This window comes from Pseudomonas sp. KH_024_B2 (assembly GCF_057839965.1).
In genome coordinates this window covers 3,839,160-3,954,502 of sequence record NZ_CM174502.1, presented here as the reverse complement: position 1 = coordinate 3,954,502, position 115,343 = coordinate 3,839,160, and the positions used below count along the sequence as shown (strand labels likewise).

Here is a 115,343-nt window from a genome sequence, read left to right as displayed (position 1 = left end):
TTTCGCCGTGAGCCCGGAAAAACCCAAAGTCGCCCTGGTCATGAAATCCCTGGCCAACGAATTCTTCCTGACCATGGAAGATGGTGCCAGGGCCTACCAGAAAGAGCATTCCGCCGATTTCGATTTGATTTCCAACGGGATCAAGGATGAAACGGACACGGCCAACCAGATTCGCATTGTCGAGCAAATGATCGTTTCCAAAGTCGATGCGCTGATCATCGCCCCGGCCGACTCGAAAGCGATGGTGCCGGTGATCAAGAAGGCGGTCGACGCCGGTATCACGGTGATCAACATCGATAACCAGTTGGACACCGATGTACTCAAAAGCAAAAACATCAGCGTACCTTTCGTCGGGCCGGATAACCGCAAGGGTGCCCGTCTGGTTGGTGAGTATCTGGCCGGGCAGCTGAAGGCCGGTGACCAGGTCGGCATCATCGAAGGTGTCTCCACCACCACCAATGCCCAGGCGCGCACCGCGGGCTTCAAGGATGCGATGGAGGCGGCACAGATCAAAGTGGTGTCCGTGCAATCCGGTGACTGGGAAATCAACAAAGGTAACCAGGTCGCATCATCGATGCTGAGCGAATACCCGCAAATCAAGGCGCTACTGGCCGGCAACGACAGCATGGCGGTCGGCGCTGTTTCCGCAGTGCGTGCAGCAGGTAAGGCGGGCAAGGTTCAGGTGGTGGGTTACGACAATATCAATGCCATCAAGCCCATGCTCAATGATGGCCGTGTACTGGCGACTGCCGACCAGTTCGCTGCCAGGCAGGCGGTATTTGGCATCGAAACGGCGCTGAAAATGCTCAAGGGTGAGAAGGTCGACGGCGGCGCCAGCGGCGTGATCGAAACGCCGGTTGAACTGGTCACCCAGTAGTCATTCTGGCGACACAACGGCGCTCGCCTGTCCAGGCGAGCGCATGGAGAGTTTCTTATGTCAGTTTTCGCCCCGAACGCTGTCCTCTCGGTCAGCGGTATCGGCAAGACTTATGCTCAGCCGGTGCTGAGCGACATCGACCTGACGCTGATGCGCGGTGAAGTGCTGGCGTTGACCGGTGAAAATGGCGCCGGCAAAAGCACGCTGTCGAAAATCATCGGTGGCCTGGTCACGCCGACCACAGGGCGGATGCAGTTCAATGGTCAGGATTACCGTCCGGGTAGCCGGACCCAGGCTGAAGATCTCGGGATCCGCATGGTCATGCAGGAACTCAATCTGCTGCCGACCTTGTCCGTCGCCGAAAATCTGTTTCTCGACAATCTGCCCAGCCGCGGTGGCTGGATCAGTCGCAAGCAACTGCGCAAGGCCGCTATTGAAGCGATGGCCCAGGTGGGGCTGGATGCGATCGATCCGGACACGCTGGTCGGCGAATTGGGCATCGGTCACCAGCAAATGGTCGAAATCGCCCGTAACCTGATTGGCGATTGCCATGTGTTGATCCTCGACGAGCCGACCGCGATGCTGACGGCTCGCGAAGTCGAAATGCTCTTCGCGCAGATCACCCGCCTGCAAACTCGCGGCGTGGCGATCATTTATATCTCCCATCGACTGGAAGAACTGGCCCGTGTCGCGCAACGCATTGCGGTGCTGCGTGACGGTTGTCTGGTGTGTGTCGAGCCGATGGCCAATTACAACAGCGAGCAACTGGTCAACCTGATGGTTGGCCGTGAGCTGGGCGAATACATTGACCTGGGGCCACGCCAGATCGGCGCAGCGGCGCTGACAGTGCAAGGGCTGACCCGTTCGGACAAGGTTCGCGATGTCTCCTTCGAAGTTCGCAGCGGCGAAATTTTCGGTATTTCCGGGTTGATCGGGGCAGGGCGCACCGAGCTGTTGCGTTTGATTTTCGGTGCCGACACCGCAGACAGCGGCACGGTCGCGCTGGGGTCACCGGCGCAGGTGGTCAGTATCCGTTCACCGGCCGATGCGGTAGGGCACGGGATTGCCCTGATCACTGAAGATCGCAAAGGCGAAGGTCTGCTGCTGACTCAATCGATCAGCGCGAATATTGCCCTGGGCAATATGCCGGTCATTTCCAGTGGCGGAATCGTCAATGGTGGTGACGAGATAGCCCTGTGCCAGCGTCAAATCGACGCCATGCGGATTCGCAGTTCCGGCCCCGCACAACTGGTGTCCGAACTGTCGGGTGGCAATCAACAGAAAGTCGTGATCGGTCGCTGGCTGGAGCGCGATTGCGCGGTGCTGTTGTTCGACGAGCCGACCCGAGGAATCGATGTTGGTGCCAAGTTCGATATCTACGGCTTGCTGGGTGAATTGACCCGCCAGGGCAAGGCGTTGGTGGTGGTCTCCAGTGATCTGCGCGAGCTGATGCTGATCTGCGACCGGATTGCGGTACTTTCCGCCGGGCGCTTGATCGACACCTTCGAGCGCGACAGTTGGACTCAGGATGAACTGCTGGCTGCCGCGTTTGCCGGCTACCAAAAACGTGATGCGTTGCTCCATGAAGCGGCGCCTAGGGAGATTTCATGACAACTGCTCTTTCTGTCAGCAAACGTAGTGGCAACTATTACGGTTTGGGCACCTATCTGGGCCTGGCCGGTGCGTTGCTGGCGATGATTGCCCTGTTCTCGACCTTGAGCAGTCATTTCCTCTCCTATGACACCTTCAGCACCTTGGCCAACCAGATTCCGGATTTGATGGTGTTGGCCGTCGGCATGACGTTCGTGTTGATCATTGGCGGTATCGACCTGTCAGTCGGTTCAGTGCTGGCGCTGGCCGCTTCGGCGGTCAGCGTGGCGATCCTCGGCTGGGGCTGGAGTGTCTTTCCGGCAGCCTTGCTCGGCATGGCCGTTGCCGCTCTGGCGGGCACCATCACCGGTTCGATCACCGTGGCCTGGCGCATTCCTTCGTTCATCGTTTCCCTGGGCGTACTGGAAATGGCGCGCGGGGTGGCCTATCAAATGACCGGTTCGCGCACCGCCTATATCGGCGATGTGTTTGCCTGGCTGTCCAACCCGATTGCCTTTGGCATCTCGCCGTCGTTCATCATCGCGCTGTCGATCATCTTCATCGCTCAGGCCGTGTTGACGCGCACGGTGTTCGGTCGCTACCTGATCGGCATCGGTACCAACGAAGAAGCGGTGCGTCTGGCGGGTATCAATCCAAAGCCTTACAAGATTCTGGTGTTCAGTCTGATGGGGTTGCTGGCGGGTGTGGCGGCGCTGTTTCAGATCTCCCGCCTGGAAGCGGCGGACCCGAATGCCGGTTCCGGCCTGGAGCTGCAAGTCATCGCCGCGGTGGTCATCGGCGGCACCAGCCTGATGGGCGGTCGCGGTTCGGTCATCAGTACCTTTTTTGGCGTCCTGATCATTTCCGTGCTGGCTGCAGGTCTTGCGCAAATCGGCGCGACCGAACCGACCAAGCGCATCATCACCGGCGCAGTGATCGTGGTGGCGGTGGTGCTGGATACTTATCGCAGTCAACGCGCACAGCGGCGGGCTTGAGTCATGGCAACGATTAAAGATGTAGCAGCGCTGGCGGGAATTTCCTACACCACAGTTTCCCATGTGGTGAACAAAACACGGCCAGTCAGCGAAGAGGTCAGGGTCAAAGTCGAGGCGGCGATCAAAAGCCTGGACTACGTACCCAGCGCCGTGGCCCGTTCGTTGAAAGCCAAGACTACGGCGACCATTGGTTTGCTGGTTCCCAACAGCCTCAACCCCTACTTCGCCGAACTGGCCCGGGGGATCGAGGATTACTGCGAGCGTAACGGCTACTGCGTGATTCTGTGCAACTCCGATGACAACCCGGACAAGCAGCGCAGTTATCTGCGGGTGCTGCTGGAAAAACGGATCGACGGCTTGATCGTCGCTTCGGCTGGCGGTGACGCCGGCCTGGCTGCAGGTCTGGCCGCAGTGCGCACGCCCATGGTGATTGTCGACCGGGGCCTGGAGGGCATCGATGCGGATCTGGTGCGCATCGACCACGAGTACGGCGCCTGGCTGGCGACGCGACACTTGCTCGACCTGGGGCATCGGGATATCGCCTGGATTGGCGGTCCGGCGCATACCAGCGTGGCGCAAATGCGTCTGGCCGGTTACTGCCGGGCATTGAAAGAGGCGGGCGTCGAGGTGCCGCAACAACGGATGCTGGAAAGCGACTTCACCAGTACCGGCGGTTACAACGCGGCGGCTCTGCTTCTGGAAAAGAATCCGCCCAGCGCCATATTCGCCGGTAACGACGTGATGGGTATCGGTGTGTTGCGTGCGGCAGCCGAGCGCAATATTCGTGTGCCGAGCGAGCTCTCGGTCATTGGCTTCGACGATATCCAGATGAGCCGATATGTCTATCCGGCGTTGACGACGGTCGGCCAGTCGATCCTGCAGCTGGGCGAGATGGCGGCGGAGCTCCTGTTACGCCGGATCGCGACACCTGCACTGGCGACTGAGCAACGCATCGTGACGCCCAGCATTGTCTTGCGGGAATCGACTGCGCCGCTTAGCGGCGTGTTCACCGAATACCGCTGAAACGAATTGATCGAGTACTGATGTATGCCAGCAAAAGTAGTGGTAGTAGGCAGCCTGAACATGGACCTGGTCACCCGGGCCGAGCGGCTGCCTCGGCCCGGTGAAACGCTGATTGGCGAGTCGTTCGCCACCGTCTCGGGCGGCAAGGGCGCGAACCAGGCCGTTGCTTCGGCACGACTGGGCGCTGAGGTTTCGATGATCGGCTGTGTCGGTGCCGATGGGTACGGCGAGCAACTGCGAGCGGCGCTGCTGGCCGAGCAAATCGATTGCCAGGCGCTGACGACAGTCGAAGGTTCCAGTGGCGTGGCGCTGATTGTGGTCGATGACAGCAGTCAGAACGCGATCGTGATCGTCGCGGGCGCCAATGGACTGCTCACGTGCGAAGTGGTCAAGGGTTTTGACGCAGTGTTGCAAGCGGCCGACGTGATTATTTGTCAGCTCGAAGTGCCGTTGCCAACCGTTGGTTACACCCTCAAGCGCGGTCGTGAACTGGGCAAGACCATGATTCTCAATCCGGCCCCCGCAAGCAGTCCGCTGCCAGCCGACTGGTATTCGTCCATCGACTACCTGATTCCCAACGAAAGCGAGGCGTCGGCCTTGAGCGGCTTGCCGGTGGACTCGCTGGAAACCGCTGAAGCGGCGGCCAGTCGCTTGATTGCGGCAGGCGCTGGCAAAGTCATCATTACCCTTGGCGCCCAGGGTTCGTTGTTCGCCAACGGGCAGAGCTTCGAGTACTTCCCGGCGCCCAAAGTCAAGGCGGTCGACACCACGGCGGCGGGCGATACTTTCGTTGGCGGTTTTGCCGCGGCACTGGCGCTCGGCAAAAGCGAAGCCGAGGCCATTCGCTTCGGTCAGACCGCTGCTGCGTTGTCGGTCACTCGCGCGGGTGCACAACCTTCCATTCCCAGTTTGTCCGAGGTACAGGCCTTCAGCCCTTCATGAAAAAGACCCCATTGCTCAACATCGCCTTGTCGCGATTGATTGCCTCCCTGGGGCACGGCGACATGCTGGTCATCGGCGATGCCGGTTTACCCGTGCCGCCCGGTGTCGAGTTGATCGACCTGGCGTTGACCCAGGGGATTCCGGACTTCGTCAGCACCTTGCAGATCGTGCTCAGCGAAATGCAGGTGGAAAGCCATGTATTGGCCGAAGAAATTCTGCTCAAGCAGCCGCCCGCGCTTCAAGTGATTGACGAGCTGACGACCAAGGCTGCATTGGGCCAACGCCGGTTGCTGAGTCATGACGCCTTCAAAACCCTCAGCCGCCAAGCGCGGGCGATTATTCGTACCGGCGAATGTCAGCCGTACTGCAACATCGTTTTGGTCGCGGGAGTGACGTTTTAGCTCGCTGTATCCCACCCCGGGTTTTTCACGCGCAAGGAGTTTGCTGCTTTTGTCATTGATCACCGCTACAAGCGCCCAGGCGGCGGAAAAAATCGATTTGATCATCGACACCGATCCGGGTGCCGATGACGTCGTTGCCTTGTTGTTTGCCCTGGCTTCGCCTGCGGAGCTGAACATTCGTGCGCTCACCACCGTTGCCGGTAATGTGCGACTGGACAAGACCTCGCGTAACGCGCGGCTGGCTCGTGAGTGGGCAGGGCGCGAAGACGTGCCGGTGTACGCGGGTGCGCCGAAGCCTTTGTTGCGCACGCCAATCTATGCCGAGAATATTCATGGCAAGGAAGGTCTTTCGGGTGTAGCGGTGCACGAACCCAAAGCAGGGCTGGCCAAGGGTAACGCGGTCAATTACCTGATCGACACGTTGCGCGCAGCCAAACCCCACAGCATCACCATTGCCATGCTGGGCCCGCAGACCAACCTGGCGCTGGCACTGATTCAGGCGCCGGACATTACCCAAGGCATCAAGGAAGTGGTGGTCATGGGGGGCGCGCACTTCAACGGCGGCAACATTACCCCGGTCGCCGAATTCAATCTGTTTGCTGATCCGCAGGCCGCTGAGGTGGTCCTCAACAGCGCCGTCAAGCTGACCTACCTGCCGCTGGACGTGACCCACAAGGTGCTGACCAGTGACGCGCGTCTGCAGCAGATCGCGGCCCTGGGCAACAACGCCAGCAAGGTGGTGGGCGATATCCTCAACGAGTACGTCAAAGGCGACATGGAGCACTACGGCCTTCCGGGTGGCCCGGTGCATGACGCCACCGTCATCGCTTATCTGCTCAAACCGCAGTTGTTCACCGGTCGTCAGGTGAACATGGTGGTGGACAGCCGCGAAGGCCCGACCTTTGGTCAGACCATCGTCGACTGGTACGACGGTTTGAAGCAGGAAAAGAACGTGTTCTGGGTCGAGAACGGCGATGCCCAGGGTTTCTTCGACTTGCTGACGGCGCGTCTCGCTCGCCTCAAATAAGTTTCAGCCCAACCTGTAGGGTGTTATTCCCTTTCCTCGTGTACACCCATGTACTCGCTTGGGTATTTTTCGAATACCTGTGTGATAAACGCCTGGGCAGCCTGGGTTCCCAACTCCTTGACCAACAGGTCGATGCCGATGATCGCCAGTTCTTCAGGGCTGCCCGGGCTGTAGGAACAATGGCCTTGAGGCCATTTGGCTTTGATGTCGGCGTCGATGCTTACGGTTGTCATGATGCACTCGAGAGGTCTGAATAGGTCGCCCACTGCCTGGTGGTTTTTCCAGGTTGTTCGGGCTGTGTCGAGTTAACCATCTTGCGAGGCTTTTGGCACTCCGACTTAGGCATGAGGGGAGGGCTATGCGACACTCGGGCTTTGATGATTTCCAAGGAAAGCACTTTGCAGATCGATTTGAGCACTCCCGATGGCCTGACGCTCGACGCTGTGCGTCAACTGCTGGCGTCTGCCAGCGATGATGCACATACCCAGTTGCGGGTCACCAGGGCCGGAATCGCCTATATTTCCTCAGGCGTTGTGGGCGGTACGGATATTGACGGTCTTTTGTTTCGTCTGGAAACCTGGGCGAAAGGCTCTGGATACGTCGGAGCGGTAGCTGCAAGTGACGCGGTCTGGGTTATGCAGATTTACAACGCGTTGAAGCAGAATTGGCCCAATCCGCCTTTCGACTACATTGACGTCTACTGATCGCGGCTCACATTTAGTCACGATTGCGCAATGAACACTGCCTCAGGGCTGAGGCAGACTTGCCGCTAAGCGAACGCTGCGCCCCTGTAGGAGCAGCCGGTCGACGCTCGATTGCTCCGGGCGGCGTTCCGACGATGGACTCAAGGGCGGCGCGTTTATTCAGAAAACACGCGTTATCGTTAACGTCCATCGCGAGCAAGCTCGCTCCTACATAGGCAGAGGGCCGGTGTTCCTTTGAAACCAAAAGCCAAAATGGCTGTCGCACGATTTCTGTCTATTTTTGAAAAAGGAGGCCTCATGCCTTGGAAGCTCGCGTCATTCGGTACTTTGTTAGCTGCAGTCATTTTGACGGGATGCAGCACTTCGCAGGCGACAAAAGACCCTGTGGCTACCGAGACCGGACACAGTCGCTGCGAGTCTGAAGCCGCCGCATTCGCCATCGGCAAGAAGGCCTCGCCGGAACTTCTGGAGCAGGCTCGCACGCGTTCAGGTGCGCAAAACGCGCGAACCCTCAAGCCGAACGACATGGTGACGCTGGAATACCGCTCCGATCGCCTGAATCTCAACACCGATGCAAACCTGGTGGTCACTCGCGTCAACTGCGGCTGAATCGCTTGCGGCCCTTCTTCACCACATAAAAAGCTCAGCACATAAAAAACTCAGCGCATAAAAAACCCCGTCACATGGACGGGGTTTTTTTAGAACGCGCAGAATTACTCAGCGCGAACCTGTGCAGCTTGCATACCCTTTTGGCCTTTCTCAGCCACGAAGGAAACAGTCTGGCCTTCTTTCAGGCTTTTGAAACCGTCGCTTTCGATAGCTTTGAAGTGTACGAACAGGTCGTCACCGCCACCTTGAGGAGTGATGAAGCCGAAGCCTTTTTCATCGTTGAACCATTTAACGGTGCCGGTTTGGCGATTAGACATGGTGTATCTCCAAGAAACATATATTTTCAGTAGTACTGTGCTGCTCAGGCCAACTGGGCACACCGGGGTATCATAGTCGAAATGTTCGGCTTGGGAGCCCCCCGGACGTGCTGTTTGCCCGCCGGTTGCACTTTCTTTGTTGCTTAAAGCGTCTGAAAGCCCCGGTTTAAAGGGCTTTCTGGCGAAAATAAAAGCGATAAAAAAAGCTGAAAAACCTGTGAAATTTGTACGAAAAAGCTCTTTTCAGAGCCCCTTTACCGGCCCGAAAGCGGTTGAAGAGGTCTTTGGGCGCTTACTTTTTTTGCACCTTGCACGTGGAAATCGCAGCCAGCGCTTTATTCTGCAGATCTACACTGGCCTTGTTATCCATCAGTGCCTGGAGATCTTTTGCCGGGTACGAGGCAATCTTGTCAGCGCCACAAGCGCAATGTGATTTGGCGGTTGCCGGGCTGATACCTGGCTGAGAACCTGCGGCCTGGGTGCATTGGGCCATGTACTTCGCGCGCGTTTCCTTGGGCCATTCAGCGTGAGCACTCAGAGGCAGTAGCATGATGATGGGCGCGGCGATGGCAAAAAAACGATTCAGACGCATGCTGGGATGCTCCTTGTGGTCAGTGATGCGGGTTGTCTATATATCTGAGACTCGAAGTGCAGTCCAAGTTCAGCACGTTTGCACGCAATCAGGCGATTCTTGACTGACAGGCATTGGGGGCTTAAGTGGAGCCGCGCGACGACCGTTCATCTGTGCTAGCATGCCCGACTTGAGTGTTTTCAGGCTCCGGATGGCATTTCGTCCCGGTAGCGGTCAGCACCCTGATAATTCTGATTTGAACTCCAGTCACTCTGGTTCGGTTTTCCGGTTGGCCGCAAGGCTCTTGCCGCTGTAAGGCAGGCGTTCGTCATTGAATGGCTGGACCGAATCTTGTACTGGCTCATCCCAACCCACGTGACCTTTGGTAGGGGTCACCACTAGGAGAGGAGGCGCCATGCCAACTATTACTCTTCCCGACGGCAGTCAACGTTCCTTCGATCATCCGGTTTCCGTAGCCGAGGTCGCCGCATCCATTGGTGCCGGTCTGGCCAAGGCCACCGTGGCCGGCAAGATCAACGGCAAGCTGGCCGATGCCAGTGACATGATCGACAGCGATGCCACTCTGCAAATCATCACGCCAAAGGATGAAGAGGGGCTGGAGATCATTCGCCACTCTTGCGCCCACCTGATTGGCCACGCGGTCAAGCAGCTGTACCCAACGGCGAAGATGGTCATCGGTCCGGTCATCGATGAAGGCTTCTATTACGACATCGCCTTCGAGCGTCCTTTCACGCCGGACGACCTGACGGCCATCGAACAGCGCATGCATCTGCTGATCGAGAAAGATTACGACGTCATCAAGAAAGTCACTCCGCGTGCCGAAGTGATCGACGTGTTCACTGCCCGCGGCGAAGACTACAAGCTGCGTCTGGTCGAGGACATGCCGAACGAGCAGGCCATGGGCCTGTACTATCACGAAGAATACGTCGACATGTGCCGTGGTCCGCACGTGCCGAACACGCGCTTCCTGAAGTCCTTCAAACTGACCAAGCTGTCCGGCGCCTACTGGCGTGGCGATGCCAAGAACGAGCAATTGCAGCGCGTCTACGGCACTGCATGGGCCGACAAGAAGCAATTGGCGGCTTACATCCAGCGGATCGAAGAAGCTGAAAAGCGCGATCACCGCAAGATCGGCAAGCGTCTGGGCCTGTTCCACACCCAGGAAGAGTCGCCGGGCATGGTGTTCTGGCACCCGAACGGCTGGACTCTGTACCAGGTGCTCGAGCAGTACATGCGCAAGGTTCAGCGCGACAACGGTTACCTGGAGATCAAGACTCCGCAGGTCGTTGACCGCAGCCTGTGGGAGAAATCCGGGCACTGGGCCAACTACGCCGACAACATGTTCACCACTCAGTCGGAAAACCGCGACTACGCCATCAAGCCAATGAACTGCCCATGCCACGTGCAGGTGTTCAACCAGGGCCTGAAAAGCTACCGCGAGTTGCCGATGCGTCTGGCCGAATTCGGTGCCTGCCACCGTAACGAGCCATCGGGTGCGCTGCACGGCATCATGCGCGTGCGTGCGTTCACTCAGGATGACGCCCACATCTTCTGCACCGAAGAGCAGATGCAGGCCGAATCCGCTGCGTTCATCAAGCTGACCATGGACGTCTATGCCGACTTCGGCTTTAAAGACGTCGAGATGAAGCTGTCCACTCGTCCGGAAAAACGTGTCGGTTCCGACGAGCTGTGGGATCGCGCCGAAGCTGCACTGGCCGCAGCCCTTGATAGTGCGGGCCTGCCGTACGATCTGCAGCCGGGCGAGGGTGCTTTCTACGGTCCGAAGATCGAGTTCTCGCTGAAAGATTGCCTTGGTCGTGTCTGGCAGTGTGGTACCCTGCAGCTCGATTTTAACCTGCCGACCCGTCTGGGAGCCGAATACGTCTCCGAAGACAACAGTCGCAAGCATCCGGTTATGTTGCACCGGGCGATCCTCGGTTCCTTCGAACGTTTCGTCGGGATCCTGATCGAGCATTACGAGGGCGCGTTCCCTGCGTGGCTGGCTCCGACTCAGGCAGTGGTCATGAATATCACTGATAAACAGGCAGATTTTGCCGCTGAGGTTGAAAAAACCCTCAATCAAAGCGGATTTCGTGCCAAGTCCGACTTGAGAAATGAAAAGATCGGCTTTAAAATCCGCGAGCATACTTTGCTCAAGGTTCCTTATCTCTTGGTTATCGGAGATCGGGAAGTCGAGATGCAGACTGTCGCTGTGCGTACTCGTGAAGGTGCTGACCTGGGCTCGATGCCCGTCGCCCAGTTCGCTGAGTTCCTCGCGCAAGCGGTTTCCCGGCGTGGTCGCCCAGATTCGGAGTAATTATTATTAAGCGTGAAATGAGACAAGATAAACGAGCTGCACCGAAAGCCCCGATCAACGAGAATATCTCGGCACGCGAGGTTCGGTTAATTGGGGCTGAAGGTGAACAGCTTGGGATTGTGTCAATTGAAGACGCGCTTCTTAAGGCTGAAGAGGCCAAACTGGATCTGGTGGAGATTTCCGCCGATGCAGTACCCCCTGTTTGCAAACTGATGGACTACGGCAAATCGATCTTCGAGAAGAAGAAGCAGGTTGCCGCGGCCAAGAAAAACCAGAAGCAGATTCAGGTTAAAGAAATCAAGTTTCGTCCAGGGACGGAGGAAGGGGATTACCAGGTAAAACTGCGCAACCTGGTACGTTTCCTGAGTGACGGGGACAGGGCCAAGGTATCGTTGAGATTCCGCGGTCGTGAGATGGCCCACCAGGAGCTGGGGATGGAACTCCTCAAGCGGGTTGAAGCTGACCTGCTCGAGTACGGTTCGGTCGAACAGCATCCTAAGATGGAAGGACGCCAACTGATCATGGTCATCGCCCCGAAAAAGAAGAAATAACCACCAGGGCACGGCAGGCCTTACGGTTATGTTTATCAACTGAATGCGGAGTATCCGAACATGCCAAAGATGAAGACTAAAAGTGGTGCTGCTAAGCGGTTTCTGAAAACTGCTAACGGCATCAAGCACAAACACGCTTTCAAGAGCCACATCCTGACCAAAATGTCGACTAAGCGTAAGCGTCAACTGCGCGGTAGCAGCTTGCTGCACCCGTCCGACGTTGCAAAAGTCAAGCGTATGCTGCGCCTTTGCTAATTTTTGGTTAAGAATAGAGGAAGTAATTCATGGCTCGTGTAAAGCGTGGCGTCATTGCCCGTAAACGTCACAAAAAAATTCTGAAACTTGCTAAAGGCTACTACGGCGCTCGCTCGCGCGTATTCCGTGTTGCCAAGCAAGCGGTAATCAAGGCAGGCCAATACGCCTACCGTGACCGTCGTCAGAAAAAACGTCAGTTCCGCGCTCTGTGGATCGCTCGTATCAACGCTGGTGCTCGTATCAACGGTCTGTCCTACAGCCGTTTCATCGCCGGCCTGAAAAAAGCGTCCATCGAGATCGACCGTAAGGTTCTGGCTGATCTGGCAGTGAACGAAAAAGCGGCGTTTGCTGCGATTGTCGAGAAAGCTAAAGCCACCTTGGCTTAAGTACCCCCGACAGTCACCCGGGCTCACCTCCGTGGGCCCAGGTGTTAAACGTCATAAATAGGGGAAGAGCCTTCAAGCTCTTCCCCTATTTTGTATCTGGAGTCTGTACATGGAAAACCTGGATGCGCTGGTCTCTCAAGCACTAGAGGCTGTGCAAAGCGCTGAAGATATCAATGCCCTGGAGCAAATCCGGGTTCACTACCTTGGCAAGAAGGGCGAATTGACTCAGGTGATGAAGACCCTGGGGAATTTGCCGGCAGAGGAGCGTCCGCAAGTCGGTGCGCTGATCAACGTTGCCAAGGAGCGTGTGACAGAGGTTCTCAATGCGCGCAAGGCGTTGTTTGAAGAGGCTGATCTAGCCGCCAAACTGTCCGCCGAGTCCATTGACGTGACCCTGCCTGGCCGTGGCCAGACCTCGGGTGGTCTGCATCCGGTTACCCGGACTCTGGAACGCATCGAACAATTCTTCACCCACATTGGCTACGGCATCGCCGAAGGTCCTGAGGTCGAAGACGATCACCATAATTTCGAGGCGCTCAACATCCCAGGCCATCACCCGGCCCGTGCGATGCATGACACCTTCTATTTCAATGCGAACATGTTGTTGCGCACCCATACCTCGCCGGTACAGGTCCGCACCATGGAATCGCAACAGCCGCCGATCCGCATCGTCTGCCCAGGCCGTGTGTATCGCTGCGACTCGGATATCACCCATTCCCCGATGTTCCACCAGGTCGAAGGCCTGCTGGTCGACCGCGATATCAATTTCGCCGACCTGAAAGGGACCATCGAGGAATTCCTGCGCGTGTTCTTCGAAAAAGAACTGGCAGTGCGTTTCCGTCCATCGTTCTTCCCCTTCACCGAGCCGTCCGCCGAAGTCGACATGGAGTGCGTGATGTGCAGTGGTAAAGGCTGCCGCGTCTGCAAACAGACTGGCTGGCTGGAAGTCATGGGCTGCGGCATGGTTCACCCGAACGTGCTGCGCATGTCCGGGATCGACCCGGAAGAGTTCTCGGGCTTTGCCTTCGGCATGGGCGTTGAGCGTCTGGCCATGCTGCGTTACGGCGTGAACGACTTGCGCCTGTTCTTCGACAACGACTTGCGGTTCCTTGCGCAATTTCGCTAGGTCGCACGCCCGTAACGAATCTATTAGGAGAACAGGATGAAATTCAGTGAACAATGGCTGCGCGGCTGGGTAAGCCCGCAGGTAAGTCGCGACGAGCTGGTTGCTCGTCTGTCGATGGCCGGTCTTGAGGTCGATAGCGTTACGCTGGCCGCCGGTGAGTTCAGTGGCGTGGTCGTGGGCGAAGTGCTGAGCACCGAGCCGCACCCGGACGCCGACAAGCTGCGCGTTTGCCAGGTCAGCAATGGTTCGGAGACCTTCCAGGTGGTATGCGGCGCGCCAAACGTGCGCCCGGGCCTGAAGATCCCGTTCGCCATGATCGGTGCCGAACTGCCAGGCGACTTCAAAATCAAGAAAGCCAAGCTGCGCGGCGTCGAGTCCAACGGCATGCTGTGCTCGCAAGCCGAGCTGCAAGTCGGTGAAGGCAACGACGGCCTGATGGAACTGCCGGCTGATGCGCCGGTGGGTCTGGACATTCGCGAGTACCTGAGCCTGGACGACGCCAGCATTGAAGTCGACCTGACCCCGAACCGTGGCGACTGCCTGTCTCTGGCCGGTCTGTCCCGTGAAGTCGGTGCGCTCTATGCTGCCGAAGTCACCCGCCTGGTGGTTGACTCCGTTCCAGCCGTGCACGATGAAGTGCGTTCGGTTGAAGTCCTGGCGCCGGCCGCTTGCCCGCGTTACCTGGGGCGCGTGATCCGTAACGTCGACCTGTCCAGGCCGACGCCGCTGTGGATGGTCGAGCGTCTGCGTCGTTCCGACGTGCGCAGCATCGACGCCGCGGTCGACATCACCAACTACGTGATGCTGGAACTGGGTCAACCGCTGCACGCTTTCGATCTCGCCGAAATCAATGGCGGCATCCGCGTGCGCATGGCCATCGAGGGCGAGAAGCTGGTGCTGCTCGACGGTCAGGAAGTCAGCCTGCGTAGCGATACGCTGGTGATTGCCGACCACTCCCGCGCCCTGGCGATTGCCGGTGTGATGGGCGGCGAGCACAGCGGTGTGTCCGCGACCACTCGCGATATATTCCTCGAAAGCGCTTTCTTCGACCAGATCGCCGTCGCTGGCAAGGCCCGTTCCTATGGCCTGCACACTGATGCCTCGCACCGCTACGAGCGTGGCGTCGACTGGCAGCTGGCCCGTGAAGCCATGGAGCGCGCCACTGGCCTGCTGCTGGAAATCACCGGCGGCGAAGCCGGCCCGATCATCGAAACCGTCAGTGAGCAGCACCTGCCATCGATCGCGCCGATCACTCTGCGTGCCCAGCGCATCACCCAGATGCTGGGTATGGAAATGGATCCGGCCGAAGTCGAGCGTCTGCTCAGCGCTTTGGGCCTGCCAATTGCTGCCGATGGGGCAGGGCAGTGGCGCGTTGAAGTGCCAAGCCATCGCTTCGATATCAGCCTGGAAGTCGATCTGATCGAAGAGCTGGCTCGTCTGTACGGCTACAACCGTCTGCCGGTTCGCTACCCGCAAGCCCGTCTCGCGCCGCAAGCCAAGGCTGAAGCCCGTAGCGATCTGCCTGAACTGCGCCGTCTACTTGTGGCCCGTGGTTATCAGGAAGCGATCACCTACAGCTTCATCGATCCGAAACAGTTCGAGTTGTTCAACCCGGGTGTCGAACCGCTGCTGCTGGCCAACCCGATTTCCAACGACATGGCTGCCATGCGCTCGTCCTTGTGGCCGGGTCTGGTCAAGGCGCTTCAGCACAACCTGAACCGTCAGCAGGATCGTGTGCGCCTGTTCGAAAGCGGCCTGCGCTTCGTCGGTCAGCTGGAAGGCCTGAAGCAAGAGCCGATGCTGGCCGGTGTGGTGTGCGGTAGCCGTCTGCCGGAAGGCTGGGCGCAAGGTCGCGATACTGTGGATTTCTTCGACGTCAAAGCCGACGTGGAAGCAGTGCTGGGCTTCGCCGGTGCACTGGACGCGTTCACCTTCGTGCCGGGCAAACACCCTGCGTTGCACCCGGGTCAAACCGCGCGCATCGAGCGCGATGGTCGTGAAGTCGGTTTCGTCGGCGCGCTCCACCCTGAATTGTCGAAAACCCTCGGTCTCGACCGTCCGGTCTTCGTTTTCGAGCTGGTTCTGGCCGAAGTGGCGTTGGGTAAAATGCCTGAATTCCAGGAGTTATCGCGCTTTCCTGAAGTGCGTCGTGACCTGGCATTGCTGGCCGACAAAGACGTTGCAGCCAGTGCCGTACTGGACGTAATCCGTGAAAATGCAGGCGAATGGCTGACAGACCTCAGGCTATTTGACGTGTATCAGGGTAAAGGCATTGATCCGCATAGAAAAAGCCTTGCAGTCGGCTTGACCTGGCAGCATCCATCGCGCACTCTTAATGACGATGAGGTGAATACCACGACGCAAAACATCCTCACCTCGCTCGAACAAAGGTTGAACGCCACGTTAAGGAAGTGACGTATGGGGGCTCTGACGAAAGCTGAAATGGCGGAACGTCTGTATGAAGAGCTGGGCCTGAATAAACGGGAGGCCAAGGAATTGGTCGAACTGTTCTTTGAAGAAATCAGGCACGCTCTTGAAGACAACGAACAGGTGAAGTTGTCCGGTTTCGGCAACTTCGACCTTCGGGACAAACGCCAGCGGCCTGGCCGCAATCCGAAAACGGGAGAAGAAATCCCGATCACGGCTCGCCGTGTGGTCACCTTTCGTCCAGGGCAGAAGTTGAAGGCCCGAGTTGAGGCTTATGCTGGAACCAAGTCATAACGACGAGCTACCCGTCATCCCAGGCAAACGCTACTTCACCATCGGTGAAGTCAGCGAGCTCTGTGCGGTCAAACCGCACGTGCTGCGCTACTGGGAGCAGGAGTTTCCTCAACTCAACCCGGTCAAACGCCGCGGAAACCGCCGGTATTATCAGCGCCAGGACGTGCTGATGATCCGCCAGATCCGCGCGTTGCTGTATGACCAGGGGTTCACCATCGGCGGAGCGCGTCTGCGCCTTTCCGGTGACGAAGCCAAAGACGACACCACCCAATACAAGCAAATGATCCGCCAGATGATCGCCGAACTGGAAGATGTTCTGGTGGTACTCAAGAAATAAATTTCTGCTTTTAAATACTTCCAGTTTTCAAAAGCTTGCGATATATTCTTGAGCGTTCCTCGAGATGAGGAACAGAGTCAACGCCTAGTCGGGGCGTAGCGCAGTCCGGTAGCGCACTAGCATGGGGTGCTAGGGGTCGAGTGTTCGAATCACTCCGTCCCGACCATATTTTTCAATGACTTAGCCCGGTTCGGAAACGACCGGGCTTTGTTGTTTCTGGCGTTTGTTCATTTTGGTCACCGTTGGGTCACCGTTAGCAAAAAGCTCGTAGAGTGCGCCATACAGGGCTTGGTCACATTAAGATTTGTCAAAGCTCCAGTCCTGACTGTATTGGCTGCGGACTGTTCCTTGTCGCGATCTTTCTCTTGGCGGGCACTGACTGATATCGGTACGACGAGCTGTACTCAGATCATTTTTCTGATCACCACCTGAAGGATAAGGCAAATCAGGGTGAGGTCGATCACCAACTGGGTGAGATAGGTGTTTTCGTCCTACGGGTGGCAGAGTCCGTACCATCCGCAACAGTAAGGGGCTTTTGGCGTCAGTCAGAGGGTCTGGGGGCGGTGTAGGCGGGACCCCTTTGCGTTGGCATTAACTGAGTGAAGATCGTCGCATGGTGAGCGTTGTAGAGGGGGCGATTTTTCTGGTGTTCGGAGGAAGGCCAGAGATGGTGTAGTCAGACAAAGCTCGAAGCGACCGCCAAAGTACGGCTTTCTCGAAGCTCGTTAAATTGAGTAGGTTCGATGTAGCTGCGGGCCCATCCATCGTCAGGGTATGCAATGGCTGAGGCATTGGGCGCTTAAAGGAAAGCGCCCGGCGCAAGCTCCTTTTAACTACTCATCTTCGGCTACAGCGCTGAAAGCGAGGTCTTTTATCATTATCACGTCTGGAGTTACACACTGAGCGGCGTTGATAAAAAGCTTGCCGGTGCTGAAATCTTGGGTGTACTCCACCTTCCATGTGAAGAGCTGCTTTGCTTCGGTGGTTTCACCCCGCGACGTAGAGAAGAACCAAGTTTCGAAGTCGACGTCATCCTCATCATAGTCTTGTTGACTTGTCTGGACGGTATCACCTTGCTTCAAAGTGTCGGAGTCAACCCGAAATTCCTCATTTTGAAGGCTGATCACAGCCTCACCCATACTTTCGATGTAAAACGCCATCCGATTGCACTCCTTGGTTAGAGTGGAATTGTAAGGGTGAATCAATGGGCCAAGCCAGCATTTCGAAAACTGGTGCTCAAGCCAAACAGCCCGCCTCAAAGTCGCAAGCGGGCTAATAGATAGACTTGTTTCAATCCACGCCCATTGCCTTAAATACAGCCTCTACTGGTTCGCCATAAAAGCTGGTCTGAAACTTGGTGAACAGTTCGGCTGGGATGCTAGGGATATCCTTGGCACTGCTCATTGGAAGCGCAACGCGCTTGCCTCCCGCGTCGAAAGCCACTTGCAGGCACTCGGCGATGCTTTCAACTGGCGTGATGCTGCCTCCCAAGCTCATATCGCCGAGCACTACCATTTGACCTTGCGCAGGCCTACCCATCAGGCCTGAAGCAAAAGCTACTAGGCTGGGTAGGGCCATATGAGTAAGAGGGCCGGTGTTTTGCAGTTCAACGACATGTAAATGGAAGTCGTGCTCCAGCACCTTAGCCGAAGCGCTGATGCGCGAGGCGTTGGCCTTGAAGTAGTCAAAGGCAATTTTCACCTGTTCTTTGGCAGAGCTGGAATTCCATAGACCTGAGGTAGCCAGCTTGCCAGTACCCTTGGTCACCTGCAGTTCAATCCTATATAGCCCAGGCATGCCTTTGCCGCTCAAGCCTATAGTGTGGATAAAACCGGGCTTTCCTGGCCCTTCAGGGATCAGACCACCACCGCCTTGCTCTTTCACGGTGACGAAGTGCTCTTCGAGGGTTTCGTTGTCGATGTAGCTAAAGTGAACATCGTAGAACTCCATTCCACCGATCTTCTTTAGTTGTTCTTTCACGCGGCGGCGGACCTGAAGTGCGTATTCGAGGCACTGGCGCACGTCTTCTTTGGTGAACACATCGTGCGGGTAGAGCAGCTTGAGCAGACCGGATACAGTTTTGCGTACTGCGATCACATCACGTTGATTAAGGTTGTTACCCAATTTGAAGTGTTTGTCTATGGCGTCCGCAAAGCTGCGCTTGCGCATTTCGCGGAAAAACTCAGCCAGGTAATCTACGATCAGTCCGTATCTATTGGTGAAAAATTCCGGGCGCATTTTTGGGATTTCCCAGCCAGGAATGTAAGCGTGAAATCGGTCGAAAAAGGCGGCGTCGATCATCTGCTCAGGGAAGGGGGCCAACAGGTGACTGGTTTTCACCAGCGACTCGACGCTCTGATTGATGTTTCCGACGAAGACCATGGAAGCGGAGGCTTCCATCTGCTCACGGCCACGACCGAAGGAGCCGGAGGCCATGAAGTCCTTCATGATTTGCACGCCGTCCCTGTCCTTGAAGTTGATGCCTGCCACCTCATCGAATGCCACTACATCCCAAAGACCGACCAGACCGATACGGCGACTGCTCATGTTGTAGAACAGGTTAGCGACGGTGGTTTGGCCGCCAGAAACAAGCATGCTATTCGGTGAGCATTCCTTGTAGATGTGGCTCTTGCCGGTACCGCGGGGGCCGAGCTCGCAAACGTTGTAGTTGTTCTCCACGAAGGGAACCATGCGGGCCAGCAAATGCCACTGTACTGACTCATCCAGGGTCGAGGGCTCCATGCCGATGGAGCGGATCAAGGCCTCGCGCCATTGCGATGTGTTCAGGGCGGCGCGCCCGGTGAACAACTCCTGCATGTTCATATTCGGCATCTGGATCGGCTTGAGCAGCGTGACGCCAAACGGTGATCCAGATTGGCCTTCCTCGTGGTAATAGCTCAGCGTTGCGATCACCCAGATACCGCCCACAAGGAGCTTCTCGTATTCCTTGACGATGCCGGCAGAGATCTCCGCGTCCTTGATGCCGAGGTTGCTGAACGAGGCTTCGTAGCGATCTTTTTTCTCATTCAGACGCACGGTGACTCGGTCGATCACCTTGTACGTACCACGCTCGCGAACTAGAGACTTGACCTTCTCAGCCTCATCCGGGCGAACGTAGTTTTCGGCTAAAATTGTCTTCACATTCTTCAGTCCGTGCTCGATCACCTCTGAGTCATCGGACGCGCAGTACATACCCAGCAAGTACTCAAGCACATAAACCGGTACGTTAGCGCCTTCCTTGATCAGCTTGGTCAGGTCCTTGCGCACCACGCGACCGGTGAAGTGCTCGTTGAGCAATTGATCGAGATCTTTATCCACTTGGGTTTCCATCTAGTCTCGTACTCTCAAAAAAAGTCGTCAGTGAAGGCCAGGTCAATCGTCACACGGTAGCGCTCAAGCTCGATGTTCAGATCTTTATCGCGGATCACCAGGAAGTAATCTTTCTGCCGGTCGAAGTCACTGCCTGATAGTGACAGGCGTACCTGCTTAAGGCGCTCGCTCATGGAGTCCGTCGCGCAATCAAACGTTACAACCTCCTCGCTGGAGACTGACTGCTCCCCTTCGTAGATCGCAACAGCAACCGTTACTGGAAGCACCTGTTCGTTGACTGACTCGGTCTGAATCAGGTCAAAGCGCTGGATATTGGTGACCATCTTCAGGGCTGATTTCGGTGAGATCACGCCGACTTTACGTTTGGTGCGTTTCTCCGCTTTCTCACCGCGCAACTGGTTGACCATCAGCACAGGCACAACGATTTCCTGAGGCATGGCCCCGCCATGGACGAAGCGTGCACCTCCGACAAAGTGGAAACGATTCGCGCCTTTGGGTATCCAAAACTGAGTGTCTGATGTTGTGCCCGCGGTCTGCTTGGTCGATCCCTGCCAGACATCCTTGGCAGCAGGCAGAGTATGGCCAATGACATAGCGCTTCTTACTCTTGATCGCACTATCCGGCATCTCTGCGAGTGAGGTGCGATCCGCCGCCTCAAGCTTGCTCTGCTGGAAGAGGAACCCATGATCGGCCGTGATCAACACCGTGCTGGTGTTAAAGTGCATGAGGATCTTGCGGGTCAGCTCAGTCAGCTCCTCAATGGCGAACTCGACGTGATGGAAGGTATCCACCTCGGAGCCACCGCCCTTGTCACTGCGGTCATCGATCACATTGTGATAGACGTATACCAGTTGCTGATCCTTCAGCGCTTCACGCCCAGCGTCACGGGACCACTCTTTGACTTGAAGTGCGGTCACGGCCATGCCGCCATGCTGGGCAAGAACCTTGTCGCGAGCGATGGTGTTGCCCGTATTGAGTCCGTCTACAAAAACACCATCACTGCCCTCGCGATATTCCAGCGTCTGATGTGGCAGCAGGGACGCCATGCCCAACGTGGTGTAACTCGGCAATACGCCCAATTGGCTATTCAGGCTGGCTTTGCTGTAACGCTTTTCATTGATGCGCTGGCACAGCTCGACGGCGGCTTCATAGCGGAAGGCATCGCTGATGATTACTACAACACGCTTGCTACGATGCCCCTCCAACATGGGCGCTACCCAACGCTCATAGAAATTATGCTGGTTAGGAATGCCAGGTATTTTCCAGTGCTCCAAGCGCTGTTCGGCCTCAACGCGGTCGCCCCAGGAGCGTCCGAGCTGATCGAGATACCAATACGCATAGCACTGCTCGACGGCCTCATCGAGCTTCTTCAGCAGCTCGACGTGGGCGCGTTGAGAGGCGGCGAAATAATGGCGATAAGCCGTGTCAAAGCGATACAGCTCGCTCTCATAGGCTTTGTATAGTGCCTCTGAACTGGTGAAGTGGAAGCCTGCAGCGTGCTGGTGGCGCAGCGTAAACAGGTCGATTGCAGCCGACAGCGCCGTGTATAGCAGCCGGTACTTGCGGCGTGTCTCATCGTCCTTATGGCGAGTCGCCCAATAGTTATCCAGTCGCTCGGAAATGATCTTCGCAAACAGACCGAGGTCGCGCGGATCTGCCTCCGGAATAGCCTTGGTCAGATCGACAATGATCTGCCGCTCGACGGCTTCGAAGGTTGCAACATTGGCCAAGCTCTCCAACGAGATTTCACCAATCTTCTGGGTGATATGCAGGGCCTCACCGACCCAGCCGGAAATCTCATCGTAGGCTTGGTAAAACCGTGAGCTGTCACGCCAGCGGGAAAGCAGTGCACGTGAAGTAGCGCGTGCGCTGGCTGAGGGAATAGCAATCGCGGATGCCCAGCTGGGTATATCGCCGATGCTTTCGCAGAACCCGGTTGCTAGCAGTCGAATTAGGAAATTCCCAAAGTTGAAGGGTTTATTGCCACTGATTTCTTCGATGGAGGCTGGATAGCCTACCTCGTCACGCAGGGCCTGCAGCAACGCAGGCATCAGGTCGAGCTTGTACAGTTCATCGATGACCGCTGGATTCTGCTCAAGACCCAAATCGTCACGTACGGCACCATCGGCCAAAGTGCAAAGCAGCGTCATGACGTCACTGCCACTTGCACCCAGCACAACGGCAATCATCGCCAGATCCAGCTCATGCTCAGTGTCAGTTGGTTGGATCAAACGCTTCACGCTAGCTAGACGGGCCTTGCTGCCAAGGAAGCGCTCACGTTTGGTTAGATGTTCACGAAGCACCTGCTGGTGTAAGCCCAGGTCATTGAATATCAGTGACACTTTGTCAGCGTAGAAACTGCGCGAGTACAGCTTGATGTCCAGCAGCCAGTCATCATTCGCGTCTGGTTCGGCGCAAGGGAAATAGAGTAGGTACTTACTTTCAGTGTCCTCAAGCTCCAGCTTGAGCTTGGTACCGAAGGTGGAGTGCCCCTGCATGTTCAGCACCTGAACGCCGGGCAGATCGAGTTGGCCGAGTTCATCCGTGAAGCCTTGCTCAGGGTCGTACCAGAAAACGATGCGGTGATTTTCTTTGAAGAATGCCTGATTCAGGCCTTGGGTCAGTTGTTGGGTGTTCATGCACTTATTCGCCTAAGCCTGAAACTGGAAACGAGAGGTCAGCGTGGAAAATGTCATCGTAAGACAACAATGCATCCCTGACGGCCCGGAACTCATCAATATGTACGTTTTTTCGGCGTACATGTCGCACTTGAAAACATCCGGAGATTTGTTGTCACCATAGTTGTAATTCATGGCGGGCCTTGCAATGGTCCGAGTTCACCTGAGTTTGGTGAGCCAACTTCTTTAAACAGCGTAATAGCTTTCCACCCGTATTTGTTCTTGGTTTTGTCAAAAGACATAACGGCTGCGCCGGCAACCTCAGTGTCCCGCTGTACGCCTTCAACCAGACTTGGCGGGACAAAAATGTCGCCATTTACAAACCCAAATCCTTTTTCGCTTACTTTCAAACTTCCCCTGAAGGAACGGATATCCTGAGTTTCAATCACCTGTATGTTCTCAACCGAAACTACATCCTGATTCTCAGAACCCATGTCGCAAAAAATTTTCACAAGAGTTCCGGGCTTAGGGATTTTTCTATTTTCGAATACAGCCTTTCGCGCAGAAAATTTAAGATCTCTGTGGATATAAATCGTGGCGCTTTTACCTGACTCGTGTACTGAAAGGAGTACCCCTGAGATGTAGGTTGGTTTGGCCATGGCGTACCGATTGGCACTTATTGCGAGCTTCGCTACATGAGCATCAAGATCACTGGTATCCAACGATGCGTCAAACCATGCAGATGATGTAAGGTTAACGATGCTGTCTTTAAGCGGCCAGCCATTATTGCTGTAAATTTTTGTCAGTTTTACCAGTGCCTTTGAGGCGTAATCATGCACGCCTGTCTGGGCAAGTAACTCCGCCAGCCGCACCAGTCCGGGGACGCTGAACTTGGGGTCGTGAGCGCAGGTTAAGCCGAAAGAGACTAGGCAAATAGCTTTTTCTGGTTCGTTTTCATAGGTCTTGGCCAAGCCAAACCATGCCCAGGATTCGCCGCGCTTGTTTTTAAGCACAGATAAATAGGCGTCTCTTGCCCTCACGATCTCGCCGGCAGTTACAAAAATTCTGGCTTTATCGTATTCAAGCCATATTTTCCCTTGCGGTGAGTCTTCTGCTTTATCCAAGGCATACTTTAAAAATGCGACGACTCGACTTACAGGAAGGGGACTGTCTAGGCCCTTGTGCAGGTAATTGACGGCCACCATGCGTGCCAGTCGCAGTACAACGCTGGGTGATTCTCCTTTTTCTGTGCTGAATGGTTTGTGATCGTCTGGACTGAACAGTGCACGGCCGCGTTGCAAAATGAAGAGACAGATCGGATCGCAAAACTTTCCGGTCTCACGGAAAAGATTCCACAGACGGAAATCAATATTTTCGCAGGGGAGCTCTAATTGGAGCATGTGAATGCGTGAAGCCCATAGATCAATCATCCGCTGCTCATTTGGATGGGGCGTTTTGTTATCGCGTGTTTTGATAGGCTCCAGCAGCTTTTTCAGTTCTGCATAAATGACCCAAAATAGCGAAGTCTTCAGGAACGCATTACCAGAATCTTGCTCCAATGCCTTGGAACCTACCTGCCAGGCACCTTCAATGTCCTCACGTGATTTGTGATCCCGAATATCATCAAAAACACTCATGACTGCACCGCCAACGCCTTTTCCAACTGTTGCACTATGCTTTCTGAGGACGCTTTTAAGACCCGTATGGAGCTGATCATGCCTTCTTTGTCAGCATCAACTTGGATTTCAATGGTTTCGTCATTAATTGCGAGCGTCAACTGCACCCGATAACTGGCCTCCGCCCCCTCGACGATCACGAACCTATGTGCAGCCAGCACCGCCTGAAGTACCTCGACAGCTTCAGCCAGGGTTTCGCTTCGTGGCTTGAAAGGCTTCATCAGAAGCTTGCTGATGGTTTCCTGTTCAGTATTGCTACCGTCGAGAAAGTCCACGTTGGTAATGGTGAGTTTTTTGTCGTAATGCAGCCTGACTCGAATGCTTGTAGCGGCTGTTTGATAAGAGAGTGTGATGACCACCTGATACCTGTGCTCACGCCAGTCGCTAATGCTCCAGTTTGAGTCAGCAAGCCGTTCGCTCAGCTCAAGAAACAGCGGGCGCAATGCCATTTCGCTGAAACCCGACGGCATAACCATCGAGGCTTCCTGCTCTGTGGGGTGACGAGATGAGTCATAAAACAGTCCGTGCTTGAGCGGGAAGGTACCAATTCCGAAGTTATGGGCGCGGCTCACGACTGCATTGCTCAGGGGGCTGAGAAAGGGCATCTGACGGACAGTGAACATCTCGTCGGCACTGACAGAGGCGGTATACAGCCAGCGGAAATAGCCGGCGTTATTGGGTTTTTCACTCGAAGCGCTGCGTGATGCATTTACCCAGACACTAGACCAGCGACGCCCCTGAGCACGATGGAGAGTCAATGCATGAGCAGGGCGGATAAGCGCTGCAGACAGATACCCTCGCGCCTGCAGAACCTGGTATTCAAGCCTGTCATATTCGGCCCTTGCTTGCTCATAGCGGGGATCTGTTTTGTCCGGTAGTCGCTGCTTGTGCACTTCAAGTTCTGGCTTAGCAAGCTGCCGAGCAAGCACTTGGAGCGCCAGGTACTGGTCACCGGTGATGTCAGGCCGATCAGCTTCAAAGTAATCTACCAAGTAGCGAAACTCCACTTCTCCCAAGCCTGGCAGCCGGCAACTGGCTCGCTGGAAGTGTAGGTGTATTGGCTCTTTGCGCCCACGAAGCTCAACAAAATGAGTTTCAATACGCTCCTCAACAAAGTCGACAAGACCGATCTCGCCGGAGCTGACCCAGCGAATCGTACTTTGATTGAATGCATCAGGCTCGGACGCCAAGATCGGCGTACGGTTGTGAAAGTCAATCCGGTCACCCGCTGCTAATTTGGTCGGACTGAGATGCCCCAGAATCTTTGTTTTCACCGCGCCATTGACCTTGGCGGCTTGTTCATGAGTGCCACAAACCAGGATGGACTCAGCGCGGACATTGGATATGTCCGGCACCCAGCTCCTTGAATTGACGTTTTCAAGAATATCAAGACGCTTGCCTGACAGGCGTGGCAGCTTATTGAAGCGGTCTTTGTCTAAGCTATTCACGAGATGCGCCTGCAGCTTGCTTAGCGCGTCATTTCCGTCATCTAGAATCTGTTCGGTCAACAGGTAGCTGACAACACTGAGCCCTAACTGCTCCAGCATGTTGCCGTTGATCAGGGAGCGCTGCAGTGATCCTCTAGACATCTGATAGGGATCGCCGATAACCACAAAAGGCGCTTTTTGCTTTGCAACAACCGAGAGAAAGTCATGAATCAGTCGACCTGAGCCATAACGCCGGTCCCCCACATCAAACTCTTCGTCACTCAGCAGATGGGCATCCACCAATACAGGGATTTTTCCATGTAAAAGGTGATCCTCTCTTATCTCGTGAATCCCTACTTTGCGACCGTCTTTGATCTCAAAACGATTGGGTTGTTGGCTGTACAGCCAAGTATAGATAGAGACGGGCTGAGCTAAAGGGTGTTGATAGGTCGAGGAAATCCGTGCACTTGGGGTCAATAGAAGCAATTCGATACCGGCTTCTTCCAAGGCGCCTACTAGGTGCTGAAAGATGAAGCGTTTGCCAGTTGAGGCCATGCCGGCGAGACGAAATACGCCTCTGCTAGATCTCAGCCAGGTCGAAAACTCGCCTAGCGCCTGACTCTGCTGCTGAGTCAATCTTCTTTCGTCAGGTCCTGAAGCCGCCCGGCCACTCAATTGCCTAAGCTTGGGGGAGCCTGCCGGTACAAAAGGATCAATACCAAGCTGAGCAGTGAGGCGTTCCACGTTTTCGGGCGAGAGAAAGATCTCCCTGCTGACAATGGCGTCTAAATCGCGAACGATCCGGCCCATATCGCTGATATGGAACCAAGGCTTTATCGAACCGGGTAAGTGGCGATGATCGAATTCAATCGGCCCCTGAAAGGCTACCAGAGCTGCGACGTGCCGCCAGTTACAGGTCGCGTTAAGGTCAGTAAAATTGCGGCCCAAAAAATCAAGCATGGCCCCTTTGTTGATTCGCAACTGGCGCAGCGGATTGACGCTGGCGCCGCCCTTTACTTGGACATTGCTGCCCGTTTCTTCGTCCTCAATCTGCCAAGGGCCCTCTTCAGAGAACTGTAATTTTCCTCGGAATTCCTTAAAGTCGAGAATGATCACCGCATTTGGCTTGATCACCATTGCATCCAGTTCACGGCTGCCCACATAGAAATTGCCCAGCAGGTACCAGTCCTGTCCAGAAGCCGAGCAATGTGCGTCGAGTAAATCAAACAGCTCGTTGAAGGCCCGATTCTCGTGCGTGTGCTCGAAGGGTGTGCCGCGGAATGCTTTCAGTGCCATCGGTAATGCTCCATGCGGGTGGTCAGTCGCCCTTGTCGCCTGTTACAGCTTTAACCTCAGCCAGCAAGTCGCCAAATTTGCCATAGTTCACCTTCACTCCCTCATCCAGATCCAGGCTAATTCGCTGGTCGGCGTGGTGGCGAAGTTTTTCGTCGAAGGTGGCGAGTTCGGCTTGTTGGTTGTGTAGGGTGGCGAGTTCTTTTTCCAAGCGTTTTTTCTCGGGCGTGACGGTTTCGTTTTCGATGTCCGTGGCTAGCTTGCTAGCGTAGGTGTTGAGCTTGGCGGTGAGGGGGATGACGTACTCTGTACGCATGCGCGCCAGGGTGCCTTCGTTGTAGCGGTGCAGGTAGACCAGGCACTCGAAGGCCTTGTGCTTGCCGGAGCTGAATTGCCAGTAGATGGGGCGCCGCTTGTAGGTTTTGAGGTGGTCTTTGTAGAACTGGGTGCTGAGATAGCGGCGGATGGTGTCCTGCGCTGATTCGCCGCCTGATTTACCTTTTAGAGGCTTGATTGCGTACAGGCACAGACTTTCGGCAACGAAGTCGAGGTTCTCTTGCAGGTGCTCGTCGCCCCAGACGGTGCGGACGAACTCGCGGAAGCGGTTGGTGGCGTCGTCGGCGAACCATTCCTGATCGGTCAGCGGCAAGATGCCATCACTGTCGGCGGGGAAGGTTTTATAGGCACCTTCGGCGACCAGCTCGGCAAAACCCTGATTGCCGGCATGGGCGTAGACCAGACCTTCGCGGTCAAGTGAGTAACGGCCCATTATGCAACTAATGACGTAGCTGACTAACTCGGCCAGAGTGTCAGACTGAAAACGGCTTTCTAGAATATCCTCAGGCAAATCTGAACCATAGCGGTACTTTGAGTTAATAGTTAATGTGATTTGTTCCAGAGGAACATCATCCTCCAGCTCTCCATATAAACCATATGAATCGATAAAATGTCGATTATTTTCCTGCTCAATTCGTTGCATCTGAGAAATTATCTCATTATGCTTTAGCCTGAATTCTTTATATATATCAGCCAAAGCAGAGCTTGAATCGTTAAATTTGTCAGAACTCTTGGCGCCTGACAGTTCTGCTACCGTGTGGGGGTGGACTGCTAGCAATGGGTTTGCCTTAAATTCCCATGAGTTCTCATAAGAATCCCAGTCTTGTTTGGACAACGATATACAAGATTTTACTGCCTCAGCGATCACTCCATCGTTGATTACAGATTCAGTGACTGGGATCTTATAAAACTCTTCAATCTGAAAGCTTAGTGTTGGATTTAATGCCGGCGCTATGGCCTCGACGAATTTGGAGTTCATCAAGCCAATTGCATGGATATGTTGATTGTCGGCATAAAACGCAGAAGGACTTTTTGCGTCATATAACAGAGATGCGGGCAGCAACCTAAATGCAGGCTTGGATGCAGCTATATCCGACCAGGTTAGGCCTTCTCTGAAGAAGTAGCCTCTATTCTCTGTCCGGCCCCGTGTCAAGTCATCGCCGTAACCATTCCACTTTAATACATGCTCATTGTTACCGTACCACTTTCTATAATTTCCGCCCTTACTGTACGGCACCCACGACCTTATTCCTTCGGCATCTTTGTACGACGCATGCTCCCAAGAAATAGCATCTTTTTTAACTTCAAACCAATATCTAAGGAACTGATTATTATCCCCCGTTATGATTCCTTGAAAAGAGTGGCACATAGATTTTGTTTTTTTGTTTCTGTAAAAACACTGCATGATAAGTGGGCTCAGCCAGTATGCAATCGGGCTGCCTGGTATCTTCTTAAAATCGCCCTGCTTCAATTTGTCGTAATGATTCTTTCTGGTGATAATTGTTGCTCGTTTATCCTCTTCATTTCCATCAGTTAGTCGAAAAAAAGCTGGATAATAATTATCTACATGCTTCTTACTTAAAATCCAAGCGGTCGTCTGAACTACCTCCCCCGAAATTTGCCCAAACGCCCGCGCCCCAAGGTGGGCCATGGTGATAAAGGTTTTGGTATTTAATAGCCATTCGCGCAAATTTTCGTAGCTGGAAAGAAACATCCAGCTCTGCATGTTTACCTGTGCGTTATGCCCAAAAACATTGACGAGGCCGAAGGCCCGCTCCATAAAGATGGCAAACAGATCAGACTTACTGTTGGGGAACTGTTTCCCCGCAAAGGCTTTCAAATCGGAGTTCATCCCCTTACTACCCATGTACGGCGGATTAGCCACTACCGCGTCGTACCGCTGGGCCAATACCCAAGCCTGCTGCACAAAGGGAATCAGTTGCTCCGCCGCCGGCTTCTGCATGATATCGCCGTGTTTGGCCAACTGTCGCAATTGCTCCAGCAACTCGCCCAGCGGCTCGGCATTCTCGGCCGGTATTTCAATCAGCGAGCCGAAGGTCTTGGCCTGGGTAAAGTGCTCCAGGGTGGTTTTCAGCAGCTGGTAGCGGTTGTCGGCCTGCGCAGTACTGAGATCGCTCTGCTCGCTGTCGAATAGGCTCTGCGACTGGCCGTGCTGCCAGTCGCTGGTCAGGTTTAGTGCCTTCCATAGGCCAGCGAAGTCGAGGTGGCGGCTTTCCTGCAGCGACAGTACGTTGAGCTTGACCTCACGACTGAAGACGCGCCGGTCGTCCTCGCGGGCCAGCATCATCAGGGCGAATCCGGCGAGCTGGCCGGCGCGGTCGTCGATATCCAGGCCGAAGAGGTTGTTCTCGAAGATCAGCTGCGGGATATCGCGGCTGCGGTGGCCGCGCTCTTCGTAGATGGCCTTGAGCACTTTGTAGGCCTCGACCAGGATATGGCCGGAACCGCAGGCGGGGTCGAGTACCTTGATGCTGAGCGGGTCGATGCTGTCCGGGGTAATGGCGGCCAGTTGGGCCTTTACCTCGGGCGTCTGCTCGGCTGGCTCGATGTAGTACGGCATCTTGGCCTTGAGCGGCGAGTTCGGGTAGGTCTGCAGCCACTGGCGGCCCACGGAGTTCTGCACCAAATACTGGACGATCCAGTTGGGGGTGAACAGCTGGGTGGCGGCGGGGATGTCCTCGCTCTTCACCACCTTGCCGATGACCTGATCCTTCTTCTCGGAGATGTAGAACTGGTAGAGCCAGCCGATGATCTCCACGTCCTGCCAGTCCTCGTCGGGGATGGCGCTGACAAGCTCGCGGATCAGTGAGTCGGTCTTGGTGAGATTGTCCGGCAGCAGCAGCTCAGTGGCGTCGTCGACCGCCTCAAAGAGGAAGGGCATGGCCTTGTGCAGGGCATGACACTGGGCTAGCAGCAGCTCGCGGTACAGCTCTTCGTCCTTGGTGCCGTCCAGCTTTAGCTCGGCGATACGCTGCTTGTCGAGGCCTTCCAGCTCGATATCCAGGCAGTCGTCGAGAATCTGAAAACTACCCGGTTGATCCGGGTGGCTGAGCACACGGCGGCCATGTTCTAGGTAGCCCTTGAGCTCCATGTAACGGATGGCGCAGAGGCGGTTGAACCAGCTGTAGGCCGCCTGCTCCATGGCCTGGGCAAAGCCCATTTGCTCGACCTTTTTCACCAAGGCCGCGCGGGGGCGGATGATGCTGGCCGGGAAAGGCCGATTGCCGATTAGGGCCAGATCTCCTTTCTGTTCCAGCGGCTCGATGCCCATGCTGGGAATACTGGATTCGCGGATGCCAAACAGCGCTGCGCGCTTGGTCATTGCGGCAATGAAGGCGGTGCGTGCCTTGGGGGCGTAACGTTTGATGTTGTTGGTGTTCATATGGACTTTCCCTAATCTTCTTGAGCTGACATTGACGCTTTACTGCGGCCTGGAGGTGGTCTCATCTCCTACTGGTTGCGCTGGGTCAGCGAATACGAACGCGTTTGTTTTGCTTAACCGCACTTTCCAGCTCTACCTTGAGGGCGTCGATAAAGCAGTCGATATCGCTCTGGCTTTCTAGATACAAGCCGTTCCCTAGTTTGTTGAACACACTGGTCGCTGCCACCTCGAGCACCGGTTTGGGCGGTGCTACAGGTTTGGAGGTTGGCACCAAGGCAGGCGCTCGGTCTTCCTTGACGCCGTTAGCTGTGTTGGCTGCCTGTGCGGCCTTGGCCTGCTCTTCCTGAAGCTTCTGCAGGCGTTCAACCTCGGCCTGAATGGCGCGCTCCAGATCGAATACGCCGTCGTTCAGGCGCTCGTCAGCGGTCTGGGTTTGCAGCATGTAGATGTTGGCGATGCCGGTTTCGGTCTCTAGGTCCGCCTTGACCAGTTGCAAGGGACGCAGTAAGCGGTTACTCAGCTCAGCGGTTTCGATACCGCTTTTGGCAATCTCGGACTGTAATTGGGCGATTTTCTCGTCGACACGGGCCAGGGCATGTTGACGCTTTTCAGCCAAGATGGCGGCGTTAATGGTTTCTACTGTTTCAACCAGTGTGGCGACCTGGTGCAGCTGACCGTAGGGCGTGGTGTTCTGCTCAATGGCTTTCAGCTCGGCCAGCGCTTTGCGGGCTTTCTCGTCTTTATCCAGCGCTGGTTTGTTCTTGTCGAAACGACGCAAGGCCAGCTGCAGTTGCTGCCAGGTATGCAACTGGTTGGTGAAGAACTCGTGTAGATCCCGGTAGTCCTCTTCCAGATCCAGCAAGTCATCCTTGTTGTCGACCACGGCCTTGAAAAAGTCGACGCTATCAGTGTTGCTCAGCAGGCGCTGCAGGCTGAGCAAGGCCTGTTCTATGGACTCTTTGCCAGGGAAGCGCCCGGCGCTAACCGTTGCTTTGTATTTTTCCAGGTTGGTGCGCCAGCTGCCGAAGTGCACGCAGTAATACTCAAACAACTCCTTCTCGCCTGCTGGGCCAAGGGCGTTGAACAGCTCCTGGGTCAGATTACGTGCTTGCTTGAGCAGTCCTTCGTCGGTCTGGCGCTTCTTTTGCACCGAGACTTCACGGCGCTTACGGCTGTTGGTGAGGTACTCGAAGGCGTCCGGCAGCGGCATGCTGGGGCCTGCGGCGTGGAACGAAATACGGCTGGAAGCGGCCAGGCGACCGAGGACCAGCAGGATCTCTCCATCCGGCCAGCCATAGGGGCGCTTACTGAAGCGCTCGATGATGTCTGCGACCAGCAAGCGTTCGTTACCGGACGCGCGTAGCGAAATGAACTGTTCAACTTCCTTGATGGCCTGCGGATTACCTTCGTCACCGTCGAGGGTCAGGCCGAGTTGGCCGATGTCGTTGGTGTGCAGAATGGCGTGGAGTTCACGCTCGGGCTCCTGCTGTAGTACTCGCAGGTAGCCTAGTTTGGTGAAGGTGTTTTCAAGGAGGTACTGGCACGCCTCGTCGAACTTGCTGATGATATTGTTGCTGTTGAGCTTCAGGTGCTGCCCTTGCGCATAGACCTCTGCGCGCTCGGCCAGCTCTTCCAGCAGCAAGCGCAGGCGCTTTTTACGCTCTTGGTTTTCGCGACCGCGTTCGGCGAGGATCTTGCTCAGCTCAGGCTGGCTGCCGTCGTCGTTGAGGCGGATGAACTTGTTGGTCTTCAGCCAGGTGCGCAGCTCGGTGAAGAAATCCTTGCTGTCAGGTAATTTGAACAGTGCCATGCCGGCAGGGGCTTCGTTGCTTTTATTGATGCAGCCGGCTTCGCCATATAGGGCGTAGTCGAGATCCAGTGGCGAGATCACTTCGACCCGGAGGTCGTGCTCGTAACGGCCTTCCAGGCTGTGGCCGTCTAGGTAGCGACCGATGCTGTAGTCGGTCTTGTTGACACTGTAGCGGAACTTATTCTTGTCCTTGAGCAGGTCTTTGTAGATCAGGTCCGAGAGTGCCTTGTTCTCTTCTGAACCGGCGATCTCTGTGGCCTTGATCTTGCGGGTGATGTCGCGTTCCTCGTTTGTGAGGAAGACAAATTCGTCACCGTTGCGGGTGATCAGGCTTTCCTTTTCGAGGCGCTGGAGGGTTTCTTCGATGCTTCGACGTAGAGCCAGTTTGTCTTCGTCGACCTGTTCAATGGATAGGGTGACGAGGTTGTCGAGGGTGCCCTTGATCAGGTCGACATAGCGGATCATGAACAGAGTGCGCAAGATCTGTACGTCGAAGGCGTCGAGGACGCTGCTTTCGCCCGCCTGGTCGATGGTGCGCTTGACTGCTGTATCGAGGAAGCCTTCGACAGCGCGGTAGAAGCTGTACATGGGAATCAGCGCGCCGAGCGGTTTATCCGCAATAGACATGGCCGCCATCTGGAAGGCATCGAGCATGGAGCGCTCACCGTAAGCCAGATGCGCCCCGGTGGCACCGACCTTACGGATTTCTTCGAAAACCTTTTGCACCAGCTGGAAGTGGTAGGGCGCAAAGGGGTAGTTGCTGATGAAGCTTTCCGGACCATCGAAGTTCTTCAGAGTCGGGCCGGAGCGGTCGAAGGTGATCTGGTTGCGCAGGATGTCGCCTTTCTGTTCCCAGAGGGCGCGCAGCTCGGCTTCAGCTTCCGGTGTTTTGCGCAGCAGGCGCTTCTGGATGACTTCGTCAGTGTTGGAGCTGGACAGCGAAAGTCGGGTTTTGAAGCGCCCGGCAATTTTCGAGAAATCGTTGGCCTTGGAGGCGGACAGCTCACCCAGTACGGCATCCATATCGGCCTGAGAGGTGACAATGATCCAGGCTCGGCCTTTGCAGATGGTGCCGAGGTTTTCGGTGATGGTCTGCAGGGTGAGCATTAGTTTGGTGTCGCTGCCGATGAACTGGCCGACTTCGTCCACCAGGAACAACACGCGGTGTTTGGCTGGCTGGGTGTCGAGGTATTCGCGCACCCAGTTGCAGAAGTTTTCGACCGAGACGCTGAACGTTTGTTCTGAGTCTTCGAACCATTTGTGCGCGGCCTCAGCAGATAGATCGAGGGCTGCGGCTACCGCTTGCTCAATGTCATCCTGGTAGAACTGATAGCCATCACGCTCCTCGGTCCAGTCCATCCCGGTGGAATCATTAAAGGCTTGCTTGAATCGCTCATAGACGCCGCGCTGGGCCAGATGACGCTCCATGTGGGCGATGTGGGGATGGTCGCCACTGAAACCTTGATGCTCGTTGAACACCCGTAGGAAGACATTGAGGATCGGGTTGCCAGCATCGTTGGAGCTGGCTTTGCTGTCGATGTTAAACAAGATGACATCGGCACTGTTGGCAACGGCCTTGTCGATGTCGGCACGGATGGTGGCATCACGCAGTTTGCTCGCATCAAAGAAGGACACAGCCTTGCGAGCATTGCCCTGGTCGTCGCGCGCTTCGATGTTGGCCAGTAGGTATGACAAGGTCTTGAGGAAGTGCGACTTACCCGAGCCAAAGAAGCCGCTGATCCATACGCCCACGCGGTTGGCGATGGAGGGATCGTTCAAGTCAGTACCGTAGGACTCGAAGAAGCTGCGGAAGTGTTTTTCCAGCTCGTTGGTGACAACGTACTCATCCAGCTCCTGGTGCACGGTTGCGTCGTCGGACTGATCCGCCTTAACCACGCCGTTGATCGGGCGATCGAGTTCCTTGAAGAAAATATCTTTAATGCTCACGGCAATCGTCCTTATTGATCAGGGAACCAGCTTGAAGGCGCGGTAGTAGTTGTTGCTGGGAATGCGGTCGAACAAGGCGAGTGACTGCCCTGAGTAATGGCCGGGGTAAAAAAGAACCAGAGGCTTGTGGCCAAGCAGCGCGTGTAGCTTGTTGAGAAGGTTGTGGGCGCGAAGAACCGGCCAAACTGAGCCCACACCACTGATTAGCACCACGTCGTGTTGATCGGCGTCGCTGTGTTCCATTAGGAAGGGCGCGAATTTGTCCATATGCAACGGTCCGGACAGCGCCTTGAGCAACGCGAGGTCACCTTTGGTTTGCTGCATCTGAATGGCTTTTTCAGTGAAGCTGCGTTGATCCAGATATTCGCGCATAGCCTGCAGCAAATTGATATGAGCCACTTTGAGCTGGCTATGCTTCTTGGCGAGGAACCCCTGCAGAAAACTGAGGTATTCGCGCACCTGCAGCTCGTCCTCGGGGGTGTAGTCGAAGATCCAGAAACCGAGCTCATTGCCCAATCCTTGGCTCCTCAAGAACTCTTCGGTGAGGATCTTGTCTGGGATCTGGTTTAGCCGATCCTGCAGTTGCTGATTCATGCGAACACTCCTTATTCCACGCCTACTGTCCGGTGGCATTGGATACTTCCAAACAGGCTTTTATGCGATAGCGGTAGCTGTCATCCAGCAATACGCGGACCTCTGACCGAATTATCAGGTTTTGTAGTTTCATGTTGCGGGTGCTTTTCAACAGGCCGACCTCGGCCAGCATGCGATAGACAACTTGCGCCATCTTCTTACGACTGGACTCCGTCCAAGTGGTGATGGTCGAATCTCGATGGCTGCGTTCATCCAGAAACTCATTCCAGTGGTAGGGTTCGAGCACGTCGGCGCGGGTGACGAAAGCGTCCTTGAGGACGGTCTCGATGAATTCGACGAGCAGCAGGTTGCGCTCCATGGCCGAGCAGAACACCACTTGGGTAGCGAGTTCATCATCTCCATCTCGAATTGCCCGCCAGAAAGGGGCATCCAGTCGCTCCAGACGCTTGCGGATGGCTTGAGCCACACGCTTGGCCGAAGCTGGTGCGCGTTTCTGCAGTCGGTTCTGTTTCTGTATGACCTCATGCCATTGTTCAGGGCTGGCGTCCTGCAGCAGCAGGTCTGCAACGATGCGTGATTCACGCACCTGCAACGAGCCGCCGATTAAGTCAGAGTCGTAATGGAAGCTATGCATGCCTATTCCCCATCACTGCTAAAAAGGAAGGGAGTTAGCTTGGCGCGATCAGCTGGAAGCAATTGCAATGGATGCTCGCGTACTCGCTCGGCTTCTTCTGCGGTGATGGCCGCCTGATAGCGTTGAAGGGTGTAGTGGGCAAGTGCTGTGCGAACAGTCAGCTGTAGGCGTCCTTCCGGCATGCCGAAGTCGCGTTCAACTAAAGACTTTTGGGCATCACTGAGTAGCTCATTAGGGATCAGTGTCAGGTTGACTTGGTCGTGCCAGCTACTGTCTGTACTTGATAATGGGGCGTGAGCGTCGCACGATTTTGGCGTGCGACAGATACGTGAGAGCAAAAAGTCGCGGAAGGCTTGGCGCTTATGGCACCAAGCGCGAACGTGCCAGCGAAAACCGGTATAAACGAGCGTGTGAGGTGAAATCACGCGCTCATGAATTTGCGGGTTGGACATGGAGGCGTAGAGCACTTTCAGGCTGCCGGCATTGCGGCAGGCTCTGATCAACTCGCGAACCACTTCAGGGCGGGCTGCACGGTCTGGAAGTTGGACAGTAGTGACGCTGGGGTGAGCTTCCAAAACCTCAGACACGGGCTGATCAGATTGCTCGCCGATTAGTGCCATGTACTCATTAATGTGTCCAGCGCTCAGTACAGGCTGAAAACCAGCCGTCGGCACATAGCCTTTAACTGCAGGGCTGTGGATTAGCGAGCCTGGATTGAATTCGCTGTTATAGCGATTGATGTCGGAAGAAGCTTGCTGGCGGCTGATACCAAACCATGCCATCAACTGAGTGGTGATCAGGCGACCCTCCCAATAGCTGATTAGCTCTATCGCGCGTAGCCTGAGGAGGGCTTCGTGTTTGGGGAGCGGCATTGGCATTCCTGAATGTGAGATGGTCCAGATGATGCCTGATACGAGGCAGAAGTGTAAATTTATTTACTGTAAAGTTTTTTGCGTTTTGAATGATTTCGCGTGGATCGCTAATAGCGTCGGCGCCGGGTGCGTGAAAAATAACGTCGATCGATTTTTAACGATCTCAACTCGTAAGCCCTATTTCCAAGTTCACTTGGTCGGACTGCATTGTCAGTAGCTTGAGCAGAAAAAATAAAGCGCACAACACTCATGGATGCTGCTGTTGTGTGGATGCTGTTGAAGCTTGTAGTGCGAAAGACGAAGCTGCCCAGTGGGTCACTGCCGCCGATTACCACATTCAGTCCCCCCGTAGGGCTTGCAGGTATTGCCTCTGGCCAGCGAAAGGTACTCCTGAGACTGAGGAGGCACGATCATGGGCTATGGGGGGCCAATGTGTCGCGGTCTTCATCAGAATCGAACAGCAGCAGATTTTCCAGGAACAGACCGTCACCGGAAGGGAGGTCAGATCGCTCACGACTCATTCCGTCGTACCCAAGAGTCACGATTTTATTTATTGAATGATCGCGGCCAATGGCTAATTGCTCTGCACTAGAGCCTGCTGCATGCTGGCGCAGGATTTTTAGCAAGGATGTCGTCAGTGGGACGCCATGGGAAAGGTCATCGGTATGCTGAATAAAAGTGAAATGGGTTGGGTGGATTTTTCATCCGAGGACAGGGATCGGGTCAGGGATGTGATCAAGCAGCTCTCAGAACCTGGAACCCTTGATGAACTCGGAATCGGTGCCTTGCGCGATGGTTTTGCCGACCTTATGTTTCCTGGGTTTTCGACCATTCAAACCCGCGCTAAATACCTGATAACCATTCCACGGATCATTCGCGATTATCTGGCGCTCAAGCCAGCGCAACAACGCAAGCAGTCACTGCAGCAGTATCTTGAACAGCAGGAAAATCAGCTTGCCAGGGCTCTGACCCTGCAACACCAGAATGAGGGTGTGACCGGCATCATCGGCTCAACGATGAAGGAAGGCGAATCGGTTGCACGATTGCCATCGTCTGTCTATTGGGTGGCATTACGTACTTGGGGCATCATCAATACCCAGGCTTCGCTTAATCAATTCTTGAAGTCAGTCAAATCTCCCGAAAGCAGCCTGGGAAGCAGCCTGCCAGATGAGGCCGACGATGCCGATGGTGTCTCGACTGATAGCAGAGTTCACCTCGATCGATACGATCCACAATGGATTGAGGATGTTCATATCACCTTGACCGAGTCCGAGGCTGTGTTTCTCAGCGACAAACTTCAAAACGGTCCGTTCAATAGCCTGCCATCGCAGTTTGAGCTCAGTGGCCTGTTGAAAGAGGTTTTAGATGAGGATCTGGCGGGCTTCGCTCAACTTGCCGGGTGGGTAGCGGCAAAGCCCGACTTAGCTCAGCGCACCCGCGACACGGTAGAGATGGCTCATGCATTCAGTGAGCTGATCTACGGTGCCCATCTTCGCTTCAACATTCTGGTTGCTAGGAATAATCAGCGTGAGGATTTGGTCAATCAGTACGAGTCTCACTGGCTCGACTGGCGTAAGGTTCGTCAGGCTGGACCTGAACAGGTTCTGCAATGGTTGGCAGCCACCAAAATCACGCTGCAAGGCCGGGTTGGGACATTTTTAATGGAGTGGAGCGAGCATATCGCCAACAATGCATCGCTAGGTGTGCTTGATGCTCTGGTTGAAAAACAGGCTCTGGGAAACAAAAAAGAGCGATCAATTCTGAAAAAACGTTTGCCTGATAACTACCGTTGGATCGGCATGAGCCGTCTTGATTTCCGGTGGTCTCAAGTGCGCACCATCCTGGGCGATATTCAGGAAGGTTTGCCATGTTAAATCCGAGCGTCGATCGTCTTGACTATGGCGAAAAGCTGCAGGCCCCGGAAGGTTTTCAGCTGAGCTACGCGGTGGCAACCAGTTATTCACTGGAGCTCGATACCCTGCTGTGCTTACCCCTGGCACTGTCCTTGAACGGCACGCTGGAGGGCAATCCGCATGGCGGCAAGCTGGCTGCGCTTGAGGGCATCCGCCAACTTAAAGGTCGACTGAAAGTCTTTTTTCAGCAAGGCAATATCAAAGTTCCCGGTGCGTTCACCCCCCTGTTTACACTCCTCGAACCTTGTTTGGTGCCCATGGTTCCAAGCGGGTGCTTCAGCTCGTTCCACCCCAAGATATGGCTGCTGCGGTTCACCAATGACACCAGGCAGGTGCGCTACCGGCTATTGGTGCTGTCTCGCAATCTGACGTTTGACCGCAGTTGGGATCTGGCCGTCGCGCTTGAGGGAGAGGTGGCCACGGAAAACAGTCGGGAGAATGATGGTCTGTTGGAGCTTTTGCAGGAGCTCGCACCTTTCGCAAGGCATAAAGACAAAGCGTTGGATTTTGCCCCGGCTTTCACTCTATTCAAGAAAGAACTGACCCGTGTCGTTTGGCAAAAACCCAATGGTTTTCGAGAGCTAAAAACCTTGTTGGGTAAGGCACAGCAGGTTCCGCTGGACTTGGGTGGCTCCACGAACACTGTGCTGGTGATATCGCCTTTTCTGCATGCGGAGGCACTCGACATGCTCAAAGAGCGTGGCGAGCGCCATTGGCTATTCAGTCGTGCTGAAGAGTTGGAGCGACTGGGGGCTGAGAAACTGTCGGGTTGGGAGTGCTTTGCCCTTAACCAGCGGGTTGTCAATGGCGAAGATCACTTGGATAACGGTAAAACGCAAAACCTGCATGCCAAGCTGGTTTTGGTCCAGAACGGCGCTACCAGTCACTGGCACGTGGGCTCTGCCAATGCGACCAAGGCAGCGCTTGGTGGTCTCAGGCAAGCACCGCCTCGTAACACTGAGTTCATGTTACGCCTTTCAAGCTCGGGTATCGCCCAATCGGCCGAACAATTGAAATTGGAGCTGATCGGTAGCGAGGAAAATTCGACGGGAGTTTTCATTCCTCATTCGTTCCAGAATGAAGAGCAGCGAGAGCAGAACTCGGACGACGAGGGTCTGCGCAAACTTTTGCACACCTTGATTAAGGACGATTGGAGTGTCAGGGCAAAGGTTAATGCCGATTTCACCTACAGGTGTGAAGTCCACTGTTCAGCGCCGCTCCTTGCAAGCTCCGAATCGGTCCAGGTGCGGTTTCTGGACGTGCCTGGCTACCAGGACCTGAAGGCGACGTTGGTGTGGGATCGACTCAGCCTCTTGCAGGTCAGTGCATTTCTGGTCGTGAAAGTGCGGGTTGGCGACAAGGTTATCGAGCGGGTAATCAAAGCCTCACTCATTATTGACGGTGGCGACGGTCGAGAGCAGAAAATTGTCAGCGATTTGATCGACAGTCCGCACAAGCTGTTGGCGTACATACGAATGGTGTTGCAGCCTGATCATGAAAAAACTGAATGGTTCGCCCGCGACCCTGGCGCTTCAGCACTAGATGGCTCTGACGAATTGTTGAGCCATCTGATGGGTGGGCCCATATACGAGTCGCTACTGCTGTGTGCAGCCCGGCAGCCCGAAAAGCTGCAGCGAATAGAGGCGGTACTCAGTCATCTGCGATCTGTGGAAGGTCGTATACCCGATGACTTCAACCGGTTATGGGACAACTACAAAGCATTTCTAGGGACGGAAAAAGCGTGAATACAAGCATAACGACGCATGAGCGCGCATGCCTGGAGTTAAGGTCCACGCTCAATGGGCTCAAGGATTTCCAGCAGGCTACGGTGCAACGGATAACTTCTTTATTCAATGACCCCAGCCATAGTCACCGGATTTTAGTGGCCGATGAGGTGGGACTGGGTAAAACTATCGTTGCCAAGGGCGTCATCGCATCTTTGTTACTGGATTGGCATGAGCCCCGGCCGTTTCGCGTCACGTACATCTGTTCCAACCTAGCGTTGGCGACTGAAAACCGCTCAAAACTTGCGGTTTTCAAAGACCCGAGCATGGCGAAACTGGTGCGCGAGCCCTCTTTCTCGAGGCTGGCAGAAGTTGCGTTGCTTCCTCAACCGGATCTTGGTGACGGAGCCTTGCTGGAAGTTTGTACGCTCACGCCCAGTACTTCTTTTTCGATGACTTACGGCGCGGGGAACAAGCGCGAACGGTTGGTGATTTTTGCGGCTCTCCTTCAACATGAAGATATCGTCCCACTGCAGGGCAAATTATCTGATCTGTTTCGCGATAGGGTGCAGGACGTAGAGGGTTGGGAGTACGGGCTTCAAGAAGTTCAAGTCCGCGGACTTAATACAAAGATCGTCGAGGACTTTCATCACAAGCTGACGGAAGTTGCTCCGGGTGAGGCCCGGTCAAACATGGAGGTACTGACGAAGGTCGCCCAGACTGGCGTTAATCGAGACAGCCCCGAAGAACACAGCCTGTTGCGTCGTCTACGCGTACTTTTTGCCGGATCTTGCGCGGCACACCTGCAGGCGGACTTGTTCATCCTCGACGAGTTTCAGCGGTTTGAAAGTTTGCTCGACCAGTCTGAGGGCAACGAGCACTCGATGATTGCCCAGCAGGTGTTCCGCAAGAACCGCCGCAGCAAGATCATCTTACTCTCGGCGACACCGTTCAAGGCACTAAGCACCATCCCCGATGACGAAAACGACGACGGACACCTTGCCAAGCTGGAGCAAATACTGAGTTTTCTGAACCTGACCCCGCTTACGGCCTATGAGCCTGTGCGCAAAATGCTCAAGTCGGAATTGCAGCGCCTGCGTCAAGCCGGCGTGAAGGTTGATGATCTGGATGAGCGCCCTCGCCAGCAGGTTGAAAGCCTGCTGCGCCCGCTTATTGTCCGTACCGAACGAAGCCAGATAGCCGTGGACGTAAATCGCCTGATCGATGCGCCTCCTTTCGACTGCAGCGCTGAAGTGCGTACTGAGGACATCAAGGCCTATATAGAGCTGGATCGACTGGGGAGATTGCTTGAGAAGGACCGTAACCTGAGTTTCTCCCGGCAGATGATGGATTTCTACAAGTCAGCCGCATGGCCGCTGTCGTTTAGCACAGGCTACAAACTGCAAGATGTATTGCAGAGCAAGTTCGAGAGTGATCCCGAAGTGCGCAAGTGGGTAAAGCGCAGTCAGAGCCTTTGGCTGCCTCGGGATCAGGTCAACGACTATAAATTGAATGTCGCACGGGATGCTCCAAATCCTAGGGTGCGGTCGTTGACTACTCATTTGTTTGGTGACGGTAAGAAAAGTGGGCCGGAAATGCTGCTGTGGGTTCCGCCCAGCATGCCCCACTATCCGCTGGCAGGTGTCTTTATCGGCCACGAAACATTCAGCAAGACGCTGTTATTTTCTGCCTGGGCCATGGTCCCGCGGATGCTCAGTGGTTTGTTGAGTTATGAGTCCGAGAGGCGGGTGTTAGGTCGACGCCAGCCTGAGGCTGATTATTTTCCGCGCAAGACAAGGAGTAAGGCGCGAGATGACTCCGCCAGCCATCATGATCTGAATCGTCTGATCCGGCTGGACGCTGGCGATCTTGCGTACTGGTCGCTGGTTTATCCGAGCAAAGTGTTGATCGATGTTCCTCTGAAGCGAAATGAAGCATCGCTCAAAGATTTGCTTGCCGAGAGAATCAAACACTTTGCCGGACTGCTCAAACCGCTGGCGGCGGGGCATAGCGGAAGTCGCAATCAGAATCACTGGTATGTGCTGGGGCCAATGTTGCTCGACCGCATGCACAACGACAATTGGTATGAGGACTGGATCGCGAGTATCAGCAACGGATCTGATTTTCACGAAAACACTCTAGGGCGAGTGGACGATATCTCTCAGCGGCTGGACAGCGTTAAAGAGCTCGGTGAAATGCCTGCCGATTTGCCAGAGTATCTCGCCTGGTTGTCTGTTGGTTCACCTGCTATATGTGCTTATCGCGCACTGTCTCTGACCTATAGCGAAGATGATCCAACGGTGAATTCCGGGCATGCCAGCTCCATCGCTTTGGCGTTCGTCAGCTTGTTCAATGGGGTCAGCGGTAGCGCCGTCATCAAGCGCATCAGCAAACGACAGCATTGGCGAGGCATTGTCAAATACTGCGCTGAAGGGGGGCTGCAAGCGATGCTGGAGGAGTATTTCTACATGCTCTCCTCATCGAACGGTGTCGATGACGCGGTGAAAGCCATCGATAATTCGCTGCGCACCAAGCCGTCCAGCGTGAAAGTCTGGAAAGCCGGTCCGATCGATGACAGCACTCACTTGCGTTGTCACTACGCAGTGCAGCTCGGTACGCAGAAGGCCAGTGATGAAGCAGGTCAGGAACGGGTCGTCAGTATCCGTGAGAGCTTCAACTCGCCGTTTCGTCCGTTTGTTCTCGCCTCGACGTCGATTGGTCAAGAAGGACTGGATTTCCATTGGTATTGTAGTGATGTCGTGCATTGGAACCTGCCAAGCAATCCCATCGACCTGGAACAGCGTGAAGGACGAGTGAATCGCTACCAGTCATTGGTCGTGAGACGGCGGGTGGTCCAGGCGCTTTCCAAAGAGACCGACTCGTCCCAGCGGTGGGCAGCACTCTTTGAGACCGCTGCAAAAATGCCCTGGAAAACCGACCTCGTACCTTACTGGCACTATCCCGAGGGCGATGCTCAGATTCGTCGTCTGGTTCCAGTCATGGCGATGAGTCAGGAGCAACAACGCTATCCGCAGATGCTGAAAATCTTATCCCTGTATCGCCTGGCATTCGGCCAACCTGGCCAGAGTGAGCTGCTTGAGCATCTCAAGAGCCTCAACCTGTGCACCGGCGACCTGGAGAAGCTGAAGCGGCGGCTCATGATTCAGCTGGCCCCTATTCTTTATCAAGATGAAAGTCAGGACGTCCCGGCATAACATCTGGCGGGCTTGTGCTGGCCTTCATTTGATCACGACCGACAGTGGCCTACCGTCAACAAAACGCACACAACAATGGATCTCCGCTCGCCGTATGCTGCTTTTTCCCCTGTCGACGCGAGGAACCTGCTGCAAAACTTGACCTGTATATCCGCCCAATATTCCCCGGTAGTGTTTAACGACATATCGTCTGCGTGTACGGAATTTTGGCCCCGACCGCTGAAGCCTGAATCAAGGAGGATTTGATGTTTTCTATGTCATGTAGATCATCGCCAGGCGGGCGAAAGGGGGGGAGTTCAGTCATCATGCCGTTCAGCGCTGTACCCAGCGGAGAATTCGTGCGCAGCAGGTTGAGTGGTTGCGCAATTTTCGCGTGCGAATCTGGAAGAACGGCGCCGAGGTTTATCTGTTTGATCATGATGCGTTCGATGGCCTTCTGCAAAGCGTGTGCAGCCAGGACCGGCAGTTGGCCGAAAAATCCCGCAACAGCTATGCGGTGGTGAGTGCCGTTCGTGTCATTACGGTCGGGCATCGCAACACCTCTTTTTTTGTTCAATAAACCGGTCTGCGCTCAGCAGCGGCGTTTGGACAGGTACTGATTTTGATGGCGTTCAGGGCGAATCTGGCGCTTGTGCGCTAACAGCTTTTCGATGCTGGCACCCAGGTGTTGGCGACAGTCTATGAATGTGGGAGTGGTGTTATGCAGGACGCAGATGAGTTGAAGCCTGGCTTCATGATTATCCACAGCAACCGTCTCGATGATTTGCGAGCCTTGGCTGTGAATTGGATGCAGCGTTATCCGCTGGCACCACTGGAAAACGAAGTGGTGCTGGTCCATAGCAATGGTATTTCGCAGTGGCTCAAGCTGGCCCTGGCCGATGACCCTCAAGCAGGCGGTTGCGGCATTGCAGCTGCGCTGGACGTGCAGTTGCCGGCACGTTTTCTGTGGCAAGCCTATCGATCAGTGTTGGGTAAGGACTCAACACCTGAAACCTCGCCACTGGACAAGACTCCCCTGAGCTGGCGGCTGATGCGCTTGCTGCCGCAGCTGATGAGCAAGCCTAATTTCCAGAGCCTGCAGCGGTTTCTGGAGCAGGACGACGATCTTCGCAAGCGTCATCAGTTAGCCGAGCGTCTGGCCGATTTGTTCGATCAGTACCAGGTGTACCGTGCGGACTGGCTGGAAGACTGGGCTGAAGTCCGCGACCAGCTCAAGCAGATCAATGGCATGCCTAACCCGCTGGATGCCGATAATCTTTGGCAGGCCGACCTGTGGCGCGAGCTGTTGCTGGATGTCGGCGAAGGCGCGCTTGAGCGCAGCCGAGCAGGTGTCCATAAGCGCTTTGTTGCCCGCTTGCAATCGGTGGAACAGGCTCCGCAAGGTCTACCTCGGCGCATTGTGGTGTTTGGTATTTCGTCGATGCCGGCTCAGGTGCTCGAAGCCTTAGCGATGCTTTCGCGGTTCAGTCAGGTGCTGCTCTGCGTACATAACCCCTGTCGTCATCACTGGATCGATATCGTGGCCGACAAGGACCTGCTGCTTCACAGCTATAAACGTCAACAACATAAGGCTGCCAGCCCGACGCTGGCAGATCCGCTGCATCAAAACGGTCAACCACTGCTGGCCGCCTGGGGAAAACAGGGTCGCGACTATATCAATCTGCTTGACAGCTACGACGACCCCTCCAGCTACCGGCATCTGTTTGTGAACGTGAATGGCGGGCGAATCGACCTGTTCAGTGAAGATGAGGCCCCGACGCTACTATCGCAGTTGCAGGACGACATTCTGGAACTGCGGCCACTGACTGAAACTCGCGAACACTGGGCGCCGGTACTGTCGGAAAAAGATCGCTCAGTGCGTTTCCATGTGGCGCACAGCCCCCAGCGAGAAGTGGAAATCCTCCATGACCAGCTGCTGGCCCGTTTCAGTGCAGACCCACGGCTCAGCCCGCGTGACGTGATTGTCATGGTCCCGGACATCAACGCGTATGCGCCGCACATCGAGGCAGTCTTCGGGCAAGTGCCTTACCACGACCCGCGTTACATCCCGTTTACTCTCGCCGACCAAGGGCAGCGTGGTCGCGAGCCGCTGTTAATCGCGCTGGAGCACTTGCTCAAGCTGCCGCAGAGCCGTTTTGCGGTCAGCGATATTCTTGACCTGCTTGATGTGCCCGCGCTTCGTGCCCGCTTTGGCGTCACCGAGGCCGATCTGCCTACGCTGCATCGCTGGATTGAAGGGTCCGGTATTCGCTGGGGACTCGATGGAGCGCAGCGTGAAAGCCTGGACATGCCAGCCGGGCTTGAACAAAACACCTGGCGCTTCGGCTTGCGCCGCATGCTGCTGGGATATGCCGCGGGCAAAGGCCCGGCGCTGGACGGCATCGAGCCTTACGACGAAGTCTCCGGCCTCGAAGCCGCGCTGGCAGGCCCGTTGCTGACCCTGCTCGATCACATGGAAATCGCCCGTCTGGACTTGCAGCAACCCACAGTGCCGAAGGTTTGGGTTGAGCGTTTACAGTCGCTGCTCAAGGTGTTTTTCCGGCCCGTTGGCGAGGCCGATGAATTGCTCGTCAACCAACTGCTGAAGATTCTCGATGACTGGCTGAAAACCTGCAACGAGGCTGAGTTTGATGAGGCGGTGCCGCTGAGCGTTGTCCACGAAACCTGGCTTGGCGGCATGGATCAGGGCGGCCTGTCCCAACGCTTCCTGGCGGGCGCGGTGAATTTTTGTACCTTGATGCCGATGCGTGCGATCCCCTTCAAGGTGGTGTGCTTGCTTGGCATGAATGATGGCGACTACCCTCGCCAGCAGTCCCACGTCGACTTCGACCTGATGCGTCATGACTACCGTCCCGGTGACCGTTCCCGCCGAGAGGATGACCGCTACCTGCTGCTTGAGGCGCTACTGTCGGCCAGGGATCAGCTGTATGTCAGTTGGGTGGGGCGCAATATCCGCGACAACAGTGAGCGGGTGCCATCGGTTTTGATCGGGCAACTGCGCGATCACCTGTCGACCGGTTGGCGACTGAGCGGTAGCGAGGAGAATCCGAAGGCGCTGATTGACGCTCTGACCCTGGAACACCCGCTGCAGCCCTTTAGCCCTTCGTACTTTGCGAATCTGTCGGGGCCGGACGGTCTGTTCACCTATTCCCATGAGTGGCGCAACGTTCATACGGTTGCCGAGGCAGTGCTGGCGCCGATCGAGCTGACACCGCTCCAGCAAGACACGCCTTTGAACCTGCGCCAACTGACGGGTTTTCTGCGCGATCCGGTGGCTGCGTTCTTTCAACAGCGCCTCAAGGTACATTTCGACAGTGATGAAATGGTCAGCCGCGATGAGGAGCCTTTTGAGCTGGACGCGCTGGAGAATTGGCAGCATCAGGAAACCTTGAGCCAATCACTCAAACGCTGGGTCGAGGAGTCCTATCAGCCTGAGCATATGGACGCCCAGCTGGAACAGCATGTGCAGCGTTTGCAACGGGAGGGCAAATTGCCCTTGGCGGCATTCGGCTCACTGAGTGCGGCCAAGCTTGCTGGACCGCTTCCTGATCTGATGGCGCGTTACCACGCGGCCATTCAGGAATGGAGCGAGGTAGAGCCAGGCCAGATCGAGCTCAGGTGCGAGCCGACGGATTCGACGCCAGGCTTCGTCGACTGGCTGGGCGGGCTGCGCCGTAACGCCGGGAAGGACTTGGCCTACGTGCAACTGGTGAGCAACAAACTGCTCACCGACGACGGTTTTCGTTGGCATAACCTAGTTCGTCTCTGGGTACGGCACCTTGCTTTGCAGCTGGGTACCGAGCCGTGCACGACGATTTTGGTTTGTCTCAACGGCAATGTGCTGTTCCCTCCATTGAGCAAGGCTACTGCGCAAGACCATCTGCAGCACTTGTTGCAATACTGGGTCGAGGGCATGTGCGAACCGCTGCCGGTTGGCTGCAAGACTGCTTTCGCCTGGTTGTCGGGCAGTGGGGGCGCGGCTCTGGACCAGGCCAGGGAAACATTCGAGGGCGGCTATATGGTGACCGGGGAGGTCGCCAGTTCGGCCGCCTTGCGCCGCGCTTATCCCGACTTCGATGCATTGTCTGGTGATGGACGATTTACGTTGTTGGCCGAACACCTGTATGGCCCTTTGTTTAACCATCTTTCATCTGCTGGCGCAGGGAGCGACCTATGAATCCCGTGAATCTGGAGTCTCTGAATTTTCCGTTACACGGCAGCCGTCTGATCGAGGCTAGCGCCGGGACCGGCAAGACATTCACTATTGCGTTGCTGTATGTGCGACTGGTGCTTGGGCACGGCGGCGCGAATGCATTCAAAGAGCCGCTCAATCCGCCGCAGATTCTGGTCGTGACTTTTACCGACGCCGCCACTCAGGAATTGCGCGATCGTATCCGCCTGCGTTTGAGTGAAGCCGCGCAGTGTTTCGCCGAGCCCCTCGGTAGTCACGATTCGTTATTGGAGCAACTACGCGCTGATTATCCGGCTGAGCAGTGGCCCGATTGCGCCCGTCGCCTGCAACTGGCCGGCGAGTGGATGGATGAGGCGGCGGTCTCGACCATCCATGGCTGGTGTTATCGGATGTTGCGTGAGCATGCCTTCGACAGCGGCAGCCTGTTCACCCAGACGCTGGAAACCGATCAGAGCGAATTGCTGGCCGAGGTGGTGAGGGATTACTGGCGGCGGCATTTTTATGGGCTATCGCTGGATCAGGCTGAGGTGATCGCCGACTATTTCAGCGGGCCTCAAGAGTTGGGTCAGCTGCTCTCGTCCTTGCTGGCGCGGCGCACTGCGAGCTTCATGCATGGCGGCGCAGTATTGCCTACCCCCGGAACCCTGGCGGCCTTGCTCAAGGCGCCTGCTGACTGGAAGGTCAGCCTCTCTGCATTGGAGCAACTCGCACGAACGGCATGGCGCGATGACCGGCAGCAGATTGAACAATTGCTGCACGGCATGCGCAGCAAGCTGCATGGCAATACCTATCGGGGCGTCAAGGATGATCAGGTATTTGCCGGGTGGCTTGAGGCCTTGGCGAACTGGAGCCAGGGCCAGACCGCACCTGGCAATCTGAGCAAGTTTGGTCAGGAGCGTTTCAAACTCACCGGTGGCGCACAGGCCCCATCGCATCCAGCGTTCGCAGCCATCGACGCCTTGGCGGACCATCAAGCAAGCAAGCAGGACATTCGGGCCCAGTTACTACTTCATGCGCTGGCTGAAATCAGCGAGCGTTTCGATACCGAAAAACTGCGCCGCGCCGAAATCGGCTTCGATGATCTGCTCAATCGGCTCGATGCGGCGCTGCAGGGGCAGTCGGGTGAGCGACTGGCAAAAACTGTTCGTGAGCAGTATCCGGTTGCCTTGATCGATGAGTTTCAAGACACCGACCCTGTGCAGTACCGAATTTTCGAAAGCATCTACCGTATCGCCGACAATTCACCGGACAGCGGGCTGTTCATGATCGGTGACCCGAAGCAGGCGATCTACGCCTTCCGTGGCGCGGACATCTACACTTACTTGAGCGCCCGTGAAGCCACCAGTGGACGACATTACACCCTGGGTAAAAACTTCCGCTCCACCGAGGCCATGGTGACGGCCGCCAACCGCTGTTTCGAGTTTGCCGAAGGACATCCGCGAGCGGCCTTTCGGTTTGCCCGGGAAGGCTTTGCCAACCCAGTGCCGTTTTCCGCCGTGCTTGCCAAGGGGCGCGAGGCGCGTCTGGAAATAGGCGGTGAGGCCGCTGCCGCGATGACGTTGTGGAGCCTACCCGGCACTGACGGCATGATCAGCACCGGGGCGTACCGGCGAGGCATGGCAGAAGCAGCGGCTTCGGCTATTCAATCCTGGTTGGTGCCGGATGGTGCCCAGCAAGCAGGTCTGCGTCAGCCCAATGGCAGCTTCGTTGCCCTGAGACCGGCCGACATCGCGATTCTGGTGCGCAATCGAACCGAAGCCGAGGCCATCCGCAAGTCGCTGTCCCAGCGCAAACTGGCCAGCGTATATCTGTCTGATCGCGACTCGGTGTTTGACAGTCCAGAAGCCCAGGACCTGCTTTATCTGCTGCGTGCCTGCGCTGAGCCTTCAGTGGATCGGCTGCTCAGGGCGGCGCTGGCGACGCACAGCATTGGCTTAAGCTGGCTGACGCTGGAGCAGCTCAACCATGACGAACTTTACTGGGAGCAACAGGTTTTACGCTTCCGGGATTATCGTCATCTCTGGCAGCAGCAAGGTGTGCTGCCGATGCTGCGCAAACTGATGGCAGACTTTCAGATACCCGCGCGTTTGTTGCTGCAGACCGACGGCGAACGCAGCCTGACCAACTTGCTGCATCTGGCCGAATGGCTGCAGCGTAGCGCCACTGAGCTGGACGGCGAAAATGCATTGATTCGTCACTTGGCCGAGCAGCTGCAAGCTGCCAGTGAAGAAGAAATACTGCGTCTGGAAAGCGATGCCGATCTGATTAAAGTCATCACCGTCCACAAATCCAAGGGGCTGGAGTATCCACTGGTTCTGCTGCCATTCATTTGCAACGCGACTGAACTCAATGGTCGTAGCAAGTCGCCGCCGATGTTCCATGGCGACGATGACGGCGAGTTGTGCATCGAATTGGGCAAGTCCGAGGCAGCCAGGGTGGCGTATGAAAAAGCCAACGACGAGCGTCTGGGCGAGGAAATGCGTCTGCTCTATGTGGCATTGACCCGTGCCCGTTACGCCACCTGGCTGGGTATCGCAGCAGTGGGTCGCTCCAATGGCAAGGCGACCGATCTGGATAAAGGCGGCCTGGGTTATCTGCTGGCTGGCGGTGACAAGATTGTTGCAGGGCAACTTGAATCGCTTTTGTCCGACCTGCGCGGGGACTGCGAACACATCGTCTGTGAACCAGCACCCGAGGCCACGGATGATTGTTATACACCACCACTAAAAGCCGAGCTCAGCCAGGCATTGATCCCACTGCATAAGCCCGCCTCAAACTGGTGGATCGCCAGCTACTCGGCACTGTCCATCGCCGACGGCAACCAATTGATGGGCGCCGAAGCTGGTCAGCGGCTTGAGCCTGCCACGGCCCTGGAGGCGAACCTCACCGAGGAAGGCCTTGCTGTGGATGAAATAGTCGCGACGCTTCCTGCGGGTCCGGGCATTCACGGTTTTCCCCGTGGCGCAGGCCCCGGTACTTTCCTGCATGGGTTGTTCGAGTGGGCGGGTAACGAAGGCTTCGCGAAAGCTCAGGCCATGCCCGAGTCGATCGACAGCACAGTTGGCCGCCGTTGCAACCTGCGAAGCTGGGAAACCTGGATCGAACCACTGGCGGCTTGGCTCAAATCCTATCTGAGTACACCGCTGCGTTTTGACGGCAGCTCGGTCAGCCTGAGTGGCTTGAGCACCTATCAGGTGGAGATGGAGTTCTGGTTTTCCAGTCAGTCGGTAAATGTCCAGCAGCTCGACAAATTGGTGCGCCAATATACCTTGAATGGCGAACCGCGACCGGTACTCAATCCCGGCCAGCTGAACGGTATGTTCAAAGGCTTTATCGACCTGACGTTCGAACATCAGGGGCGCTACTACGTGGCCGACTACAAGTCCAACTGGCTGGGCCGCAATGACGACAGTTATGACGCTGCATCGATGGCCGAAACCATGCTCAGCAAGCGCTACGACCTGCAGTTCTGCCTCTATCTGCTGGCCCTGCATCGGCAATTGAAGTTGCGCCTACGTGACTATGACTACGACCGGCACATGGGCGGTGCTGTGTATCTATTCGTGCGCGGGCACCATTCCGCCAGCCAGGGTGTGCATTTCGAAAGACCGCCTCGCCAACTCATCGAACAAATGGACAGACTTTTCATGGGCCAGCACACGGAGGTGGCAGTATGATCCTGACACTCAAACAACTCAGTGACAGCCAGCGCAGCAGCGACGCACCTGCGATTGCCCTGTCTCAGGCTTCTAGCCAGGATTTGCTGCAGCAGTTGGAGCTTTGGGTGACCCGCGGTTGGCTGCGCGCCCTGGATCGTTCAATGGCCGCGTTCGTCCTGGAGCAGGACCCCCAAGCGCCGCCAAGTGTCCTGTTGGCGATTGCGATGACCAGCCATCAATTGGGCCGAGGGCATTCCTGTCTCGATCTGACGGCAACCCTCAGCGCGCCGGACTTCGTCCTTTCGCTGCCGCCTGAAGGCGATGAAGGTGGACAGCTACCATCGCAGTGGTTGCACGGTTTGGATGCGGTCACCTGGCGCCAAGCGCTGGCTGCCAGTGATCTGGTCGAAGACCGCGACACCCCAATACGTTACTCGGAGCGCCCCTTGGTGCTCGCCGGGCAACGCTTGTACCTGCGACGCTTTTGGAACTACGAGCAGAAAATTGCCAAAGCGCTCAGCGCTCGACTGACTCAGCCGCCGATCACCCCCGATCATTTGTCCAAACGGCTCGATGAATTGTTTCCAGAATCGGCCAAGGACGGTGGTCAGCGGATCACCGACTGGCAAAAGCTGGCCTGTGCGTTGGCTGCTCGTGGGCATTTCAGCGTGATCACCGGCGGGCCTGGCACCGGCAAGACCACGTCGGTGGTGCGCCTGCTGGGGCTGCTGCAGACCCCGGCCGTCGAGGCTGGCAAACCCTTGCGCATTCGCTTGGCCGCGCCGACTGGCAAAGCGGCTGCACGCTTGTCGGAGTCCATCGGCAAGGCGGTCAGCGAACTGCAAGTGACGGACGACGTTCGCCAGGCCATCCCCACCGATGTTTCGACGCTGCATCGCTTGCTGGGCAGTCGTCCCGACTCGCGCAACTTTATCCACCATCAGGACAATTTTCTCGCGCTGGATGTGTTGGTGGTCGATGAAGCATCGATGATCGATCTGGAAATGATGGCCTGCCTGCTCGATGCCTTGCCGCTGCAGGCACGCTTGATCATGCTCGGCGACAAGGACCAGTTGGCCTCTGTCGATGCTGGCGCCGTGCTGGGTGACCTGTGTCGCGACGCCGAGGCAGGGCGTTACTCTGCGGCGACCAGCGCCTGGCTCACTGAACACACCCACGAAGCAGTTGAAGCGGCGGGCCTGCAACTTGGCGAGGGCCTGGGCGACCCGTTGGCGCAGCAGACAGTGATGCTGCGTTACTCGCGACGTTTCGATGCCAACAGAGGCATCGGACGCCTGGCAAAGCTGGTCAACGAAAAGAATGCTGGCGAGGCTCGACAACTGCTCGAACATCCGCCGGAACAACTGTTCAGCTTGAAACTGCGAGGCGAACAAGACAGCAAACTTACCCGTCTGATTATCGATGGTCATCCCGAGGCTGACGGCAAGCCCTCGGGCTATCGCTATTACCTGGAGCAATTGCAACAGCTGCGGCCGGCAACTGGCACTGTCTGGAACAGCGATGGCTGGGTGCAATGGGCGAGCAATGTTCTCAAAGCCTTCGATGAGTTCCGGCTGCTTTGCGCCTTGCGCCGTGGCCCTTGGGGCGTAGAAGGATTGAATCTGCGCGTGGCCGGCGAGCTGAAACATCGCAAACTGATCGACACCGACCATGGCTGGTACGAAGGCCGACCAGTGCTGGTCACCCGCAATGACTACAGCCTGGGATTGATGAATGGCGACATCGGCATAGCGCTCTACCTTCCAGTGCCCGATGACAGTCAACCCGGACGCATGAGCCTGCGGGTGGCGTTCCCCCGCAATGACGGCACTGGCGATGTACGCTTTGTCTTGCCCAGCCGGCTGGTTGAAGTCGAAACGGTCTACGCCATGACCGTGCATAAATCCCAGGGCTCGGAATTCAACCACACCGCGTTGCTGCTCCCGGATGCGCTAAACCCGGTGCTGACCAAGGAGCTGCTCTACACCGGCATTACCCGCGCGAAAAACTGGTTCAGCCTGATTGAGACCGGCCCTGGGGTGTTTGAGGGCGCGGTGAGCCGCAATGTACAGCGTTTGAGTGGGTTGGCATTGCAGTTAAAGGCTGAGTTGTCCAAAGAGGCTCAACGATGATCGGTATCAAGGGATTACCCCGCAACCTTGCACAGGTGCGGGCCCTGTTGCACGCGCATCTCGAAGAACATCGACACCTGCCGGAAAGTACTCGGCTGCGGGACCTGGGCTCGGAAAAAGCGGTGGTGCAGGATTATTCGGGACGGGTTGTCTTCGAGCTGCTGCAAAACGCCCTTGATCGCGCTACTGGCCATATTTTGCTTCGCTGGGATCGACAACGACAGATTCTCGAAGTCGCCAACGATGGACGCGCGATCACGACCCAGAGCGTGGACGGACGTCGCTCCGATATTCAGGCGTTGCTGAGTATGCATTCGAGCAGCAAATCAGCTGGCGAAAGCATTGGCAATAAAGGTGTCGGCTTTCGTTCGGTATTTGGTGCTGGCAGTCAGGTCGAGGTCTGGAGTCGTGCTGAAGATGGCCATTGGTGGGGCATGCATCTGCAACATCCGGCGCGCTTTGCGGTGGCCGTTGACGGTTGGATCAGCCAGGACGCGGCCAGCTTTTACGTGCCGCTGATGCTCTCGGCCCAGCCAGAACTCGATTCAGAGCATGTCACACTGATTCGCTTGCAGGACATCAAAAAACCTGAGGTCGTTGCCAGTATTGAGGCATCCATGGCGGAGTTGAGCCGTGGACCGCTGGCCTTCCTGCAGGAGCGCTCCGCACTTGGCTTGCGCATTACCTTGAGTGTCGCAGGGGAGCAGGACGTCACCCATGTTATCGACGCCAAGAATTACCTGGCGATGGCGCAGCGGCACATGGCATTCCCGGTCGAAGTGCGTGCCAGTACCGGGTTGGATCTGGACGTCGCAGATGTGCGGGTGATTGCGTCCAATGACCCGAGCAACTCGCGCTACTGGTCCTATTTACCCACCGAACAGCCTGCCGGGTTTGGCGTTCAGATTCACGGCGACTTCTACTTGAGCAATTCGCGCCGTCACCTGACGCTGCGAAAACTGGAAGGCACCGGGCAAGCGACTGACCCGGCGGGGTGGAATGCGACTTTGGTGCGTCTGGCCGCTGAGTGCATCGTTGAGCTCTGGCAAACGCCGGAAGTTTGCCTGGCTGAAACATTCTGGGAATACGCCACGCCGCGTGCCTGTACTTGCCCGCACCTGAAACGCGAAGTCGCCACGCTGTTCTGGCAGACGCGCGGAGCGGTATTTGAAAGCATGGTGAAGAAGAGTTTTTCGACTGGCCGGACATGGCCTCTGGTGCGCTACCGACAGTTGTTCGAGGCGCTTGAAGCCTGGGCGGATTACGCTTATCGCAACCTGAAGCTCGGTTATCTTTCATCGCACCGTGAATATCTGCTAGCGCGGATTCAGGCCAGTGGCGCCAAGGTCCTGCCGATTGTCAGCGAGGGGTTGGAGGAGAATGCGCCTGTCCTGCGCGCGCAGCCGCTGGTTCAAATTGCCAGGGGGCAGCATCGTGGTGCCGAAGTCGACCGCATCTACTACCGCCGCTCAGGGCTTGAAAATCAAACCGAGCTGGCTCAAGTGATCATGCGTCAGAAGTCCTTTATCACGACCTTCACGCCTGCCTTGGATATGTCACTCGCGCAACAAGGACTGATCAACTTTGATCGACCAGAAATACTCGCGCAACTGCGTCCTGGGGACAACGAAGACGATCATGTCGAGCTGGTCTGCGCCGCGCTGGCCTTGGCCGGTCATGAGGGCACTGGAGGCGTTGGCTCGTTTTTGCGTCGGGCGAAGGAGCGTGGTGTCGGCGCGGCCTGGCGTTTTGTTAGCAAGGAAACTGCCGCCAGTGCTGGTGCAAGCCTGGCCAGCCTGATGGTGAAAGGGATGGATGGCCATTGGCATGCCGCACAGGCGTGTGCACGAGTCAAAGGACCGTGGCCACAACTGGATGAGCTCTGGCTGGCTGAAGTTGTGGACGGTATTGTGCCGTCGTCCACCATCGATGATCTGTGTCTGCTATTGGGGATTGGCCCTATTCCATTGTCCGACCTTGAAACGATCGCATTGCCCGATGAGTTGCCGGTCGAAACGATGACCGAGCTTGTTGCGCGCTGGCCATTGCTTTCCGGCTTTCTCGCCCGAGAGGAAGGCCGGCATCTGTTGGCTGCCCTGGAGCGGTGCCGCTGGCTGCACAGCGGCGGCGCGGTGATTATCCGTGACGGGCTGCAGGGCCAGGGTCCCTATGCGCCATTGGACATCTGGCGCCAGCGGAGCAGTGGGGGGTTCAGAACCTTGTTGTTGCCGCGTTTGGAAGTAGAACGAGGCAATGACGCGACCTGGTACGCCCAGCTTGGGATTGCCAATGCACTGGAGACCAATGGCGCCGAGCGGGTGCGCCGCGCTTTTGAGCGCCTGCGGCACATTGATCCGCGCACATTGGACTCGGCGGCGCTGCGTGATTTGCGCGAGCTGTATCGCAGTCTGATGGATTTGACCCTCAAGCACGAAAGCCTGACACCGCCCTTGCTCTATCGAGTCGTCGGCGAAGCGGGGCGCCAACAAGGACTGGCGTGGGGCAGCGCAGGGGACCGCATCTGGCACGATAGCGGGGAAAATCCCACCGCATTGCTCTCGTTCAACGACATCAAATTGTGGGTGGTCAGAAAACTGAGCAAAGAGAACGCCTGCCGCTACGGTCTGGAGCATTTCGAACCGAAAACCGCAAAAATCAGCTGCCACGGTGACAGTAATGATCCGCTGGCGGTGAAGCTGCGTAGCCAGTTGCATTTGGCTATGCCGGATCTGATGGCCGCTGCCAGCGCGGCGCACAACGATTTCAATGCCAGCAAGGCGTTGGAGGTTTTCGCCAGATTGATCATCCGCCACTATGACGATGTCTGGATCGAATGGTCGTTTGACGGCAAGCTCGGCTGCCTGGGCAAAGACTCGGTAGGTGATGTCTTTGAACACGTCACGCAACAGGGGGCGCATGAGCTCTGGTTCGATGGGCCGGATGTGCCCTTGGTCGAATGCGCGCATCCCTTGAGCCAACTGCTGACAGAAAAGCGGGCATTCGGTGCGTTGTTCAAGGATGGGCTGCATGCGTGGAGCAATGCTGCGGATTCTGTCGGTAAAGACGGGCGAGTGTCGGGAGCCGTTCAGCGCTTTCGTCGTGAGTATGGAATTTCCGATCAGGAGGTAGCGGAGTTCCGGTTGCGTATTGACGCCCTTGTGTTGACTGCTGAAGAGCGGTTGCTGTGGGTGGCGTCGGTTCGTGAAGTACTGCAAAGCTTCGCGTCGGGCCTGAGCTGCGAGCCATTTCCAGGTATGGTGATCAGACCGGAGATTTTTTTGAATGCCCGGAATGTCGCAGAAGATGAGGTGACAGAGGCATTGGCCGGGATCAGCAAGCTTCGTCCGCTTGTCGACTTCGCAGGCACGCATGCATCGGCGTTGGCGCTGGCCGACACCTTGCCTGCTCTGGCAGCTGCGATTGAAGCGACTCCTCGTGAACGCTGGATTGAAACGTTGCTGGAAGGGTTGCAGAAGGAAGTCAGGGTTGAGCATGCCGACGAGAGCGCACAGCTGAAAATGATGGATTTCGATCCCCAGGTAATCTTGCATCGTCGGTTGGATATTGAGCCGCAAGACCAGGCGCCCTCAACGGATGCTCTGGCATTTGCGAGCGGGAAGTTGGTCCTAAGTGCGCTGCCCGAAGCTCTTGATAAGTTGGGCTTAAAATCGTTCAGTGCAACGCGCGTCAGTATGATTGCCCGCGATGCTCCTCAGGATGAGGATCATTTCATTCGTGATGCCCGACGCAAGGCGACAGGTGGGTTACGGGCCGAGGAGGCCGTTCTGGACCATTGCGTACCTGAAGCCATGCGTTGGCTCAAAGAGGACCCGGAAGGCTTTCACCAGGCATTGGCCGCGCCTCTGGCGTTTCTTGGGGATGAAGGTCAGCGGCGCTCGACACTGATAACCCGCGAAGAGCAAATGCGCAGCTTGCTTCACGTCGCCGAATACGTCGGTAACGCCGGATTCGATGTGCTGGTTCCACGTGACAGGCGCTTTCTGCAGGTCGAGGTCAAACGAGTCGCTCAATTGAAGAGCGGCAGGTTCTTCGTGTCTGACAACGAAAGACGGCGCGCGCTGGAATATCGCCAGCGAGACCTCGGTTGGCGACTTTGGCTGGTCTCAAGTGATGGAAAATCACGGGATGTCACCGAGGTGATGGATACCTTTGACAAGCACAGCGACGCGTTGCAAACACTCGCGAACGATGGATTACGTCCAGGTGAATGGATGTTTGTGCTCAAGGAATGACACTGAGCCAGCCCACGACTCCGTGTGTTGGTTTTCTCAACGCACCTGGGTCGGTGCGTTGGGACATTTGTAGCCAGGGTACTGTGCTTCGGCCGTTATCTTGGCCATGGCCGAGGTGATGGCTTGCACAGTAATGGTGAAGTTGGCCGCTGGACCTGCGTTAGGCGTGACACGTTGCATGAAGGCTTTGTAGGTTTTCATCGTCAAGACTCCTTGGATTTGGTAGGAGAAGAGTCTTTACGCAACGTGCGACACGCTATGTCGTATTCTAATTATTTCAAATAAAGCGCCGCCATTTTTTGTGCGGTGGCTGCCATTTTCTCGCGCAGGATAGACGGCTCGACCACTTCAAGATTGTCACCTTGGCTGAGAAGCCAAAGCTCTAGTCCTTGGCTTAGGTGGGTGCTGCCTACCATCGTTCGGCAGCCATTTTCATCGAGCAGTTGTTGATCTGCTGTGAGTGGGTTTTCCGCTAGTCGCTCGTACATCTCTTGGCTTAAAAGCAGACGTAGCGGTACCGGCTCATCCGACGCAAGGCTGATCAGGCTACGCTGTGCGCTAACCGAGTTGATATCGTAGTTTTCAGGGGCCGCTATTGTTTCTGGAATTGTTGTGACTGAAATGAACCGATGTAGTGGCAAGGCCACCGGCCGGGTGTCTATTTGATTCGCAAATACGCAGGAGAGGTAAATGTTGGAATCTTGATAGGACAATCCAAGCGGTAGAAGACGATAGGACTTAGCTTCGCGTGCGCCGCGCTTGAGGTATTGAGCTTCAATAGCGTAGTCATCAAGTAGCGCCTTTTGAAGGGTTTCGAGCACTTGAGGGTCTACTTTGCCCGGCCTTAAAGTGATGAAGCGGGTATTGCTGATGACTTTCTTAGACCAGTCCTGAGACGGCCGGGCTTCACGCATCAAAGACCGGGCATATTCATGCAGTGCCGAAAGATTGGTGACTTGGGCCGCCATACCAAACCGACTGGCGTGGTCCATGATCATCACTAGGCTCATCGCATCGGTCGGTAGCAGGCTTAGGCGAGAAAGTGATCTGTCTGCCCACCAGATCCTAGCTTTGGCTTTAGGTGATTTAGGTTTACTTTTTACATGAGGGAAGCGTTTCTCCAACTCGCGTAGATGGCGTTGTAGGGTGCGTAGGTCGACAGATATTCCTTGATTTTCGAGGCGTTCATGGATGGTTTTTGTGTCGATGGCGCTTTCCAAGCGGGGTAGCAAACCTAGCAGCACTTCCTGACGAAAGAGTTGTTCCACTGCGATATCCCTGCCTTTCAATTATGTGGATTGCTATGCGACACAGGTTGTCGCGCCTGTCTGGAGAATGGTCGGGCCAATAAGTTCGCCGATCAGGACATGAGCATGACTAAAGACTCCCAGGTGTTCAATCTATTGGAGGGCATATTGCCCATGGTCAATGGCATCCGGTTTTTCGAGCCGAACGACGTGCTGGCCCTTTATGCCGGCATCGGTATTCCTTCACTACGAATTTTGGAGATCAGCCAAGCCAACGATTTTTGCCTGGCGACTTACTATCAAATCAAGGCCGCCAATCCGCTTCGCGGCATGGTCGAACCTGGCAGGTTACGAGTCCACTATGAATCTCTGCGTGGTGATGCGATGGCTTCAGACCCTAATGCTTTGAATGACCTGGGCTGGCTATAGCTCAATGGCAGTCGAGTACTGTTTGAGCCTGCTCTGGCCCGACAGCTTTTCAAGTTAGCCTTCATTCTTGGTTCCGCAGAGGCGGCTTTCAATCTCGGCGAGCAAGCCTTCTATGGCGGTTGATCGGGATCTGGCTATCAGCTACTACGAACAGGCGTACGAGGGCGGTGTTCTGTGCGCCGCGCGCGTGCTGGGTAGTCTGTATTGCGAAAGTACCGACGACTGGACGGCTGATCATCACAAAGCTGTGCAGTGGTACATATGGGCAGCTTAAGGCGATGATCTTGATGCCTGCTTCCTCTTGGGTTGCTTGGTGCTGGATAACCACTCACCCACTCATGAACGGGCACTCGGAATCTACTTGCTGCAATGGGCGGCAATGAAGGGACACATGATGGCGGCCGAGCATTTGGCCTATCTCTATAACTCGACCCTGCTGGCACCGCCAGACCCGGATGGACTCATGTTTGACTTCTGGCGTGATCATGCTATTCGGCTTGGCAGCCAGTGGGCACTGGACATGGGCGTCGATGGTCGTCGACCTCATTTTTTTGCTGTCTCGAAGAAACTTTGAAGATAGATGAACATAAGGAGCAACGCATGAGCGCAGACCTTTTTCGGGCAATACCTGAAAGCAAATTGGCGGCATCAGCAGAGGGAATCAAACGCCAGATGTCAGCTAGGATTCCCAGTAATGTCCCGTATGTGGTCGATAACCTGTGGGAATGGTTACGGCCTGAACATTACCCATCCCGACGCCATTCAACATATGCCAGCCCCACACCGGAATTGGCTTTGCTGAATGCCAGCGCAGCCTTGGTAGGGAGTGATCGATACGTTGCGTGTCGGTTAATAGTGGCACCTTCAGCGATAAAGCTCGCACAGCTTGAAGTGGTTGATGCCAGGCACCACGCCGATATTCGTCTGATTACCCCCGGTGTCAGGATAGTTGTCGCCTCTCCGAATTTTCCTAAAAAAGCATATCGGGGGCGGAAAGAGACTGGTCGTGCCGTATTATTCACCTGAACGCAGAGCCGCATTACTCAAGATGCTGCTTCCCCCACTGAACCTGTCGATGGCCGAGGTTTCCCGGCGCGAAGGGGTCAGCGAAATGTCTTTGTCCAACTGGCGCAAGCAGCTCAGTTCTGAAGGAAGTGCAGTGTCCGAAAACAAGCAATCGACCCAGAACTGGTCAGCCGAAACCAAGTTTGCTGTCGTCCTTGAAGCGGCCGGTTTGTCCGAGATCGACCTGGGCGAGTATTGCCGCCGCAAAGGCCTTTACCCCGAGCAAATCACCGCGTGGCGACAAGCCTTCATCACCGGCCAGAAGTCAGAAAAGGCCCAGCAAAAAGACGATCGGGAGCAGTCTCGCAAAGATAAGAAACGCATCCAGGAACTTGAGCGCGAACTGCGCCGCAAAGACAAGGCGCTCGCTGAAACAGCCGCGTTGTTGGTGCTGCGAAAAAAGCTCAACGACTACTGGGGGACCGACAACGAGGACAACTGACGTCTTTGCCAGAACGGCAGTTACTCGTTGACTGGCTGAGCCAAGCGGTCGCGGCGGGAGCCAGAAAAATCAGAGCCTGCCGGGAAATCGGTCTATCGCTGCGGACCTTGCAACGGTGGACTGAAACAGACGTTATCCAGGCCGATGCCCGAACGACAGTCACACGGCCAACGCCGCGAAATGCACTGAACGAGGCTGAGCGGCAGGCCCTTGTGACGCTGTGCAACAGCCCGGAGTACGCCCACCTACCGCCGAGCCAGATCGTGCCGCGCCTGGCCGATCAAGGGCGTTATCTGGCGTCGGAGGCGACGTTTTATCGCGTCTTGCGTGCAGCGGGTCAACAGCAGTATCGAGGTCGTAGTCAGCGCCCCAGGCGGTACGCAGCACCGACGACGCATGCGGCCAAAGCGCCCAATCAGGTGTGGTCGTGGGACATCACGTATCTGCCGTCGCCGATACGCGGCCAGTATTACTACCTCTATCTGATCGAGGATATTTACAGCCGCAAGGCCGTGGGCTGGGAGGTCTACGACGCGGAAAGCGGCGAGAAAGCTGCCGCGCTGCTGCAACGCAGCGTAATCGGCGAGCAGTGTTTACACGAACCGCTGGTGCTGCACTCGGACAACGGAGCGCCGATGAAATCGGTGACGCTGTTGAGCAAGATGTACGAACTGGGCATCACGCCCTCGCGGGGACGACCGCGGGTCAGCAACGACAATCCCTACTCGGAGTCGCTGTTTAGAACGCTGAAATACTGCCCGCAATGGCCGCAGGAAGGCTTTGCCAGTCTGGACGCGGCACGAGCGTGGGTGAGGGATTTCATGCGTTGGTACAACCACGAGCACCGGCATAGCCGTATCCGGTTCGTCACACCGGCTGAGCGGCATCGAGGACTGGACCATCAGGTCTTGGCCCGGCGACATGAGCTGTACGAACGAGCCAAAGCGAATAAGCCGGAACGGTGGTCGGGTCGAACACGTAACTGGGAACCGATCGGCACCGTGCTGTTGAACCCGGATCGAGAGCAACAGGTCGAGAAAAGAGCGGCATAGTTAGACGGTTGACGCGACAACTACCTTGAAAAACGCCGATTACCCAGTGGCTCAGCCGTCACAGCAAGGAGTTAACCGAGATTTCCGTTAACCAAAAACGCGATATCGCCTTATTGTTCCTCCCGGGTCTGAAGCGCGATGAGTTGGAAAACCTACGCCTTGAGAGTGGTGTAGTACATGAACTCTGCGAGCTGGCGCGGACCCATGCAACGTTCTGGGCGGCAGCATCTTCTGTGCCCAGAAAAGGTGAGGGCGAGTTATTTTTTGAGTTAATCGACAAATCTGCTAGCTACCGCCTAGAGCCGATATAGTGAGTATCGCGCTTTACCGAGAACAATCATTGGATGATCTGGAGCGCCGCTTAACATATATAGATGCTTAACACGGCGCGCCGGAATGTGCCCGTTCCTCGCAATATGAGGGCAGTTGGAATAAGTGTATTTTCGCAGAGGTTATCGGAATCGGGGTAGTCGCGATTAATCTCAGTTGCTGGTATGAGGCCAAGGGGTGGCTTTGGCTGATTCCAGCCATTTACGACATGTAGCAATCGACCTAGGCTGTGCGAAAACCCCAGCGAAGGTCGACTCACTCAAAAATCGACCTCCTGTAATCGGGCATATGCGACGATCTACTAGTTGGAAGTGGAGGAGCAAAGTACCCCTTAAACCAACCAAACTTTGAGGTTTTCACACAGCCTGGACCCAAAGCGGCCGGTCAAAACGCGAGGCCGATCTCCCTTTAGATTGTCGGCTCAGATGCCCGCCGACAATTATCACCGAGAAGATGTTCGTTTGGCCCATGGACTAATGTCAGCTAATCGTATCCTCATCCATCGTACGCAGAATGACCGGCGCGATGTCGGGCTGCCCGTCGACGTTCGTAGCTAACAGGTCAGCGTTCAGCGCCCATAGTTTGGTGCTGTGATTTACAGTGAATACCCCAAGATTTTCGAGAATCGCCGCCAGCTTGCTGGTGTCGGGGATGTTGCCACGTCCGTTTGTAGCATGGTGGTATGCGGTTCCGATCCCTTCGGCGCTATCACCGTTGCGTACGTTATCGGCCTTGTTGGCTAACGGGAAAGGCTGGATGCCGAACGTTTTCTGGAGGTTGCCCAAGGTTTTGTTTACGACCCCGATAGGGAAGTACGGACCTCCTTCAACGCTGAAACCTTCATCGGTGAGCTTGTAGCGGAAGGGCTTGCAGCGAGTTGGTGTGCAGCAATCGATCCATGAGAGATCCTGCTCGAACTGTTGAGTTGATCCTTGGTCTTCCTCTGGGTAATTCCAAAGATCATACCCGATCATAAATAAAGCGGCCTCCAGCCGGCGGAGTGGATCAACGTTGGTTCCGTCATTGGCTAGGAATGCGCTCGCAGCAGCGTTTGGATGGGCAACTACACTGCTGAGAATCCAGCTTGCTTTCATGTTCCATTCCGCATGGTGGGAACCAGCTTTCAGGCGGGGGAAACGAAGCGTTCCTTCGGATGGGTTTCGGGATTTCACGAAATGCTTACCGGTTTCCTTCGCTGGTGCCCATGGGAAAGTCAAGGTTTCCGGCACAGTCTTCAGTTGTCGAGCTTTGCAGTACATCACTACGCCCCAGCCAAGCGCTGCTGCGACACGGCTGTCATAAATGACAAAATCCTTGCAGACCAGCGAGTAGACCTTGGTCATGCCAGCGTTGAATCGGAGGTCTTTGGCCTGAAGGATGGGGACGTCGGTTACGCCAGCGTCGATGGCGTCACGGGTGGCTGATAGGGTAGCTGCCAGGCCGCGCAAGTTCATATTGAGCCAGGTAACGTTATTGCTCTGTACACCGCCCCATATCATCACGTCGATAGCAGCTTGGCAGCACGCTCCATCGTTGACCGCTGGGGCGAGTGCCAACGCCTTCTGTAGGTCGGCCTTTAGGGCGCTGAGAGCTACATCGTTGCTCACTGCGGTTTTACCTGCCGGAACCTGCAGGCGCTTGATTGCAGGATGTTGCCATTGGTATACCGAGTAAGCGTCGGCAAGGCTGTCGCAATACCACAAGGTTTTACTCTGTCGATTCAGGTACTGATGACGAATCGTGGCGTTGTCCAGGTTGCCGCTGAGCCACTCGATGAAATCTTTTACGGTCGGATTAGTAAGGTAGTCATTGCGCGTCATGAGAGGCCCCTGTGATCGGTTTTTTGCGGTGAGGTTCCATTATCGCTAAGCTTGCGACAATTCCTGTCGTGACAATTTTCCTATGAGTGAAAAGGCGCTGACCTTTCGATTGCTCCGGTTATTCGCTGAGCTGCCTGAGTTTGGCCCCAATCTATGCAAAGGATTGGACTGTCATTCGCTTCGGTGTCAATCCCAGTTCGCCGTTCGAGTCGAAGGCTCCCGACGGTAATCTAGTGGGGCTCGACATCGATATCGGCAGCGCCATCTGTGCCCAGCTCAAGGTCAAATGCGTATGGATGGAAAGTCCCAGGGGCAGCGTCATCCCGGGGCTGAAAGCGAGGAAGTTCGACGGCATTCTTTCGTAGATGAGTGTGACGGAAAGGCTTGATGTGATTCCCGAGCGTGGACCGGCTGCGACAGCCGGAACCTAAAGCGAGTTCAAGTAAGCATCCTCATTCATCCAATGCAGCAAACTCAAGAAACATGACTTCGTGTCGATACGTCTCTCATCGGTAACGCCGTTGGCGCAACTGGCGCTGCCCTCTGTTGACCCTTAAAGGAACAACCTATGCCGTTAAACCGGACCCAGATAGAGGCCCTGCAGCACTCCATCCATACCTATAGCTTCCCTTTGGACTACTACGATCACGCATTGCCGAAACAGCAGAACCCTCAGGTCGCGAGCAGTATTCAGCAACTGGAGTCGATTATTCAGACCCAACTGCGGTCGACGGTGCCTACCGATATCGAGCAAGGCCTGGGCAACATCATTTATTGGGGAAACGCGACGGCCGGCTACAGAGATAGCCGATTCGCAAAATTTAACTCACTGATTGGCTCGTTTGCTCCTTACGCCTCGTTCAATGGCCTGGTTAGCACAGGTACCCCCTCGTTGGCTGCGCTCAAGCGACTTGGGTTTCCCAGCTACTCAAATATCTCTTTCGTGTCCAAGATTCTGATGTTCCTGAACCCCCAGGAGTATTGCGTGCTGGATTTGCAGATCTGTAAGTTGAAGAAACAAGCCCGGCCAATCAGCCGGGCTTTAGATCGACTGACCCTATATCCGACAAGCATTCCAATTACCCAAGCCAACGAGCAGGTGTACGATCTTTGGCGCTCTGAGTGTCGTTGCATCAGTTCGACTTACTACGATGGGAGATACCGGGTGGCGGATGTGGAGCGTGGTTTTTTCCAGCTAATCAAGAACGACCTCGCCCAGGCCCACTCGATTTACGACGACTTCTGACGCGCTCGGCCCCTGAGTGTTACGCTGCAATGCGTAAGTTCAGGGAACGCGCTGCCTGGAATGGAGATGTGTGCCTGACTCCCTCAGTCATACAACCAGGGTTTCAACTCCTTCAGGTTCCCCGCCACTATCTGTTGTGCCTCTGGTTTTGGGTCTAGATTCTTGGGATCGATCTGATACCGCTGCAACACATACTTGACTAACGCTTGGCGACTGGGAATCTCTAGCTGCCCATCCACCATACCGAAATCAGTCTGGATGATCGCCTTCTGCGCCAGCGTCAGGCGCTCGTCGGGCTTGATGATCACCGCCACCTCGGTGTTCCAGACATCATCTCCATCGATGCCATTTTCGGTTTCATCATCCCGCACGTCGGGCACACCACGTAGTCGACTCAGAACAAAATCGCGGTATTCACGATTTTTCTCACAGTAGGCGCGAACGTGCCAGCGCATGCCGGTGTACACCAGGGTATGCGGCGCGATCGTGCGGCCCTCGGGGTCTGGGCTATTCAGCGAAACGTAGTCAATATCCAGGCGCAGGTGGTCGCGGCAAGCCTTGAGCAACGGCCGAAGGATCTCCGCCTTGATCGAGCGATCCGGCACTTCCAGCACCTTGGTGTGGGCATATGCGAGGGCCAGGCCCTCAATGTGCGGCGCGCGCGCATTGTTTTGATACAGCAGGTGCAAATAGGCGCTGGCACTGTCGTCAATGAACAGCGGCTTGAATGCCTTGCTGGGCACATAGCCCTTTATTTTTTTGTCATATGTAAGGTTTTTAGACGCATGCTCGTTGATGTAGGTGTTGATGTCTTTGGATGCCTGCTGTCGGCTGATGCCGAAGCTCTGCATCAAGTGTCCCGTGGTCAGGCGGCCTTCCCACCAGGCAACGGTCTCAATCAAACGATAGCGAAGTGCCAGATCCCAGCGGACCTGTTCGATGGACTGCTTGCGTTTCATACCCTCTCCATGTGCGCGAATACTTTACCTGTATAAGTCTACATTCTAGACCTGTCGTTTAACACTACATATCGTGTGTCTGTCTTCAAAATGAATTGAAGTCACGAAAGGAAGTGGACATGAGTATGTCGGAAGCGGTTTCGACGGGTGCATTGCTGATGATGGGAGCAATCCTGCTGGTGTTACTGCATCAGTGTTTGAGATTGCGTGAGCTCTGGCAGATGGCTATGGGCTGCCAAAAAAATGTGCGTTGGGCGCGGATCTGGGAAATGGAAAACCGCGAACTGCGTTCGGCGTTGCGAGCCGAGAAAGAGCACGTCCAGCAGTTGCAAAGAAAGCTGGTGATTCTGCAGGAATTGATCCCTGCAGAGGGATGAGGGAAGGACATGAACAGACTTGAACGGATCAAGGGTTGCCTGCTCGGCGGCGCCGTCGGTGATGCGCTAGGCGCCCCAGTGGAGTTTCTCGAGTGGTCTGCAATTGAAGCTAAGTTCGGTCCACAAGGTATCGTTGATTTTGCCCCTGCTTTCGGTACCACCGGCGCCATCACCGACGACACGCAGATGATGCTTTTCACCGCAGAAGGCTTGCTGCGGGCTTATGTGTGCGGCAGCTCACGAGGGACTTGCCACGTCCCCAGCATTATTCACCATTCGTTGCTTCGCTGGCTGATAACCCAGGACTACCCTACGGCGATGCCGATCGGCGTGGACGGCTGGCTGATCAAGCAATCGGAACTCTGGTCTCGGCGTGCCCCTGGCACTACTTGCCTAGGTGCACTCAAGGCCAGTCCGCGGCTGGGCGCAGTTGCCGAGAACAACAGCAAAGGCTGTGGCGCCTTGATGCGCGTTGCGCCCTGCGCCTTCTTTGCAAACGCCTTTGACTACGCTGTCCAGTCAGGGCGCCTGACTCACGGACACCCTACGGGCTACCTGGCGGCCGGGTTGTTTGCCGATATTCTCCAGCGCATTGTCGATCGGCAAGACAGCCTGGAACACGCAGTCACTCAGAGCCTGGCCCAATATGGACAAGTGCCCGGTATGGAAGAAATACGGAGCCTCATTGAGCGCGTACTTTTCTTCTTTTACGAGGGCTACCAGCCCACTCCGCAACGAATAGGCGAGCTCGGTGGCGGATGGGTCGCCGAAGAAACGCTGGCTATCGGATTGTGGTGTGCCCTGGCAGCGCCTTCGTTCGAAGAAGGCGTAATCACGGCGGTGAATCACAGTGGCGATAGCGACAGTACCGGGCTCATCGCCGGGCACTTGTTGGGAGTTCAGTATGGTGCTGCGGCGATTCCTGCTCGATGGTACGGTCAATTGGAGCTGCGCGAAGTGATCGAGCAGATTGCCGAAGATATTGAACGCATTCCGCGTGAGTACTACGGGAATGGTGGAGAGTTCGATCAGCAGATTGAGCAGATGTATCCCGGCGGGTGAGGCAGCTGATGGGGTCGACTATGGGTAGGTTTTCAGGAGAACTGCGATGCCAATAAAGCCCAGACCGCTTATGTTTGTGTGCCGCGATTGCCAATGGAAAAAAACAGTAGCGCCGCGTAGCGATGCATTGGGGGCGGGTGAGTATTTCACCCAGTGTCCACGCTGCACCAGTAAGGCGATCAATGTTTTCGCGGCGGGATTTCTCGATGGGCTGCTGGCGGAATTAATGGCCCGCAGAGGCAGATTCTGACCCGTACCGGGTCGTTTACAAGGAGAAATGCGAATGTTGATTTTTATCGCAATATTGGTGGCTCTGATCGGCTTCTCAGGTATTTCGCGGTCGTTCAAGATCGGTTTTGTTTTGTGCATGGGCTTGTTGATCTATTTCCTCTATCTGTACGGAGGTAAGACTGATCTGGCTCGCACCAGAGGATCGCAGTCGGTCGAGCGGGATTAAGCATTTCCGTTGGTAAAAATATACGTTCGACGCTAAAGCCAGCGTGCGCTCTGCCGAAAAACTGGGAGTGCGGCAAATGGACACTACAGGCCGAGCGGTTGGTTTTTGCTAACAATCTCAATGAAGAGCTTTGGCTTCATCTGACCTAGACGTACCTGATATTGCTGGCGCATCAGGTCGGTAAGGTCAGTTTTTTGTCGACATGGAGCACTGCTAAGGTGTTTCAGTGAGATCGATTAGATATTCAAATTTTATGCATTGATTGGGGATAGGGATATGTCACTACTGGACTTCTTGAGCGCGAAACAATATGTCGGCGCGGCCAAGATTTATGTTGCTCCCAATATTCCGAAAAAGCTGCTGAGCAACGCGTTGACCTCCTATGGCTTGAGCGTTGATCCTGCTGAGATCGTTATTTTGATTGATGACACGGTTTTCGGCAGCGGCAAGGACGGGTGCTTAATCGGGTTGAAGCATCTGGGCATAAAAGAAATTTTCACTGACTCAGTTGCCTATGACTTCGACGAAATCGATGTGATAGAAGTGAAAGGGAATAAACTTTTTCTGGACGATGAGAAAGTTATTTCTTTCAATGTTCCTGATAAAAAAGATATCAAAGAATGTTTTGACCTTATTGACGAGTGGCTCTCAATCAGCTCGTCCGAGGCCCCTGCTAGTCGGGTCTCATCGCCAGCTTTGTTAGCAAGTGCTGATGCCGAAGAGCTTCAAAGCTCAGAGGTGCAAGTCGTACTGCAAAAAGTACTGGCTGCGGCTGAGCGCATGGGGCTGGAACGGGTGTATGTACAGCCGCATATTCCGCAAAAAAAATTGCAGGCTGCACTTTGTTCGTACGGATCGAGTATGGCCGAAGACGACGTCCTTGTGCTGATCGACGATACGTTATTCGGAAGCGCCAAAGAAGGCCTTCTCATAGGTAAAAGTACACTCGCTTTAAAAATGGTTTTCGATGCCCCTCGTATTTTTTTTTGGAAGCATCTGATTTCTGTAGCTGTGGAAAAGCGAGATTTTTATGTGAACTCGCGAAAAATCGGTAGCTTTACTCAATTGAGTGGCAAAGAACTGATGGCGTTTTGCTCGGTGATCAATAGTGCACTTAGTGAAGCGCGGAGTTTGGGAGGTAGCAAGCTCGGAAGCACTTCCTTGGTGGTCTCCCAGAGACCTGGAGTTTCACAAGGAGCATTAATGGTTACTGAGGAGCCTGCTGCCGAGCTGGAAAAAAATGTGGTTGTGGCGAGTAATGAAAATACCGAAAGGGTGGTTCGCGCTGATGCCATGTTGGTTGAAACTGATATCCCTTCAGTTCAGAAAACCAGCGCCAAGGACAAACTTTTCGATTATATATCGAGTGCGATTGAGCAAAATAAATCAAAAATTCTGCCCTACCTAAAAGAAAAAACAGGCGAAGCTTCTCTTTCCGCGCTGCGGAATGACGAAAATGTCGAGAAACTGGCAGGGGTTATCTATGCGCTCTTGCCTGGTGTCGTGCGATTGGCGCTCAGAGAACAAGTGTTCATTCAGTTTGTTCTGGCTAACCGAAATAAAATTTTGGATAGGCTGATGCAGAGCGAAATTGAATCTGCAGCCCTTTTACCTGCGCCGGTCGCTTCCATAGCTCCTATGCTCTCTGCAGAGACTGATTTGGATGATGCGCTGAATTCCTTATTGGGGGAAGAAGCTTCGCTGAGCGATGACAGCGGTGCGGTTGTCATTGTCCATTTTGAAAAAATCCTCAACGAGCTGAAAGAGGACGTAGCGCAGGATCCTGACGCTAAGTTCATTCTGCAGATGCCGATCAACTATCTGGGGGCCCTAGTGGCGCGTGCGCGGAAACTCTCGAAGCAACCCAAGGCTGATGTTGAAGTTCATATGTTGTACACTCTTTCATTCATGTATGGCTTCTCCTTTCATAAAATCCCTGAAGATATTCGCAAGCAAGATGAAGTATTCAAGGCCTTCTTTTTAGGGTTTTTGATGATTTGCGAAAAATATAAAGAGCGTAACCTTACTATTGAGGTGGATATCGATGCTGTTTGTATGCCTTTGGCTTACACAATGGCCAAAGTAGCTACAAAGGACAAACTTAATGAAGTAGTTAGGGGGATGCTTGAGGAGCATAAAAACAATAAAACGCAAGGCGGATTTGAAATGGATGACGTTATGTTGCTGTTGCGGGAGGCTAACGGTTTCGCCGTGCAGTGGGTCGATGTAATAACCCGCGAAGTCCTCCAAGAGGAACGTGAGCTGCAGCGTAAGTGGGGGGATCTTCTGAGCTAGAGATCAGTCGATGCCCGGTGATGGGGCTATAGCCCTAGTACTGAAAATCCCGGCAGGTTGTCCAGTATCGAGCCTCTCCACTCCATACAATGGCCGTACCGATGACCACCCTTGACCGATATGCCGGGGTGGTCATCAGATGAAGCCACTAGGTCCATCCGATTACAGGTAACCCCGCTCAGCCAGCGATACGCAACCTTCAGAGCCCACCACAATATGATCCAATATTCGGGTGCCGACCATGTTCAGAGCGTTTTTGAGGGTGGTGGTCAGCGTGCGATCGGCTTGGCTGGGTTCCGGATCGCCGGAGGGATGGTTGTGAACCATAATTACGGCTGCGGCGTTGTGCTCTAGTGCGATCTTCACCACTTCCCGTGGATACACGCTGGCACCATCCAGAGTACCTCGGAATAGCTCCCGGAAACCAATCACCCGGTGCTTGGTGTCAAGCAGTAGCAAAGCAAAGACTTCGTACTCGTGGTACTGCAGCAGTGTTTGCAGGTGGCTGAGGACCTGCTTGGGCTCAGTCAGTACCCGGCCTTTAGACAGACGACTCATCGCCAGTTGTTGCGCCATCTGCAGGATGTCGGCCTCGGTGACAGGGGATTCCATTACATAGGTACCGGTCGTTTCACCAGCTGTGAGTTTGTGATATTTCATGGGGATTCTCTTGAGTTGGAAGACCTTGGGTCAGGTTGGAAGTGTGATCAGTGGGCGCGAGCAGAGTGGTCACTGCCGCTTTGGAGGGATTTGGATTCCAGCTTTTGAACCAGTGAGGTTTTGGCAGGGGTCGCTGGTTTGGGGGCGGCTTCTGCCTTGCTGGTCTGATCTTCAGCTGCGGGGAAGAACTCCTCGACGATGGCCCCGGTGTCCTCATCACTGTCTTCAAAGGCTCCGTTGCTAAAGCCCTGTTGTGCCGCTTGATCCAAGGCGGTCTGATCAAAGCCTGCGGCTTGCCGGGTTTCCTCCAGTTGCTTGGCTTCCAGCAAGGCGTCTTCTAGGCTCAGCCCGCTGCGCACCGTGATGTCCACGTAGAAGATCGGCGTGCCGTGGCTTTGGCGGGTGGACTTGCCCCGCAGACGGAGCTCCAGCGGCAGACAGGCCAGGCGATTGCCGGAGATTGCGCTGAAGTACTGCAGGCGTGCCACCAGGGTGCGGATGCTGTTGAACCCAGTGGTACGGAAGACAAAACTGCCCAGCGGATCATCGTCACCAATCACCACGTTCAGCCGGCCGTAAGGCTTGCAGGCATTGCCTTGGGCCAGGGAGCAGCCATCCGGCGAAGGGCAGGGCAACGACTGGATGCCGTCCTTGGTCAAACGCTTGCAGGTCTCACCATTGCCGACGCACAGCGGCCGGCCGGTGTTACGGTCGAACAGGCTGTAGTCAGCCCGAAAGTTGAGGTCCGGTTCGTTGAACAGCAGGCGGATCGGAATGCTGCGCAGCTTGCCGTCTTGGCCATTGCGCAGTTCCTCATTGAGCCGGTGCAGTAGCCAACCGTCACGACTTTGCACCTGCGAAGTAATGGTGAACTGATCGTCTTTCTCGGGCAGACGCTTGCCGTTTTTCTCGACGACCTTGCCAATGGAAATGCGCCCGAGTACCGGAGGCGTGATCGCTAAACCTTTGAGCATGGGAGTTCTCCTGCATCTGAAAATAAAAAAGCCACCGGGACGTAAACGGCCAGGGTGGCGTGGGAGAGAAAGGGCATGGGAATAAGGGAGAAGCGAACAAACGTTCAGGCCAGCAGAAAACGCCGACTGCCGGTTTTGGTGGTTGCGTAGCGCACTTGCAGATAGGGCTTTTCTTTGAGCAGGCGGGGGATATCCAGAGCCATGCTGTCTTTGGCTTTCTTCCAAGTGATGCAGCCAGTGGCGAAGGTTGCCCGACTGGCATCGCCCATGGCCTGTTGTAATGTTTGCTTGAACTGAGCTTCCAGCTTCTCCTGCTGTGCAATTGATTCGCGTACGCTCTGCAGTGCGGTAAAGGTCGTACAGAGCAGCATGTCCTGGCTGAAGTCCACGCTCTGCCCACTGTCCTGTGGATACAGGCAGCGCAACGCTTGCTCCGCCGAGGCAGATCCGTCTGCCGGTGGCGGGGTATCACTGACCACGTAATCCCAGAACAGTCGCTCCAAGTCGACCAGCCGAGCAATCAGTGAGTCGTCGCGTTCAATGCGATGGATCTCCAGGTGCTGACCACCGAGCAGTACCGCCACATCAGCAGCCTGCTTGCCAGTGACGGCGAGCTGGTGCATGACTTGCAACTGCACATACTCGGGCACACCTTCTTTCCAGAGGCGTGCGCCGTTTATGCCGGCGGTTTTGCATTCGAGGATCTGTACGTCTGACGCACCGATTACTTCTCGGTCGATGTTGGCCAGCATCCAGGGCAGTTTGGGATCAGGATGCTGCAGCACCGCATTGACCCGTCGCACCCGGTGACCACTGCGCCGGGTGTAATGGGTTGCGACAATCGGCTCCAGGATATTGCCCCAATAAGCTGGGCTTTCTTCATCCTGTGGATCGAGCTTGGGCAGTGCGGTGTCACGGCCGGTTTTCTCCAGCCACAACTCAAGCTGGGACTTGTAAGGATTCAGACCCACGGCAGCGGCGGCATCCGAACTGCCGATGCCTTGCTTACGCACGGCCAGCCAATCCTCTCTGGGCAGTTGTTTAGTCCCCACCAGACGTAAGGCAGGGCGGGGTTTGCTGCTGGGTTGTTGCAGAGTTTGTGTGCCCATGATGTTTTCCTGTGCGGCATAAAAAACGCCCGGCCAGCAGAAGCTGACCAGGCGCTTTAATGGGTGAGTAAGTGAGTGGCGCTAGGCGGCGAGTTGCAGTGCGGCCTGCAGGGCGCGTTGTTTGATGACCGCACCTTGGCCAAACCAGGCCGAGTCCATGCGGTATTCAGTACTGCGGGCCCGCCGCTCGTGATCAACGTACTCGGTCACAGCATTGAGCAAGCCCCAGGCGGTTCCTTGAGCCGACACCAGTGTGGCGCCACGCCCCTGACCTTCATACAGGCTCTGCACCTTGCGCAGCGCCCGCTCGTTAGGAAGTACTGCGGGTAGTGGAGTGTTGGGGCTGGCATCACACAATACGTTCATGAAAAACCCCAAGGCCTCATGCCATTGAACCTTGCGTTCAGACAAGGCGCGCATGCTGTACATGAAGGAATCCCACTGGGAGACGGCGATACCCAACTGCTTCTTCACCATTTGCGGATCGAAGCGGGTGTTGTGCGGCACTTTGATCGCCCGGGTCGTTCCATCAAGAGCGATGGTCAACGTGTTGTTGCAGACCACTCGCACCGTGGTGGGGGTGGCGGTGGTGGCCAAGGTGCCGTCACAGGAAGTAGCCAGCAGCAGGTAGCCATTCACCTGGTCGTTGCCTTTCAACGCCGTGCCTTGCCCAGTACGGGCCAGAGCCCAGAACTTGCGGCCACCTTTCAATACACCGGCGGTTTCCAGCTCGTAGCCCGAGACCTCGGTCAGATCCCGATAGAACTCCAGGACTTCACGCGGTTGTACGATTTGGTAGCGGTTGGATACGACCGAGAGTGGTGCCTTGGTATCGGAACGGTAGAGTACCTTCTGTTCAGGGAAGGTATGAATACTTCCCAGATGCCCGATGGCATCCGCCTTAAAGTGGACCGGGCTGTTCTGGATCTGCCAGTCCATCCCGGCTTCCCGCTGCCAGACTTCGAGCGGTTGTTGCGGCGATAGGCGACTGCCCAAGCCATGCCAGGGCGTTGCGCCAACGTAAGCCATTTGTTCAACGAGGTGAGCCATGGGAATGATTCCTTGCGAATGAATGGAAATGAGCGTGGTGTCACCAACAAGCGACGCCTGTTCACAACGGCTTAACGGTTGACGCTGAAGCTGTAGCCGCACGCCAGGCACTGATAGTTATTCAGCACCTTGTCATCCATCTGTGCGCCCAGCGTGGACCCGGCTATCCCACCCGCCACACCGCCAAACAGCCCCCCGAGAAGAGCACCAGCAATACTGCCAATAGCGATCCCGACTGGCCCGCCGACCACGCCCAGCACCGCGCCAACTTCTGCACCCGACAGGGCTCCGGCGGCACCACTGGCCGCACCGCCCGCCGCACCAATCAATCCACCTGCTTGTTTGCCAATATTTTTTGTGACAACGCGTCCAGAGTTACAGCTTGGACAAGGCGTATACATATTAGGATTCCTCTCTATTTACTGAGTCCACGTATCACGCAGAAATGTTTAATGACGCGCTCATCGTTGAGCGTTCATCTGGGTGATATAGGTCTGAGATTTTTTTGAATAAGGCTTGCCGAAACAACGTCCCCGCGAGGGGCATAGTGGGCGGTATCTGAATGTGAGTTTTGGCGTTATGGGCTGCTATTTTAGCTATTAATAGCTGGAATAGTACTGGCTAAGGGGGAGAGGCAGTCTGTTTTGAAGGAGTGCAGAGTTGCTGTCAAAGTGGTGAGCTCCAAAAGCGTAACGTTAGCAAGCGTTACGCTCACGTTCTTTGAGATTCGAGTTGCTGCTTATAAGATTGCCTCGTCCAGTCCTAAAGGGTGCAATGATGTTTAATGAAAAATCAGAAACATTGGTTATGCTTCGCTTGAAAGATGTTTTAAAGCGCACAGGTTTTTCTAGGTCAACTATTTATAACAAGCTTAAGGAGGGCTCTAAACATTATGATGCGAAATTCCCACGGCAGATACGAGTTGGGAAAACATCTGTGCGTTGGATTGAAAGCGAAATAAATTCGTGGATGGAGGAGTATGTGAAACTGTCTAGGCAGAGTCAAGGCTCAATGGCGGAAATTATATCTGCAATGGTTGTTTGATACTAGCTGTTTGTATTTATGGTGATCTATGTATTTTAATTTTTTTAGGCAACAAAATGCAAAACAACCTAATTTCGGAGATAATTTATATCCGAGTTTGTCGCAGTTTCCCTTGTTGGATGCTGCAATAAATGAAGCTCAAGCAAATATTCAGGCCCCACGGGGATTGATTCAAAATGCGGCCTTAACCGCGATTTCTGCTGTCTTGCAGGGCCATGTAGATGTTTGTAAACCTAATGGTCAGGTCGGTCCGACCTCGCTGATGCTTCTTGCAATTGCTGACTCGGGTGAAAGGAAGTCAACGGTTGAGAATGTTTTTTTGAAGCCGATTAGGGCCTTTCAGGCTAAACAGGGCGAGGAGGTGAAGGAGAGTCAGTCGGTGTGGAAAGTTAAGTACGATACCTGGATGGTTCGACGTAACGGAGTATTAAAAGCGATTACGAAAAAAGCATCAAAAGGGCTTTCTGCTGACGAAGAGGAGAAGGTTCTATTGGCTTTAGAGAAAGAAGCTCCAGCTAAGCCAAAAGAATTTAAGATCTTGTATGAGGACTCAACCTCTGAGGCTTTGTTTCATGGGATGTACGAAAATTTACCTGCGGCTGGTTTGATTTCAAGTGAAGGTGGAGGTGTTTTAGAAGGGCGCGCCTTTAATGATCTTTCGAAGCAAAATGCGATTTGGAGTGGTGACTCAATCAAAATTGATCGTAAGACGGCGGAAAGCTTTGAACTTGTTGGCGCACGGCTGACAGTCTCACTTATGGTCCAGGAGAGCGTATTTTCAAAGTACATGGCTCATAAAGGCGGAGTGTCTAGGGGGTCTGGTTTGTGGGCGCGCTTTCTAATCTGTCGCCCGGCTTCAACACAGGGAACTAGATATGTAAGCACTCAGGTACCATCCTGGTATCATCAAACACAATTTTCTTCGCGGTTGGAGCACTTTCTTGAGGCGGGTCTTATTCGTTTCAGAGGAAATAAAAAAGAAAAAGAAGTGATCGGATTCAACTCCGAAGCGGCTCGGCTTTGGGTGGAGATTGCGAATGATATTGAGTCAAGGATGTGTGCAGGTGGAATACTGTATGGGCTAGGTGATCATGGCTCAAAGTTAATGGAGGTGATTTCTAGGTTGGCTGCATTGCTTCATTGTTTTGAAGGGTTTGAGGGTGATATTTCGATGTCAACCTTGCAGGCGGCAACGGATCTTGCTAAATGGTACTCCAATGAGTTTATAAAGTTGTTTGGGGAGAACTCTAAAGAGAGCGATGAAGAGCAGGAATTAAATTGCTGGCTGGATAGTTTTCGTATGACGGGTAAGCGATTTGTTAAGAAGAATCATATTTTGCAGTACGGGCCTGGGAAATTTAGAAAGAAATCTGTTCTTGAGCATGTTCTATTGCGCTTGGTGAGTCATGGGGTTATTAAGTGTTTTAACCATTCTGGTAACAAAGCTGTTTATATCGACCTATGTCCTTGGCAAGGTGGTTTGTAGATGGTGCTGGGTTCTTCTCAGGGTACTAACTTTTTAGTGCTTCTGGTATTTAGTGTTTGGTGATTGACGGGTTGCTTGAGTTTGTTTGTCTTGGTTTGTCAGAAGGTGAGTGCATGGCGGTCACTGCTTGATTATGGATTACTATTTAATTAAGTACCTATTTAATAGTGAGGTTAAGTAGTTTGTTCGGTTTAATTAGAGTAATTATCTGATATTTAGTTAATTAGCCAATTAAGTTGATGAGGTAGTAGTTGGCGGTTGTGATGTCAACCGATCATTTGTCAGCAGCATGGCTCCCCAAAGCCATGCTGCTAGCTTCTTGAGGAGTCAGTGAGTGATAGATGAAGTTGATTGGATTGATAATGGAGGTGCGTTAGATTTAATGGTTGAGGAGGTTGCAGGGCTTCCTGTTTTAAGGGTTGAGGAAAGCTTGGTCTTGGAGTTGCGTTCTATTGAAAAATTAATGTGTGAACTTGCAGGTAGTAAGGGCTTTTTGTTCTCTTCTTGTACTCATCAACGTGACGGGGTAAAGGTTAAGGCAGAGAGGCTTGGTCGCAATTTTGTTGACAAACTGAAGAGGAGGAAGGGAGGGTTTGAATGGTACTTCCCCTCTCATGAAGTTAACCCATATGTGGAGGTTTTTTTCAAATGTGTTGATCGACTCGATGATCTTCATTCGCTCAGAGTCTGGCGGACTTTACGCAATGGAGCCGCTGAGGCTTTTTTAGGTCTAATGAATGATCTCGTAGAGTTTGCTCGGTTGGAGCTGTCCAGTGATGCTTTTAAAGCCGTTTTGAAACGATTCCGTAAAGCGTCCTTTAAGCGAGTTAATAGCTTGGAAGGTTATATAGATGCTCTTTTTGCCCAGCACTCTAGGATGCTTGTTGTGCGTGTTGATTTGTCTTATCAGTCAGGCTTTGTAAGTGGTCGCGAGGATTTTTATGGCGATATTAAAAAGGTCAAGGTGCATTGGGCAAAAATGCAGAAAGATCTACATAAGGGCATTCCAGTTTATGGGTTGTTAGGGTTCGCTTGTAAGCTAGAGTATGGTCAGCTAAAGGGGTTTCACTTTCATTTGTTGCTTTTTTATAATGGATCAAATCATCGCCAGGATGGAGTTTTGGCTAGAGTGATTGGTGAGTATTGGCGAGACTCAGTTACGGCAGGAGCAGGACGCTATTTCAATTGCAATGCAGTCAAGGAGAAATATAGATATCTTGGAATAGGTATGATCAGTTTTAATCAGCCGGATAGGGTAAGTGCTTTGAAGAATAGGGTGGCGTCCTACCTGACCAAGGTGGATTATTGGATACGCCTCTCCCCGGAAAGTGGCAGATCATTTTTCAGAGGAAATATGCCTAAGCTGAAGTCTGTGAAGAGAGGGCGCCCCAGGGTCCAGGATGCGCCGCCGTCTAGACACGTTCATGGCTTATTGGGGTCTGGTTTTTAGGCTGATAATGGTAGCTGCTGCGGTAGCCAGCCTTGCCGTGAACCCCCACTCTGAACTTTTAAGAACTCTTATTATTTCTATTCTTTTATCTTGAGTTTTATGATTTTTTTCTTGAGTCGCCTGCCAGAAGTGTTTCGCCGCTTCATTGATAAGAATTAGTGTCGTAGATGCGTAGCCATTGTACTCGCTTCTTAATGGTGTGTTGATAGTCTCCTGTGGCGGTGCTTTGGGGTAAAGACGGTCAGGCAGTATTGCGTTGATGGCTTGCTCTATCAGGTCTACCCCAGTTTCTGCGCCCCAGTGAGCGCGAAACCAAGCCTTGATTTCCTCTTTTTCTTCAATGGATAATTCTGAGCGGTTATTATGATCTTGTGAAAAAAATAAAGTTGACGCTTCGTTCAGTTGTGCAAGTTTCGTTGAGGCCCAGTCCCCTTTCTGAAACTTTCCGTAGTCGGGTTCTTTGTTTTTCAGTTCTTTCCTGATAGCTCGAAGTTCTTGGGTGCTGATGAGTATATTTTCAAATCGAATGATGATTGATTTTTCTATGCTCGCATCACCCCTTTGGAAGGTTTGAAAAGACCCAGTTATGTATATGACTCTTTCTTGGCTTGGTAGAAATTGTTTTGCATAATCTGTGGGGCATAAGCAGGTTGTGCCAGTTTCACTCTTGAATAGCGCAACAGACTCGAATTGCTTTTTTCGAAGCGCTCCTCTCTGAACAATTGCTTCGCAGTCAGATGCGTAGAGGCACAAAAATCCTATTGAGGGGTCAACTTTTATAGGTGCGTCATAATCAAAATCCGAAAAGCTTCTCGCGGCTTCAGCGAATGTGGTCTGGATGCGTTTTAAGGTGGTGCCTTTCAGATAAACCTCAGTGTTGTCGGGGACTTCAATCAGGAAGGTAGATTTGAGTTTCGATGCGAGATCAATAAGGGAATCAGCAGTTATGCCAAGCTCGCTGATGACTTGGGTAGCGAGGTGAATCATGCGGTTGCTATCGTCAATGGCTTTCATGTGAAGTGTCGACTCATGCTGCTTGATTGTTGTTTGTGTTGGGTGCCGTAAGATATTTACGTCTAGAGCCAAGAGAAAAGGTGGTCTAATCTGATCTCAGCACTCTCACTAGATTAGTTGCAAATGGTTGTAGCTTTTTTGCTGGCATCTATACCTGTTAGGCTTTCTAGGTATTCGCCGAGAAATCGCCACGCCGCAGTCATTTCTTTAGCGTAGCTGTGACGCTGATACGTGCGTTTTACCTTGTTTTCCTCCGTGTGGTTGAGGCAGCGTTCAGCTACCTCAGGAAGCACGCCAATAGCCGTCATAATCGTCGCGCCTGTGCGTCGCAGGTCGTGTGGCGTCCACTTGCCGCCTGGTAGCAACAGTGCTTGGGCTTTGGCGCTACGTCGGCTCATGGAGCCTTGTTCCGGAAGGCGCTGGCGATCTCCCAGTTGCTTGGTTACCGTTTTAGGGCATACATGATCAGTTATGTAAGTGTTCGGGTAGCACCAAGGTGACAGGCTATTAATCTGCTTTACGCGCTTGAAGTGGCTAATGGCAAAATCTGAAAGGATGATGCTGTGCGGTTTGCCGTTTTTACTATTCTCGGACGGAATCAGCCAAGTGCTCTGCTCTAGATCGATATGCTCCCATCGGGCGCTCAGGAGCTCACCAATTCGACAGCAGGTGGATAGGGCAATCCAGATTGCAGCTTCGGTGGTGACCAGCAGCCCTGCATCAGGGGCTTTCTTAGCAAGCAGCTTGATTTCATCATCACTCAGTACTCGATCGCGCTCGGTGTCTTTGCCACCTATCTTAGCTTTTCGAATACTGGCGCTGGGATCGTGCTCGATCAGGTCGCGGTCTACGGCAAAGCGGAACATTTGGCGCATAAGCGAAAAAACCATCTTTGCCATACGGTTTACACCGCGAGCGAGGAGGGCATCTGTCACCTCGGTGATATGACCCTTTTTCACATCAGCGACAGCCAAGTCGCCCAAGAAGGGCAGAACGTCCTTTTCAAACATCCGACGAGCCTCTGCACCCTTATCCTTGCGGTTGATGAGATCAACCTTAGCCCAGTGCTCGAATAGGTCGGTAACAGTCTTGCGTGCCGCCTGGCGAGCTTGCTCGGCTTCGGCTTCTGCTTTCTCGGCGGTGTGTCGTGCCAATTTACTATCTCGGGCTGCGATACGGGCAGCTTCCTCGGCATCCAGATGTTCACGTAAGTTGCGAGTTCCACTTTGGTAGAGGCGTGACCACTCTCCAGCTTTAGTTCTTGCTTCCTTGAGGGTAAGTCCATCAGTGCCAGTGGCGTCATATGCACCTATGGGCAGAAACACTCTTCCACCGCTGGTGTCGGTATACCTGAAGTAAAACAGGCGCTCGCCATCTGGGCGAAGACGTGCCATGAATCGGCCGCAGCCGCGAGGAGCATCCTCGATCAGCCAGGTAGGTTTGGCTGGTTTTGCGTTCATCTGTTTGTCGGTGATCGTCGCCACTTTCGCTTCCCCAGAAAGGCCAGGCACCAGATGGTCACCGTTGGGTCACCGTTTCTCGCTGGCTTTGGTAGAATGCTATCGGAAGCGGTTGGACTGTGTAAACTGCATTGGCCTAGTAAATACAGTGCTTTAGGCCTTGCTCCTGGATTTTCTTAGACTGAATTGGATTGTGGTTTACCTTTATGGGGTGCTAGGGGTAGAGTGTTCGAATCACTCCGTCCCGACCATATAATTCAAGGGGTTGCGAGATTTTATCTCGCGACCCCTTTTTATTTGTCTCCGTTTTTACCCCTACAAATCTGTTGGCTCTGGGTGGAATCCTCACGTCTTCCGCGCGGGCGGATGCAGGCTTCAGTACTCGCGCGTGGTCTCTTTTTTACCAGTATTGTCTGGTCTTTCGCTTCCCCTCCTGACGTTTTTAATGACCGCTCGCAGGGTGCAGGAGGGGGCGGTCCAGTCGATCAGTTCCTGGCACGGTACTGGATAAGTCATCCACCGCAGCCGTTGATGTTGGCGGCCAACTGTCACGAAATGAAAAGCCATTGTCGTCTGATGAGAAGCGGCTCGCCAGACTGCGTCCTACAGTCCAATCAGCGCAAATCGACGCAGCACGCCCATATTGCAGACTGGAGAATAAGAAAACATGGCCAAAGCCGTACGCTTCTACGAAACCGGTGGTCCCGAAGTCCTCCGTTATGAGGAGGTCGAAGTTGGCGAACCCGGTCCAGGCCAGGTTCGTCTTCGTCATGTGGCGGTTGGCCTGAACTATGCCGACACTTACTTTCGCAATGGCACTTACCCGATCCCGATGCCCAATGGCATGGGGGTTGAAGCCTCCGGTGTGGTCCAGGCCATCGGCGAGGGGGTTACCAATGTACGCGTGGGAGATCGCGTTACCTACACCGGTTTTCTCAATACATTGGGTGCCTACAGCACCGAGCGTCTGATCCCGGCCGCGCCGTTGATCAAGCTGCCGGAAACCATCAGTTTCGAGACCGCCGCGGCCATGACCATGCGCGGCCTGACGTCGTCGTACCTGATGCGGCGCATTTACGATTTCAAGGCCGGCGACAGTATTCTGCTGCACGCCGCTGCCGGTGGTGTAGGCCTGATCGTTTCGCAGTGGGCCAAGCTGCTCGGCCTGACCGTCATCGGTACCGTGTCCACCGAGGTCAAGGGCGAAGTCGCCCGGGCCCATGGCTGCGACCATGTCATCAATTACAGCCATGAAGACGTCGCCCAGCGCGTTCGCGAGCTGACGGACGGCGTCGGTGTCAACGTGGTGTTCGACAGTGTCGGCAAGAATACCTTCATGGGCTCCCTGGATTCGCTCAAACGCCGCGGTCTGATGGTCTGCGTCGGCACGGCATCCGGTCCGATCCCGGCCTTCGATCCGGTACTGCTGGCGATGAAAGGCTCGCTGTTCATGACCCGTCCGGCCCTGGCCGATTACATCGCCGACCCGGCGGAAAAAGCCGCGTTGGCGGGCGAGTTGTTCGACCATGTCGGCAGCGGTCGGATCAAGATCGAGATCAACCAGCACTATGCCTTGCAGGATGCCGTCCAGGCCCATCGCGACCTGGAATCACGCAAGACCACGGGCTCGTCGATTTTCGTCATTTAAGGGAGTCGTCTGCCATGAAAGTCGAACAATTGACCTGCAGCATTGGCGCGGAGCTGATCGGCGTCAACCTCGCCGACGCCCTCCACGACGACGGTCTTTTTGCCGAGATTCGTGCTCAGCTGCTCCAGCATCGGGTGGTGTTCCTGCGTGATCAGGACATCACTCGCGCCGAGCATGTGGCATTCGCCCGGCGCTTTGGCGAACTGGAGGATCATCCGGTGGCCGGCAGTGATCCGGATCATCCAGGGCTGGTGCGCATCTACAAGCGGCCGGACCAGCCGATGGACCGCTACGAGAACGCCTGGCACACCGACGCTACCTGGCGCGAAGCCCCGCCAATGGGCTGTGTGCTGCGTTGTGTGGAGTGCCCGCCGGTCGGCGGCGACACCATGTGGGCCAACATGGTCGAGGCCTATGCGCGCTTGCCGGAAGACGTAAAGGTGAAGATCGCTGACCTGCGTGCGCGCCACAGCATCGAAGCGAGCTTTGGCGCCGCCATGCCGATTGAAAAGCGTCTGGCGCTCAACGCGATGTACCCGGATGCCGAACATCCTGTGGTACGCACCCACCCGGAAACCTTGGAAAAGGTGCTGTTCGTCAACGCCTTTACCACCCACTTGAGCAACTACCACACCCCTGAGCGGGTGCGCTTCGGCCAGGACGCCAACCCCGGCGCGAGTGAGCTGCTGCGCTACCTGATCAGCCAGGCCTATATCCCCGAGTATCAGGTGCGCTGGCGCTGGAAACCCAACAGCATCGCCATCTGGGACAACCGCAGTACCCAGCACTACGCCGTCATGGACTACCCGCCGTGCCACCGCAAGATGGAACGTGCCGGCATCATCGGCGACAGGACTTACTGATCGACCGCAGCTGCATTCGCTCTCGTAGACACGCCTGCCCGGCACGATCCCGGGTGGGCGGAACAATCATAAGAATAGGAGTAACTCATGCAATTCTTCGACGATTCCCTGCACCCGGAAAACATGGAAAAGGTGGTCATCACCGTGGCCCCGTATGGCCCCGAGTGGATGCCGGAAGACTTCCCCGAAGACATCCCGCTGACCATGGACGAGCAGGTGCAGAAGGCGGTTGATTGTTATGAGGCCGGTGCAACGGTATTGCACCTGCATGTGCGTGAACTGGACGGCAAGGGTTCCAAGCGTCTGTCCAAGTTCAATGAGTTGATCGCCGGCGTGCGTGAAGCCGTGCCGGACATGATCATCCAGGTCGGTGGTTCGATTTCCTTCGCCCCCGAAAGCGATGGCGAAGCCGCCAAGTGGCTGTCCGATGATACTCGCCATATGCTGGCGGACCTGACGCCAAAACCGGATCAGGTCACGGTGGCCATCAACACCACCCAGATGAACATCATGGAACTGCTGTATCCGGAATACCTGGAAGGCACGTCCCTGGCCAATCCTGCCTATCAAGCGGCCTACAGCGAAATGACCGTACCGGCAGGCCCGGCCTGGGTCGCCGAACACCTCAAGCGTCTGATGGACAACGGCATCCAGCCGCACTTCCAGCTGACTGGCATGCATGCAATGGAAACCCTTGAGCGTCTGGTGCGCAAGGGCGTCTACAAGGGCCCGTTGAACCTGACCTGGATCGGTATCGGCGGCGGTTTCGATGGCCCCAATCCGTTCAACTTCTTCAACTTCATCCACCGCGCGCCAGACGGTTGCACCCTGACCTCCGAGTCGCTGCTCAAAAACGTCATGCCGTTCAACACCATGTCGATGGCCATGGGTATGCACCCGCGTGTGGGCAATGAAGACACTATCATTGATCACAAGGGCGATCGTTTCGGCTCAGTTGCGCAGATCAAGCAGACCGTACGCATCGCTCATGAGCTGGGTCGCGAAATCGCCACCGGTAAAGAGGCGCGTGAGATCTACCGCATCGGTGTGCAGTACCAAAGCATCGAAGAAACCCTGCTGGCCAATGGCATGGCCCCCAACCGCAAGGCCGGGCAGAAAGGTGTGCCGCAACGCGGCTGATCGGCAGACGACGCGGGCGGTCAATGGCCTCCCGCTCGCTGCACTGCAACACGCTTGATAACAACAATAAAACAAAGCTTTGAGGAGGCTGCATGGCCTTTCACCCAATCGCCGCAGACGATGATGACTGCAGTGGCGTCGGCGTTGCGCGCAAGTATGCCTGGATCGTCTTTGCACTGACGTTCGGCTTGTTGATTTCCGATTACATGTCGCGTCAGGTACTGAACGCGGTGTTCCCAATGCTCAAGGGCGAGTGGGCCCTGAGCGACGGTCAGCTCGGCCTGCTCAGTGGCATTGTCGCCCTGATGGTGGGGCTGCTGACAATTCCCCTGTCATTGCTGGCGGATCGCTTCGGCCGGGTCAAGAGCCTGGCGCTGATGGCTTTACTGTGGAGTCTGGCCACGCTGGGCTGCGCATTGGCGCAGGACTATCAGCAGATGTTCGTTGCACGATTCATGGTCGGCGTCGGCGAAGCGGCGTACGGCAGCGTCGGCATCGCGGTGGTGATTTCGGTGTTTCCCAAACACATGCGTGCAACCCTGGCCAGTGCGTTCATGGCGGGCGGCATGTTCGGTTCGGTATTAGGTATGGCGCTGGGCGGTGCAATCGCCGCCAAGCTTGGCTGGCGCTGGTCGTTTGCCGGCATGTCGCTGTTCGGCCTGCTGCTGGCGGTGCTTTACCCGGTCATCGTCAAGGAAGCACGCATTGCGCCGCAACGAGCCGCTCAGGCGGCGAACAAAGCGGCTGCCGCGGTCAAGCGTCCGTTGCGTACGCTGTTTTCCAGCCGTTCGGTGATCGCTGCCTACATCGGCAGTGGCTTGCAACTGTTCGTCGGCGGCACCGTCATTGTGTGGATGCCCAGTTACCTCAATCGTTATTACGACATGGCCACCGACAAGGCAGGCGGAGTCGCGGCGATCATCGTGCTGTGCAGCGGTGCGGGGATGATCCTGTGCGGCATGCTCAGTGATCGACTGTGTCGCCATTCGCCGGAGCGCAAGGTCTCTTTGGCCATCGCCTATTGCCTGGGCAGTTGTCTGCTGTTGTCGGCAGCGTTCGCCTTGCCGACAGGGCCTGTGCAATTGGTGCTGATCTGCCTGGGCATGTTGATTGCCGCCGGCACGACCGGCCCTTGCGGAGCCATGGTTGCCAACCTGACCCATTACTCGGTCCATGGCACGGCCTTCGCCACGCTGACCTTGGCCAACAACATGCTGGGGCTGGCGCCTGGGCCGTTCATCACCGGCAGGGTGTCCGACCTCATCGGCTTGCAGGCTGCTTTTCAATTGGTGCCACTGGTCAGCATCGCGGCAGCGGCCGTGTTCTTTTATGCCAAGTGTCACTACCACAAGGACATCGCCCGGCTTCGAGGCGAGCAAGTCCACGATTCGATTGGCAAAGTGGCGTTAGAGGTGAAGTTGTGAGTGGTCGTTTACGTATTGATGTGTTTTTCGATTTCATCTGTCCCTGGTGCCTGATCGGCAAGCGTCAACTGGAGCGCGCGCAGGACCTGCTGCGCATCCAGCAACCGGATGTGCAGATCAGCACGGTGTGGCATGGGGTGCAGTTGCTGCCGCAGCTGCCGGCACAGGGTGAACCCTTCGCCGATTTTTACCTCAAGCGTCTGGGCGGTCCTGAAGCCGTAGTGATGCGTCAGGCCCAGGTGCAGCAGGCTGCGATGGCGGTGGGCGTGCCCATCGATTTGAGTCGCATCATCACCATGCCGAATACCGCTGATGCCCATCGTTTGCTGGAGCGTGCGAGCGTGCTGGGCAATACCGCCCAACGCGATGTTTTGCTTGAGCGTCTGTTCGCTGCCTACTTCCAGTTTGGCGAAGATCTGGGCTGCCAAGAGACCTTGCTTGCCATCGCCCGGTCGTGTGGCTTCGACGCTGATGCCATGGCCTCCTTCCTGCAAGGTGACGGCGATCCTTACGTCGGCAACGAGACGGGAGCAGGCAGCGGCGTGCCCAGTTTTCAGTTCGACCGTCGCCTGACGGTGGTGGGCGCACAGCCTGCCGAGGTGCTGCTGGACGCCATGTGCGAAGCCTTGCTCGACAGTGCTCGCAAGCGGCAACCGGTATGAGTCTTCGTATCCCCGTGCCTGCCGGAAAGCTCCCGCAGGCGGGTGGTCGTGCGCTGTTCGAATTCGATGGCAAAAGCCTGGCGCTATTCAACGTCGAAGGTGACCTGTTCGCCATTGACGACAGTTGCCCCCATCAGGGGGCTTCGCTATGTGGCGGGCGTCTGGAGGGCAGGGTGATTCAATGCTGCGCCCATGGCCTGCGCTTCGATCTGCGCAACGGCTACCTGCTCAACTCAACCCAGCTCAAAGTCGCCAACTACCCGGTCGAGGTCATCGACGGCCAGGCATTCATCGTCATCGTTTCTGAGGAGTCCGCGCCATGAGCGCTATCGCTCTTACCCGTATCCATAGCCGAACGCGCGAACTGGCGCCGGGTTTTGTCGTCAGTCTGATCGTGGCGGCGGCCGCGTCCTTTTTGTCCGAGCATTACGGTGCGCCGGTGATGCTGTTTGCCTTGCTGTTGGGCATGGCGCTGAACTTCCTGGCCGGTGACGGTGCCTGCAAGGCTGGCATCGAGTTCACGTCGCGCACTGTGTTGCGCATTGGCGTGGCCTTGCTGGGCATGCGCATCACTCTCGAACAGATTGCCGCGCTGGGCTGGAAGCCTGTGGCGCTGGTGGTGATTCTGGTGGTGGTGACGATCGGCGTCTCGGTGATCGCGGCCAAGGCGCTGGGATTCCAGCGTTTATTCGGCATGCTTACCGGTGGGGCAACCGCGATTTGTGGTGCGTCAGCGGCGTTGGCGCTGGCGGCGGCGTTGCCCAATCATCCGCAGAAAGAGCGCGCCACGCTGTTCACGGTCATCGGGGTGTCGGCACTGTCCACCACGGCGATGATCCTGTATCCGATGATTGCCAATTGGCTGTCATTGTCCCCGCAAGTGGCCGGCGTATTCCTGGGCGCCACCATTCACGATGTCGCCCAGGTGGTCGGTGCCGGTTACAGCATGTCGACCGAGACCGGTGATACGGCCACGGTGGTCAAGTTGATGCGGGTTGCCATGCTGCTGCCGGTGATCGTGTGTGCGGCGATGGTCACGCGTATGCAGGGTGCCGATCCGACCGGCAAGCGACCACCGCTGCTACCGTGGTTCGCCGTCGGTTTTCTGCTGCTGGCCTGTATCAACAGCACCGGCTGGATAGCCCCGGTGGTGCAGGGTTCGGTCAACGAGCTATCGCGCTGGTGCCTGGTGGTTTCCATCAGCGCCCTGGGTATGAAGACCCAGCTCAAGGAGCTGGCCGCTGTCGGCATCAAGCCCATCCTGCTGATGGTGGGGGAGACGGTGTTCCTTGTCGTGCTGGTGCTGCTGTTGCTGCACTGGGGCTTGTAAGCCCGACTGAATCACACTTGATGGCAGGGCCGCACTGCGTTGACTCCTCGTCGCAGTGAGGCTTCGGGCCGGTGTCACAAGCACCGGCTCTTTTGCGGCGACTGTACCAACAGTCGCCGCTTTTTTTTTTGCAAGCCCCGCGTCTGTTTTGTTCGGTTCAGGGTTCGCTGGAGCCGGGCAGGGTGGTCAGGTCCGGCGGTGCTTTGACGGTGTGCTTTTGCGCGCTGCGCCAAGCGGCGGGCGGCATGCCGAACTGGGTGATAAACCAGCGAGTGAAGGAACTCGCCATGGAGTAGCCGAGCATGTCGGCAATGCGCCCTAGCGAGTAATTCGGGTTTTCCAGGTAGCGCAGCACCAGATCGCGGCGCACGTCGTTGATCAGGTCGTTGAAGGCGCAGCCGTCGTCTTTGAGGCGGCGCTGCAGGGTCCGAACGTTCATGCCCTGGGTCTGGGCGATCTGCTCGATGGTGGCGCGCCCCATTGGCAACAGCAGGTAGATGGCTTTGCGCACCTCGAACAGCATCGACGGGCCTTCGTGACTGAGCAACGAGTCGAGGTAACTCTGAGCGTAGCGCGCCATGGCCGGATCGGCATGGGGATTGGTCATGTCGAGGCTGGCATCGGAACAGACAATGCCATTGAACTCGCTGCCGAATTCCAGCTTGCAACCGAACAGGCGGCGATGCAGTTGCAGATTGTCCGGGGGCTGGTGTGTGAAGTTGACGCTGTAGGGATGCCAGTGGGTGCCGAGCAGCGCGGCGCACAGGCGGAACATCACGCCGATGGCCAGCTCATTGGCCTGTCGGCAGGGCATTGGCGATTCGGTGACCACCTCCTCGCGAATGATCACCATCTTGCCAGCCTCTTCAATGAAGAGGGCCAGCGAGTCGTTCATCAGATGACGGTAATGCACCAACACTTGCAACGCATCACGCAGCGTACGCTGGTGGCTGAGCAGCAGGCTGACCACACCGAAGTCAGAGAGCTGACGCGACTCGGCCATGCTCAGGCCGAAGCTCTGGCAGCCACTGGCGGCGGCCGAATCTTCCAGCAGGCGCACGGCGGCATCGATGGGAATACGGTGTTCGGGGGTTTGCAACAGGGCCTTGCTCAGACCGACGGCAGCCAGTACATCGCGCGGGTTGAACCCCAGGTACTGGGTGACCTCCAGGTAGTTGGTCAAGACGGCGGCGCGAACAAGCTTGGGCATGCGAAGTCTTTCCTGGGCTGATTGCGATGGAAATGAGCGTGGCGACTATATCCAGCACGTCATCAATTGAACAGTTGTGACGTTATCGATGGCGTTCACCCAATCCTGCCCCGAATCACAGCCGTTCCCATGGATCAATCGACCCTCACCCATTGATTACAGTGACCCGGGGAGAGCCTGCGGGTTTTTTCGACCAATGGTCGCGGCACACCAATGCCTGAAAATCTGTCATCAAAAGAAAAGCGCCTGACGTCAAATGAAAAGCGCCTTGGGTGGGCGCTCTTTAATGTCGGCACTACAAAAAGCTTCTGGCGATAGAGCCAGTCGAGTCATCGAGAAAGCGAAGGTGTTGACGTGGACAAACTGCAGACTGCCGCAACCGTTCTGATCGTACCGGGCCTGCGCGAGCACGTTGCCGAGCATTGGCAAACGTTGCTTGAGGCCAGGCTGTGCAAGGTGCGCAGTGTCCCGCCACTTGAAACCGACAAGCTCGACTGCGGGGCCCGGGTCCGGGCGATCCAGCACCAGCTGGAGCAGATCGAAGGGCCGGTGATTCTGGTGGCCCACAGTGCTGGCGTGTTGATGGTCGCGCACTGGGCCGCACGGCACAGTCGTCCGATCAAGGGCGCTCTGCTGGCCGCACCACCGGATCTCGACGCCGACTGGCCGCAAGGCTACCCATCCCCCCAGACCCTGCGTAGCCAGGGCTGGAATCCTCTTCCCCTAGGCCCGCTGCCGTTCCGCAGCCTGGTGGCCGGCAGCACCAACGATCACCTCGCCAGCCTTTCGGCCGTCACGCGCATGGCTCAAGGTTGGGGCGCCGAACTGCGCAATCTCGGCGCAGTGGGTCATCTCAATCCGGCTGCAGGGTTTGGCCACTGGCCACAAGCCGAAGCACTCATCCTGGAGCTGGATCGCTAGTTCAGGCGCCGGCTGGCCGCACGCCATCCGGTAATTGCCCTCACTCCTGAAAAACGCCAATCCCTGGAAAAAGAGGTTGCGTGAGGGCGGCTGCGCTTAAAACAACTACAAAAAGGCGGAGACAACGCAATGCACAACAATAAGAGTCACGGGTTCACACCTTCGCGTTACACCTTGTTGGCCTCGGCCATTCTGGCCGCAAGCATGCCGGCGGCCCATGCGTTCGAACTCGATACGGGTAACCCGGACTGGACCGTGCGCCTGGATAACACCGTCAAGTACAACTACGGCGTACGCACCGAAAGCGCCGACAAGCGCATGTTGGCGACACCGAACAACAACGATGGCGACTACAACTTTCGCAAGTCCGGGACCAATATCAGCAACCGCATCGACCTGTTGACCGAGATGGATGTGGTCTACCAAAACCACATGGGTTTTCGCGTCAGTGCCGCCAGTTGGTATGACAAGGCCTACGAGAACACCGGTTCCAATTCCAACCCGTTCGTCAACGGCAACGACGCGAGGTCGGGGCTGGTCGCCAACGACCCACGTCTGGCCGCGGTCACCGGCGATAATGTCGGCAATGGCAGCCCGCACCTGAGCAACTACGCCCAGCGTTACTACACCGGTCCCTCCGGCGAAATCCTCGATGCCTTCGTGTTCTACAGCACCGAAGTGGGCGAGGAGTCGCTGCTGAGCGTCAAGGCCGGTCAGCACAACGTGTTCTGGGGCGAGACCATTCTCAACCCGGTGCACTCGATCAGCTACGGCCAGTCCGGTCTGGACCTGGCCAAACTGGCGGCATCCCCAGGTATCGAAGCCAAGGAACTGTTCGTCCCGCGTAATCAGCTGTCGATGTCATTTACCGTCAATCCCGAGCTGACCGTGGGTGCCCAGTACTTCCTCGATTGGGACGCCGCCCGACTGCCTGAAGCGGGCACCTATTACGGCGGTTCCGATCTGGTGGGCTTCGGTGCGCAGTCGTTCCTGCTGGGCAACACCAATGGCGTGGTGCCCGGCAGCCCGCTGGGATGTGGCCTGGCGCCGTGCAACGGGTTGACCAACGTGCGTCGGGGGCATGATCTGACACCGGACAATCGCGGCGACTGGGGCGTGATGGCTAAGTGGTCGCCCGCCTGGCTGGACGGTACGCTCGGTGTTTACTACCGCGAAACCTCGGAAATCCTTCCGCAAGCCTGGCTGGATGCCAGAGGCCTGAGTTCGGCCAACCCCAACGGCACCCGGCCGGCAGGGCAAGTGCCTGCGGTGGTCAATACGCTCAACTCGCTGAGCACCGCCACCTATCAAATGGCCTATGCCGACAATATCAAGATCGTTGGCCTGAGCCTGTCCAAGGACGTTGGCGGGGTGAGCGTGGGTTCGGACCTGAACATTCGTCACAACATGCCGCTGGCCAGTATTCCAGCGATTGTCAGCTCGACCAGTCCTCTGGGGTTGGGCGCCGGCCTCGGTCTGTTGCCGGCCCGCACGGCCGCCACCGGGGTGATCTATGACACTCCGCAAAAGGGCGACAGCATGAGTGCCACCGGTGACACGTTGCACTGGACGCTCAACGGCCTGATGACCTTCCCGAAAACACCTGTGTTCGATTCGGCCAGCCTGCTCGCCGAGTTGTACTACAGCAACCTGCTCAAGCTCGATAGCAAAAACGAAGCGCTCTACAAGGGCAAGGGCGCCTATCGCGGCATCGACCAGCCGACCCGGGACAACTGGGGCATCGCGGTCAACTTCACGCCGACCTGGTACCAGGTGTTTCCCGGCGTCGACCTCAACGCACCGATGTCCATCAACGTCGGTCTCGACGGCGTCTCACCGGTGTCCGGTGGCGGTGCCAAGGACACCGGCAACTATGCCGTGGGCGTGGGTGCCGTTGTGTACAACAAATACTTTGTCGACCTGAAGTACGTCGACTCCTTCGGCAAGTCCGACAAGTGCGACGCCAGCGGTCTGAGCACCGGCGCGGCCAATGCCGGCAGCGGCGACGGCTCCACACCCAATGCCTTTAGCGGCAATGAAAACTACGCGTGTTACGGCGGCGGCTACTCGGCCTTCTCCGGTGGTGGTGCCACGACTGAGGACCGTGGTGCCGTTTACCTGACGATGAAAACCACTTTTTGATTCACCACTGATTTGCTCAATGCAAGCAGGAGAATAACAAGATGAAATTCGCAAAAACCGTGTTGGCCGCTTCGCTGGCCATGGTCCTTGCCGCCCAGGCACAGGCCGCTGTTTCAACTCAGGACGCTGCCAGGTTGGGCAGCAGCCTGACCCTGGTGGGCGCCGAAAAGGCCGGGAACGCTGATGGTTCCATCCCCGCTTATGACGGTGGCCTGACCACGCCGCCGGCCAGTTTCAAATCCGGTGACAGCATGCGTCCGGATCCCTTCGTCAACGAAAAACCGTTGCTGGTGATCGATGGCAAGAACGTCGATCAGTACAAGGGCTTGCTCAGTGCAACCACGGCGGAACTGGCCAAACGTTTCCCAAGCTTCCACGTCAATGTCTACCCGACCCACCGTACAGTCTCTTTGCCCAAGGCCGTCCTGGACAATGGCGTGAAAAACGCCACCGGCGCCAAGTCCCTGGAAGGCGGCCTGGCCATCGATAACGTACTGCCCGGTGTGCCGTTCCCGATTCCGCAGTCGGGCAACGAGGCGATGTGGAACTTCCTGTTGCGTTATCAGGGGGTCAACATCAACTCCAAGTACGACTCCTGGAACGTCGATTCCGCAGGCATTGCGAGTCTGGCGATCACCGGGCAGGCGTTCATTTCCTATCCGATCTACGAGAACCTGACGCAGCCGATCAGCAGCGCCGACGTGTACTACCAGATGAAGTTGTCCTATACCGGCCCTGCACGCCGGGCCGGCGAAGCGGTGATGCTCAAGGACGCCGCCAACCCGCTGCAGCAACCGCGCCGCGCCTGGCAATACTTGCCTGGCCAGCGTCGGGTCAAGCTGGCACCGAACCTGGCTTACGACACGCCTAACCCTGGCACCGCCGGCGCGGGCACCTACGACGATGTCTTTGTGTTCAACGGTGCACTGGACCGCTACGACTGGAAGCTGGTGGGCAAGCAGGAAATGATCGTGCCCTACAACACTTATAAGCTGACCTACGCCCAGGACCCCAAGGCGCTGACTACCGCCAACCACCTGTCACCGGAATACGTGCGTTGGGAAAAACACCGGGTCTGGGTGGTGGAGGGCAACCTCAAGGCCGGCGCCCGACACATCTATCAGAAGCGTCGCTTCTACCTCGATGAAGACAGCTGGACCGCTCTGGCCTCTGACCAATACGACGCCCGTGGCCAGCTGTACCGTGGCTCCTTCGCTTTTCTCAGCCAAAGCTATGACAAGCAGATCCCGGATTCCACGCCCTTCATGATTTACGACCTGGTCGGTGGCTCCTACAACATCAACGGTGTGGTGGGCCCTTACGGCGGCATCAAGTACATCGATCCGCTCTCCAAGGCGCAGTGGTCGCCGGAGTCGCTGGCCGGTAGCGGTATTCGCTAAACGAGCTGCGACAAGGCGTCCGTTCGATCCGCGGCCTGCAAGGGCCGTGTGAGCGCACGGCGGTCGGTGCACGGCCAGATCGTTCTGGACGCCAGGTTTGAACATCAGGCTGCACGGTTGTGTATCCCGACGCAGTTTTCCGAAGAGGACGCGGTATGTGTTCGTACAAAAAATACCTGCAGCTGGCGCTGGGCGCCCTGCTTGCAATGTTGCAGGGCCTCACCCAGGCGGCCGGCTATGTCGACGTGCTGGATCTGCCGGCCAGGGTCAGTGCCTTGGCCGTCAACAGCCCGTTATCCGGCATGGCCCGCGCCGGCGACCGTCTGGTCGCAGTCGGGCAGCGTGGCCACATTCTGTATTCCGATGATGCCGGCAAGCACTGGCAGCAAGCCAGTGTCCCGGTGAGTGCCGATCTCAACGCGGTGAATTTTCCTTCTGCCCTGCAGGGCTGGGCGGTCGGCAACGACGGCGTGGTATTGCATAGCAGCGACGCCGGGGCGACCTGGCGCAAGCAACTGGACGGCCGCCAGATCGGTGCCTTGCTGGTCAAGCATTATGGGGCGTTGGCCAGTGCAGAACCGGGCAACGAACAGTGGTCACGGCTGGCTGCCGAAGGCCAGCGTCTGGTGGAGCAGGGCGCGGATAAACCCTTGCTCGACGTCTGGTTCGCCAACAACAACCTCGGCTATGTGGTCGGTGTGTTCAACCTGATCCTGCGCACCGAGGATGCTGGCCAGAGCTGGACACCGTTTCAGGACCGCACCGACAACCCGCAGGGCTTTCACCTCAACGCCATCGCCTCTACTGGCGACGCGCTGTACATCGCCGGAGAGCAGGGCCTGCTGCTCAAGTGGGATGACGCCCGGCAGCGGTTCGCCGCCGTGCAGACACCCTATCAGGGCAGTTTTTTCGGTGTTCTCGGCAACCCCGGGGAAGCGCTCGTCTACGGCTTGCGCGGCAATGTGCTGCGCAGCACCGATGGCGGTCTCAGCTGGACCCCGCTGGACAGTGGTCTGCACGTCAGCATCACCGCCGGCATCGTCGATACCCATGGTGATTACCGCTTGTTTACCCAGGGCGGGCAGATGCTAGTGAGCCAGGGCGCCGGTGCGCAAATGCACTGGGTGCAGCAAGCCGAGCCGGTCCCGGTGACTGGTGTCACGCGCGCCGCCGACGGTGCGCTGGTGGTGGTTGGCAGCCGTGGTGCACGGACGCTGTCCGTTGAATAAGCCCTCGAACCCTTAGAGCGAGCACCCAGATATGGGCCATACCAAACAAGAAACCATGCCGGTGATCCGCGATTTGCGTGACTTCGACCGCCATTCCGGCAACCTGCTGGAGCGGCTGGTATTCAACTACCGTCCGCTGTTCATGCTGCTGATGGCGCTGGCCACCGTGGTGTTGGGCTACATGGCCGCGACTCGCCTGGAGCTGCGTCCAAGCTTCGAAAAGATGATTCCGCAGAGTCAGCCGTACATCCAGAACTTCCTGGAAAACCGCCAGTCGCTGCGCGGTCTGGGCAACTCGGTGCGGGTGGTGGTGGAGAACACCCAGGGCGATATCTTCGACCCCGCTTATCTTGACGTGCTCAAACAGGTCAACGATCAGCTGTTCGTCACCGAAGGCGTCGACCGTGCCTGGATGAAGTCGTTGTGGAGCCCGGCGGTGCGCTGGACCGAAGTCACCGAGGAAGGTTTCCAGGGCGGCCCGGTGATGCCCGATACCTATCAGGGCAAGCCGGAAGAAATTGAACAGCTGCGCCAGAACATTTCCCGCGCCGGTATCGTCGGCAGTCTGGTGGCCAGCGACTACAAATCGAGCATGCTGATCGTGCCGCTACTGGACAAGGCCACGGCCAGCGGTCAGCGCATCGACTACCACGCGTTTTCGCAGATGCTCGAGGAGCAGTTGCGCAACAAGATCGAGTTCGCCGGTGACAGCGCTGCACGTAAGGCCGGGGAGGAGGGCAAGGGCCAGTACAAAGTCCGGGTGATCGGTTTCGCCAAACTGATGGGCGACCTGATCGACGGGCTGATTCAGGTGATGATGTTCTTCGGCCTGGCCGTCGTCACTTCGCTGATCATCATTTACGCCTACACCCGTTGCGTGCGCAGCACCTTGCTGGTGGTCGGCTGCTCGCTGGTCGCAGTGGTCTGGCAACTCGGCATCGTCGCCTGGCTCGGCTATGCCATCGACCCGTACTCGGTGCTCGTGCCTTTCCTGATCTTCGCCATCGGTGTGTCCCACGCGGCGCAGAAGATGAACGGCATCATGCAGGACATCGCCCGTGGCACTCACAAACTGATCGCCGCACGCTACACCTTCCGCCGCCTGTTCATTGCCGGCGTCACCGCGCTGCTGGCCGACGCCGTCGGATTCGCGGTGCTGATGCTGATCGATATTCCGGTGATCCGGGACCTGGCGATCACCGCCAGTATCGGTGTGGCGGTGCTGATCTTCACCTCGCTGTTGCTGATGCCGGTGGCGCTGTCTTATGTCGGCGTCGGCGCCAGGGCTGCCGAGCGTGCGCTGAAAATCGACACGCGCGCAGAAGGGCACAAAGGCTTCGGCAAACTATGGGACCTGCTCGACCGCTTCACCACGGCCAAATGGGCCACGGGGGCGGTACTGGTCGCGGTACTGATGGGCATCGGCGGCTTCATGATCAGCCTGCAGCTGAAGATCGGCGACCTGGAAAGTGGCGCACCGGAGTTGCGTGCCGACTCTCGCTATAACCGTGACAACGCCTACATCACCAGCCACTACGCGCTGTCCAGCGACCTGTTCGCGGTGATGATCAAGACCGCGCCGGAAGGCTGCCTGAACTACAAGACCCTGGTCCTCGCCGATCGCCTGGCCTGGGAGCTGCAACAGTATCCGGGCGTGCAGGCGACCGCTTCGCTGGTCAACGCGGTACGGCAGATCACCGCCGGCACTTATGAAGGCAACCCCAAGCTCAACAGCATCCAGCGCAATCAGGACGTGTTGAACTACGCCGCGCAGCAAGCCTCGGTCAACTCCCCGGAGTTGTTCAACACCGATTGTTCGCTGATGCCGGTGATCACCTTTCTCAAGGACCACAAGGCCGAGACCCTGGATGCCGTGGTGGGCATCGCCGAAAAATTCGCCCGGGAGAACAACAGCGATGATCGCCAGTTCCTGCTGGCGGCCGGGTCGGCCGGGATTGAAGCAGCGACCAACATCGTGGTGCGCGAGGCCAATCGCACCATGCTGCTTTACGTCTATGCGGCGGTGACGCTGTTCTGTCTGATCACCTTTCGCAGTTGGCGCGCGACCCTGGTCGCCCTGTTGCCATTGGTCCTGACCTCGATCCTTTGCGAGGCGTTGATGGTGGCCATGGGCATTGGCGTGAAGGTCGCGACCCTGCCGGTGATCGCATTGGGCGTGGGCATCGGCGTGGATTACGCCTTGTACCTGCTCAGCGTGCAGTTGCATTACCAGCGCCAGGGCCTGCCGCTGAGTCAGGCTTACCGCAACGCCGTGTCGTTTACCGGCCGGGTAGTGGGCCTGGTGGGCATCACCCTGGCAGCCGGCGTGGTGTGCTGGGTCTGGTCGCCGATCAAGTTCCAGGCCGACATGGGCATCCTGCTGACCTTCATGTTCCTGTGGAACATGCTCGGCGCGCTGATCCTGATTCCAGCCCTGTCGTACTTCTTGCTGCGTCACCCCGTTGCGCAAGCCCATGTGGCGCAAACCGGTGAAACCGGTACATCCCAACGTCAGGACATGCCGCATGCCCTGACCACTTCCGAGTAAGCCAACGATGTCTGATTACAAAGCTCCTTTGCGCGACATGCGCTTCGTACTCAATGAGGTCTTCGAGGTGTCCCGGCTCTGGGCCGGATTGCCAGGCCTGGCCGAGGTGATTGATGAAGAAACGGCCGCCGCGATCCTTGAAGAGGCCGGCAAGATCAGCGCCGAGGTGGTCGCGCCGCTGAACCGCAGCAGCGACGAGCAGGGCTGCACCTGGAGCAACGGCGCGGTCACCGCCCCGGACGGTTTTGCCCAGGCCTATCAAGCCTTCGCCGAAGGTGGTTGGGTGGGTGTTGGCGGCGATCCGCAGTTCGGTGGCATGGGTATGCCCAAGGCCATTTCGGCTCAGGTCGAGGAGATGGTCAACTCGGCAAGTCTGTCGTTCGGCCTGTACCCGATGCTGACCGCCGGTGCGTGCCTGTCGATCAATGCCCACGCCAGTCAGGAACTCAAGGAACGCTATCTGCCGAACATGTACGCCGGCACCTGGACCGGTTCAATGTGCCTGACCGAGGCGCATGCCGGCACTGACCTGGGCCTGATTCGCACCCGAGCCGAACCTCAGGCCGACGGCAGTTTCAAGATCAGCGGCAGCAAGATCTTTATCACCGGCGGCGAGCACGACCTCACCGAAAACATCATTCATTTGGTGCTCGCCCGATTGCCGGATGCACCGGCCGGTCCCAAGGGGATTTCGCTGTTTCTGGTGCCCAAGGTGCTGGTCAATGACGATGGCTCGCTGGGCGAGCGCAACTCCCTGTCCTGCGGTTCCATTGAGCACAAAATGGGCATCAAGGCATCCGCCACCTGTGTGATGAACTTTGACGGAGCGACCGGCTGGATCATCGATGCGCCGAACAAGGGCCTGGCCGCGATGTTTACCATGATGAATTACGAGCGCCTTGGCGTGGGCATCCAGGGCCTGGCGTTGGGTGAGCGCTCGTATCAGAACGCAGTCGAATACGCCCGTGACCGTCTGCAAAGCCGTTCACCGACCGGCGCGCAGAACAAGGACAAGGCCGCCGACCCGATCATCGTGCACCCGGATGTACGGCGCATGCTGTTGACCATGAAGGCCTTGAACGAGGGCGGGCGGGCGTTTTCCAGCTATGTGGCGTTGCAACTGGATACCGCCAAGTACAGTGAAGACGCTGCAGCCCGCACTCGCGCGCAAGAACTGGTGTCGCTGCTGACGCCGGTGGCCAAGGCGTTCCTGACCGACATGGGGCTGGAAACCACGGTGCATGGCCAGCAGATCTTCGGCGGCCACGGTTACATCCGCGAATGGGGTCAGGAGCAACTGGTTCGCGATGTGCGCATCACGCAGATCTACGAAGGCACCAATGGTATTCAGTCGCTGGACCTGGCCGGGCGCAAAATCGTTGGCAGCGGTGGGGCACTCTACCGTTTGTTCGCCACCGAAATTCGCCATTTCATCGCCACCGCCGATCCCCGTTTGAACGAGTTCACCCGGCCGTTGAGTGCGGCGGTGGATACCCTCGACGAGTTGACCGCGTGGTTGCTCGATCGGGCACAGAACAACCCGAATGAAATCGGCGCCGCCTCGGTCGAGTACCTGCAGGTATTCGGCTACACCGCCTATGCCTACATGTGGGCACTGATGGCCAAAGCGGCCATGGGCAAACAGGCCGAGGATGATTTCTACGCCAGCAAGCTGGGCACTGCGCGCTTCTACTTCGCCCGACTGCTGCCGCGTATCCACTCGTTGAGTGCTTCGGTCAAGGCCGGTAGCGAATCCCTCTACGAGCTGGAAGCAGCGCACTTCTGATCGAAAGGACAAGGAACCCCAACCATGATGGCGACAAAAATAATTCCGCCCGCCGATGGCGCCTATGCCTATCCCTTGCTGATCAAGCAATTATTGCTGTCCGGCGTGCGCTACGAACCGGGCCGGGAAATCGTCTACGCCGACAAACTGCGCTACAGCTACCAGACCCTCAACCAGCGGATCCGCAGGCTGGCCAACGCCTTGACCGCTGCCGGCGTCAAGGCCGGGGATACCGTGGCCCTGCTCGACTGGGACAGCCATCGCTACCTGGAATGCTTCTTCGCGGTACCGATGATCGGTGCGGTACTGCATACCGTGAACATCCGTCTTTCGCCGGATCAGGTGCTCTTCACCATGAACCACGCCGAGGACGATCTGGTGCTGGTGCATGATGATTTCCTGCCTCTGGTTGAACAGATTCACGGGCGGCTTGAAACCGTCAAAGGTTACCTGCAGCTCACGGACGACACAGCAACCGACACGTCGTTACCGGTGCTGGGGGAATATGAAAACTTGTTGTCCAGGGCCGCAGACCAGTACGACTTTCCCGATTTCGATGAAAACTCGGTGGCGACCATTTTCTACACCACGGGCACCACTGGCGACCCTAAAGGCGTGTATTTCACCCACCGCCAACTGGTCCTGCACACCTTGAATGCCGTGGGCACTTTGGGCGTCTATCAAGGCCTGCCGTTGCTGCGTTCCGATGATGTGTACATGCCCATCACCCCGATGTTTCACGTGCATGCCTGGGGTGTGCCTTATGTCGCCACCCTGATGGGGCTCAAGCAGGTGTACCCCGGCCGCTACGAACCCAACAGCCTGGTCAGGCTGTATCGTGAGGAGAAGGTCACTTTCTCCCACTGCGTGCCGACCATTCTGCAAATGATCCTGAGTTGCGAGGAAGCGGCACAGACCCGTTTTGATGGCTGGAAAATGCTTCTGGGCGGCAGCGCGCTGACCTTAGGCATTGCCAGCGAAGCGAGTGCCAAAGGTATTCAGGTGCACAGCGGTTATGGCATGTCGGAAACCTGTCCGTTGCTGTGCACGACGTACCTGCGTGATGAGGAGCTGAAATTATCCACGCAAACCCAGTTGGCCATTCGCATCAAGACCGGGATGCCCGTGCCGATGGTCGATCTGAAAATCATCGATGCCAGTGGCAATGACGTTCCTCATGACGGTGAGTCCCTGGGCGAGATCGTGGTGCGCGCGCCTTGGCTGACTCAAGGTTATTTGAAAGAGCCCGAAAAGGGCGCCGAGTTGTGGCACAACGGTTGGATGCACACCGGCGATATGGCCTCTATCGACGCCTTGGGAGGGGTGGAAATCAAGGATCGAATCAAGGATGTCATCAAGACGGGCGGGGAGTGGATCAGCTCCCTGGAACTGGAGAGCCTGATCAGCGAGCACGTAGCGGTCCAGTCGGTCGCGGTCGTGGGCATCGCCGATGAGCAATGGGGCGAACGGCCGATGGCGCTGGTGGTGTGCGAGCCTGGGCAGTATCTCGACCGCAAGATGCTGGAGGCGCACCTGCAAGGCTTTGTCGAGCGTGGCCGTATCAATAAATGGGCGATCCCCAAGCAGTTCAAGTTCGTCGCCGAGATCCCTAAAACCAGCGTCGGGAAGATTAACAAGAAGCTCATCCGGGAAAGCGAATTGAGCTGAAAGGCGCGGCGGATGCTACGTCAATTTGGCATTACGGCTTCAATGCTGTCGGGCGCTGGGAAGAAGGAAACGCTGAGCTACTACGAGGAACTGAAGGAGCAATTGTTCCTTGATGACGTCCTGACTGAGGGGGAGGTGTCGTATTCCTTCTTCTCTGGCAACCTCACTGTGGAATCGCCGGAAATTCGCTTGGTTGCAGCACAAACGAACGGCGCCGAAACCTTCCTGAAGGGCATGCTGGCATTGCTGGGAGGGACGAGCGGGTCGACTACAGAAACCGGCCTGGCAGCCTGGTCCCGGTACTTGCTCACTTCCACGACCGGTGGTGGCCGTGCTGGCGGGGTTTACCTCAAGGCCGACGCCCTGAAGCTCAGCCGATCGGGTGACAGCAAAGACGGCGAGATCCATGTCCAATTGCTGGGTCTGGACATGAGCAATCCCTACATCTCGCACAAAGGCGCTGATGTGGTTCTGGTGTCTGAAGTCAGCGATGAGATTCAGCCGCGGGCCGAAGTCGATCAGAACGGCCGTGTAGTGAACTCCACCTATTCGTGGGGCAGCAACATCGTTTCCCGTCTACCGTTCGCCGGGGCGTTCCTGAGTGGCGCAACTGGCGATATCGGGGTGAAGGTTGACCTCGACTTCACCATCAAGCGGTCTGACGATGGCGAAGGATCCATGACTTTTGTCGTGGTTCACCGCAATGACGGCAGTGAAGTAGGCCGCATCTCGCGGGAGGCTGAGTTCGCTTCAATTCCTCCGCTGGACGACGTCCAGGAACAGCTCAAAGGTGCCTACAGCGGTTTCATCATGGGTGCTTACAACACTTCCATGGGGCAATCCGTCCTCGCCGACGCCACCAGCAACTTTGCGCGCAAAGCCAAGGTGGCCAACTACTCGCTGGTCTACAAAGGATTCGGTCAGCTGAAGGACGGGTTCGACGAGTACAAGACGGCGACCAAGCAACAGGATTTTGCGGGCTACTGTGCAGAAGCTGGCCTTTCGACGTTCCAGAACGATTTCGGTGCCAAGGGTAAAGACCACAATGATTCGGAGTGTGCGATTGCCCAGAAGCTCGCCACCGATGGCAAGTTCGAAGAGAGCTACACGTTCAAGGAAGACAAGTCGCTATTCGCCGGCCTGTTTGTCAGCAAAAGCTACACACTCGAGACGAACTGATCGCCTCGTTCCCTAAGACCAGGAGCTCGGCTCGCCGGGCTCCACGGTCAACTCCAGATATCCCGGCAAGTCACCTGACAGGACCTTTCATGATCAAGATTACCCAATGGGCGCTGATGGCTCTGTTGGCAACGCTGCTTGCCGGCTGCGGTTCCAGCAGCACCGACAAGGCTGAAGAGCTCGCCGACGCTATGGACATGGACGCTCAATACCAGCGGGTTGTCGACATGGCAGCTGCAAGCTACACCCCGAAATTCCGTAATGTTCCCAACGCAAAGATCAAGACGGTCATCAGGGAGTACGTCTCCCAAGATGACTTGAAGGAAGTGATTGTTGAGGCCTATGCATCCCATTTCGATGCGGATGAACTCGACATCATTATCAAAGCCACCAAGGATCCTGCGAACGCCATGACGTTGATCATGGGCAGCAAGGATGGTCGGGAGCTTGCGCAGAAGAGCTTGAAGGTTCAGAACGACCTGATGGCCGAAATCGGGGAAGCATTCAGCAGCGCGGAAGAAGATATCCTGGCGGAACTCACCGACATGAACGAAGACGCCCGCGGCTGAGGTCTGAGATGCAAGGTGGTGTAGCTCGGACGGTTACATTGGCGCCGCCCGGAATCGCACGCAACAAAAAGCCCGCACGTAGCGGGCTCTCTGCCGATGGGGCCAAATCATTTGGCTGGATGTAGCCTGCACCTCAGGTTGTGAAGAAAGCGTGAAAAGGTGCAAATACCAAGAAGTCCGGCGATGGGCGGGCCTGGATACTCTGTGTCGTTACCCTTTCTTCTTTCTGCACTCATCTATATTCCTATAGGAGAAGCTCACAATTGCCGAGACATGTGGCTCAGAGCCTAAAAATTCGCTGGAAATCTCTATCAGGTCGTCGCCTAGCTTGTACTTATCCGCTGACCAGACAACGCCCCAAGGGACCTTGTCATCCATAAATATCTCCTCTGCTTGGGCTTTGTGTCTATTGGACGGCTCTGACCTAAGGCAGCGTTGGCAATCGACCTGAGTTCGCCAGAGCCCGGATCTGTTTTTCGTGGACTCGCCAGCCTCCAAATCCCCGCCGCGCCAGATAACTCACGCCATTAGTGGCAGTGTCGTGTCCCTGCTTTTTTGTCGTTGTGACAGCCCTGCTTGTCGGTGCGGCCACCGTGAGCGATCGCAGATACTGAGGTAGCGGCGAGAACCACTGCCAGTACGGGGGCGATGATTTTCATTAGTTCACTTCCTGTGGTTGTTATTTTCTGTGTTTTGTCGATCGGATCGATCAGCGCGAGTACATCACCCACCAGAACATGTGCCCCAAGGATTGCGAGTTATTCGGCTTTCGCCCGCACAATCCTTCCCGCCTTCACCTCTTCGGCGTAAGCAGTCAGCCGATCAGCTTGCTCATGCAGCTTTTCGATCGTATCCATTGACTCCAGAAGCTCTGCATCCCCGCGTTGTTTTGCAATCCTGAACATTTCCAGGGCGGCCTCTTCGATGGCGAACGCGGCGGCTTTCAAGTCGCGGCGCAGCTCTTGATTGGGTTTGTTGAGTGGCATGGTGATCTCCTGAAAATTCCCGCCGCGCCAGATCGCTTTCTATTCGGCCTTGGCTGCCTTGATATCAGCGATGATCTGCCTGGATATTGCCTGTACTTGTTTCTCTGTTATAGCTGACATCACGCCTTTGCGGTTTTCTGTGGGCATGGGGAAGTGCTGGATGAGTCGACGAATGGTCCGCCGCAACTAGTTGCGGCGGTGCTTGAAGGGGTTAGTGCAGAGGCTCAGGATGAGCACTCATCTGAAGCGGGAGTAACAGCCATGACTGTGAAATTCGTTTGTCAGAAATGCGGCAAAGACACCGAGGTCGCCATGCATTACGACAAGGGCATCGACAGTCAGGTTTTTGAATGCACCGAGTGCGGTGCTCGGCATGTGCAGGTCAATGAAATACAGGCGCCTGGCGCACCGGTAGAAATGCAATTCCGACTCGCTGATGAGTCTTAGCCGCTATAGTGATGAGCCCGCGCCAAGATCATTGGCTTGCAAGGCGGGCCCCAATTGGCGCCGACCAGGTCGACGCCCGGAGCGCACAGTCAGAGCAAATAGCCAGTTGCTTGTCCGAGGTGGTTGTCCTGTACTCCAGCGATGAGATGCAGTGGAATGTGCTGTTGCTCAACAATGGATGGGATTTCGAAGCTTCCCACTATTTGAAGGTGTCGCTCACTCAGCCCGGTCGACTCTTCTGCCTTTGCCTTAGCCATTCTCGCGTGGTTCGCTGCGATTTCATTGAGAGTTGACACGTTACATCTCCGGTGACTGACCAAGCGTAGCGCTGGAGTCCTTAAGCGTTTAGTTTGAGTGCGGCCGCGTCAGAATTACGTCGTTCTGGGGCCGCTAGGGGCGTCCTTTGCAATCCCTAAGCCAGCCATAGGCGCTTGTTCCGCGCCAGGTTTCCGATACGACGAATGGTCGCGCGCGGTGGAGTGGGCCGGCCTGGTGGCTCCAGATGTGAAGAGCCCAGCGCGATGGCTGGGCTCTGGTTAGTTTCGGTTTTCCATCATCTTGTCGGCGAGAGCTTTGGCCCTTTGGACTAACAGGTTCTGTCTGTCTTCGTGAGTGGCCTCTCCTACAACCGGTGCCGTTAGATTGCTTTCCGCAATCAATGCAGCACAAAAATACTGATCCCAAACGACTCTTTCCCCGGCCGAGCGTTTGTTCATTTGGTCGGCGTTCATATGCGGCTCCTTTTGATGAGGTGGCACAGCTATTTTACGCCCGAACAGTTCGCGCTTGATTCTCATCAGGCATGCTATTAGCAAAACCGAAGAAAACCCGACCACTGAGCCTAATGCCAGTCAGTTAAAAGGAGATACGCCGAACGCCGAACCTGTGGCGAGGGAGCTTGCTCCCGCTCGGCCGCGAAGCGGTTGTAAAGCCAGTGGATTCGGTGTGCCAGACAAAATGCGATCGCAGGTTTTAGGGCCGCTGCGCACCCCAGCGGGAGCAAGCTCCCTCGCCACAGGGTGCGATGTTCATCTCAAAATCCTTAACTGACAGGCATTGACCACTGAACCGGGTTTTTCGTTAGCGATAGAATCCGTTTCACTTACCGCCGATAGCGCCGCCAGCAGCACCACCAAGCCCTGCGCCAATGGCGCCGCCGGTGCTACCGCCGAGTTTGTTGCCAATGATTGAGCCACCTGCCGCACCCAGGCCGCCACCAATGGCTGCCTTGGTTTTGTGGCCTTTTTTGGCTGCAACGGCACTGCCTGCCGCGCCGCCCAGGCCCGCGCCGAGGGCTGCGCCTGTGCTGCCGCCAAGCTTCTGGCCAAGAACGTTACCCAGGGCGCCGCCTAAACCACCGCCGACCGCCGCCTGGGTGCCGCCTGCAGCCATAGCGCCTTGGGCAAACAGGGCGCTCAGGGCCAAGACGGAAAGTGCTTTACGCATGTTGCGAACCTCGAGAAAAATTGGGCGCGTATTGTCGCTGCCTGCTTGTGGCTAAGTAAATCTCCTTGGTGGTCGGCGAAGCTGTTTCTCGCTGAGTTCCGACGCACGGATGAAGAGGCTGAACAGGATGGCGCTCGAAGTTGTCGATTGCTTTTCCAAACTCTGGGGAATATCTGGAACCTATCCAGATATTCCCCATGCGTCACTGGTGCCTGGAATTGCTCTCGATGAATTTTTCGTAATACATCTGGAACTGCTCGATCTTCTGATCGCTGAACCAGGTTTTAATCGCGTCGACCATCGGCGGAGGACCGCACAGGTAAATGTCGAATGGATTGGCTTCGAACGACTGGCGGTCGAAGTGATCAGGAATCCACCCGGTTTTGCCTTTCCAGTCTGCGGAGGGTTTCGACACCACAAGGTGGTAGTCGAAGCCCGCGATACGATCGCGATAATCAGCCAGGCGTTGGGTCTCGCACAGGTCATTGTCCTGCGTGACGCCGTAGAACAGCTGGATCGGATGCCCGCAGCCACCCGTTTGCGCGATGTTATCCAGCATCCCGAGGAAGGCCGAAAGGCCGGTACCGCCTGCCACCAGGACCAGAGGCTTGGTCACCTGACGTAGATAAAAGCTCCCCAATGGGGCCTCGAACTCGAGCATTTCACCGGGGCGGCAATGCTCTCGAATAAAATTGCTCATCACCCCATCAGGCAACAACCGGATCAGAAACTGCAGCTGGTTAGTGGGATTGGGTCGGTTGGCGAAAGAGTAGGAGCGCCACTCACTGGTTCCAGGTACATGCAGTCGAGCGTATTGTCCCGGAAGAAAGTCCAATTGCTGCTGGTGGGAGCAAGCGTCCAGATGAAGGATCGCGGTAGTGCCTGAAACCTGCTCTACACGGGTAATCACTGCTTGCAATAACCGGGTTGCCCCAGCGTTGCACAAGCTCGAATCGAAGTCGAAATAGAACGAGGCATCCGATTGCACGCGGGTCTGGCAAGAGAGCATCTTGCGTTGCGCCAGATCGTGCTCGGAGAGGGCCTCGTCATCGACGTAATCTTGAGTGTATTGGCCTGATTCGCAGCGTCCCTGGCAAGTGCCGCAGACACCTTCGCGACAGTCCAGCGGGATGTTCACGCCATTGCGCAGCGCGGCGTCGAGCAGCAACTCGTTGGGCTTGACCTCGAAGAACGAGGTCTTGCCGTCGGCGAAGCTGAAAGCGACTTTATGGTTCATGACAGCGTGCTCCGCAGCTCACAGGTGATAGAAATCAAGCACTGAGTTGATGGTGTCGTTGAGCAGCACGATGTGCTTGCGAGTGATCTTCCAGCTGTCTGCGACCGCTTTAAGGTGGTAGGTCACATGGCCGTAGAACTGCTCGGACAACCCTTGTCGGGTGTAGAGCGTGACCCAGGCTGCCTTGACTTCAAGCAAGCCGTTATCGAGCTCCTTGATCCGCACATTGCTGATTTGATGCAAGGTGCGCGGCATCGGGGTTGAAGCCGCCGATTTACCGGTGCGCAGGCGAAATACCCGGTCTTCAAGGCCTGAGCGGTTCGAGTAGTAAATCAGCGACATGCCGCGCTTGGGGTCGGTGGTGTACACATGCTCCGACTCCCATTGTGGCAGGTGAAATTCACTCTGCTCATCGAAGAGAGCGATGTAGGCGTCCCAATCCTGCTGATCACACAGCTCGGCTTTGCGGTAGAGGAACTGTTCGACGGACTGTTGTAGTGCGCTCATTTCACACCTCCTTCAACTTCAGGGCTTTTTGTTCCAGACCTTGCAGAAGGAAGCGCTGCCAGGATCCGTGCTGATTGATGTAGAGCCCCTCATGGGTGAACTCGGTGCCGGTCAGTACCGGTTTGATGCCCAGAACCTCACTGTTGGGAGTGGGGCCTTCGACCCATTTTTCACTGCCGCGCGATACTTCGTTCCAGCGCTCAAGGCGTGCCTGGAATCCGCGCTGGGCTTCACGAAACTCCACCAGGTCGTCGGGGGTGCCCATGCCTGAAACGTTGAAGAAGTCCTCGAACTGGCGAATCCGGTTTTCCCGGTCCGCGTCGGACTCACCCTTGACGCCGATGCACTGGCTGATGACTTCTGTCTTGTTCCAGGCCACCGGCCGCACGATACGCAGCTGCGAGCTGATCTGATCCATGAAGAACAGGCTCGGGTAGATGTTGAGATTACGCAGACGGTGCATCATCCACTCGGCTTGTTGCTGGCCGTACTCTTCCACCAGACGCGGCATGACCGTGGCATAACCGGCGCGCACTGTGGGGTTGGGCATGTCGCTGAACAGCAGGCTGTGACCGTTGTTGAACGAGAACCAGCCGTCGTCGGTTTCTGCATCACCGGCGCCCAGTTTGCTGTAGTCCAGTGTGCTGGAGCCGCCGCCATTGGCAGCGTTGACTTGCTGGCGATGCTGCACCGTGGAGACATAGTTGTAGTGCACGGTGCTGACGTGATAACCGTCCAGACCATTTTCGTGTTGCAGCTTCCAGTTGCCTTCGTAGCTGTAGGTCGATTTGCCGGGCAGTATTTCCAGCTCGCCGGTAGGTGACTGGGCGACCATCATGTCGAAGAACACTTTGGCATCGCCAAGGTAGTCTTCCAGCGAGTCGCTGCCGTTGACATCCAGACTAATGAAGACGAAGCCCTTGTAGCTTTCGATCCGGGCTTTCTTCAGGCCGCGGGTGGCCTTGTCGAAGCCTTCCGGGTATTCCCCCGGGGCCTTGACCTTGACCAGGCGGCCGTCACTTTTGTAACACCAGGCGTGGAACGGACAGGTGAAGGTGGACTGGTTCCCTTTGCTGACGCGAGTCAGGGTCGCGCCCCGGTGCTGGCAAGCGTTGATCAGCGCGTGGAGCTGATGGTTGCCATCGCGGGTGATGATCATCGGCTGACGACCGGCACGCATCGTCAGGAAGTCATTGGGGTTGGCGATTTCACTCTCGTGGCAGGCGTAGATCCAGTTCTTCTCGAAGATCAGTTCCATCTCCAGGTCGAACAGTTCCGGCTCGGTGAACATGTCACGGGCGATGCGGTAAACGCCTTCAGCCGGACGGAAATCCAGGCAGCCCTGGATGTATTCTTGCCACTGCGTAATGCTTCTAGTGCTGCTCATCAGGTGCACCCTTTTGTAGTTTTAGGCTCAACCTGATTGAAAGCTTTTCTGTGCAGTGCATCTATCCGGATTCGAGGCGATATCTGTCCGTTTCTTGGGGAGGGGTTCGCTTTTGCTGAGAACTATTACGTCTCCAGAATGTTCGGCTGGCGATAGTATTCTTCCATCTTGCCGTGCTTCCCCTTGGATAAAATCGTTCTAAAAAGCCCGGCCAGCGCTGCGGATTTTTTGCTATTCTGAGGGTGTAGGCGAAGACGCAGACTGATGCGCAAGAGGATAGCAAGGAGACGTGGGGCGCGTTTTCCTAAGGGTACACGGTTAGAAAGATCTCCGCGCTGAGATCCAGCCCTTATGCCGTGTGAAGCAGAAGAGCACAAAACTCTTCTGTGAGAGGCCTGATAAACCTTGTAAGCCGGATACCAGCACCGGCCACCTACTTGAATTTCAAAGCCCGCCTTGTGCGGGCTTTTTCGTACCTGCAGTGGCTGAAACGCGCTGTAATCACTGTATGCAAATTTTCATTTCACTCTGTGTCTGACATCGTCATTTGATCCCATCTAGCATCGTCTGCCTTACCTAGGAGCAGGCGATGAATGAGATTCCCGGCGGTATTGATTTTTCAGGGTTGACGGCACGTCGGGTCATTGCGAATGACCTCGAACTCATCTGCTCGCACCGCGAGACGATGTTCCTCGAAACGGGGGGAGAGCCATCGGCACTGCGGCTGATGACCGAGCACTTCCGGCCCTGGTTGCGCGAGCGTTTACTCGATGGGCGTTATTACGGTTTCGCGCTGATGGAGGGCGAGCAGCCAGTGGCGGCTATAGGCTTGATGAACATCGACTGGCCGCCCCATCCGTCCCATCCAACCCTGGATCAGCGCGGCTATGTGCTGAATGTGTACGTCGAACCCGCCTATCGGCGTCGGGGGCTGGCTTGTGCCCTGATGAAGTTGGCCGAAGCCGAATTTGTCCAACGCGGGCTGAGTTTCGCGGTGCTGCATGCGACGACGGTAGGCAAACCGGTCTATGAAGGATTGGGCTGGGCGGCTACCACCGAGATGGCGAAAACCATCCAATGACCGATCGCCGCTCCCCTGTGGGAGCGAGCTTGCTCGCGATGGACTCAAGGGCGACGCGTTTATTCAGAAGACACGCGTTATCGTTAACGTCCATCGTCGGAACGCCGCCCGGACCAATCGAGCGTCGACCGGCTGCTCCTACAGGGTTTTTCCAGGCAAAAAAAGAGCCTCAAAGCTCTTTGATGGGGAGGAAGTAGAGCCATTGAGGCTCAAGATGCGCGTGAAGCGAATGGCGAGCTTGATTGGGGTTCAGGTCACTCGCCACCCACGCAGCTGCCAGGACACTTAAGCCGCTGCGTAACAATATCGTAGGAAGACGGGGGTTCTCGCTCAAGTACCACTAGTCGAATTGGTATAGGGATTAACGGGGCCGGGGACGCCACCGCCGCATTCAAGTGGGCTTCAGGAAGGTCCTCAGCGGACGGCGGGAGAGACCGCAAACCAGTTTCAAGGCCTCGGTATCTGCCGGGGCTTTTTCGTATGAAGTGGAGTCAACAAAGGACGATGCCACTTGACCTCAGTGATGCCGCTTGATTGCACAAAGTCTCGCATCGCCCGGACTGTACCGCCGCAGGGCGGACTTGTGGTTAATTTGCACCCGGAGTGAAGGAAGGAGAGGTAACAAGCGTCTGCCTCCGTCATGGTTTTCGAGGGATGAGCGAACACGACTCGATACCCGTTGAAGCTATAGCAGATAATAAAATGCGCGGGCTTCACGAACGGCTCCATGGCTATTGGCTATCATCCATTAACCGTAGATCAGGTGTGAATATTTCGCTCTTACCTTCGGTCTGAATGATGTAGGAGCAGCCGGTCGACGCTCGATTGGTCCGGGCGGCGTTCCGACGATAGGACGTTAACGATAACGCGTGTTTTCTGAATAAATGCGTCGCCCTTGAGTCCATCGCGAGCAATATCAGTGAACTGCTGAAGATCCAGGGACAGGAGCACGCTCAAGTCTGGAAATCGCTTTAACCCAGAAGCGTCGATATTCTGTCTGGTCTGGTGAAAGCGGTGGGTGATTTGACCATGAATGCTGACTCTTTAGCGCTGAGCGGTATGCCTCCCACTCCTTTTCCTGCGCTACCTCTTTTGCTGTTTTCTCATTGTCGAACCAGCCCAGTACGTACACTTCGCCCTGGTCCTGACCATGCTCGATCAGGAGGTAAATATCGTTCATCAGCTCTGCCTTGTAGCTGTAAATCGGGATGAGCTCCTACTATGAGGTAGTACCTGCAACATCGGCAATTATCATTGAATATTTAGTGTTGGCGGTCAGGGACAGGCCAGTGCAGTTACTTCATTGGCCGGATAAGGTTTTTTCCCTGATTTCGCACATTGCCAATCGCTGCATCAACCTTGAACCATTCGAAGGTTTCGGACGGTTCACCCAGCAGTCGCACTATCTGCTCGGCGCGTTCCTTGAGGGTCGCATGGTCAAGCCACTCTCGAGCCAGTTCCGGCGCCAGGACAACTGGCCGCCGGTCGTGAATATCGACCATGCCGCCGGCGCTGTCCGCGGTGATGATCACGAAGCCATCGTCCTCCCTCGGATCTCGGCCGCCGGCAGGGTATTGGCCGATGGCCGCACACAGGATGGGCGCGCGGTCCTTGCGCCGGATCAGGTAGGGTTGTTTCTTCGGACCACCCTCATAAACCCACTCGAACCAGTTGTCGATCGGCGTGATGGCGCGGTGTGGCCAGATCGCGTGGAAGTAAGGGCCGTGCATCACCTTCTCGACCCTGGTGTTGATCGATGGCGGCTTGTCGGTTGCCCAGTGCGGGCGCCAGCCCCAGCGGACCAGATCGGCGTGCAGCACTTCGCCCTCTTGATGGAGTAGCGCAACCTGGTCTGTAGGCGCGACATTGTAATGCTCGATCGGCTGATCACCCACAGTATTGACCAGCGCGTTGGGCATGCTCAGCGCGGCCACAAAATCGTGAATGCCCCGGTATTGAGAAAGCCTTCCGCACATGACCAAATCCTCCCGTTACGCATTCAGATTAGCTCAGGTGCGTGCCGACAGGGGAGGAGTGAGTGGCGGCAGCGAGCGTTTGTCTGCGAATCCTGCCATCAGCAGCGAAACCACCAGGACGGAGGATTAATTTTTGCAGCGCGCCTCCACTACCTTACAGGTATTCGGCGTTCCACCTGATCGGCCTGCATAGCGCCTGCAATTATTGATTGAAGCTGTGCGTGTCATCTGCAAATCGGCACCCCACGCCAGGCTTCCCTCTCCAGCAGTGGGCATTGCTTTTGCGTAGCAGTTGGAGCCCTCGATTGGAGTTGAAGCACGGGTCTCGGTATGTTTGTTTGCACAACCTGCAATAGACGAAAAACTGATAGCCAGAATCAATGGAAAAACCAGGGACTGGCTTTTTTGTGGTGTTGTTCTGGACATTCCATTCCCCTGTCAATGAGGGCTTCTGGCGCTGGGTAGTACCAAACCTATTTTAGTAGGGGCTTATCGCTTGCGCTGGATCTCTTCAGCCACTGATCGACTCAGAACCACATCCGGATACCCGCTATAAATCGAGCCTCGTTAGTGTCTTCCCCTTCAACGCAGCAACGACAAACAGGATTTTCAGGGAATTCATTTGGGTATCCTCGGATGAGTTTTGGTTACCCCGTTGAATCCACATCAAGAGAGGATGCGTGGGGTTGAGCTCCGGGCTCAACATCACCCTAAGACTTGTCCCCTGTCAGAAACCTTAGGTGGATATTACAGTTGTGTCAGGTCGCGATTTCTTTCTTGAGCAGCCGTCAGGCGCTAGCGTTTGCGACGCAGGCCAGTGATCATCGATAGAGGCAGGTTTTCGCGCAAACGCAGGCTTTCCACCACCGCAGCGACGATGTGCACACAGACCAGAGCGAACAGTGCGTTGGCCATGAACGCATGAATATCGCGGGGCAAGTCTTCGCCCCAGAAATAGTCGACTTCCTCCATCAGGAAACCGCTAATACCGATGCCGACCAGCAACACCAGCATGAGGACCATCACCAGAGCACCGAGTGGCGAATGCCCCATGCGGTGATACTCCTCACCGCAAAGCAAAGCTCTGGTATGGCGCACGAGACGTGTCGGCGTCGGCCAGAAGTCCGACCACCGCGCTGCCGGTGAACCGATGAAACCCCACACCGCGCGTACCAGTATCACAGCGACCGCGTAATAGCCCAGCCAGCGATGCCAGCCGTCACCTTCTTCAGTGAGAAAATAATCACCGACGAAGGCGACTACCAGGGACCAGTGGCAAAAGCGTACGAGCGGGTCCCAGAGGCGCAGGGTTTCAGCCTTCATGATCAGGCCTTTTCGATCTCTTGCTTCACGACCTTGCCAGTGACCGGATCAAAGTAGATTTCGACTTTGCGCTTGTCTTTGTCCCAGCCGTAGATCTCGTAGCAATTGCCGCTGGTGACCTTGAATTTCTTGATGTCGTAACCCTGTGCCTTGAGGTCTTGCTGGAACTTGGCCTGATCCTGCCATTGAGCCTTGTCGGTCGTGGTGCATTGCGGGCCGGCGAAAGCCAGTGGACTGGCGGCCAGAAGGGAGATCAACAGAAGTTTGCGCATAGGATTTCCTCGAAATAGTGTATTTATCTGATAACGCGAGAGATTCTCACTCACTCCCGGCGCTGAAGATTAGTTGAGCTTTTGATCGCTGTCACTGACGACTTGAGCCTGTAGGAGCGAGCTTGCTCGCGATGGACTCAAGAGCGCCGCGTTTAGCCAGTAAACACGCGTTATCGTTAACAACCATCGTCGGAACGCCGCCCGGACCAATCGAGCGTCGACCGGCTGCTCCTACAGTAGTCTGCACTCAGAACCGATAGCTGGTACTCAGTTCCAGAGTCCGTGGCGCTCCAGGGGTGATCAGGTCCACCGAGCCATGGGCCGAGGCGTAATAGTCTTTGTCGAAGACGTTACGCAAACGTAGCGCCATATCCCATTTCGGCAGGTTATAGAGCAATGCCGCGTCCACGGTGGTGTAAGCGGGCATGACCACCTGGTTGTCCAGGGCGGTGTAACGGTCATCGACATAGTTCGCCCCCATGCCCACGCGCCAGGTTTCGGTCAACGAGCGCACCAACCAGAGGTTGGCACTGTGACGCGGAGTCAAGGTGGGCACCTGACCTTCGTGGGCGACGCCGTTGGTACGGCTGTTGGACTTGATGATTTCGGCATCGAGATAAGCGTAGCCAGCATAAACCTGCCATTTATCGCTTAATTTCCCGCTGGCGGTCAGCTCGAGACCATCGGTACGCTGTTCGCCCGCAAGCACCAGTTTCGTCGGGTTCGCCGGATCGGTGGTTTTCATATTGGTGCGTTCCAGACGGAACAGTGCCGCCGTCAACGCCAGACGATTGTCGAGCAGGTCCCACTTGCCGCCGATCTCGAAGTTGGTGGTCTGCTCCGGTTCAAGGCCCTGGTTCGTCGTGCTCAGGGCGAAGACTTCGGAGGAGGGCTGGTAGGAACGGCTCACCGAAACGTAGTAGGACTGAATCTGGTCCGGCTGATAGACCAGGCCGACACGCGGGCTCCAGGTGCTATCGGTGCGGGACATCTCGTTGCCGGTCAGATCATCCGAATACTGCTGGTCGAACACGTCATAACGTACGCCCAGCAGTGCTTTCCACTGCGGTGCCAGTTCAATCAGATCCTGTACGTAGAACCCGGCGGTGTCCTGGGTGGTGGTGCCCTTGGTGGTTTGCCGGTTGGCCTGGAACGGCACATCGACCAGGCCATCGCGGTACACGGGCACCCGCGCCACGTTGGTTTGGCTGAACACCGACTGGTCCTTCACCTGACGCCCCAGCTCCACACCATAGAGCAGGTTGTGATTCATCCCGGCGAGCACGGCACGTTGTTTCAACTCGGTCTGGTTGAACCAGCCGTCTTCCTTGCGCTGTACATTGCCGCGATTGAGCTTCACCAGCAGTTCGCCGTTGGCGGCGGTGACAAAGCGCGTGGGGCTGGAGTCAGCCAGCGTGTTGTTGCGATCCAGATCGTAGTGGTAGTAGCGACTGGTATTGCTCAGGCTGAAGTTGTCGTTGATCCGGTAGTCGACGCCGGCCGTGAACGAGAACACCTCACTGCGCGTGTAGTCGTCGTCCGGATCGGCGGCACCGAAGCGTTTGTCGCGGTCGACATCGACCGGACGGCCGTCTCGCGCAGGGATGCCGAAGTCGATCAAGCGTTTGTCATACAGGTAGGCAGCGCCCAGGTTCAGCTCCAGATCATCGGAGAGCTTGAACCAGGCCGAAGGCGCGATGGCCTTGCGATCGATATAGCCATCGTCGCGGAAGGTGTCGCTGTTCTCCAGTGCACCCGTGACACGAAAAGCTTTATCGCCCTGCTGCTGATCGGCCCAACCCGCATCGAACTGAGTGCGCTTTTTGCCCTCGCTGTCGACATTGACACCGACTTCTTGCTTGGGCGTGAAGTTGGGCTTCTTGCTGATGCTGTTGATCAGGCCGCCGGAAGAGCCACGGCCATAAAGCACGGCAGCCGGCCCCTTGACCACTTCCACTCGCTCAACGTTGGACAGATCACGGAAGTACAACGCGTCATCGCGAATGCCGTCGACGTACATATCGCCGATAGCGCTGAAGCCACGGATGGTGACCTGATCACGCTGACCATCGCCATTGGACAGGCCGATACCGGGCACATTTTTCAGCACGTCTTCCATCGACTGTGCCCCCTGAT

The 115,343-nt window shown here is 56.1% G+C and carries 98 protein-coding genes, 1 tRNA gene and 2 pseudogenes (2 of these 101 cut by a window edge); 56 read left to right on the top strand and 45 right to left on the bottom strand.

Annotation, left to right across the window (positions count from 1 at the left end; translation table 11 throughout):
* The 7 genes in view from AC3I0A_RS18280 to AC3I0A_RS18250 are tightly spaced (at most 57 nt apart) and all read left to right on the top strand, a layout consistent with a single transcriptional unit that may run on beyond the window.
* On the top strand, positions 1-877 hold the 3' portion of the coding sequence (locus tag AC3I0A_RS18280; protein WP_489373620.1) for a sugar ABC transporter substrate-binding protein. The gene continues 80 nt to the left of window position 1, outside the view; 877 of the gene's 957 nt are visible here — the last part of the coding sequence; its start codon lies off the left edge, out of view; the stop codon is at positions 875-877.
* 57 nt (positions 878-934) lie between these two features.
* Entirely contained in the window at positions 935-2,488 is a 1,554-nt protein-coding gene (locus AC3I0A_RS18275) for a sugar ABC transporter ATP-binding protein (protein WP_489373618.1), read from the top strand.
* Positions 2,485-3,462 (top strand): ABC transporter permease, encoded by a 978-nt coding sequence (locus tag AC3I0A_RS18270; protein WP_489373617.1) that lies wholly within the window; start codon positions 2,485-2,487, stop codon positions 3,460-3,462. The genes AC3I0A_RS18275 and AC3I0A_RS18270 overlap by 4 nt, the downstream gene beginning before the upstream one ends.
* A gap of 3 nt (positions 3,463-3,465) precedes the next feature.
* On the top strand, positions 3,466-4,485 hold the full coding sequence (locus tag AC3I0A_RS18265) for a LacI family DNA-binding transcriptional regulator (protein ID WP_489373616.1): 1,020 nt from the start codon (positions 3,466-3,468) through the stop codon (positions 4,483-4,485).
* Between the two features lie 24 nt (positions 4,486-4,509).
* The gene (rbsK, locus tag AC3I0A_RS18260) at positions 4,510-5,427 is read left to right on the top strand and encodes a ribokinase (protein ID WP_489373615.1); all 918 of its coding nucleotides are present in this window, start codon (positions 4,510-4,512) and stop codon (positions 5,425-5,427) included.
* Positions 5,424-5,828, top strand: a complete 405-nt coding sequence (gene rbsD, locus AC3I0A_RS18255) for a D-ribose pyranase (protein ID WP_489373613.1) — start codon at positions 5,424-5,426, stop codon at positions 5,826-5,828. The genes rbsK and rbsD overlap by 4 nt, the downstream gene beginning before the upstream one ends.
* A gap of 4 nt (positions 5,829-5,832) precedes the next feature.
* A complete protein-coding gene (locus AC3I0A_RS18250) occupies positions 5,833-6,855 on the top strand; it encodes a nucleoside hydrolase (RefSeq protein WP_489378537.1) in 1,023 nt (340 codons plus the stop codon).
* A 23-nt stretch (positions 6,856-6,878) separates the two neighbouring features.
* On the opposite strand, the gene AC3I0A_RS18245 is transcribed toward AC3I0A_RS18250, so the two are convergent.
* Positions 6,879-7,088 carry a hypothetical protein gene (locus AC3I0A_RS18245; protein WP_489373612.1) on the bottom strand — a complete coding sequence of 70 codons (210 nt, stop codon included), beginning with the start codon at positions 7,086-7,088 and terminating at the stop codon, positions 6,879-6,881.
* Positions 7,089-7,253: 165 nt separating this feature from the next.
* On the opposite strand from AC3I0A_RS18245, the gene AC3I0A_RS18240 reads away from it, so the two are divergent.
* Both AC3I0A_RS18240 and AC3I0A_RS18235 read left to right on the top strand, forming a co-directional pair.
* On the top strand, positions 7,254-7,559 hold the full coding sequence (locus AC3I0A_RS18240) for a hypothetical protein (RefSeq protein ID WP_489373610.1): 306 nt from the start codon (positions 7,254-7,256) through the stop codon (positions 7,557-7,559).
* Positions 7,560-7,856: 297 nt separating this feature from the next.
* Positions 7,857-8,168: an I78 family peptidase inhibitor gene (locus AC3I0A_RS18235; RefSeq protein WP_489378535.1), complete on the top strand. Its 312-nt coding sequence runs from the start codon at positions 7,857-7,859 to the stop codon at positions 8,166-8,168.
* Positions 8,169-8,272: 104 nt separating this feature from the next.
* Here the strand turns inward: AC3I0A_RS18235 and AC3I0A_RS18230 are convergent, their stop codons facing one another.
* From AC3I0A_RS18230 to AC3I0A_RS18220, 3 genes are all read right to left on the bottom strand, one after another.
* On the bottom strand, positions 8,273-8,485 hold the full coding sequence (locus tag AC3I0A_RS18230) for a cold-shock protein (RefSeq protein WP_007905882.1): 213 nt from the start codon (positions 8,483-8,485) through the stop codon (positions 8,273-8,275).
* A 292-nt stretch (positions 8,486-8,777) separates the two neighbouring features.
* A complete protein-coding gene (locus AC3I0A_RS18225; RefSeq protein ID WP_489373609.1) occupies positions 8,778-9,077 on the bottom strand; it encodes a hypothetical protein in 300 nt (99 codons plus the stop codon).
* 246 nt (positions 9,078-9,323) lie between these two features.
* Complete coding sequence (locus AC3I0A_RS18220; RefSeq protein WP_489373607.1) at positions 9,324-9,473, bottom strand: hypothetical protein; 150 nt, start codon at positions 9,471-9,473, stop codon at positions 9,324-9,326.
* Here AC3I0A_RS18220 and thrS point away from each other — a divergent pair.
* The 9 genes from thrS to AC3I0A_RS18175 all read left to right on the top strand — a co-directional run bounded on the left by thrS (position 9,472) and on the right by AC3I0A_RS18175 (position 16,936).
* Positions 9,472-11,394: a threonine--tRNA ligase gene (thrS, locus tag AC3I0A_RS18215; RefSeq protein ID WP_489373605.1), complete on the top strand. Its 1,923-nt coding sequence runs from the start codon at positions 9,472-9,474 to the stop codon at positions 11,392-11,394. The genes AC3I0A_RS18220 and thrS overlap by 2 nt on opposite strands.
* The gene (gene infC / locus AC3I0A_RS18210; RefSeq protein WP_170947229.1) at positions 11,394-11,945 is read left to right on the top strand and encodes a translation initiation factor IF-3; all 552 of its coding nucleotides are present in this window, start codon (positions 11,394-11,396) and stop codon (positions 11,943-11,945) included. The genes thrS and infC overlap by 1 nt, the downstream gene beginning before the upstream one ends.
* 60 nt (positions 11,946-12,005) lie before the next feature.
* Positions 12,006-12,200, top strand: a complete 195-nt coding sequence (gene rpmI, locus AC3I0A_RS18205; protein WP_003442181.1) for a 50S ribosomal protein L35 — start codon at positions 12,006-12,008, stop codon at positions 12,198-12,200.
* Positions 12,201-12,229: 29 nt separating this feature from the next.
* Complete coding sequence (gene rplT / locus AC3I0A_RS18200) at positions 12,230-12,586, top strand: 50S ribosomal protein L20 (RefSeq protein ID WP_007905879.1); 357 nt, start codon at positions 12,230-12,232, stop codon at positions 12,584-12,586.
* A 109-nt stretch (positions 12,587-12,695) separates the two neighbouring features.
* Positions 12,696-13,712 carry a phenylalanine--tRNA ligase subunit alpha gene (pheS, locus tag AC3I0A_RS18195; RefSeq protein ID WP_489373604.1) on the top strand — a complete coding sequence of 339 codons (1,017 nt, stop codon included), beginning with the start codon at positions 12,696-12,698 and terminating at the stop codon, positions 13,710-13,712.
* A 36-nt stretch (positions 13,713-13,748) separates the two neighbouring features.
* Entirely contained in the window at positions 13,749-16,127 is a 2,379-nt protein-coding gene (gene pheT, locus AC3I0A_RS18190; RefSeq protein ID WP_489373602.1) for a phenylalanine--tRNA ligase subunit beta, read from the top strand.
* A 3-nt stretch (positions 16,128-16,130) separates the two neighbouring features.
* Positions 16,131-16,433, top strand: a complete 303-nt coding sequence (gene ihfA, locus AC3I0A_RS18185) for an integration host factor subunit alpha (protein ID WP_002553164.1) — start codon at positions 16,131-16,133, stop codon at positions 16,431-16,433.
* Positions 16,414-16,770, top strand: a complete 357-nt coding sequence (locus tag AC3I0A_RS18180) for a MerR family transcriptional regulator (protein ID WP_003179985.1) — start codon at positions 16,414-16,416, stop codon at positions 16,768-16,770. Before ihfA ends, AC3I0A_RS18180 begins: the two co-directional genes overlap by 20 nt.
* 89 nt (positions 16,771-16,859) lie before the next feature.
* Positions 16,860-16,936 (top strand) — tRNA-Pro (locus tag AC3I0A_RS18175).
* Between the two features lie 667 nt (positions 16,937-17,603).
* Here AC3I0A_RS18175 and AC3I0A_RS18170 read toward each other — a convergent pair.
* From AC3I0A_RS18170 to AC3I0A_RS18115, 12 genes and pseudogenes are all read right to left on the bottom strand, one after another.
* Positions 17,604-17,930, bottom strand: a complete 327-nt coding sequence (locus tag AC3I0A_RS18170; RefSeq protein WP_489373600.1) for a hypothetical protein — start codon at positions 17,928-17,930, stop codon at positions 17,604-17,606.
* A 130-nt stretch (positions 17,931-18,060) separates the two neighbouring features.
* On the bottom strand, positions 18,061-20,100 hold the full coding sequence (gene brxL, locus AC3I0A_RS18165; RefSeq protein ID WP_126588216.1) for a protease Lon-related BREX system protein BrxL: 2,040 nt from the start codon (positions 20,098-20,100) through the stop codon (positions 18,061-18,063).
* Positions 20,101-20,114: 14 nt separating this feature from the next.
* A complete protein-coding gene (gene pglZ / locus AC3I0A_RS18160; RefSeq protein WP_489373598.1) occupies positions 20,115-22,739 on the bottom strand; it encodes a BREX-1 system phosphatase PglZ type A in 2,625 nt (874 codons plus the stop codon).
* A 170-nt stretch (positions 22,740-22,909) separates the two neighbouring features.
* Complete coding sequence (locus AC3I0A_RS18155) at positions 22,910-24,355, bottom strand: tetratricopeptide repeat protein (RefSeq protein ID WP_489373596.1); 1,446 nt, start codon at positions 24,353-24,355, stop codon at positions 22,910-22,912.
* On the bottom strand, positions 24,352-27,117 hold the full coding sequence (locus AC3I0A_RS18150) for an NERD domain-containing protein/DEAD/DEAH box helicase (RefSeq protein WP_489373595.1): 2,766 nt from the start codon (positions 27,115-27,117) through the stop codon (positions 24,352-24,354). The genes AC3I0A_RS18155 and AC3I0A_RS18150 overlap by 4 nt, the downstream gene beginning before the upstream one ends.
* A 22-nt stretch (positions 27,118-27,139) precedes the next feature.
* Complete coding sequence (pglX, locus tag AC3I0A_RS18145) at positions 27,140-30,853, bottom strand: BREX-1 system adenine-specific DNA-methyltransferase PglX (RefSeq protein ID WP_489373594.1); 3,714 nt, start codon at positions 30,851-30,853, stop codon at positions 27,140-27,142.
* 85 nt (positions 30,854-30,938) lie between these two features.
* Positions 30,939-34,610 carry a BREX system P-loop protein BrxC gene (gene brxC / locus AC3I0A_RS18140; RefSeq protein WP_489373593.1) on the bottom strand — a complete coding sequence of 1,224 codons (3,672 nt, stop codon included), beginning with the start codon at positions 34,608-34,610 and terminating at the stop codon, positions 30,939-30,941.
* Positions 34,611-34,628: 18 nt separating this feature from the next.
* Positions 34,629-35,204, bottom strand: a complete 576-nt coding sequence (locus AC3I0A_RS18135) for a DUF1788 domain-containing protein (protein ID WP_489373592.1) — start codon at positions 35,202-35,204, stop codon at positions 34,629-34,631.
* 22 nt (positions 35,205-35,226) lie between these two features.
* Positions 35,227-35,838, bottom strand: a complete 612-nt coding sequence (locus AC3I0A_RS18130) for a DUF1819 family protein (protein WP_489373590.1) — start codon at positions 35,836-35,838, stop codon at positions 35,227-35,229.
* Between the two features lie 2 nt (positions 35,839-35,840).
* A complete protein-coding gene (locus AC3I0A_RS18125; protein WP_010656372.1) occupies positions 35,841-36,710 on the bottom strand; it encodes a WYL domain-containing transcriptional regulator in 870 nt (289 codons plus the stop codon).
* Positions 36,711-36,958: 248 nt separating this feature from the next.
* Positions 36,959-37,088: pseudogene (locus AC3I0A_RS18120) on the bottom strand (recombination directionality factor); the annotation flags it as partial.
* 32 nt (positions 37,089-37,120) lie between these two features.
* Positions 37,121-37,336 (bottom strand): hypothetical protein, encoded by a 216-nt coding sequence (locus AC3I0A_RS18115; protein ID WP_489373589.1) that lies wholly within the window; start codon positions 37,334-37,336, stop codon positions 37,121-37,123.
* A gap of 39 nt (positions 37,337-37,375) precedes the next feature.
* Here AC3I0A_RS18115 and AC3I0A_RS18110 point away from each other — a divergent pair, with 39 nt between their 5' ends.
* The 3 genes from AC3I0A_RS18110 to AC3I0A_RS18100 are packed head-to-tail and all read left to right on the top strand — an operon-like array spanning position 37,376 to position 43,562.
* A complete protein-coding gene (locus tag AC3I0A_RS18110) occupies positions 37,376-38,584 on the top strand; it encodes a DUF6361 family protein (RefSeq protein WP_489373587.1) in 1,209 nt (402 codons plus the stop codon).
* Complete coding sequence (locus AC3I0A_RS18105; protein WP_489373586.1) at positions 38,578-40,368, top strand: phospholipase D family protein; 1,791 nt, start codon at positions 38,578-38,580, stop codon at positions 40,366-40,368. The genes AC3I0A_RS18110 and AC3I0A_RS18105 overlap by 7 nt, the downstream gene beginning before the upstream one ends.
* Entirely contained in the window at positions 40,365-43,562 is a 3,198-nt protein-coding gene (locus AC3I0A_RS18100; RefSeq protein ID WP_489373585.1) for a C-terminal helicase domain-containing protein, read from the top strand. Before AC3I0A_RS18105 ends, AC3I0A_RS18100 begins: the two co-directional genes overlap by 4 nt.
* A gap of 175 nt (positions 43,563-43,737) precedes the next feature.
* Here the strand turns inward: AC3I0A_RS18100 and AC3I0A_RS18095 are convergent, their stop codons facing one another.
* A complete protein-coding gene (locus tag AC3I0A_RS18095; protein ID WP_489373583.1) occupies positions 43,738-44,094 on the bottom strand; it encodes a hypothetical protein in 357 nt (118 codons plus the stop codon).
* 168 nt (positions 44,095-44,262) lie between these two features.
* On the opposite strand from AC3I0A_RS18095, the gene recC reads away from it, so the two are divergent.
* Genes recC through AC3I0A_RS18075 form a run of 4 tightly spaced genes read left to right on the top strand, consistent with a single transcriptional unit; the run spans position 44,263 to position 57,798 of the window.
* Positions 44,263-47,739, top strand: coding sequence for an exodeoxyribonuclease V subunit gamma (recC, locus tag AC3I0A_RS18090; protein WP_489373581.1), 3,477 nt, complete (start codon positions 44,263-44,265; stop codon positions 47,737-47,739).
* Positions 47,736-51,431, top strand: coding sequence for an exodeoxyribonuclease V subunit beta (recB, locus tag AC3I0A_RS18085; RefSeq protein WP_489373579.1), 3,696 nt, complete (start codon positions 47,736-47,738; stop codon positions 51,429-51,431). The genes recC and recB overlap by 4 nt, the downstream gene beginning before the upstream one ends.
* Entirely contained in the window at positions 51,428-53,545 is a 2,118-nt protein-coding gene (gene recD / locus AC3I0A_RS18080; RefSeq protein WP_489373578.1) for an exodeoxyribonuclease V subunit alpha, read from the top strand. The genes recB and recD overlap by 4 nt, the downstream gene beginning before the upstream one ends.
* The gene (locus AC3I0A_RS18075; RefSeq protein WP_489373576.1) at positions 53,542-57,798 is read left to right on the top strand and encodes a sacsin N-terminal ATP-binding-like domain-containing protein; all 4,257 of its coding nucleotides are present in this window, start codon (positions 53,542-53,544) and stop codon (positions 57,796-57,798) included. The genes recD and AC3I0A_RS18075 overlap by 4 nt, the downstream gene beginning before the upstream one ends.
* 36 nt (positions 57,799-57,834) lie before the next feature.
* Here the strand turns inward: AC3I0A_RS18075 and AC3I0A_RS18070 are convergent, their stop codons facing one another.
* Positions 57,835-57,999: a hypothetical protein gene (locus tag AC3I0A_RS18070; RefSeq protein WP_167348432.1), complete on the bottom strand. Its 165-nt coding sequence runs from the start codon at positions 57,997-57,999 to the stop codon at positions 57,835-57,837.
* Positions 58,000-58,070: 71 nt separating this feature from the next.
* Positions 58,071-59,066 carry a helix-turn-helix transcriptional regulator gene (locus tag AC3I0A_RS18065; protein WP_489373575.1) on the bottom strand — a complete coding sequence of 332 codons (996 nt, stop codon included), beginning with the start codon at positions 59,064-59,066 and terminating at the stop codon, positions 58,071-58,073.
* Between the two features lie 105 nt (positions 59,067-59,171).
* On the opposite strand from AC3I0A_RS18065, the gene AC3I0A_RS18060 reads away from it, so the two are divergent.
* The 4 genes from AC3I0A_RS18060 to AC3I0A_RS18045 all read left to right on the top strand — a co-directional run bounded on the left by AC3I0A_RS18060 (position 59,172) and on the right by AC3I0A_RS18045 (position 62,033).
* Complete coding sequence (locus AC3I0A_RS18060) at positions 59,172-59,474, top strand: hypothetical protein (RefSeq protein WP_233445887.1); 303 nt, start codon at positions 59,172-59,174, stop codon at positions 59,472-59,474.
* A 391-nt stretch (positions 59,475-59,865) separates the two neighbouring features.
* Positions 59,866-60,048, top strand: a complete 183-nt coding sequence (locus AC3I0A_RS18055; RefSeq protein ID WP_489373573.1) for a hypothetical protein — start codon at positions 59,866-59,868, stop codon at positions 60,046-60,048.
* A gap of 26 nt (positions 60,049-60,074) precedes the next feature.
* Positions 60,075-60,500 (top strand): hypothetical protein, encoded by a 426-nt coding sequence (locus AC3I0A_RS18050; protein WP_489373572.1) that lies wholly within the window; start codon positions 60,075-60,077, stop codon positions 60,498-60,500.
* A protein-coding gene (locus AC3I0A_RS18045; protein WP_489378534.1) for an IS3 family transposase occupies positions 60,481-62,033 on the top strand; the annotation gives its coding sequence in 2 pieces (ribosomal slippage) (positions 60,481-60,943 and positions 60,943-62,033; 1,554 coding nt in all). Before AC3I0A_RS18050 ends, AC3I0A_RS18045 begins: the two co-directional genes overlap by 20 nt.
* 809 nt (positions 62,034-62,842) lie before the next feature.
* Here the strand turns inward: AC3I0A_RS18045 and AC3I0A_RS18040 are convergent.
* A complete protein-coding gene (locus AC3I0A_RS18040) occupies positions 62,843-64,183 on the bottom strand; it encodes a hypothetical protein (RefSeq protein WP_367236272.1) in 1,341 nt (446 codons plus the stop codon).
* 125 nt (positions 64,184-64,308) lie between these two features.
* On the opposite strand from AC3I0A_RS18040, the pseudogene AC3I0A_RS18035 reads away from it, so the two are divergent.
* Together AC3I0A_RS18035 and AC3I0A_RS18030 are read left to right on the top strand one after the other, a co-directional pair.
* Positions 64,309-64,545: pseudogene (locus tag AC3I0A_RS18035) on the top strand (transporter substrate-binding domain-containing protein); the annotation flags it as partial.
* Between the two features lie 206 nt (positions 64,546-64,751).
* On the top strand, positions 64,752-65,429 hold the full coding sequence (locus tag AC3I0A_RS18030; protein WP_057711649.1) for a hypothetical protein: 678 nt from the start codon (positions 64,752-64,754) through the stop codon (positions 65,427-65,429).
* 83 nt (positions 65,430-65,512) lie between these two features.
* Here AC3I0A_RS18030 and AC3I0A_RS18025 read toward each other — a convergent pair whose 3' ends face one another.
* Positions 65,513-66,388, bottom strand: coding sequence for a helix-turn-helix transcriptional regulator (locus AC3I0A_RS18025; protein WP_057711647.1), 876 nt, complete (start codon positions 66,386-66,388; stop codon positions 65,513-65,515).
* A gap of 119 nt (positions 66,389-66,507) precedes the next feature.
* Between AC3I0A_RS18025 and AC3I0A_RS18020 the strand changes: the two genes are divergently transcribed.
* The 4 genes from AC3I0A_RS18020 (at position 66,508) to AC3I0A_RS18005 (ending at position 70,579) form a co-directional block, all read left to right on the top strand.
* The gene (locus AC3I0A_RS18020) at positions 66,508-66,765 is read left to right on the top strand and encodes a hypothetical protein (protein ID WP_127650044.1); all 258 of its coding nucleotides are present in this window, start codon (positions 66,508-66,510) and stop codon (positions 66,763-66,765) included.
* Positions 66,766-66,774: 9 nt separating this feature from the next.
* Positions 66,775-67,827 (top strand): ADP-ribosylglycohydrolase family protein, encoded by a 1,053-nt coding sequence (locus AC3I0A_RS18015; RefSeq protein WP_489373570.1) that lies wholly within the window; start codon positions 66,775-66,777, stop codon positions 67,825-67,827.
* A 283-nt stretch (positions 67,828-68,110) separates the two neighbouring features.
* Complete coding sequence (locus tag AC3I0A_RS18010) at positions 68,111-68,284, top strand: hypothetical protein (RefSeq protein WP_489373568.1); 174 nt, start codon at positions 68,111-68,113, stop codon at positions 68,282-68,284.
* Between the two features lie 276 nt (positions 68,285-68,560).
* Positions 68,561-70,579, top strand: coding sequence for a hypothetical protein (locus AC3I0A_RS18005; protein ID WP_489373567.1), 2,019 nt, complete (start codon positions 68,561-68,563; stop codon positions 70,577-70,579).
* Between the two features lie 162 nt (positions 70,580-70,741).
* Here AC3I0A_RS18005 and radC read toward each other — a convergent pair whose 3' ends face one another.
* The 5 genes from radC to AC3I0A_RS17980 form a co-directional block, all read right to left on the bottom strand.
* Entirely contained in the window at positions 70,742-71,239 is a 498-nt protein-coding gene (gene radC / locus AC3I0A_RS18000; RefSeq protein ID WP_489373565.1) for a RadC family protein, read from the bottom strand.
* Positions 71,240-71,286: 47 nt separating this feature from the next.
* A complete protein-coding gene (locus tag AC3I0A_RS17995; protein WP_489373564.1) occupies positions 71,287-72,213 on the bottom strand; it encodes a recombination directionality factor in 927 nt (308 codons plus the stop codon).
* Between the two features lie 104 nt (positions 72,214-72,317).
* Positions 72,318-73,322, bottom strand: a complete 1,005-nt coding sequence (locus tag AC3I0A_RS17990; protein WP_489373562.1) for a YqaJ viral recombinase family nuclease — start codon at positions 73,320-73,322, stop codon at positions 72,318-72,320.
* Positions 73,323-73,403: 81 nt separating this feature from the next.
* On the bottom strand, positions 73,404-74,372 hold the full coding sequence (locus tag AC3I0A_RS17985; RefSeq protein ID WP_489373560.1) for a DUF932 domain-containing protein: 969 nt from the start codon (positions 74,370-74,372) through the stop codon (positions 73,404-73,406).
* 71 nt (positions 74,373-74,443) lie between these two features.
* Positions 74,444-74,773, bottom strand: a complete 330-nt coding sequence (locus AC3I0A_RS17980) for a hypothetical protein (protein WP_489373559.1) — start codon at positions 74,771-74,773, stop codon at positions 74,444-74,446.
* Positions 74,774-75,149: 376 nt separating this feature from the next.
* Between AC3I0A_RS17980 and AC3I0A_RS17975 the strand changes: the two genes are divergently transcribed.
* From AC3I0A_RS17975 to AC3I0A_RS17965, 3 genes are all read left to right on the top strand, one after another.
* Entirely contained in the window at positions 75,150-75,416 is a 267-nt protein-coding gene (locus tag AC3I0A_RS17975) for a helix-turn-helix transcriptional regulator (RefSeq protein WP_489373557.1), read from the top strand.
* A gap of 28 nt (positions 75,417-75,444) precedes the next feature.
* Positions 75,445-76,902: a YfjI family protein gene (locus AC3I0A_RS17970; protein WP_489373555.1), complete on the top strand. Its 1,458-nt coding sequence runs from the start codon at positions 75,445-75,447 to the stop codon at positions 76,900-76,902.
* A 334-nt stretch (positions 76,903-77,236) separates the two neighbouring features.
* Positions 77,237-78,352, top strand: coding sequence for a YagK/YfjJ domain-containing protein (locus tag AC3I0A_RS17965; protein WP_489373554.1), 1,116 nt, complete (start codon positions 77,237-77,239; stop codon positions 78,350-78,352).
* Here AC3I0A_RS17965 and AC3I0A_RS17960 read toward each other — a convergent pair.
* Positions 78,332-79,366, bottom strand: a complete 1,035-nt coding sequence (locus AC3I0A_RS17960) for a hypothetical protein (RefSeq protein WP_489373552.1) — start codon at positions 79,364-79,366, stop codon at positions 78,332-78,334. The two genes, AC3I0A_RS17965 and AC3I0A_RS17960, sit on opposite strands and share 21 nt — an antisense overlap.
* A 113-nt stretch (positions 79,367-79,479) precedes the next feature.
* Positions 79,480-80,850 carry a tyrosine-type recombinase/integrase gene (locus AC3I0A_RS17955; RefSeq protein WP_489373550.1) on the bottom strand — a complete coding sequence of 457 codons (1,371 nt, stop codon included), beginning with the start codon at positions 80,848-80,850 and terminating at the stop codon, positions 79,480-79,482.
* Between the two features lie 643 nt (positions 80,851-81,493).
* Here AC3I0A_RS17955 and AC3I0A_RS17950 point away from each other — a divergent pair.
* The 7 genes from AC3I0A_RS17950 to AC3I0A_RS17920 all read left to right on the top strand — a co-directional run bounded on the left by AC3I0A_RS17950 (position 81,494) and on the right by AC3I0A_RS17920 (position 87,893).
* Entirely contained in the window at positions 81,494-82,474 is a 981-nt protein-coding gene (locus AC3I0A_RS17950; protein WP_489373549.1) for a quinone oxidoreductase family protein, read from the top strand.
* A 14-nt stretch (positions 82,475-82,488) separates the two neighbouring features.
* Positions 82,489-83,337: a TauD/TfdA dioxygenase family protein gene (locus AC3I0A_RS17945; RefSeq protein ID WP_489373547.1), complete on the top strand. Its 849-nt coding sequence runs from the start codon at positions 82,489-82,491 to the stop codon at positions 83,335-83,337.
* A gap of 87 nt (positions 83,338-83,424) precedes the next feature.
* Entirely contained in the window at positions 83,425-84,477 is a 1,053-nt protein-coding gene (locus tag AC3I0A_RS17940) for a beta-keto acid cleavage family enzyme (protein ID WP_489373545.1), read from the top strand.
* A gap of 92 nt (positions 84,478-84,569) precedes the next feature.
* Complete coding sequence (locus tag AC3I0A_RS17935; RefSeq protein ID WP_489373544.1) at positions 84,570-85,901, top strand: MFS transporter; 1,332 nt, start codon at positions 84,570-84,572, stop codon at positions 85,899-85,901.
* On the top strand, positions 85,898-86,563 hold the full coding sequence (locus AC3I0A_RS17930; protein ID WP_489373543.1) for a DsbA family oxidoreductase: 666 nt from the start codon (positions 85,898-85,900) through the stop codon (positions 86,561-86,563). Before AC3I0A_RS17935 ends, AC3I0A_RS17930 begins: the two co-directional genes overlap by 4 nt.
* Positions 86,560-86,886, top strand: coding sequence for a Rieske (2Fe-2S) protein (locus AC3I0A_RS17925; RefSeq protein WP_489373542.1), 327 nt, complete (start codon positions 86,560-86,562; stop codon positions 86,884-86,886). Before AC3I0A_RS17930 ends, AC3I0A_RS17925 begins: the two co-directional genes overlap by 4 nt.
* A complete protein-coding gene (locus AC3I0A_RS17920) occupies positions 86,883-87,893 on the top strand; it encodes a YeiH family protein (RefSeq protein ID WP_489373540.1) in 1,011 nt (336 codons plus the stop codon). The genes AC3I0A_RS17925 and AC3I0A_RS17920 overlap by 4 nt, the downstream gene beginning before the upstream one ends.
* A gap of 157 nt (positions 87,894-88,050) precedes the next feature.
* Here AC3I0A_RS17920 and AC3I0A_RS17915 read toward each other — a convergent pair whose 3' ends face one another.
* On the bottom strand, positions 88,051-89,103 hold the full coding sequence (locus tag AC3I0A_RS17915; protein WP_489373539.1) for an AraC family transcriptional regulator: 1,053 nt from the start codon (positions 89,101-89,103) through the stop codon (positions 88,051-88,053).
* 354 nt (positions 89,104-89,457) lie between these two features.
* On the opposite strand from AC3I0A_RS17915, the gene AC3I0A_RS17910 reads away from it, so the two are divergent.
* From AC3I0A_RS17910 to AC3I0A_RS17870, 9 genes are all read left to right on the top strand, one after another.
* Positions 89,458-90,024, top strand: coding sequence for an RBBP9/YdeN family alpha/beta hydrolase (locus AC3I0A_RS17910; protein ID WP_489373538.1), 567 nt, complete (start codon positions 89,458-89,460; stop codon positions 90,022-90,024).
* 129 nt (positions 90,025-90,153) lie between these two features.
* Positions 90,154-92,166, top strand: a complete 2,013-nt coding sequence (locus AC3I0A_RS17905) for a DUF1302 domain-containing protein (RefSeq protein WP_489373537.1) — start codon at positions 90,154-90,156, stop codon at positions 92,164-92,166.
* A 41-nt stretch (positions 92,167-92,207) separates the two neighbouring features.
* Positions 92,208-93,566: a DUF1329 domain-containing protein gene (locus tag AC3I0A_RS17900; protein ID WP_489373535.1), complete on the top strand. Its 1,359-nt coding sequence runs from the start codon at positions 92,208-92,210 to the stop codon at positions 93,564-93,566.
* Between the two features lie 155 nt (positions 93,567-93,721).
* Complete coding sequence (locus tag AC3I0A_RS17895) at positions 93,722-94,795, top strand: WD40/YVTN/BNR-like repeat-containing protein (RefSeq protein ID WP_489373533.1); 1,074 nt, start codon at positions 93,722-93,724, stop codon at positions 94,793-94,795.
* A gap of 31 nt (positions 94,796-94,826) precedes the next feature.
* Positions 94,827-97,343: an efflux RND transporter permease subunit gene (locus AC3I0A_RS17890; protein WP_489373531.1), complete on the top strand. Its 2,517-nt coding sequence runs from the start codon at positions 94,827-94,829 to the stop codon at positions 97,341-97,343.
* A gap of 7 nt (positions 97,344-97,350) precedes the next feature.
* Positions 97,351-99,129, top strand: coding sequence for an acyl-CoA dehydrogenase C-terminal domain-containing protein (locus AC3I0A_RS17885; protein WP_489373529.1), 1,779 nt, complete (start codon positions 97,351-97,353; stop codon positions 99,127-99,129).
* Positions 99,130-99,153: 24 nt separating this feature from the next.
* The gene (locus AC3I0A_RS17880) at positions 99,154-100,797 is read left to right on the top strand and encodes a fatty acid--CoA ligase (RefSeq protein WP_489373527.1); all 1,644 of its coding nucleotides are present in this window, start codon (positions 99,154-99,156) and stop codon (positions 100,795-100,797) included.
* A 12-nt stretch (positions 100,798-100,809) separates the two neighbouring features.
* Positions 100,810-101,976: a hypothetical protein gene (locus AC3I0A_RS17875; protein WP_489373526.1), complete on the top strand. Its 1,167-nt coding sequence runs from the start codon at positions 100,810-100,812 to the stop codon at positions 101,974-101,976.
* Between the two features lie 89 nt (positions 101,977-102,065).
* Entirely contained in the window at positions 102,066-102,545 is a 480-nt protein-coding gene (locus tag AC3I0A_RS17870) for a DUF2059 domain-containing protein (protein ID WP_489373525.1), read from the top strand.
* A gap of 210 nt (positions 102,546-102,755) precedes the next feature.
* Here the strand turns inward: AC3I0A_RS17870 and AC3I0A_RS17865 are convergent, their stop codons facing one another.
* The 3 genes from AC3I0A_RS17865 to AC3I0A_RS17855 form a co-directional block, all read right to left on the bottom strand.
* Entirely contained in the window at positions 102,756-102,923 is a 168-nt protein-coding gene (locus tag AC3I0A_RS17865; RefSeq protein ID WP_489373524.1) for a hypothetical protein, read from the bottom strand.
* Between the two features lie 149 nt (positions 102,924-103,072).
* A complete protein-coding gene (locus AC3I0A_RS17860; RefSeq protein ID WP_489373522.1) occupies positions 103,073-103,204 on the bottom strand; it encodes a YHYH domain-containing protein in 132 nt (43 codons plus the stop codon).
* 99 nt (positions 103,205-103,303) lie between these two features.
* A complete protein-coding gene (locus tag AC3I0A_RS17855; protein ID WP_489373521.1) occupies positions 103,304-103,531 on the bottom strand; it encodes a hypothetical protein in 228 nt (75 codons plus the stop codon).
* Between the two features lie 261 nt (positions 103,532-103,792).
* Between AC3I0A_RS17855 and AC3I0A_RS17850 the strand changes: the two genes are divergently transcribed.
* Positions 103,793-103,978, top strand: coding sequence for a hypothetical protein (locus AC3I0A_RS17850; RefSeq protein ID WP_489373519.1), 186 nt, complete (start codon positions 103,793-103,795; stop codon positions 103,976-103,978).
* A gap of 89 nt (positions 103,979-104,067) precedes the next feature.
* On the opposite strand, the gene AC3I0A_RS17845 is transcribed toward AC3I0A_RS17850, so the two are convergent.
* The 6 genes from AC3I0A_RS17845 to antA form a co-directional block, all read right to left on the bottom strand.
* Positions 104,068-104,274 carry a hypothetical protein gene (locus AC3I0A_RS17845; RefSeq protein WP_489373518.1) on the bottom strand — a complete coding sequence of 69 codons (207 nt, stop codon included), beginning with the start codon at positions 104,272-104,274 and terminating at the stop codon, positions 104,068-104,070.
* Positions 104,275-104,514: 240 nt separating this feature from the next.
* Entirely contained in the window at positions 104,515-104,709 is a 195-nt protein-coding gene (locus AC3I0A_RS17840) for a hypothetical protein (protein WP_489373517.1), read from the bottom strand.
* A 367-nt stretch (positions 104,710-105,076) separates the two neighbouring features.
* On the bottom strand, positions 105,077-105,424 hold the full coding sequence (locus AC3I0A_RS17835; RefSeq protein ID WP_489373516.1) for a bacteriocin: 348 nt from the start codon (positions 105,422-105,424) through the stop codon (positions 105,077-105,079).
* Between the two features lie 202 nt (positions 105,425-105,626).
* The gene (antC, locus tag AC3I0A_RS17830) at positions 105,627-106,661 is read right to left on the bottom strand and encodes an anthranilate 1,2-dioxygenase electron transfer component AntC (protein WP_489373514.1); all 1,035 of its coding nucleotides are present in this window, start codon (positions 106,659-106,661) and stop codon (positions 105,627-105,629) included.
* Between the two features lie 18 nt (positions 106,662-106,679).
* Positions 106,680-107,168 (bottom strand): anthranilate 1,2-dioxygenase small subunit, encoded by a 489-nt coding sequence (antB, locus tag AC3I0A_RS17825; protein ID WP_489373512.1) that lies wholly within the window; start codon positions 107,166-107,168, stop codon positions 106,680-106,682.
* A gap of 1 nt (position 107,169) precedes the next feature.
* Positions 107,170-108,555 (bottom strand): anthranilate 1,2-dioxygenase large subunit, encoded by a 1,386-nt coding sequence (antA, locus tag AC3I0A_RS17820; RefSeq protein WP_489373511.1) that lies wholly within the window; start codon positions 108,553-108,555, stop codon positions 107,170-107,172.
* A gap of 589 nt (positions 108,556-109,144) precedes the next feature.
* Here antA and AC3I0A_RS17815 point away from each other — a divergent pair.
* Complete coding sequence (locus tag AC3I0A_RS17815) at positions 109,145-109,636, top strand: GNAT family N-acetyltransferase (protein ID WP_489373509.1); 492 nt, start codon at positions 109,145-109,147, stop codon at positions 109,634-109,636.
* A 447-nt stretch (positions 109,637-110,083) separates the two neighbouring features.
* Here the strand turns inward: AC3I0A_RS17815 and AC3I0A_RS17810 are convergent, their stop codons facing one another.
* From AC3I0A_RS17810 to AC3I0A_RS17780, 7 genes are all read right to left on the bottom strand, one after another.
* Positions 110,084-110,365 (bottom strand): DUF6555 family protein, encoded by a 282-nt coding sequence (locus AC3I0A_RS17810; protein WP_489373507.1) that lies wholly within the window; start codon positions 110,363-110,365, stop codon positions 110,084-110,086.
* A gap of 187 nt (positions 110,366-110,552) precedes the next feature.
* Complete coding sequence (locus AC3I0A_RS17805) at positions 110,553-110,816, bottom strand: hypothetical protein (protein ID WP_489373506.1); 264 nt, start codon at positions 110,814-110,816, stop codon at positions 110,553-110,555.
* Positions 110,817-110,931: 115 nt separating this feature from the next.
* Positions 110,932-111,612 (bottom strand): SOS response-associated peptidase family protein, encoded by a 681-nt coding sequence (locus AC3I0A_RS17800; protein WP_489373505.1) that lies wholly within the window; start codon positions 111,610-111,612, stop codon positions 110,932-110,934.
* Positions 111,613-111,738: 126 nt separating this feature from the next.
* Positions 111,739-112,038, bottom strand: coding sequence for a hypothetical protein (locus tag AC3I0A_RS17795; RefSeq protein ID WP_489373504.1), 300 nt, complete (start codon positions 112,036-112,038; stop codon positions 111,739-111,741).
* A 369-nt stretch (positions 112,039-112,407) separates the two neighbouring features.
* A complete protein-coding gene (locus tag AC3I0A_RS17790) occupies positions 112,408-112,935 on the bottom strand; it encodes a cytochrome b/b6 domain-containing protein (RefSeq protein WP_489373502.1) in 528 nt (175 codons plus the stop codon).
* A 2-nt stretch (positions 112,936-112,937) separates the two neighbouring features.
* The gene (locus tag AC3I0A_RS17785) at positions 112,938-113,207 is read right to left on the bottom strand and encodes a PepSY domain-containing protein (protein WP_489373500.1); all 270 of its coding nucleotides are present in this window, start codon (positions 113,205-113,207) and stop codon (positions 112,938-112,940) included.
* 247 nt (positions 113,208-113,454) lie between these two features.
* Positions 113,455-115,343, bottom strand: partial view of a TonB-dependent receptor gene (locus AC3I0A_RS17780; protein ID WP_489373498.1) — the 3' portion only. Its footprint extends 235 nt past the window's final position; 1,889 of the gene's 2,124 nt are visible here — the last part of the coding sequence; its start codon lies off the right edge, out of view; the stop codon is at positions 113,455-113,457.

Coding starts and splice junctions, on each gene's coding strand:
- AC3I0A_RS18275 (WP_489373618.1), top strand. CDS start 935: ATGTCAGTTTTCGCCCCGAACGCTGTCCTCTCGGTCAGCGGTATCGGC.
- AC3I0A_RS18270 (WP_489373617.1), top strand. CDS start 2,485: ATGACAACTGCTCTTTCTGTCAGCAAACGTAGTGGCAACTATTACGGT.
- AC3I0A_RS18265 (WP_489373616.1), top strand. CDS start 3,466: ATGGCAACGATTAAAGATGTAGCAGCGCTGGCGGGAATTTCCTACACC.
- rbsK (WP_489373615.1), top strand. CDS start 4,510: ATGCCAGCAAAAGTAGTGGTAGTAGGCAGCCTGAACATGGACCTGGTC.
- rbsD (WP_489373613.1), top strand. CDS start 5,424: ATGAAAAAGACCCCATTGCTCAACATCGCCTTGTCGCGATTGATTGCC.
- AC3I0A_RS18245 (WP_489373612.1), bottom strand. CDS start 7,088: ATGACAACCGTAAGCATCGACGCCGACATCAAAGCCAAATGGCCTCAA.
- AC3I0A_RS18235 (WP_489378535.1), top strand. CDS start 7,857: ATGCCTTGGAAGCTCGCGTCATTCGGTACTTTGTTAGCTGCAGTCATT.
- AC3I0A_RS18230 (WP_007905882.1), bottom strand. CDS start 8,485: ATGTCTAATCGCCAAACCGGCACCGTTAAATGGTTCAACGATGAAAAA.
- AC3I0A_RS18225 (WP_489373609.1), bottom strand. CDS start 9,077: ATGCGTCTGAATCGTTTTTTTGCCATCGCCGCGCCCATCATCATGCTA.
- thrS (WP_489373605.1), top strand. CDS start 9,472: ATGCCAACTATTACTCTTCCCGACGGCAGTCAACGTTCCTTCGATCAT.
- AC3I0A_RS18220 (WP_489373607.1), bottom strand. CDS start 9,473: ATGGCGCCTCCTCTCCTAGTGGTGACCCCTACCAAAGGTCACGTGGGT.
- rpmI (WP_003442181.1), top strand. CDS start 12,006: ATGCCAAAGATGAAGACTAAAAGTGGTGCTGCTAAGCGGTTTCTGAAA.
- rplT (WP_007905879.1), top strand. CDS start 12,230: ATGGCTCGTGTAAAGCGTGGCGTCATTGCCCGTAAACGTCACAAAAAA.
- pheS (WP_489373604.1), top strand. CDS start 12,696: ATGGAAAACCTGGATGCGCTGGTCTCTCAAGCACTAGAGGCTGTGCAA.
- pheT (WP_489373602.1), top strand. CDS start 13,749: ATGAAATTCAGTGAACAATGGCTGCGCGGCTGGGTAAGCCCGCAGGTA.
- ihfA (WP_002553164.1), top strand. CDS start 16,131: ATGGGGGCTCTGACGAAAGCTGAAATGGCGGAACGTCTGTATGAAGAG.
- AC3I0A_RS18180 (WP_003179985.1), top strand. CDS start 16,414: ATGCTGGAACCAAGTCATAACGACGAGCTACCCGTCATCCCAGGCAAA.
- AC3I0A_RS18170 (WP_489373600.1), bottom strand. CDS start 17,930: ATGGCGTTTTACATCGAAAGTATGGGTGAGGCTGTGATCAGCCTTCAA.
- brxL (WP_126588216.1), bottom strand. CDS start 20,100: ATGGAAACCCAAGTGGATAAAGATCTCGATCAATTGCTCAACGAGCAC.
- pglZ (WP_489373598.1), bottom strand. CDS start 22,739: ATGAACACCCAACAACTGACCCAAGGCCTGAATCAGGCATTCTTCAAA.
- AC3I0A_RS18155 (WP_489373596.1), bottom strand. CDS start 24,355: ATGAGTGTTTTTGATGATATTCGGGATCACAAATCACGTGAGGACATT.
- AC3I0A_RS18150 (WP_489373595.1), bottom strand. CDS start 27,117: ATGGCACTGAAAGCATTCCGCGGCACACCCTTCGAGCACACGCACGAG.
- pglX (WP_489373594.1), bottom strand. CDS start 30,853: ATGAACACCAACAACATCAAACGTTACGCCCCCAAGGCACGCACCGCC.
- AC3I0A_RS18135 (WP_489373592.1), bottom strand. CDS start 35,204: ATGAATCAGCAACTGCAGGATCGGCTAAACCAGATCCCAGACAAGATC.
- AC3I0A_RS18130 (WP_489373590.1), bottom strand. CDS start 35,838: ATGCATAGCTTCCATTACGACTCTGACTTAATCGGCGGCTCGTTGCAG.
- AC3I0A_RS18125 (WP_010656372.1), bottom strand. CDS start 36,710: ATGCCGCTCCCCAAACACGAAGCCCTCCTCAGGCTACGCGCGATAGAG.
- AC3I0A_RS18110 (WP_489373587.1), top strand. CDS start 37,376: ATGCTGAATAAAAGTGAAATGGGTTGGGTGGATTTTTCATCCGAGGAC.
- AC3I0A_RS18105 (WP_489373586.1), top strand. CDS start 38,578: ATGTTAAATCCGAGCGTCGATCGTCTTGACTATGGCGAAAAGCTGCAG.
- AC3I0A_RS18095 (WP_489373583.1), bottom strand. CDS start 44,094: ATGCCCGACCGTAATGACACGAACGGCACTCACCACCGCATAGCTGTT.
- recC (WP_489373581.1), top strand. CDS start 44,263: ATGCAGGACGCAGATGAGTTGAAGCCTGGCTTCATGATTATCCACAGC.
- recB (WP_489373579.1), top strand. CDS start 47,736: ATGAATCCCGTGAATCTGGAGTCTCTGAATTTTCCGTTACACGGCAGC.
- recD (WP_489373578.1), top strand. CDS start 51,428: ATGATCCTGACACTCAAACAACTCAGTGACAGCCAGCGCAGCAGCGAC.
- AC3I0A_RS18075 (WP_489373576.1), top strand. CDS start 53,542: ATGATCGGTATCAAGGGATTACCCCGCAACCTTGCACAGGTGCGGGCC.
- AC3I0A_RS18070 (WP_167348432.1), bottom strand. CDS start 57,999: ATGAAAACCTACAAAGCCTTCATGCAACGTGTCACGCCTAACGCAGGT.
- AC3I0A_RS18060 (WP_233445887.1), top strand. CDS start 59,172: ATGACTAAAGACTCCCAGGTGTTCAATCTATTGGAGGGCATATTGCCC.
- AC3I0A_RS18055 (WP_489373573.1), top strand. CDS start 59,866: ATGATGGCGGCCGAGCATTTGGCCTATCTCTATAACTCGACCCTGCTG.
- AC3I0A_RS18050 (WP_489373572.1), top strand. CDS start 60,075: ATGAGCGCAGACCTTTTTCGGGCAATACCTGAAAGCAAATTGGCGGCA.
- AC3I0A_RS18040 (WP_367236272.1), bottom strand. CDS start 64,183: ATGACGCGCAATGACTACCTTACTAATCCGACCGTAAAAGATTTCATC.
- AC3I0A_RS18030 (WP_057711649.1), top strand. CDS start 64,752: ATGCCGTTAAACCGGACCCAGATAGAGGCCCTGCAGCACTCCATCCAT.
- AC3I0A_RS18025 (WP_057711647.1), bottom strand. CDS start 66,388: ATGAAACGCAAGCAGTCCATCGAACAGGTCCGCTGGGATCTGGCACTT.
- AC3I0A_RS18020 (WP_127650044.1), top strand. CDS start 66,508: ATGAGTATGTCGGAAGCGGTTTCGACGGGTGCATTGCTGATGATGGGA.
- AC3I0A_RS18015 (WP_489373570.1), top strand. CDS start 66,775: ATGAACAGACTTGAACGGATCAAGGGTTGCCTGCTCGGCGGCGCCGTC.
- AC3I0A_RS18010 (WP_489373568.1), top strand. CDS start 68,111: ATGTTGATTTTTATCGCAATATTGGTGGCTCTGATCGGCTTCTCAGGT.
- AC3I0A_RS18005 (WP_489373567.1), top strand. CDS start 68,561: ATGTCACTACTGGACTTCTTGAGCGCGAAACAATATGTCGGCGCGGCC.
- radC (WP_489373565.1), bottom strand. CDS start 71,239: ATGAAATATCACAAACTCACAGCTGGTGAAACGACCGGTACCTATGTA.
- AC3I0A_RS17995 (WP_489373564.1), bottom strand. CDS start 72,213: ATGCTCAAAGGTTTAGCGATCACGCCTCCGGTACTCGGGCGCATTTCC.
- AC3I0A_RS17990 (WP_489373562.1), bottom strand. CDS start 73,322: ATGGGCACACAAACTCTGCAACAACCCAGCAGCAAACCCCGCCCTGCC.
- AC3I0A_RS17985 (WP_489373560.1), bottom strand. CDS start 74,372: ATGGCTCACCTCGTTGAACAAATGGCTTACGTTGGCGCAACGCCCTGG.
- AC3I0A_RS17980 (WP_489373559.1), bottom strand. CDS start 74,773: ATGTATACGCCTTGTCCAAGCTGTAACTCTGGACGCGTTGTCACAAAA.
- AC3I0A_RS17975 (WP_489373557.1), top strand. CDS start 75,150: ATGTTTAATGAAAAATCAGAAACATTGGTTATGCTTCGCTTGAAAGAT.
- AC3I0A_RS17970 (WP_489373555.1), top strand. CDS start 75,445: ATGTATTTTAATTTTTTTAGGCAACAAAATGCAAAACAACCTAATTTC.
- AC3I0A_RS17960 (WP_489373552.1), bottom strand. CDS start 79,366: ATGAAAGCCATTGACGATAGCAACCGCATGATTCACCTCGCTACCCAA.
- AC3I0A_RS17950 (WP_489373549.1), top strand. CDS start 81,494: ATGGCCAAAGCCGTACGCTTCTACGAAACCGGTGGTCCCGAAGTCCTC.
- AC3I0A_RS17945 (WP_489373547.1), top strand. CDS start 82,489: ATGAAAGTCGAACAATTGACCTGCAGCATTGGCGCGGAGCTGATCGGC.
- AC3I0A_RS17940 (WP_489373545.1), top strand. CDS start 83,425: ATGCAATTCTTCGACGATTCCCTGCACCCGGAAAACATGGAAAAGGTG.
- AC3I0A_RS17935 (WP_489373544.1), top strand. CDS start 84,570: ATGGCCTTTCACCCAATCGCCGCAGACGATGATGACTGCAGTGGCGTC.
- AC3I0A_RS17925 (WP_489373542.1), top strand. CDS start 86,560: ATGAGTCTTCGTATCCCCGTGCCTGCCGGAAAGCTCCCGCAGGCGGGT.
- AC3I0A_RS17920 (WP_489373540.1), top strand. CDS start 86,883: ATGAGCGCTATCGCTCTTACCCGTATCCATAGCCGAACGCGCGAACTG.
- AC3I0A_RS17915 (WP_489373539.1), bottom strand. CDS start 89,103: ATGCCCAAGCTTGTTCGCGCCGCCGTCTTGACCAACTACCTGGAGGTC.
- AC3I0A_RS17905 (WP_489373537.1), top strand. CDS start 90,154: ATGCACAACAATAAGAGTCACGGGTTCACACCTTCGCGTTACACCTTG.
- AC3I0A_RS17900 (WP_489373535.1), top strand. CDS start 92,208: ATGAAATTCGCAAAAACCGTGTTGGCCGCTTCGCTGGCCATGGTCCTT.
- AC3I0A_RS17895 (WP_489373533.1), top strand. CDS start 93,722: ATGTGTTCGTACAAAAAATACCTGCAGCTGGCGCTGGGCGCCCTGCTT.
- AC3I0A_RS17890 (WP_489373531.1), top strand. CDS start 94,827: ATGGGCCATACCAAACAAGAAACCATGCCGGTGATCCGCGATTTGCGT.
- AC3I0A_RS17885 (WP_489373529.1), top strand. CDS start 97,351: ATGTCTGATTACAAAGCTCCTTTGCGCGACATGCGCTTCGTACTCAAT.
- AC3I0A_RS17880 (WP_489373527.1), top strand. CDS start 99,154: ATGATGGCGACAAAAATAATTCCGCCCGCCGATGGCGCCTATGCCTAT.
- AC3I0A_RS17875 (WP_489373526.1), top strand. CDS start 100,810: ATGCTACGTCAATTTGGCATTACGGCTTCAATGCTGTCGGGCGCTGGG.
- AC3I0A_RS17870 (WP_489373525.1), top strand. CDS start 102,066: ATGATCAAGATTACCCAATGGGCGCTGATGGCTCTGTTGGCAACGCTG.
- AC3I0A_RS17865 (WP_489373524.1), bottom strand. CDS start 102,923: ATGGATGACAAGGTCCCTTGGGGCGTTGTCTGGTCAGCGGATAAGTAC.
- AC3I0A_RS17860 (WP_489373522.1), bottom strand. CDS start 103,204: ATGAAAATCATCGCCCCCGTACTGGCAGTGGTTCTCGCCGCTACCTCA.
- AC3I0A_RS17855 (WP_489373521.1), bottom strand. CDS start 103,531: ATGCCACTCAACAAACCCAATCAAGAGCTGCGCCGCGACTTGAAAGCC.
- AC3I0A_RS17850 (WP_489373519.1), top strand. CDS start 103,793: ATGACTGTGAAATTCGTTTGTCAGAAATGCGGCAAAGACACCGAGGTC.
- AC3I0A_RS17840 (WP_489373517.1), bottom strand. CDS start 104,709: ATGAACGCCGACCAAATGAACAAACGCTCGGCCGGGGAAAGAGTCGTT.
- AC3I0A_RS17835 (WP_489373516.1), bottom strand. CDS start 105,424: ATGCGTAAAGCACTTTCCGTCTTGGCCCTGAGCGCCCTGTTTGCCCAA.
- antC (WP_489373514.1), bottom strand. CDS start 106,661: ATGAACCATAAAGTCGCTTTCAGCTTCGCCGACGGCAAGACCTCGTTC.
- antB (WP_489373512.1), bottom strand. CDS start 107,168: ATGAGCGCACTACAACAGTCCGTCGAACAGTTCCTCTACCGCAAAGCC.
- antA (WP_489373511.1), bottom strand. CDS start 108,555: ATGAGCAGCACTAGAAGCATTACGCAGTGGCAAGAATACATCCAGGGC.
- AC3I0A_RS17815 (WP_489373509.1), top strand. CDS start 109,145: ATGAATGAGATTCCCGGCGGTATTGATTTTTCAGGGTTGACGGCACGT.
- AC3I0A_RS17810 (WP_489373507.1), bottom strand. CDS start 110,365: ATGGAGCCGTTCGTGAAGCCCGCGCATTTTATTATCTGCTATAGCTTC.
- AC3I0A_RS17805 (WP_489373506.1), bottom strand. CDS start 110,816: ATGAACGATATTTACCTCCTGATCGAGCATGGTCAGGACCAGGGCGAA.
- AC3I0A_RS17800 (WP_489373505.1), bottom strand. CDS start 111,612: ATGTGCGGAAGGCTTTCTCAATACCGGGGCATTCACGATTTTGTGGCC.
- AC3I0A_RS17795 (WP_489373504.1), bottom strand. CDS start 112,038: ATGTCCAGAACAACACCACAAAAAAGCCAGTCCCTGGTTTTTCCATTG.
- AC3I0A_RS17790 (WP_489373502.1), bottom strand. CDS start 112,935: ATGAAGGCTGAAACCCTGCGCCTCTGGGACCCGCTCGTACGCTTTTGC.
- AC3I0A_RS17785 (WP_489373500.1), bottom strand. CDS start 113,207: ATGCGCAAACTTCTGTTGATCTCCCTTCTGGCCGCCAGTCCACTGGCT.